The organism is Sphingobium sp. 3R8, from assembly GCF_020166615.1.
Lineage (GTDB): Bacteria > Pseudomonadota > Alphaproteobacteria > Sphingomonadales > Sphingomonadaceae > Sphingobium > Sphingobium bisphenolicum.
Genome location: NZ_JAIQXR010000018.1, coordinates 1 through 97,564, shown reverse-complemented (window position 1 = coordinate 97,564; position 97,564 = coordinate 1). Strand labels below are relative to the sequence as shown.

Sequence of the window (97,564 nt, the reverse complement as noted above, 5' to 3'; positions counted from 1 at the left end):
TGGCCCTGATGAATCTGAAGTTCGCTCAGACCTTGCCAGATAATGTGACGAACTTCAGATTCGGGCCACTAGCCCGCCGGCATCGTCCCCGGCCGGATATGGCCGAACATATGCGCGACATAGTCCCCCTTGCCCAGCGCCACGCCCTGCGCCCGCAGGATCGCGTAAGCGGTCATCAGGTGGAAATAAAATTGGGACAACGCCCAATCCCGCGCATATTGCTCCGCGGTCAGGTCCAATATCATGCCGTTGGGCAGCGCATGGGCGATCGCCGTCCCCTCGGCCCCGTCCAGCGCATCGGCCGACAGGCTTTGCAACAGGGCGAGCGCCTCGCCGATCCGCGCCTTCGCGTCCGCGATCGAACCGGGCCGCTCGCCCGCCTCGCGCCCTTCGTTCAGCAATCCGTCCAGCGCGGCGGGGAACGCCTTGCCCTGCAACCGATAGACCGCCTCATGCGCCTGCACGCAGGCGAAGCGGATTTGCGTCGCCAGCGGATACATGTCGGGCGCCAGCCGCGCCGACAGCAAGGCCTCGGCATCGGCGGCGGGCAATTGCGTCTGCGCCTTGTCCAGCCAGCCCGACAAAGTGCCCAGCATCTGGCTAAAGGTCGGGACGATCAGCGAAGTCAGCGTCATCAGCCGTTCCTTATTTCCGCACCAGCGTACCGGCGCCCTGATCGGTGAAGATTTCCAGCAGCATCGCGTGCGGCACCCGTCCGTCCAGGATGACCGCGGCGTCCACCCCGCCCTCGACCGCACGGACGCAGGTTTCCAGCTTCGGGATCATGCCCCCGCTGATCGTGCCGTCCTGCTGCAACACGGCGATCGCCGCCGGGTCGAGGTCGCTCAGCAACTGCCCCTGCTTGTCCAGCACGCCCGCGACATCGGTCAGCAGGAAGAAGCGCGACGCCTTGAGTTCCGCGGCGATCGCCCCGGCCATCGTGTCGGCGTTCACATTATAGGTATGGCCATCGGTGCCGATACCCACCGGCGCGACGACAGGGATGATGCCCGCCTGCGCCAGCGTGTCCAGGATGCGCCGGTCCACCGACACCGGATCGCCGACGAAGCCCAGATCGACATTGCGCTCGATCCCCGAATTGGGGTCCGCCTCGCGCCGGCCGCCGACCTTCTCGCACAGGACCAGCCCGCCATCCTTGCCCGAAATGCCCACCGCACGGCCGCCCGCCCCGGCGATCCAGCCGACGATTTCCTTGTTGATCGATCCGGCCAGCACCATCTCGGCGATCTTGGCCGTCTCCGCGTCGGTCACGCGCAACCCGCCGATAAACTGCGATTCGACGCCCAGTTTCTTCAGCATCGCGCCGATCTGCGGCCCGCCGCCATGGACGACGACGACATTGATGCCCACCGCCTTCATCAGCACGACATCCTCGGCGAAATCGCGCGCGGCTTCGGGATCGCCCATGGCATGGCCGCCATATTTCACGACGAAGGTCTTGCCCGCATAGCGCTGCATATAGGGCAGCGCCTCGACCAGGGTTTCGGCCTTCGCCAGGAGCGCGGGATCGGGAGCGTGCTTGCTGTTCATGCGCGGGCGCATAAGGCCATATGCCGCCCGCCGCAAGGTTTGCGCACACCCCGCCGTGCACCTGCAAAGGCGTGAGTCCGGTCCAGGCGCTGAAGAGGGATGACTCTACATTGGCCCGTTCGCTTCGAGCGAAGTCGAGAAGCCGGTGGCGCCATGCCCACGTTTCTCGACTTCGCGCGAAACGAACGGAACAAGTTGGATCGACCTATCGCCAGCAGGCTCCACCCGTCGCCGAATCATACGCGCCATGGCCGAACGATTAGTTCGCCAACTAACGAGAATCGCGAATGCGCCACAGCTGTTGCACTCGCCGCCTCAGCGACGATCCAGCCGCCGCCCCAGCGCGACCAGCAGATAGATGACGGGCGGCACCAATATCGCCGACAGCAGCACCTTGGCCAGCATCTGGCCCAGCAGCAATTCGCCGATCGGAAATACGCCGTAAAAGGCGATCGTCACGAACAGCAGCGTATCGACGATCTGCGACAGGATGCTGGCGACCGCCGCCCGCAGCCACAGCAGCCGCGCACCCTCGCGCCCCTTGAGCAGCGCGAACAGGGTAACGTTCAACGTCTGCGAAATGCCATAGGCGATGATCCCGCCCAGCCAGATGCGCGGCGTGCCGCCCATCATCATGGCGAAGGCTTCGGCCCTTTTGGGGTCCATGTCGCCCGCCGCCGGCGCGGCCAGCACGACGATCGACAGCAGGATCGACGCGATCAGCGGCAGGAAGCCGATCTGCACCAGCCGGTTGGCGACGGCGCGGCCATGCAATTCCGCTACCGCGCTGGAAATCGTGACCAGCAGAAGGAAGGCGAAGATCCCCGCCTCGACCGCCAGCGGCCCCAGCCCCACCATAGGCCCGATCCCCGCCAACGGCCCCAGCGCCACCTGCTTGTTGCCCAGCACCCCGGCAATGCAGACCATGCCGCCATAGAAGATCGAGAATCCGAAGAGCGAACGGCTGATGGGCGCGGGAGATGCAGTCATCGGCCGCCCTTACCGGCAATTACGCAGTGGGGGAAGAGTCACAAGCGGCGCTCCTTCACCTTCTCCCCGTGGGGAGAAGGATACGCAGCCTTGCCGCGTAGCGGCTTGGCGAAGTTGGAAGAGGGGTGGGCACCCTACCCCGCGAACAAGCGATATTTGACCCCCATCGCCTGCGCCAGGTTGCGCAGGCGGCGCCCGACCGTCTCGCCATAGAGGTCGGCGTCCTCGCCGCGCAGTTGCAAATCGATCTGCCCCTCGGTCCGGCTGAGTTGCGACACGGCCAGCGGCCCTTCGACCCCGCCCGACAGGCGCTGGGCCAGACGGATGGCCAGCCCCCACAGGGCCGCGCGACGCAATTCTTCGGGCTTCGCCAGCCGCTCCACGCCCGGCGGACAGCCCATGCCGCCGCCGAAATGGCTGTGCAGCGCCTGCGCCAGCATCGCCCGCTCCGGCGCGGTGATCCCCACCCAATTGCTGTGCAGCGCGATCTCCACGCCCCGTTCCGCCCGGAAATCGGGATTGGCGCGCCAGCCGACATCGGCCAGCAGACAGGCCGCGCGGCGAATGCGGCGGGCGGCGGCATCGTCGTCGGCGAACAGCGGTGCGATCCACTTGTCGATCCGGTCGCCATGGCCGCGAAAACGCGACTGCGCCTCCCCTTCCGCCTCGGCCGCGACCAGCAGCGGGTCGTGCGCCCGGATATCCTCCGGCAGATCTTCGTAGAGCAGCCCTTCGCGCAGGCCGTAGGCCGACACCACCAGCCGGCTCGACTTCAACTGCCGCACCACGACCGACAGCAGCGCCGCGGCATCGGGCAGCGTCGGCACGCGCGATCCCGTCATCGCCGGAATCTGCTTCAACCGCGTCCGATCGACATGGCTGACGATCCGGGTCAGTTGCTCGGCCCGCGCGGCGGTCATCTCATATTGATGGACGACGGGCAGCGGAAAGCTGGTCAGTTGCATGTCGAACCGCGCCAGCGCGCGCCACGACCCGCCGACCAGATAGAAGGGCAGGTCCGGTTCCGGCGTCCATCCCGCCTTCTCCAGCATCTTGACCACCTGCCGCTCCAGAATCCGCGGCCCCTTGGCCCGAATCTGCGGCAGACGCAGCACCCCGAGCGGCAGCGAGATCGTCTGCTCCACCGTACCGCCCCGGATGCGCGCCAGCTCCAGGCTGCCCCCACCCAGGTCGCCGACGATGCCGTCGGCATGGGGAATGCCCGACAACACGCCCATCGCCGCGCCGATCGCCTCCTGCGCGCCGGTCAACAATTCGACGGTCACGCCCATATCCTTCGCGCGGGCGATGAACGCGGCCCCGTTGGTCGCATCCCGCACCGCCGCGGTGGCGACGCAGCGTGTCTCGGTCACCTTCATCGCGCGGCATAGATGGGCGAAACGGCCCACGGCGCGCAGGCCGCGGTCCATCGCCTCCGGCTCGATCGCCCCCGTCTTCGCCAGCGACGCGCCCAGCCCCGCCATCACCTTTTCATTGAACAGGATGAAGGGGATGCGCCGCGGCCCGTCATACACCACCAGGCGCACGCTGTTCGACCCGATGTCGATGATCGCGGTCCGGGCATGGGCCGGCTCGGGCGACGTCGCCATGCTTTCGGCGACGGCGCGAACGCGGCTGAGCATCGAATTCATCAGGCGCGCCCGCTCAGGCGCAATGTCGGCACCGCCTCATTGTCCAGCGCCGCGCCGCGCCCGGACAGCGACGGATTGGTCATAAAATACCGATGCAGGTTGAATGGCCTGTCGCCCGGTTCCAGCCGCGTATAATGGCCCTCGCTGTCCAGCGACCAGCTCTGTTCGGTGTCGATCAGGTTGGCGACCATCACCTGGTCCAATATCTGGTCATGCACGGTCGGATTCTCGATCGGCGCCATGAACTCGACCCGCCGGTCGAAATTGCGCTGCATCCAGTCGGCCGAACTGATGAAGACCTTCGCGCCATTATTGGGCAGCGCCTTGCCGTTGCCGAACACGGCGATGCGGCTATGCTCCAGGAAACGGCCGACGATCGACTTCACCCGGATATTGTCCGACATGCCCGGCACCCCAGGCCGCAGGCAGCATATGCCCCGCACGATCAGGTCGATCTGGACCCCCGCATTGCTCGCCGCATAGAGTTTCTCGATCATCGCCGGATCGACCAGACTGTTCATCTTGGCCCAGATGGTGCCGGGCCGCCCGGCGCGGGCATGATCGATTTCCGCGTCGATCAGGCGGCACAGCGTGTCGCGCAGGTCGCGCGGCGACATGACCAGCTTTTCCAGCCGCTCCGGCTCGACATAGCCGGTGATATAGTTGAACAGCGCCGCTGCGTCCCGGCTATAGGCCGGATCGGCGGTGAAGAAGCTGAGGTCCGTATAGATGCGTGCCGTGATCGGGTGATAATTGCCCGTGCCGAAATGGCAGTAGCTGCGGAACTGCTCGCCCTCGCGCCGGATCACCATGGAGATTTTGGCGTGGGTCTTCCAGTCGATGAAGCCATAGACCACCTGCACGCCCGCGCGCTCCAGCGCGTCGGCCCACATCAGATTCTGTTCCTCGTCGAACCGCGCCTTCAACTCGACCACGGCGGTTACCGACTTGCCCGCCTCCGCCGCGTCGATCAGCGCGCGGATGATCGCCGACTGCTTGCCCGCGCGATACAGCGTCTGCTTGATCGCCACCACATCCGGGTCGACCGCCGCCTGTTTCAGGAAGGATACGACGACGTCGAACGCCTCATAGGGATGGTGGACGACGATGTCCTTGGCCCGGATCGCGGCAAAACAGTCGCCGCCATATTCGCGGATACGCTCGGGAAAGCGCGGCGCATAAGGCTCGAACTTCAAATCGGGCCGGTCGGCGTCGACGATGCCGGACAGGTCGCCGATGCCGACGAACCCCTCCACCTCAACCACCACCGCTTCATGGCCCTGGAGCATGTCCTGCAACATCTCCTCGACCGGTTCGGGGATGCGCTCCTCAATCTCCATGCGGATCACCCGACCGCGCCGACGCCGCTTGATCGCGCTGCGGAAATGGCGGACCAGATCCTCGGCCTCTTCCTCGATCTCGATGTCGCTGTCGCGGATGATGCGGAACACGCCGCTGTTGCGGACGCGATAGCCGGGGAACAGGTCCGCCGAAAACCGCCGGATCACCGCCTCCAGCGCCATATAGCGCGCCAGATCGCCGGGGATGCGCACAAACCGCGCCAGTGTCGGCGGGATCATCACCAGTTCGCGAATCGGCTGCTTGTCCGACAGCCGTTCCAGGTCGAAGATGATCGACAGCCCCTGATTGGGGATGAAAGGGAAGGGATGCGCCGGGTCCAGCGCCTGCGGCGTCAGGATCGGGAAGATCTGCGTCAGGAAATGCTCGCGCAGCCATTGACCGCAGGCCTCATCCATCTCGCTCGCCGGACCGATGACCTCGATGCCCACCTGCGCCAGTTCGTCATGCACCGCGCCCCACACCTTCTGCTGCGCCAGCATCAGCCGCGTGCTTTCCTCGGTCAGGGCGGCCAGTTGCTGCGCCGGGGTCAGCCCGTCGGCGGAGCGCAGGTCGACATCCTGCAACTGTTGCCCCTTCAGCCCCGCGACCCGGACGGAGAAGAACTCGTCCATGTTCGCGCCGGAAATGGACAGGAAGCGCAGCCGCTCCAGCAGCGGATGGGCGCGGTTCATCGCCTCTTCCAGCACCCGCTGGTTGAACGCCAGCCAGGACAGTTCGCGGTTGAAATAACGGTCGCTGGGCAGCGCCAGGCTGGCGGAGGGATCGGCTTCGGCCACGGATTACTCGCGTTGCAGAGGGGGGGGATCGGGCGGGACTATAGGCAGAAAGCCGGCGGCTTGCAGAGCCTCTTTCGCCATTGCGACAGAAATCTTGCGTCCAGATGACAGTGCGGCGCGATCAAGCAACTGCGTCACCGCCGCGAGCGCGCCATAGCTGCGTTCCACTCGGCGCACCAGCCATTCGGGCAGGTCGGCGGCATAGCCCGCCCCGGCCGTGTCGAACGCCCGCTCGATCAGCGCGCGGGCCAACGCCTCGTCCGGCTCCTGTATTGCGACATGGGGCGCGGCGGCCAGCCGCGATCGCAGGTCGGGCAGCGCCACGGTCCAGCTTGCCGGCGGCGCCAGCCCCACCATCAGCAACGGCCGCCGCTCGGTCTGCGCCGCGTTCCAGGCGTGGAACAGCCGATGCTCGTCCTGCCCCTGCGCGTCGTCGATGATCTCGCCGCCGCTCATCTGCGCGAAATGGCGCGCCAACGTGGACCGGCCGGACCGCCGCGGGCCGGTCAGCACGCTCACCGACAGCGGCCATTCGCGCCACCGTTCCAGATGCGCGACGGCCTGGGCGTTGGCGTCGCTGACCAGAAAGTCGCCATCACCCGCGCCACCATGCCATTCGAAGGGCAGGCTGATCTGGCTCATTGCGGGGGCGGGGACGCCTGTCGCCGCGTAATCCGCAGCGTCGTGCCGGACACCGCGACGCTATAGCCGCGCGCCTGCAACCCTGCGCGCAGCATGTCGACCGTTCCGTCGAAGCTGACCTGCATCACCGACGTCCCGCCCAGCGCCAGGCTGCTTGTATTGGCGGTGCGCACGCCGGGGATCGACCGCACCGTCGATTCGCCGGCGCCGATCGACCCGACGTCAGGCGTGTCGAACTGGATCGAGAAGCTCGTGCCGCTGGACGCCACGCTCGGCAGTTCCACCGCCTCGACCGGCGCCTCGACCGCATTCTCGATTTCCAGCGCGGCCGGATCGACCGGCTCCTCGATGATGAGCGACGGGTCAGGCCGCAGGCGGCCGTCGTTGAGCGCCCGGATATAAAGTTCGTCGATCCGCCGTGCGCCCTCGTCCATCATCTTGGGCAATCCGCTGTCGTTGGACGCGCGCAGCGTCACGCTGCCGATCAGGCTGTTGTCGGGGCCGTAGCGCGCGGTGAAAGTGCCGGTCACCGGCCCGCCGGGATAGGCGCGGTCGAGCCGCGCGATCGGGATCACCACATCGGCGGCGCCATATTGGTCGAGCAGCACGCGCCACCACAAGCGCCCGCGCCGCCCGGTCTGGCCGGCGTTCAGCAGTATGGGATCGGCGATCGATCCGGCCACCCGGACATAGTCGATCGCGCTGTCGCCGGTGCGGTATCGCGCCCAGGCCTTCTGCCATTCGTTGGTGCGCTCATAGGATACGGCCGATCCGCCGTCCCACAGCACCGGGATCACCAGCAGCGGCGGCGATCGCATCACATTGCCCGACACGCCCAGCACCGCGCCCGTCCGGGCGCGGTCGAACAAGATGCCCAGCGTCGCGACATAGCGGGTCGGCCCGGCCTGCTCATAATCGATCTCGATGCCGGAGATCATCGCCTCAAGCTGCGAATCGGACAAGGCCGGCGCGCCGCCACCGCCATGGGTGCGGGTCCACAGCATCCGCCACGCCTGTCGCTGCGCCATGCGCCAGCCGGCATAGCGGGCGCTGTCGGCATCCTTGGCGAACACGTCCACCTTGACCCCGCGCACCTCGAAATCGCCGCCGCTGGCGATCGGCGGCACGCCGCGCTCGCCTTCCATCTGCGCGAACAGGGCCGCTGCGGCCAGGCCCAATGCGATGGCGATCGCAATCTGGACGGGCCGCGAGAGCAGGCGCAACAGGGCTGCGGGGCGGGAAATGGTCTGGCTCAGGCTCACGCGCGCCCTTTTGGCGACAATTGCCCGCCATGCCAAGCGGCAACGCGAGACTTATCCCCACCTCCATGCCAGAAGATATGCCCTTTACATCGAAGGTTCCGTTTTCCGCGCCTTTGCTCTAGGGGCCGGAACTATGAGCGAGAACGAATCCTACAGCTACGCCAAGGCCGGCGTCGACATCGCCGCGGGCAACGCCCTTGTCCGCGCCATCGCCCCCCTGGCCAAGGCCACCCGCCGCCCCGGCGCCGACGCCGAACTGGGCGGCTTCGGCGGCTTTTTCGATCTCAAGGCCGCGGGCTATGACGATCCCCTGCTGGTCGCCGCCAATGACGGCGTGGGCACCAAGCTGAAGCTCGCCATCGACCATGACCGCCATGACGGCGTCGGCATCGACCTGGTCGCCATGTGCGCCAACGACCTGATCGTGCAGGGCGCCGAGCCCCTGTTCTTCCTCGACTATTACGCCACCGGCAAGCTGGAGAGCGGCGTCGCCGAACGCGTCATCGCCGGCATCGCGCAGGGCTGCCGCATGGCCGGCTGCGCGCTGATCGGCGGCGAAACCGCTGAAATGCCGGGCATGTACGGTCCGGGCGACTATGATCTCGCCGGCTTCTGCGTCGGCGCGGTCGAACGCGCCAAGGCGCTGACCGGCAACAAGGTGAAGGCCGGCGACGTCCTGATAGGCCTCGCCTCTTCCGGCGTCCACTCCAACGGCTTCTCGCTGGTCCGCCGCCTCGCCGCCGACAAGGGCTGGCGGCTGGATCGCCCGGCGATCTTCGATCAGGACGTGCTGCTGATCGACGCGCTGATGGCGCCGACGAAAATCTATGTGAAGAGCCTGCTGCCGCTGGTCCGCGCCGGCATGATCCACGCCCTCGCCCACATCACCGGCGGCGGCCTGCTCGAAAATATCCCTCGCGTCCTGCCCGACGGCTGCCACGCCACGGTCGACGCCGACGCCTGGGAACAGCCGCGCCTGATGGCCTTCCTCCAGGCGCAGGGCCATATCGAGCCGGAAGAGATGGCACGCACCTTCAACTGCGGCGTCGGCATGGTGCTGGCCGTGGACGAAGCCCATGTCTCCGCCGTCACCAAGGCGCTGGAGGATGCGGGCGAAACCGTCTTCCGCATCGGCGCGGTCAGCGAAGGCGACAAGGGCTGCACCGTCAGGGGCAGCACCGAAAGCTGGAGCGCCAAGGCCGACTGGTCCGCCACGCATCTGGGGTAATATAACGCCCGTTCGTTTCGAGCGAAGTCGAGAAACGGTCAGAACAGGGTTCTCGACTTCACTCGAAACGAACGGATGTTGTTATGCAAAAGGCGAAAGTCGGCGTCCTGATTTCCGGCCGTGGCTCGAACATGGCAGCTTTGCTCTACGCGGCCAAGGCGCAGGACTGCCCCTATGAGATCGTCCTGGTCGCCGCCAACGATCCGCAAGCCCCCGGCCTCGCCCTCGCCGCTGCCGAGGGCATCGCGACTTTCGGCCAGAGCCACAAGGGGCTGAAGCGCGCCGAGTTCGACCAGATCATCGACGCGCAACTCCGCGCGGCAGGCGCGCATTATGTCGCGCTCGCCGGCTATATGCGTCTCCTGTCCCCCGAGTTCGTCGCCGGCTGGGACAACCGGATGCTCAACATCCATCCCAGCCTGCTGCCCAAATATAAGGGGCTGGACACGCACCAACGCGCGATCGACGCAGGCGACAGCCATGCCGGCTGCTCGGTCCATATCGTCACGGCCGAACTGGACGACGGCCCAGTGCTGGGCCAGACACCGGTGGCGATCCTGCCCGGCGACACGCAAGACAGCCTCGCCGCCCGCATCCTCATCGCGGAGCATCAGCTCTACTCCCGCACCCTTGCCGACTTCGTCACCCGCGAACGCCAGCCCGACTGGCTGCTGGGCAAGGTGCGCGAAGCCGCGCTCGCCCTGCCGCAGGCGGACGAGATCGTCTCGCACGGCATGCCCTGTTTCGGCGTCGTGAAGGGCAAGAAGTTCGCCTATTTCACCCGCGACCATCATGGCGACGGAATCATCGCCGTGCTGGTGAAGACCACCGCACCGGAAGAACAGGCGACGCTGATGGAAGCCGACCCGGAACGCTATTACCGCCCCGCCTATTTCGGCACCGAATGGGTCGGCATCCGCCTCGACCTGGGCGACACCGACTGGGATCATATCGCCGAACGCCTCCGCGCAAGCTGGCGCCAGATCGCGCCGAAGAAGCTGCTGGGCCTGATGGATATCGCGGACGAGTTTTGATCCTCTTCCTTTTGCCGGCTTCGATCCCCATAGAGTTGAGCCATGACCGACAGCCCTGCCCCCGCCGCCATCCAGATCCGCAACCTCACCAAAGTCTATAAGGGCGGCAAGCGCGCACTTGACGGGATCGACCTGTCCATCCCGCGCGGACAGATTTACGGCCTGCTCGGCCCCAATGGCGCGGGCAAGTCGACCACGATCAATATTCTGGCCGGCATGGTCAACAAGACGGCGGGCGACGTCAGCATCTGGGGCTTCGACATCGACGCGCACCCGCGCAATGCGAAGAACAGCATCGGCATCGTGCCGCAGGAGATCGTCTTCGACCCCTTCTTCACCCCGTTCGAGACGCTGGAAAATCAGGCCGGCTTCTACGGCGTGCCCAAGGACCGCCGCCGCACGATGGAATTGCTGCGCGCGGTGCATCTGGACGACAAGGCCCATGCCTATGCCCGCACGCTGTCGGGCGGCATGAAGCGCCGCCTGCTGGTGGCCAAGGCGATGGTGCATAGCCCGCCGATCCTGGTGCTGGACGAGCCGACCGCGGGCGTGGACGTGCAATTGCGCCAGCAACTGTGGGCCTATGTCCGCGAATTGAACGCGCTGGGCGTGACGATCGTGCTGACCACCCATTATCTGGAAGAAGCCGAGCAATTGTGCGACCGCATCGGCATCATCAACCATGGCAAGGTCATCACCGACAAGCCGACCCGCGAGCTGATCGCCATGGCGCAGGAAAAGGTGGTGCAGGTGACGGTCGACCGCGATCTGACCGCCGCGCCGCAGGCCCCCTGTTTCGAGAAGGTCGAACTGTCGGGCGACCGCACCCTGACCATCACCTATATGAAGGACCGCGCCAATGCCGGCCAGGTGCTGAGCGCGGTGCAGGCCAGCGGCCTCGCCATCGTCGACGTGGTCACGCGCGACCCGGACCTGGAGGATGTCTTCCTCAACCTGACGGCGGCGGCTTAGAAATTTTCTCCGTTCGGGCCGAGCTTGTCGAAGCCCTCGCCTGAGCGTAGCGAAGGCAAAACCTCACTCCGTTCGGTCGAACCCTTCGGCTTCGCTCAGGGCGAACGGTAAAAGAGCATGTAGGACGACGATGACCACCACCACCCACGACGTCATCATCATCGGTTCCGGCGCGGCCGGGCTGACGGCCGCCATCAACCTCGCGCAGGACCGCAAGGTGCTGGTGCTGGCCAAGGGCGCGCTCGATGGTGGCTCCACCAACTGGGCGCAGGGCGGTATCGCCGCCGTACTCGACGCGGGTGACAGTTTCGAGGCGCATGTCGAGGATACGATGGTCGCGGGCGCAGGCCTGAACGATCGCGCCACCGTCGAATTCGTCGTCTCCCAGGCCCCCGCCGCGATCGAGCGGCTCGCCGACCTCGGCGTCCCCTTCAACGGTGGCGAAGCCTTCGGCAAGCGCTGGGATCTGACGCGCGAGGGCGGCCACAGTCATCGCCGCATCGTCCATGTCGACGACGCCACCGGCCATGCCGTACAGATCGCGCTCTTGAAGGCCGCCCGCGCCAATCCCAACATCACCCTGGTTGAGGATCTGATCGCGATCGACCTCATCACCAGCCGCCATGGCGAACGCTATTCGGGCGACGGCCATGTCTGGGGCGTCTACGCGTTCAACAAGAAGACCAAGCGGGTGGATGCGCTGCTCGGCAAGGCGACGATCCTGTGCACCGGCGGCGCGGGCCGCACCTATCTCTTTTCCACCGCGCCACGGGGCGCGACCGGCGACGGCATCGCCATGGCCTGGCGCGCGGGCTGCCGCGTGTCGAACATGGAAATGAATCAGTTCCACCCGACCTGCCTCTATAATCTGGAGATCAAGAATTTCCTGATTACAGAAGCCGTGCGCGGCGAAGGCGGCCACCTCAAGCTTCCCCCCGGCGTGCCGGGCGGCGGCGAGCGCTTCATGCCCCGCTTCGACCCGCGTGAGGAACTGGCCCCGCGCGACATCGTCGCCCGCGCCATCGACCATGAGATCAAGCGCCTCGGCCTCGACTATGTCCATCTCGACATCAGCCATAAAGACCCGGCGTTCGTCCGGCATCATTTCCCGACCATCTACGCCCGCCTGCTGGACCTCGACATCGACATCACCAAGGAGCCGATCCCGGTCGTGCCCGCGCAGCATTATACCTGCGGCGGGGTGGTGATCGACCTCGACGGCCGCACCGACCTGCCCGGCCTCTATGCGGCGGGCGAAGTCACCGAAAGCGGCCTGCACGGCGCCAACCGCCTCGCCTCCAACTCGCTGCTCGAATGTTTCGTCTTCGGCGAGGCGGCGGCGAAACATATCCGCGCCCATTGGGACGAGCTGCCCGCCCCGCCGCCGATCCGGCCCTGGGACGAAAGCCGAGTCACCAACAGCGACGAAGAGGTCATCGTCCAGCACAACTGGAAGGAAATCCGTCGCTTCATGTGGGACTATGTCGGCATCGTCCGCACCACCAAGCGGCTGGAGCGCGCCCAGCACCGCGTCGCCCTGCTCGCGCAGGAAGTGGACGATTATTATGGCAATTTCCGCGTCACACCCGACCTCATCGAATTGCGCAACCTGCTGGAGGTCGCCCGGCTGATCGTCCGCTCCGCCCTCCACCGCAAGGAAAGCCGCGGCCTCCATTATACGCTCGACTATCCCGAAACGCTGCCGGATGCGATCGATACGGTATTGGCGCCCTGACCGGACGCGGTGGTTAATTTTCGGTTAAGTGCTTGGCAACCACCTGCGTGCAATGATGCGGCTTCCTTCATGCAGGAGGCGTCATGAGCATCTATATCGACATGCTGGCCGACATCGCGCAGATCGGCATGGCCTCCGCGGCGATCGTGGCGGCTGGCATTGCTTGGCATCGCCGCACGTTCGTTCGGCGGGACGGGAAGAGTGAGGAAAAGAACGAATAATGGTCGGTCACCCTTGCAGAAAATCCTTCAATACAGCGTTGAAGCGCGCCGGCTGGTCGCCCATCACCATATGGCCGCTGGGCCCGATCGCTTTCAGCAAAGTGGCCTTGCGCGGCGCATAGGCGGCGCGGAAGCGGCTGGTGATGGCGGCGGCCTGCCCGGCGTCGCTACCCACGGCATAGACCACCTCCAGCGGCGCGGCGAGCCGCGGCAATTGGGGCGCAAGGTCGATATTGGCCAGGTCGCGCAGCGCATTGGCGATGACATCGGGGTCGCTACCCCTGGCGCCGGGCGTCTGCGCGACCATCTGCGCCAGATAGCGTCGTCCCGCCAGCGTGCCGGTCAGATAGCCGCTGAGCTGGTCGGCCAGAAAGCCCATGCCGCTGGCCGTGCCGCCCACCATCGCCGCGCCGGCGGGCAGCATATCGACCACCATCACCCGGTTCGCCAACCCCTTCAGGCCCAGCAGCATCGCCAGCGTGCCGCCCATGCTATGGCCGACGATCGCCGGCCGCTTCAGCCCGGCCGCGGCGATATAACGGGCGATCTCGTCCGCGATCGGCTGGAGCAGCCCGCCGCTGGCATTGGCCTCCGCGGCCAAGCCGGCAAAACCGCGTACATGGACCAGATGATAGCGATAGCCCGGCACCCCGCCCAGCACCCCGTTCCAGATGCCGGGACCGCTGGCCAGGCCGGGGATCAGGACGACATCGCCCCCTTCCCCGCGGATATTCATGGCGATCCGGCGTGATGCGAAGGGCGCGGCCTGCGCCACCCCGCTCCACAAAGCACCGCCTGTCGCCAGCGCGCCCAACATCAGCGCGCGCCTGTCCATCCTTGTATCGATCATGCCGCCTTCTTGCCCGTCCGGCCCTGAACCGCAACTGAGCGATAGCGTGTCCCGGCAAGCGGTTGCATCGTTCATCCTCCTTACATCGCATTTGTGGAATCATTCGTCGCATGGGTCTTGCCGGGCGACCGGCGTCCCGCCCCTATGACGCCAAGAGAGTGCGGGGACGCTAATGACATTGCATAAAAACCGGGGCGGTTCTGCGCGCCTGGTCCTGTTGATCGCGGCGCTGTCGGCCTGTGTGAGCGCGCCGGAGCCGCCACGCGCGCAGGCCGCTGCCGCCGTGCCGCAAAAACCGCAACCCACCACCAACACATGGCCGATCCGGCCGGTCGCCAACCCGCCGCTGCCCTATCGCGACATCGACCAGAATGAAGCGCCGCCCCCGGCGCTGGTCAGCGTCGTGCGCAACCTCGGCCAAAGCTTCCATGGCAAGGTGGGCATCGCCGTGCGCCGCATCGGCGCGGACTGGACCGTGGCGTGGAACGGCACGTCGCTGTTCCCGCAACAGAGCGTATCGAAGCTCTGGGTATCGATGACCTTCCTCGACGCGGTGGATCGCGGCAAGCTGCGCATCACCGACACGACCACCATCACCCGCAACGACCTGACCCTGTTCCACCAGCCGAGCGCGGCGCTGGTGGCGCAGAATGACGGCTGGACCACCAGCTATTCCGACCTGATGCGCCGCGCGATGACGCAGAGCGACAATACCGCCAACGACACGCTGCTGCGCGCGGTCGGCGGGCCGGAGGCGGTGCGCAGCTATCTGGCGCGTCGGATGATCAAGGATATTCGCTTCGGCCCCGGCGAACGGCTGCTGCAATCGGCGACCGCGGGTCTGGACTGGCGGCAGGATTATTCGATCGGCCGCAATTTCTACGCCGCCCGCAACAAGCTGCCCATGTCGGTGCGGGTGAAAGCGCTCGACAATTATCTCGCCAGCCCGCCCGACGGCGCGGCTCCCTCCTCGATCGTGCAGGCGCTTGCGAAGCTGAAGGAGAACCATATGCTCTCCCCGGCCTCCTCGCGCCTGCTGCTGTCGATCATGTCGGAGGCCAAGACCGGGCCGCAACGGATCAAGGGCGGCGTGCCGCCGGGCTGGTCCTATCTGCACAAGACCGGCACCGGCCAGGATCTTCCGCCCCGGTCGACCGGCTTCAACGATATCGGCATCATGACCGCACCCGACGGCGCCAGCTATGCCGTGGCGGTGATGATCGGATCGACCACCGTGTCGATCCCCGAACGCTGGGCGCTGATGCAGGCAGTGGCTAAGGCGGTCGCGGCGAACCACGAACCGCAGTAGATTCCGCCTTCAGAAGCGCCGCACCACGCCCAGATAGACTTCGCCGTCGGGGCTGTCCGCGTTCAGCCCGATATTGGCGCCGATATCGAACTGCATGTCGTCCGACGGCTGCCAGGCGAAGGACAGGCCGCCCAGCGCCTCGGTGGCATGGCCGGCCGGATCGTCGTCGCGCGTCACTTGCGCCTCGATCGCCCCCGACACGCTGTCGCTCAGCGAAAAGCCCAGCCCCGCGACGCTGCCATAGGCGAAGTGACGGCCCGACCGGTCCTCATTCACCGCCGCATCGATTTCCGGGGTCAGCCCCAGCGAAAAGCCGCCGCCAAGGTCGAAGCTGACCGGCACGATCAGCCCCGCGCCCCAGTCGCCGTCGCCGATCGCCGATCCGCCGGCCGGCAACGACACATAGGGCATGATCGCGATTGAAAAGCCTGACCCGTCGGGATTGGACAGGTTCCGGCGCAGCGCCACCTGCACGTCGCCCACCCCACTATCCTTCTCCACCGCACCGCTCGGCCGGTCACGCGTGCGGACATGGCCATAGGCGGTCCAGCCGATCTGCGCTTCCAGATGATCGCCCAGCCCCAGCCGCACCAGCGCGTCGCCCGCCTGGATCGTGTCGGTGCGGGTCGATGCATCTTTTTCACGGGTCCAGTCTCCCAGCCCCAGTTCCACCACCACGCGCCCCTTGTCCACGGTGCAGGCCGGCGTGCCCAGACCCGGCCGGTCGGCGCACAGATCGCGCGCATCCTGCGCAAGAGCCACGCCCGACCAGGCGGCGCCTGCCCCCATGATAGCCGTCACCGCCGTCCGCATCGTCCGCCGCAGTCGCATCGTCATTTCCCCCTCATGCCCCCGCCCTTATGCGCCATGTTACCGGAAATGATGCAGAAATGTTCGAGCGGTCAGTCAGCAGGGGAATAAGGCGATCCTGGCAGGCGTATAGGGGCCATGACTGCCCTTTTTCCTCCCCCGACCCCGTCCAGCGTCGTCCCGATCCGCCCGCCATTGCCGGTCGATCGTCGCCCGGCCATCCGCGTCGCGCTGTTCTCCGGCAATTATGACTGCGTACGCGACGGCGCCAACCGGGCGCTCAACCGGCTGGTCGGCCATCTCCTGCATCGGGTCGGCGCGCAGGTGCGCATCTATTCGCCCACCGCCCCGCAACCCGCCTTCGCCTCCATCGGCGACATTCGCTCGGTGCCTTCCCTCAGCCTGCCGGGGCGGCCCGAATATCGCCTCGCCATCGGGCTGACGCGCGGGGTGCGCCGCGACCTCGACGCCTTCGCGCCGGACATCGTCCATCTGTCCGCCCCCGATCTGCTGGGCCGGCAGGCACAGAAACATGCGCGCGCGCGTGGCATCCCCGTCATCGCCAGCCTGCACACGCGGTTCGAAACCTATCTCGACTATTATCGGCTCGGCTTCCTGCGCGGCGCGATGGAACGCTATCTCGACCGTTTCTATGGCGACGCCGATCACATATTGGCGCCCACCCCGCCTATCAACGCCGAGATGGCGGCGCGCCACGGCGCGGCGCGCGTGTCGGTGTGGGGACGCGGGATCGACCCGCATCAGTTCGCGCCGACGCTGCGCGATCCCGCATTGCGCGCCGCACTGGGTTATGACGAACAGGATGTCGTGCCGCTTTTCTTCGGCCGGCTGGTGCTGGAAAAGGGACTCGGCATCTTCGCCGACGCCATCGCCGCGATCCGGGCGCGCGGCCATCAGGTCCGCCCCCTGGTCGTCGGCGACGGGCCGGCGCGATCCTGGCTGGCCCAACGCCTGCCCAATGCGACCTTCATCGGCCATCTGAGCGGCATCGATCTCGGCCGTGCTGTGGCGAGCGCGGACCTGCTCATCAACCCCAGCGTCACCGAAGCCTTCGGCAACGTCAATCTGGAGGCGATGGCGTCCGGCCTGGCGGTGCTGTCGGCCGATGTGCCCAGCGCCGCCAGCCTGATCGATCAGGGCCGTACCGGCCTGCTGCTGCCCCCCGCTGATGTGGACGCTTATGCCGACGCCGCATCGGCGCTGATCGCGTCGTCCGCCCGGCTCGCACGGCTGCGGCAGGCCGCCGCTTTGGCCGCCAGCCATCATCGCTGGGACGATGTGCTGGACGCCGTGGTGTGCGCCTATGCGGCGCTGCTGCCCGATCGTGCCCCGCCGCTCGCGATCGCGCCTTGCCCGGCACGCGCCGGAACGGGATAAGCGAGCGATGGACGATGCGCGCGACATGGAAGCGGACCTGCTGGCGATGCGCCGCTACGCCCGCGCGCTCGCCCGCGATGAGTCCGACGCCGACGATGTCGTGCAGGACGCCCTCCTCCGCGCGATCGAGCGTCGGGCGACCTATCAGCCGGAACGCAGCCGAACCCGCTGGCTGCTGGCGATCGTCCACAATGTCTTCGTGTCGGCCAAGCGCCGCCAGGCCGCCGAAACGCGCCGCAACGATCGCTTCGCCCAGACCTTGCTATCCAGCATCGATCCGCAGCAGGAGGAGCATGTGCGGCTGGCCGAGATCGCGCAGGGTTTCGCCGCCCTGCCCGACGCCCAGCGCGCGGCGCTGCACCTGACCGCGATCTAGGGGCTGAGCTATCAACAGGCCGCCGACATATTGGGCGTGCCGATCGGCACGGTGATGTCGCGCCTGTCACGGGCGCGCGCCGCGCTGCGGGACGGACAATCAGGAACAGGCCGTCCGCATCTGCGGCTGGTGGGAGGACATGATGACCAATGACGTGAACGCGCTGGAGATCGACGCCTATGTCGACGACCAGCTCGACCTTTCCCGCCGCTTCGTGGTGGAAACCCACCTGTCCCGCCATCCCGATCAGGCGGCGCAGGTGATGGCCGACCTCTCGACCCGCAGCGCGCTTCGGCTGATGGCGCCCCGGCCCGCCGCCCCGCCGCCGGCCATGGCCGATGCCGCCGCCCTGTTGCCGGCCGCGCCCCTGCGATCGCGCTGGCGCCGCGCCCTGCCGCTGGTCGCCCCGCTTGCGGCCGCCGCCGGTCTGACGCTGGTCTTCCTGCGTCCGTCCGGCCCGCCCGACTATGTCGATTATGCCGTCAACAGCCATCGCATCGCGATGATGCGCGCATCCATGGTCTCGCAGGTCGAAACCCCCAAATATGACGCGCGCGAAATCGCGACCAACACCCGCATCGCCATGCCCCACTTCCCCGCGGACTGGCGCGTCACCGACGTCCAGCTCTTCCCGACCGAGCGCGGCCCCGCTTTGGTGGTGGCGGTGAAGACCGAAGGGGGCAAGAATTTCTCGCTCTTCGCGCTGCGCGACCGGAGCCGCGCGCCCGAACGCCCCGATGCCGTCCAGGAAGGCGCGGAATCGGTCGCCTATTGGCGGCGCGGCGACATGTCCTATGCGCTGACCGGCAGCGGCGAACCCCGCCTGATGGACGCCACGGCGGAGGCATTGACGCGCGACTGGTCCTGACCACTGGAGGGGCGGCGCGTAACCCGCTATCTCCCTCGCATGACCCAGAATCACCTCTATCTCGTCGATGGCAGCGGCTATATCTTCCGCGCCTATCACCAGCTTCCCCCGCTCACCAACCAGCATGGCCAGCCGGTCGGCGCTGTCTATGGCTATACCACCATGCTCTGGAAGCTGGCCGAGGAACTGGGCAAGGCGGAAGGGCCGACCCATATGGCGGTGGTGCTGGACAAGGGGTCGCACACCTTCCGCAACGACATGTACGACCAGTATAAGGCGAACCGACCGCCTGCGCCGGAAGATCTGGTCCCGCAATTTCCGATGATCCGCGACGCGACCCGCGCCTTCTCCCTCCCCTGTATCGAGGAAACCGGGTTCGAGGCGGACGACATCATCGCTACCTATACCAGAGCGGCGGTCGCGGCCGGCTGGCACGTCACCATCGTCAGCTCTGACAAGGATCTGATGCAGTTGATCCAGCCCGGCGTCGACATGTACGACACGATGAAGAATGAGCGGCGCGGCGCCGACTATGTCATGGGCAAGTTCGGCGTGCAGCCCGAACAACTGGGCGACGTGCTGGCGCTGATGGGTGACAGCGTCGACAATGTCCCCGGCGTGCCGGGCATCGGCCCCAAGACCGCGTCGAAGCTCATCACCGAATATGGCGACCTGGAAAGCGTGCTGACCGCCGCGCCCGCCATGAAGAAGTCGAAGATGCAGGAAAACCTCATCGCCCATGCCGACATGGCGCGGCTGTCGCGACGGCTGGTGGCGCTGCATGACAGCATGGACCTGCCCGAACCGCTCGAAGACCTGACGCTCAAGGGCATCCCCAAGGAACCGCTCCAGCAATTTCTGTCCCACCACGGCTTCAAGACGCTGCTCAATCGCCTCGGCGCGCCCGCCGCCGCCGTCGCAGTAGCCAGCGTCGCCGCCACGACCGCAGCCCCCGCCGCCCCAGCCACCGTCGAACATCCCCCGATCGACTGCGCCCTCTACGAAACCGTCACCACGGTCGCGCAACTGGAAGCCTGGATCGCCGAAGCGCAGGCGCTGGGCGTCGTTGCGGTCGACACCGAAACCGACAGCCTCGACAGCATGGAATCGGGCCTGGTCGGCATCAGCCTGTCCACCGGGCCGGGCCGCGCCTGCTACATCCCGCTCGCCCACCGCTCCGCCGACGACATGTTCGGCGAGGTGCCGCCGCAAATCCCGCTCGACGCCGCGATCCGCCTGCTCCGCCCGCTGCTCACCGACGACGCCGTGCTCAAGGTCGGCCACAATATCAAATATGACCTCAACGTCCTCGCCCGCGTCGGGCTGGAGGTGACGCCGATCGACGATTCGATGGTGATGAGCTTCGACCTCGACGCCGGCAAGTCGCTGGGCGGCCACGGCATGGACGAAGCGGCCAGCGTGCATCTCCAGCACACATGCATCAGCTTCAAGGAAGTGACCGGCACCGGCAAGAAGGCGATCAGTTTCGCCCATGTCCCGCTGGACAAGGCGACCGCCTACGCCGCCGAGGACGCCGAAGTCACCTGGCGGCTGTGGCACACATTGTCGCAGCGCCTGGCGGCCGAGCGCGTCACCCGCGTCTATCAACTGGTCGACCGGCCGCTGATCCCCGTCGTCGCTGGCATGGAGCGGCACGGCATCAAGGTCGATCGCGAGCAGCTCTCCCGCCTGTCCGGCACCTTCTCGCAATCGATGGCGGGGCTGGAGGCGGAGATTTTCGACCTTGCCGGCCACCCCTTCACCATCGGATCGCCCCAGCAGCTTGGCGTCGTCCTGTTCGACGAAATGGGGCTGAAGGGCGGCAAGAAGGGCAAAAGCGGCACCTATTCCACCGACGTCACCGTGCTGGAAAAATTGAAGGCCGAAGGCTCGGCGATCTGCGGGCTGGTGCTGGAATGGCGCCAGCTCTCCAAGCTCAAATCCACCTATACCGACGCCCTGCAACAGCAGATCAATGCCGATACGGGCCGCGTCCATACCAGTTACTCGCTGACCGGCGCGCAGACCGGCCGCCTCTCCTCGACCGACCCCAACCTCCAGAATATCCCGATCCGCACCGAAATCGGCCGCCAGATCCGCCACGCCTTCGTCGCCGAACCCGGCAATGTCATCCTCGCCGCCGACTATAGCCAGATCGAGCTGCGCCTCGCCGCGCACATGGCCGACGTGCCCGCGCTCAAGGAGGCGTTCGAACAGGGCGAGGACATCCACAACCGCACCGCCCAGGAATTGTTCGGAGAGGTCAATCGCGACACCCGCGGCCGCGCCAAGACGATCAACTTCGCCATTCTCTACGGCATCTCGCGCTGGGGGCTGGCGGGCCGGCTGGAAATCAGCGCGGACGAAGCGCAGGACATGATCTCCAAATATTATGAGCGCTTCCCCGGCATCAGCGTCTATATCAACGAAACGCTGGAAAAGGCGCGCGCCAACGGCTTCACCGAAACGCTGTTCGGCCGCAAGACCTGGTTCCCGCGCATCACCGCGCCGATCCAGCACGAGCGCCAGGGCGCCGAACGCGCCGCGATCAACGCCCCGATCCAGGGCACCAGCGCCGACATCATCAAGCGGGCGATGGCGCGTATGGGACCGGCGCTGGAAGCCGCTGGGCTTAGCCGCGTGCGGATGCTGCTCCAGGTGCATGACGAACTGGTGTTCGAACTGCCTGAGGGCGACGTGGAAGCCGCCAGCGCCGTGATCCGGGGCGTGATGGAAAACGCGGCGGAGCCGATCGTGACGCTGAGCGTACCGCTGGGCGTGGAGATCGGCACCGGGCCAAGCTGGGGCGCGGCGCATTGACAAGCAAAAGGCCGGTCCTCATCGGACCGGCCTTTCCTTCAATCGAACAGCTCTTCCAGAAAGCTCTTCTTCCGCTTCTTCGGATAGCCCCGCCCGTCGTCGCGATAGTCGCGATCCGGGCGGTAGCTTGCCTGCGCGACCGGCGCGGGCTGGGGCGATGGCGCGTTCGCCTGCCCAGACCGTTCGATGATCTTGTCCAGTTCGCCCCGGTCCAGCCAGACGCCCCGGCATTGCGGGCAATAGTCGATCTCCACTCCCTGCCGGTCCGTCATCGCCAATCCGACATGACAGACCGGGCAGAGCATGGCCGATACGGTGGCCTGATCCCGCATCCGCTTATTCCCGCTCGCCGGTCAGGCTGAGCAGCATCTGGAACAGGTTGACGAAGTTCAGGTACAGCGACAGCGCGCCCATGACCTGCATCTTCTGCGCCACTTCATGGCCGGCAAAGGCGAAATAGTCCGACTTGATGCGCTGCACGTCCCAGGCCGTCAGGCCGGTGAAGACCACCACGCCGATGATCGAGATGACCATCTGCATCGCAGACGACCCCAGGAAGATATTGATCAGGCTGGCGACGATGATGCCGATCAGGCCCATCATCAGGAAGCTGCCCATCTTCGTCAGGTCGCGCTGGGTTGTATAGCCCCACAGGGACATGGCGAGGAACATGACCGCGGCCGAAAAGAAGGCTTGAGCGATGCTGCCGCCGGTGAAGACCAGGAACACGCTGCCCAGCGACACGCCCATCACCGCGGCGAACGCCCAGAAGGTCATGCGCGCGGTCGCGGTCGTCATCCTGTCGATGCGAAAACTGAAGAAAAACACGAAGGCCAGCGGCGCGAAGATCGCCACCCACTTCAAGGGCGTGCCGTAAATGGCGGCGGCCAGCGCCGGCGTATTGCCGACCAGCGCCGCGATCAGGCCGGTGATGATCAGGCCAAGGCCCATATTGCGAAAGACGCCCAGCATATGCGCGCGCAGGCCGGCATCGGTCTGCGCCGTCTGGCTGGCACCATAGCCCGGCATGCGAACGGGATTATTCATAGGACACACTCACTCCATAAGTTGGTTCGAGTGGTCCGGTGCGGTCTCCTGCGACGACGAGAGGGGGCAAATCGCCGCAAAACCTGCACCGGGCACACCCGATGCGGTCCGACATCGCGACAGGGATCAGGGGGAAATCCATGTCGCCAGAGGGGCCCGGCCCGCATCGACAATATCGGATGCCCAATGCCCGGCCGCAAGGGATCGGCCCGCCCGCAACATTTTATTACAATCGCGCTGCTTCGCGACGGTCGCGGATTGGCCAAGCCTTCACAAATGAGACAACGAGTTGAACAATTGAATCGACTGCCCAATTTAGTTGCTTAGCTAACTAAACAACTCTCTGTATCACGATGATCGGGAAGGATTGACCCCTGCGCCGCTTCGCTACATGGCTCGTCCCCATGTCCGACGACCAGCACATCCCCGCGCCGCTGCGCCTGTTCAACAGCCTGACCCGCACGATCGAACCCTTCGCGCCGATCGAGGATCATCATGCGCGGGTCTATAGCTGCGGCCCGACCGTCTACAACTACGCCCATATCGGCAACCTGCGCGCCTATGTCTTCACCGACACGCTGCGCCGGACGCTGCTCTGGAAGGGGCTGGCCGTCACCCACATCATCAACATTACCGATGTTGGCCATCTGACCAGCGACGCCGACGCCGGCGACGACAAGATGGAGGCGGCCGCGCGCGCCTCGGCCAAGAGCATCTGGGATATCGCGGCCCATTATACGACCGCGTTCAAGCAGAATATCGCCGACCTCAACATCCTGTCGCCCAGCGAATGGACGGTTGCGACCGACTATGTGCCGCAGATGATCGCCTTCGCCGAAAAGATCGCGCCGGATCATTGCTACGAACTGGACAGCGGCCTCTATTTCGACAGCAGCAGCGTGCCCGATTATGGCGCGCTGGCCGGTGGGCGCGACGATGCGGCGCACGCCCGGATCGATCCGGTCGCAGGCAAGCGCAACGCCTCCGACTTCGCGATCTGGCGCAAGTCGCCGCCCGGCGAGCAGCGCCAGATGGAATGGGACAGCCCCTGGGGCAAGGGCGCGCCGGGCTGGCATCTGGAATGTTCGGTCATGAGCCAGGCGCGCCTCGGCCAGCCGTTCGACATCCACACCGGCGGCATCGACCATCGCGAAATTCACCATCCCAACGAAATCGCCCAGAACCAGGCTTTCCATAGCTGCTGCGGCGATCCCGGCGCGGCGGCGGCTGGCTTCACTGGCGCGCGCTGGTGGATGCACAATAATTTCCTGGTGGATCGGCAGGGGAAGATGTCGAAGTCGAAGGGCGGCTTCACCACGCTGTTCTCCCTGATCGACGCGGGCGTGCATCCGATCGCCTATCGCCTGCTGTGCCTGGGCGCGCATTACCGGTCCGAACTGGAATTCAGCGCCGACAATCTCGCCGCGGCGCTGACCCGGCTCAAGCGGCTGGTGATGGGGGTCGAGGGCCTTAAGGCCCGGGCCGAGGGCGTGACCTGGCAATCCCCGCGCCTCGACTATCTGCGCGCCAACCTGCACCCCAAGCTGGCGCCGCTGCTGGAGCAGTTCGACGCGGCGATCGCCGACGACCTCATGACGCCCCGCGCCCTGCCGCTGCTGGAAGAGGTGACGGCCATGAAGAAGGTGCCGGTGGACGAGAAGCTCTGCCTGATCGCCGCCTTCGACCAGGCGCTGGGTCTGAACCTGCTGACGCTCAGCCGCGCAGACCTGCGCCTGCGGCCCAAGGATGCGCAGATCGCGTCCGAGGAGATCGAGGCCGAACTGGAACGCCGAACTGCCGCCCGCGCGGAGAAAGACTTCGCCCTGTCGGACGAGATTCGCGACGCCCTGATCGCCCGCGGGGTCGAGGTGATGGACGGCGATCCGCTGCGCTGGGACTGGCGTCTGACGCTGGGCTGACCGGCATCGGCCTTGACGCCCGCGCTCCGCCGACACAAGAGACGCACGGGTCGATTGAAGAGCGGGGGTGGTGTCATGCAGCTTTCCACGCGGTGTGCGGCCATGCTTCTGGCGCTGGCCTTGCCGACCCACGCGGCGTCCGCGGCCGCTCCGGCAGCCGCCTTTTCGCCCACCGACCCGCGCCATGCCCGGCTCTATTTGCTTGAACGGCAGGCTTTCGCGCTGTTCGACAGCGACGATTATGCCCTGTCCATGTCGCAAAAGACCCGCGACGCCTGGGCCCGGCTGCACGTCGCTGCGCTCAGGGCGAAGGTCGCGGGCAAGCCGCATCCGCTGGCCGGGGTCGCCCTGATCAACCTGTCCTCCATGGACCAGATCGACGGGAAGAATCCCGATGCGCTGGCCCATGCCAATGACGGCCTGGCGCTGCTCGCGCCCTTCGCCGACGCCTATCCCGTCGCGTGGATGCAGGGCCTGTCGATCAAGGGCTATGTTCAGGCTGCACTGGGCGACGTGACCGGCGCGGCGGAGGTTTTGGCGCAGGCCAGCCACTATATGGACGGCTATATCGCCCGCACGCCGCCTGACAAGCTCGACCCGTCGACGCATATGCTGCGGTCGAACATCGCCTTCTCCCACGCGCAGGCGCTGACCCGCCTCGGCCGCAACGTCGAAGCGGTGGATGCGCAACGGGCCAGCATGGAGGCGCGGATCGCAGCCTCCGGCCCCAACAGTCCCGATACGATCGGCGCTTATTACACCTATGCCCAGATGCTCCAGCGCGCCGATCGCGATGTCGAAGCGGAAAAATATGCGCGCATGGCGGTCGACATCGCCACCGACCATATCGACCGCAAACATCCCAGCTACGCCCGCGCGCTCGAAGCGCTGGGCCTGCTGCTGTCGCGCACCGGTCGGCGTAACGAGAGCCTCGACTATTTGCAGCGCGCCATCGCCATCAAGCGCGATACGGTCGGCACCGGCAGCCTCTATTTCCAGTTCGGCCTCCAGAATCTGGGTACGGTGCTGTTGCCGCTGGAACGCTATGCCGACGCCGAACCGCTGTTCATGGAAGCCGAACGCGGCTTTCGCGGGATCGAGGGCGAAAACAGCCCGCAATCGGCCCGCGCCCTCGCCTTCGCCGCATCGGCCGCGCTGGCGGAGGGGCATCGCGACCAGGGTGTCGAGCGGTTCAACGCCGCATTGGCGCGGGTGCGCGCCGGATCGGACAAGGACCGGGATATCGGCCAGCGCGTCTATCCCTATCTGATCCCGGCTTTGATCGCCGCCGGACATGGCGAAGAGGCCCGCGCCGCCGCCGCCGCCTTCGCAGCCGAAACCCGCCAGCTCGACAATGCGCCTGCGATTCCCTTGGCGCAGGCGGCGATGCTGTCCGCCTGGACCGGATCGGACCAGGCGGCGCTCGGCGAGACGGCGCGCCGACTTGTCGGCCTGTTGCGCGACGATGCCAGCGTCCATGACGACGCCGAACTGACCGAGGAGCAACGCGCCGCGCTCGACACCATCCTGGCGGTGGCGACGCAGGCGCAGGACGCCGCGCTGGCGCTGGACGCCATGGCGATCCTGGCCGGATCGCGCATCGCCCAGGCCAACCGGCTGGTCGCCCAGCGGCTGGTCGCCGATCCGACGCTGGCCGCGCGCGTGCGCCGCCTGCAGGACCGGACCAAGATACTTCAGGCGGTCGACAGCCGCCTGCTCAAGGCCTTGGCGACCGACAACGGCGTCGCGGCGGCGCGTACCGAACGCGCGGCCGTGGCGGCGACGGTCGATGTCGAGCGCGCCGCCATCGCCCGGGACTATCCACGCTGGGTCGAGGCAAATGGCGGCGAGCGACCCGATCTCGGCGCGCTGCGCGACGGGCTGGGTGAGGGCGAAGCGCTGCTGGCGGTGATGCCGGCTTTCGACGGAGTCTATCTGCTCGCGGTCAGCGCCGGGGGCACGCGGATCGAGCGGGCGCAGATGGATCGCGCCGCGCTGGTGGCGTTGGTGGGGCGGCTGCGCGGTTCGCTGACGCCCGCGGGCTTCGACCAGAGCAGTGCCCATACCCTGTATAGCCAGATCTTCACCCCCGGCATCCTCGCCACGCTGGGCCGGGCGCGCGCGCTGCGCATCGTGCCGACCGGGGCCTTCGCGTCCCTGCCCTTCGGCATGTTACCGCAGCGCCCCGTCGCGGCGGCGACGCGTGATACGCCCTGGCTGATCCGCCGCTTCGCCATCGAGATTCAGCCCGGCTTCGCCGATGCCAAGGACCGACGGCAGCAGATGGCGGCACGCGACCAGCGCTTTTTGGGCATTGGCGCGCCGCTGACCTTTGGCGCCGTCCAGACGGCCGATGCGCCGCGAGGGGCCGGGGCGCTGTCGCAATTGCCGCCGCTGCCCGGATCGCAGGCCGAATTACGGGCGGTGGCGCATCGCTTCGGTATGGAGCGCACCACGCTGCTGGTCGGACGGGATGCCAGCGAGGCCGGGCTGCGGGGCCGCGATCTGTCCGGCTATGCCGTGATCCTGTTCGCGACCCATGGGCTGGTGGGCGGGGAGATGGAGGGGGTGACCGAGCCTGCGCTGGTGCTGTCCCCACCGGCCGCCGATGCGGTAGGGGACGACGGGCTGCTGACGGCGTCGGAAGTGGCGGCGATGCGGATCGGCGCGGACTGGGTGATCCTGTCCGCCTGCAACACCGCTGCGGGCGATAATGCCCAAGCGCCGGCCTATTCGGGACTGGCGCAGGCGTTCCGCTATGCCGGGGCGGGATCGCTGCTGGTGTCGCACTGGCCGGTGCGGGACGACGCCAGCGCTTTCGTCACGCTGGAGACGGTGAAGGGTGCGGCGCGCGGCTTGCCCCGCGCCGTGGCGTTGCGGCGGGCGATGCTCAAGCTGATCGGATCGAAGCGCCCCGGCGCCGCCCAGCCCTATATCTGGGCGCCGTTCATCCTGATGGGGCGTTAACCCGCTTCCAGCGCGGCGCCGGCCTCCATCCAGATTTCCTCGGCGCTTTCCAGCTTCTTTTCCACCTCGGCGCGTTTGACCATGAGCTGGCTGCTGGTCATCTTCGCTTCCGCGCCGGTCGCGGCCTTGGGGTCGGACAGCACGGCGTCGATGCGCTTGCGCTCGGCGATCAGGGTCGTCATTTCGCGCTCCGCCTTGTTGACGGCGTTCTTCAAGACCTTCTGCTTCTCGCGCCATTCGGCGGCGGCTTTCTTGTCGGCCTTGCGATCGGCCTTCGGCGCGTCGCCGCTGCTGTTGCCGTCGGCCTTGCGCAGGATGATGTCGGTATAGTCGTCCAGGCTGCCGTCGAACGGCTGGGCGGTGCCGTTGTCGACCAGGACGAGCCGGTCGGCGACCAGTTCAATCATGTGGCGGTCGTGGCTGACGATGACCACCGCGCCGCTATAGTCGTTGAGCGCCTGGACCAGCGCCTCGCGGCTGTCGACGTCCAGATGGTTGGTCGGTTCGTCGAGGATCAGCATGTGCGGCGCGTCGCGGGTGATCAGCGCCAGCGCCAGACGGGCGCGCTCGCCACCGGACATGGAGCCGACCTTCTGCACCGCACGCTCGCCGGAGAAACCGAAGCGGCCCAATTGGGCGCGGACCGCGCCGGGGGTTGCGCCCTTCATGACGCGGGTCATATGTTCCAGCGGCGTGTCGGTGACGTCCAGTTCCTCCACCTGATATTGGGTGAAATAGCCGACATTCATCTTGGGGCTGGAGGCCATCGTCCCTTCCATCGGGGCGAGTTGCGCGGCGATCAGGCGGGCCAGCGTCGTCTTGCCGTTGCCGTTGCGGCCAAGCAGCGCCAGCCGGTCGTCGGGGTCGATGCGCAGGTTGATGCGCTTGAGGATCGGCGTTTCGGTGTAGCCGACCGACGCCATGTCCATGGTGATGAGCGGCGGGCGCAGTTCGGCGGGGCTGGGAAAGCCGAAATGCAGCGTCGGATCTTCGATCGCGGCGGCGATGGGCTGCATCCGGGCCAGCGCCTTGGCGCGGGACTGGGCCTGTTTCGCGGTCGAGGCGCGGGCGGAGTTGCGGGCGACATAATCCTGCAACTTCTCGCGCTCCGCCGCCTGCTTGGCGCGGGCGGATTCGAGCTGGGCGAGCCGTTCGGCGCGTTGCCGCTCGAACGCGTCGTAACCGCCGGGATAGAGGGTGACCTTCCCCCCTTCCAGATGGAGGATATAGTCGACCACATTGTTGAGCAGGTCGCGTTCGTGGCTGATGACGACCACGGTGCCGCGATAGGCTTTCAGGAAATTTTCCAGCCAGAGCGTGGCTTCAAGGTCGAGATGGTTCGACGGTTCGTCGAGCAGCAACAGGTCGGGATTGGAGAAGAGCAGCGAAGCGAGCGCCACGCGCATCTTCCAGCCGCCCGAATAGCTGTCGAGCGGGCGGCCCTGCATTTCCTCGTCAAAGCCCAGGCCGACCAGGATGCGGGCGGCGCGGGCGGGCGCAGTATAAGCGTCGATCGCCGTCAGCCGCTCGTAAATATGGCCCAGGCGATCGGGGTCTTGCGTATGCTCCGCCTCCGCCATCAGTTCGGCGCGTTCCTTGTCGGCTTCGAGCACGGTGTCGAAGGGGGTCGCGGTGCCGGACGGGGCTTCCTGCGCGATATAGCCCAGCCGCGTGTCGCGGGGCATATCGCACGACCCTTCGTCGGGATCGAGCTGGCCGATCATCACCTTCATCAGCGTGGACTTGCCCGCGCCGTTGCGGCCGATGAGGCCGACGCGGCTGCGCGGCGGCAAGGCGGCGGCGGCGCGATCGAGAATGACGCGGCCGCCAAGGCGCACGGTGATGGCGTTGAGATTCAGCATGGGCGCGCCCTTAGCATGGGTGCGCGGGGTCGGAAAGCCGTGGTCGCGGCGTTTTACAAGGCGGCGTGGCGTTGCGAAGTTCACACCGTCGTGGCTGACGCAAAAGCGTGGGGACGGACGGGTGGCGTCGATTTCGCAATAGGAGAATTTTTGCGAAATGGGGGTGTGCCGCGCGGGGGTGTGGCGCGGTGGGCGGGAGGCTGACGGTGGGAAAGAGCCGGGGGAATTATGGCATGGGTGGTGGGGTGTAGGACAGGGGGGAGTGGCCGATGGCTGACGGTCCGGTTTCTCGCAGGTAATGCGGATAGCTGCCGTTCCGCTGTCCCGCGCGCCATCTCTGCTGCAGCGCGAAGGGTCCGAAGGCCCCTATGATGCCGTCAGGTGATATGCGCGGCGATGGGCCGAGACGCGGCGCAAGGATCGAATGGATCGGTATTCGGTAGTAACACGCCTCGCCCCATTCTGCGGATCGCTTTAGCCTTGGTCTGAGATCGTCAGAAGCGAGGACATGGCCACAACGACCTGGGCGGCGACGAAGGGCTTTGCGATCATAATGCTATTTGGAACGCCCTTCGCGCTCCATTCATGCTCGCTTGCCGCACTGACATATACAATCGGCAATCCAGCCTTCAACTCACGCGCTGTGCGCGCAACGTCCCACCCATCTGGGCCATCGCCAAGATTTACATCCGTGATCAGCCCATGCAACTGGGCGGCCTTGGCTGTGAGAATGTCCTTGGCCTGAACGCCACCATCGGCAACGAGAAGGTGGAAGCCCGCATCCTCCAACACGGAAATGAGCATGTGCTGAACAAGGATCTCGTCCTCCACATACAGCAGAAGCGGAGCCGATCGATCGGAAGACATTGGTTTCCTGCTTTCGTAAAGGATGTGGGAGTGTGAACGCACCGGGTGCGCTACCGTGTCCCGTCCGCGCGATGGATGATCGAGACGAGGGTCCCTGGACGGGTATCGCGAATTTCCACAGTGGCTCGAAGCTGCTTCGACAGCGCCTCGACGATGCCCGTGCCAAGGCCAGGCACAGCCCCCGCCGCTTCGCCCGGCATGCCAACACCATTGTCCCCGACAGCCAGAGTCCAGGCCTGGCCATCCGACGCATAGCTGACCGATATATCGCCTCTGATCACCTTGTCCGGAAAGGCGTGTTTGAGGGAGTTGATCACCAACTCGGTCACGATGAGGCCAAGGCTTACCGACACGTCCGCCGTAGTGGAGGTGTCGTCAACCGTCGGCGTAATCTTGAGACGCCCGGGATCAGCGATCATCGAAGCGCCAATACTGTTGCAAAGGTCCGTGAAATAGGGCCGCAGGACGACCTCGCCAACGGACGTAGAGGCCAACTGCTTCTGCAAGGTCGCAATAGACATGACGCGATGATGGGCATTGTTGAGGTGGGTCCGCGCCTCTTCAGACTGAACCTTACGCGCACTTTGCATCAGCACGCTCGCGATGATTTGGAGGCTATTGGCGACGCGATGCTGAAGTTCCTGCAACAGCACCATCTTTTCGTGCACCAGATCGTCTTTTTGCCGTTCAGCGAGGCGTATGGCCGTAACATCGGATACGGAAAGGAGCAGGCGTGCCGCGCCTTCACCATAATCCAGCAGGCATGCATTGAGGACCAGTTGCATATTGCCAGTGGGACGACTGAGTGTCATTTCATACGCATCGACAGACGCATTGCCGGATAGGGTTGCAATCAGGAGCGACCGAAGCCGCAATATATCCCATTCCCCATTGCCCAGCGTGAATATTGCTCGTCTGGTCACTGCATCAGGGGTTAAGCCGAACATGCGACAAAATGTCCCACTTGCTGCTTGCACGACAAACTGGTCGTCTAGGAGCAGGAGCGGTGTGCTGGAGGCGATGACAATGGCTATTCCAAGGTCGCTGGCGGTTTCAGGCGGTAAGGACGTAAAAAATTCCATGGCCGAAGCCTTCGGAAACCAGAGACTCGCGGGTCGAAAGCCATACCTGGATATATGTCGCTGGCGTGAGTACGTAATTCGAGTGTGTTAGGAAGCTTAGCACAGAACATCTCGCGCAACGCATCAATTCGGAACACACCATTGGCGGCACCTTGATAGTCTGCTTTCTGGTGCGGCCAAACGGCAGTTGAACGGCGAGTAGTGGCGCAACCCTGACAACCCCTCCCCTGAGGGGGAGGGGCTTTAAGTTCTACTCCTTCGCCGGTCCCTGTGCATACAACGTAAACTCGCCCTTCAATCCGCCCACGCTCGATTGCCCGACCCACAGGTCGAACGCGCCGGGTTCGGCGATGCGCTGGCTTCGGGCGCCGACGAATTCCAGATCGACGCGCGACAACGAGAAACGCACCGTCTTGCTTTCGCCCGGACCCAGCGTCACGCGGGCCATGCGCTTTAGCTCGCGGATCGGGCGGGTGCGGCTGGCGACGCGGTCGCGGGTGTAGAGCTGGACCACTTCGCTGCCCTTGCGGTCGCCCTTGTTGGTGATGCGGGCGGTCACTTCGATCGCGGCGTCCCAGCGGAGCGCGCTGTCGGACAGCTTCAATTGGTCCAGCACGAAGTCGGTATAGGTCAGGCCGTGGCCGAAGGGAAACCTCGCACTATTGTCGGTGGTGGCGTAGCGGGCCTTATATTCGCTACTGCCATTGCCCAGCACCGGGCGGCCGGTCGATTTGCGGTCATAATAGAAAGGCTCCTGCCCGCTTTCCCAGGGGAAGCTGACGGGGAGTTTGCCCGATGGATCAACCTTCCCCAGCAGGATGTCGGCGATGGCGTGGCCCGCCTCGCTGCCCAGGAACCAGGTGGCGAGGATCGCCTGCGCATTGGCGACGCCGTCATGCAGGGCGAGCGCGCGGCCGTGGCGCAGCAGGATGACGACCGGCTTGCCGGTGGCCGCGACGGCGTCGGCCAGCGCCTGCTGCGCGGGCGGGATTTCGATGACGGTGCGGGACTGGGCTTCGCCGGACATGGCCTGCGATTCGCCGATGGCGAGCAGGACGATGTCCGCCGCTTTGGCCGCCGCCACTGCCTGGGCGATGCCGCCCTCGATCGGCCCGCTGATGTCGCTGCCGCGCGTGACGGTGAATTTGGTCTGGTCGGGGAGCGCGACGCGCAGGCCCGTGGCGATGTCCACGCCCTTGTCCGGGTCGCCATAGAAGGCCCAGGGGCCGTAGAGATTGGCGGTGTCCTGCGCGAAGGGGCCGACGAGGGCGATGGCCTGCCCCCTGGCCGGGTCGATCGGCAGGACGCCTTCATTCTTGAGCAGGACGACGGAGCGGGTGGCGGCTTCGCGGGACAGGGCGCGATGGGCGGGGGTGAAGATGCGGGTCTTTTCCGCTTCCTCGTTCAGCGATCGATAGGGGTTGTCGAACAGGCCGATGGCGGCCTTCACATAGAGGATGCGGCGCACGGCGACGTCGATCGTGCCCATCGGCACCGCGCCGCTCTTCACCAGATCGGGCAGGTAGCGGATATAGAGGCCACTCTGCATCGACATATCGACCCCTGCGAGGACGGCGAGGCGGGCGGCGTCGCGGTCATCCTCCGCAAAGCCGTGGGCGACCAGTTCTTCGTCGGCGGTGTAATCGGAAAAGACGAAGCCGCGAAACTGCATCTCGCCGCGCAAAATGTCGGTGAGGAGTTCGCTGTCGGCGGTGGCGGGGACGCCGTTGATCTCGTTGAAGGCGGCCATGGTGGTGAGCGCGCCCGCCGCGAACGCCTTGCCGAAGGGGGGCAGATGGGTTTCGCGCAGCGTTTCCTCGCTGATGTCGACATTGCCATATTCCAAGCCCGCGGCGACGGCTCCATAGGCGGCGAAATGTTTGGGGCAGGCGAGCAGCGCGTCGTCGCGGCGCAGGTCGCGGCCCTGAAAGCCGCGGACGCGGGCGGCGGAGAGGATGCCGGTGAGGGTCACATCCTCCCCTGCCCCCTCCACCACGCGGCCCCAGCGCTGGTCGCGGGCGACATCGACCATGGGGGCGAAGGTGAGGTGGAGGCCTGCGGCGGTGGCTTCGACCGCCTGGGCGCGGGCGGTGCGCTCGCACAAAGCGGGATCGAAGCTGGAGGCTTCGGCGAGGGGGACCGGGAAGATGGTCTTGAGGCCGTGGATGACATCGCCCGCGAAGAGCAAGGGGATGCCGAGGCGGCTGTCCTTGACCGCGATCTCCTGCGCGCGGCGGCCGCCTGCAACGCCGATGCCGTTGAAGAGGCAGCCGACGCGGCCCCGGCGGATTTCCTGCGCCAGGCGCTTTTCATCCTGGATGCCGACCTGCGGGTTGGGCGGGTTGAAGGGGCGGAAGCTGTCGGCGAGGCAGGTCATCTGGCCCGCCTTTTCCTCCAGCGTCATCTTCGCGATCAGGGCGTCGACACGCTCGACATCGCCCTGCGCCAGGGCGCTGCGGGGCAAGCCTATGGCGAGGACGCCGCCAAGGGTGCGGATGAGCAGGTCGCGGCGATCAAGAGTCATGTGGGGAGGGCGTAACCGGGCAAGGATGAATGAAACTTGTCCAGCGAACGCGACGGCGCGATTTTTGTTGCGCTGCGGCAATGGTCCTTGCGATGTGCCGTGCGCGCGGTCAGGCCGAGGCGAAGAGCTTCGTCCCCACAACGCCCACCACGATCATCGCCATGAAGGCGATCTGCGCCGGATTGACCCTGTCGCCGAAGAAGAGGACGCCGCCGATGATGACGCCCACCGCGCCAAGGCCCGTCCAGACCGCATAGGCGGTGCCTGCGGGAATGCCCTTCATCGCCAGCGCGAGCAGGCCCATGTTGAGGAAGCTGAGCGCGATCGGCACGACGGACGCTTGCCAGCTTCCAAGGGTCGCGGCCCATTTCAGGCTCAAGGCCCAGCAGATTTCGGTGAATATGGCAATGCCGAGGATGAGCCACGCCATGGGCGCTGTCCCTTCGTCTTTCAACGGGCTCGAACGGGAGGCACGCAAGCCGGAAACCCGAAAAGAGGCGGCGCGCCTGGAGGCCTGTCGGGACAGGCTATGGTGGACGCACTTGGGCTCGAACCAAGGACCCGCTGATTAAGAGTCAGCTGCTCTACCAACTGAGCTATGCGTCCACACCGGCCTGTTTCCGGTCCGTAAAAGACCGCCTGCATCGGCCCGATGCAGTGGTGGACAGGGCTGGATTCGAACCAGCGTACGGGAAACCCGGGCAGATTTACAGTCTGCTGCCTTTAACCACTCGGCCACCTGTCCAGTGCCCTGCGCGACAAGAAATTTGCGTTCCCGCCGCGCTGGAGGCGGCTCAATGGCGAAAGGAGACTTGCCTGTCAATGGGGTGATGTGAAAAGAGCGCAATCATGAAAAAGCCGCATCGCTCCACCAAGCCCAAGGGCACCTTCCCCCGCTTCTACGGTCGCCACGCCGTCATAGCGGCGCTCGCCAACCCCAACCGCATCGTGCGCAAGATATGGGGCACGCGCGAAGCGCTGGGCGCCCTCGACCTGCCGCCGGTGCTGCCGATCGTCTATTCCGACGTCGCCGACATGGGCCGCATGGTCCCGTCCGACGCGCCGCATCAGGGCATCGTCGCCGAAGTCGAGCCGCTGGACGATGTCTGGCTGGGCGAAGTGCTGGAGGAAGGACAGGACGACAGGCGGCCGATCCTGGTGCTGGACCAGGTGACGGACCCCCATAATGTGGGCGCGATCCTGCGCTCCGCCGCCGCTTTCGATGCGCTGTGCATCGTCACGCAGGACCGGCACGCCCCGCCCGAATCGGGCGTACTGGCGCGCGCGGCGTCGGGCGCGCTGGAAAATATACCCTGGGTGCGGGTGGTGAACCTGGCCCGCGCGCTCGAAGAGATTGCCGAAGCGGGCTATTGGCGCATCGGGCTGGACGGCGACGCCGACACCACATTGGGCGAGGCGATCGGCGAATCGCGTGTCGCTTTGGTGCTGGGAGCCGAGGGCGAAGGGCTGCGCCACAATACGATCGCCCATTGCGACATCATCGCCAAGCTGCCGATCAGCCCGCGGATGGAGAGCCTGAACGTGTCCAACGCCGCGGCCATCGCGCTATACGCTGCGACGGTGCGCTGACCCGCCTGTCAGGAAGGAGAATGCCATGAACCGCTTGTATCGCACCCTGGGGGCGCTGGCGGGGCTGCTGGCGCTCTCCGCCTGCCTGGTGACGCCGGGCACGTTCGAATCGCCCCTGGACATCCGCGCCGATCGCAGCTTCGCCTTCGCCTATAAGGGGGAGATATTGGCGTCGGACATGGGCAAGAGCGGCATGACAGGCGGCGTACCGTCCACCAGCGATGACACGGACGGCGAGGCCGAGGCCGCGCCGACCCTGTTGCAGATCGCGGCGCGCGACGAGGATTTCAGCGACGCCGTCGCGGATAGTGCGGACAAGGGCGACGAAGCGCAGATGCAGGCGATCGCCGCCGCCCTGACCAGGGAAAAGGGGTTTCGGTCGGCCCGCTACATGGGCAACCGCAAGTTCGAGATCGACTATGCGATTACGGGCAAGCTGACCCACGCCTTCCTCTTCCCCTTCAACATCGACGCCCAGATCGTGCTGCCCTTCGTCGCGGTGGAACTGCGCGGCGACGACCGGGTGCGCGTCAAGGCGCCTGGCTTCGCCAACGGGTTCGACAAGAGCCAGGGACCGGCCGGCTTGGGCAGCGGTGGCGCGGGAGACGAGGCGGCCAAGGCGCTGAATGGCAGATTCACCCTGACCACCGACGCGGAGATCGTCAGCCAGAATCAGGAGGAGGGCGCGGAAACCACGCCCCAGGGCAAGCGGATCATCTGGACGATATCGCCGCTGACCAGCGACGCGCCGGCGGCCACGCTGCGGGTGAAGAATTAGGGCATCTACCGTCGTTCGCTTCGAGCGAAGTCGAGACGCGGCTAGCAAAGCGCTTCCTGTTTAGCTTCGCTGAACTCGGCTCTGCCTCGTTTCTCGACTTCGCTCGAAACGAACGGCGGTAGGTATATCGGCGCCTATGCGCCTATTCAGTCTTCCGGCGCGATGGTGACGCGCAGGCCGTCGAGCGAATCGCTCAGCATGACCTGGCAGGACAGGCGGCTGGTCTCGTTGCGGTGATCGGAGCTGTCGAGCAGGTCGTTTTCATCCTCGCTCATGGCCGGCAGCGCGTCGGCGAAGGCCGGATCGACATAGACATGGCAGGTCGCGCAGGAGCAGCAACCGCCGCACAGCGCCAGCAATTCGTCAAAACCGTTGTCGCGGATGATTTCCATCACCGACAGGCCATTGTCGCCATCGACAGCCTGTTCTTCACCTGCACGGTTGACCACGATCAATTTCGGCATCTATCCAATCCCCTCGAATTTTCTTCGCCGCTCTGACCCACAGACGCCGGGAAATCAAGGGCTGGACAGCAGAGTTATGGTTACGAGTGCAGAACAGTTACGCACCAGCCTGGACGCCATCGCCGCGCTGGAGCCCGGCTTTGGCGCAGCGATCGGCCGGGTGGGCTATCCCGCGCCGCGGGTGCGGGCGCCGGGCTATGAAACGCTGTTGCGGACGATCGTGGGCCAGCAGGTCAGCGTGGCGGCCGCAGCGGCGGTGTGGCGCAAGCTGGAAGCGGAGCTGGGCGAAGGCTGCGCGCCCGACGCCCTGCTGGCGCGGGACTATGACGCCTTGCGTGCCTGCGGCCTGTCCCGCCAGAAGCAGGGCTATGCCCGCAGCCTGGCCGAACTGATCCTGTCGGGCGCTCTGGACCTGGGCGCCCTGCCGGCCGACGACGAGGAGGCGATCGCGCAGCTCGTCCGGATCAAGGGCATCGGCCGCTGGTCGGCGGAAATCTATCTGCTGTTCGCGGAGGGGCGTCCCGACATCTGGCCCGCTGGCGACCTGGCGGTGCAGATCGAGATCGGCCGCATCCTGGGCCTGCCCGAACGGCCGAGCGAAAAACTGACCCGCGACGTCGCCGAAGCCTGGCGTCCGCATCGCGGCGCCGCCGCGATCATGGCCTGGCACCATTATAACACCGAGGTACTCTGACATGGCCCTGCCCCACGCCCGCTACATCGTCCTTCAGCATGAGGGCGTCTGGAAGATCAATCTGGACAATAAATATTATGGTCCCTTCACTACCCAGGCGCTGGCGGTGGACAGCGCCACCGGCACCGCGCGCCAGGCGAGCGAGGCGGGCTATCCCGCGTCGGTGCTGCTGATGCAGGGGACGCAGTTCGAAACGCTGTGGACCAGCGTTGCGGACTGACCTGTCCTTTGGGGCAATCTGGTCGGTTTTTTGCACCGCAGCGGAACCAAGAGACGGGCAAGGACTTTATTTGCATCAAGTTTAACGAGTTAGGCAATGCGCAAGAAGGTTCTGATAGTCGAGGACGAGATTTTCGTCGCTTTGGAGATTGAGCAGATCGTCGAAGATGCCGGATTCCAGGTCGGCGCGATCGCCGCCGATCGCGAAGGCGCGCTTGCTTGCGCGCAAGATTGCGACATCGCCCTTGTCGACCTGAACCTGCGCGATGGCCCGACCGGGCCGGATATCGGCATCGAGCTGGCCACCCGTCACGGCATTCGCGTCATCTATGTCACCGCCAACCCGACCCAAATCGGCGCAGCGTCGGTCGCGGCGCTGGGCGTCATCACCAAGCCGTTCCGCGCGCACAGCATCTCCGCTACGCTGCGGCTGGCTGCGGCGGAGCAGCCCGACCTGACAGCAGCAGAAATTGCCGGTTTTACGCCGTTCCCGCCGTCCGGCTCATGGAACGCGATGGAATCCAGAGGCTGATGCGCAGGCCGTCCGGCCGCCAGTCTCTTTCTATTCGCCCACCCAGTTGCCGTTCGACGCTCAGCGTCATCAGCCGGTTGCCGAAGCCGTCGGCGCCGCCAGGCACGACCACAGGACCATGTTCTTCCTGCCAGTCGATGTGGATGTCTTCGCCCTCGACCCTTATATGCAGATCGATCCGGCCCTCGGCCACCGACAGCGCGCCATATTTGGCTGCGTTGGTCGCCAATTCGTGGAACAGCAGCGCGAGCGGCGTCGCGGACCGATCGTCGATCGCCGGATCGTCGCCCGACAACAGGATGCGCGATCCCGCTTCGTTGCCATAGGGCGCGAAAATCTGGTCGAGCAAGCCCCACAGACTGGCTTGCCCGCCGCCAACCTGCGGCGCGGATTCGGCGCTGTGCGGCCGCACGAAATCATGGGCGCGGCCCAGCGCCAATATCCGATCGCGCAGGTCGTCGGCCACGTCCGCAATCGCCGGATGCTGCCGCGCCGACAGGCCGATCAGGCCAGCGATCACCGAAAAGATATTCTTGATCCGGTGCGACAGCTCGTGCGCGATCATCTCGCGCTCTTCCATCATCAGCTTCTGTTCGTGAATTTCGGTGCATGTGCCGATCCAGCGCACGATCGCGCCGTCGCCATCTCGGATCGGCAGCGCCCGGCCGAGCGTCCAGCGATAGTCGCCGCCATGGTGGCGCAGCCGATATTCGATCTCATAGGGTTCGCCGGTCGTCAGGCTATGACGCCAGCGCGTCCAGGCCCGATCCTGATCGTCGGGATGGAACATGCCGTTCCACGCCTCGCCGTCGGTCGATCCGGTCGGCACGCCGGTATATTCGTACCAGCGGGCGTTATAATAGTCATGATAGCCGTCCGCCAGCGTCGACCAGACCATCTGCGGCATGGTGTCGGCCAGCGAGCGAAACAGGCGATCGCTTTCGGCGACGGCGGCGGCGTCCATGCGCTGGCGCAGGATCGTGTCACGGTCGCGGCGGCGCCCTTCCAGTTCCACCATCACCTGCCGGGCGAGCAGGGTCAGACCCTGCCGCTGCAACGGGGTCAGGTCGGGGCGCGGGACCGTGTCGATGACGCACAGTGCGCCCAGCGGCGCGCCATCCGCGCTCACCAGCGGCGCGCCGGCGTAGAAGCGAATATGCGGCGCGCCCGTGACCAGCGCATTGTCGGCAAAGCGGGGATCGCGGGTCGCGTCCGGGACGAGGAAAATCTCCTCCCGCAGCATCGCCAGGGCGCAGAAGGAGACGTCGCGCGGCGTTTCTTCGGCATCCAGGCCGACGCGGGACAGGAAGCGCTGCCGCACATCCTCGACGATGCTGACCAGGGCGATCGGCACATCGCACAATTGCGCGGCGAAACCGGTAATTTCGTCCAGATTACGGAATCCGCCGGCATCCAGGTCGTAGAGCGACAGCAAGGTCGCCCGATCGGTCGCCAGCCCGCACCCCTCAGCCATCGCTGACCCGCTCGATATCGGCGCCGACGGCCGAGAGTTTTTCTTCCAGCCGCTCATAGCCGCGATCGAGATGATAGACGCGCTGGACCTGGGTTTCGCCTTCGGCGGCGAGGCCCGCGAGGATCAGGCTCATCGAGGCGCGCAGGTCGGTCGCCATCACCGGCGCGCCTACCAGCCTGTCGACGCCGCGCACTACGGCGGTACGGCCGTTGACGGCGATGTCCGCCCCCATGCGCGCCAGTTCGGGCACATGCATGTAGCGATTTTCGAAGATGGTTTCGGTCAGCACCGACGCGCCGTCCGCCTTGGTCAGCATCGCCATGAACTGCGCCTGCATGTCGGTCGGAAAGGCCGGGAAGGGCGCGGTCGACAGGGTCAGGGGCTTGAGCTTGCCATCCGAGGCAATGCGGATGCCGTCCTTGTGCGGATCGACCTGCACGCCCGCGTCGCGCAGCGCGGCGAGGATGGCGTGCATGTCGTCGGCATTGGCGCCGACCAGGTCGACCGACCCGCCGGTTATGGCGGCGGCGCAGGCATAGCTGCCCGCCTCGATCCGGTCGGGCATGACGCTGTAGGTCGCGCCGTGCAGCCGCTCGCGCCCGTGGATGACCAGCTTGTCGGTGCCGATGCCTTCAATATCCGCGCCCATGGCGACGAGGAGGTTGCACAGGTCGACGATCTCCGGCTCGCGCGCGGCGTTTTCGAGGATGCAGGTGCCCTTGGCCAGCGACGCCGCCATCACCGCATTTTCGGTGGCGCCGACCGACACCACCGGGAAAGTGTAGATGCCGCCCGGCAGGCCGCCGTCCGGCACGCTGGCGCGGACATAGCCGGCCGTCGTTTCGAGCGTCGCGCCGAACGCTTCCAGCGCCTTCAAATGCAGATCGATCGGGCGGTTGCCGATGGCGCAGCCGCCGGGCAGCGATACCCGCGCCTCGCCCACGCGGGCCAGCAGCGGGCCGAGCACCAGGATCGAGGCGCGCATCTTGCGCACGATATCATAGGGCGCCTCGGTCGAGGTGACGCGGCCGGCGCGCATCGTCAGGACGCGGCCGAAATCCTCCGGCCGGGCGCCCTCGATCATGGTCGATACGCCCAGTTGGTTCAGCAGATGGCCGAAACTGTCGACGTCAGCGAGGCGCGGCAGGTTGCGCAGCGTCACAGGTTCGTCGGTCAGCAACGCGCAGGGCAGCAACGTCAGGGCGGCGTTCTTCGCGCCGGAGATGGGAAGGCGGCCATTGAGCGCGTTGCCGCCGCGGATGTGAATGCGGTCCATTGGACAGGGTTCATAGCGTCTATTGCGCCCCGTGCAAGGCGGCTCGACCGCCATTCGTCATGGTTAACCCGGTGGCACGGCGAACATATGCAACATAATTGCAAAGCGGGCGGCAACCTTGATCGAGTTTAGTGCGCGTCCTGAAAATGCAGCCAAAAGGCGCATGGGGCGTTTTGCCATCGTAACGACAATTGGAAAAAGGTGTATTGGGTGGCAACGAGCTGTTTCGCGGAAAGGCTGGCAAAACAGGTGCCCCTGTCCGACGCGGAAAAGAAGGCATTGGCTCGGCTCGAGGAAAATCCGCGCAAGATCAAGCGCGGCGGGATGATCCAGCGGGTCAATGACACGGTAACGGAACTGTTCGTGCTGAGAGAAGGCCGGGTGATGAGCTTCGTCATCCTGCCCGATGGCAGCCGCCAGATTTTGCGCGTCTATTTCCCCGGCGATTTCATCGGATCGGCCAGCACCATCTACAGCAAGGCGCCCGAATCGCTGGTCGCCCTATCGGACGTGATCGTCTGCCCGTTCGACAAACATGCGCTGCGCCGGCTGCTGGAGGAATATCCACGCGTCGCGGCGCTGCTGTTCCTGTTGTCCAATGCAGAGCGGGTGGCGATGACCGACCGGCTGGCCGCGCTGGGCCGGACATCGGCCAAGGCGCGCGTCGCGTCCTTCCTGCTCGACATGTTCGACCGGCTGCGCGTCACCGACGACAGCATCATCGACAGTTTCGACCTGAAGCTGACGCAGGAGGAAATCGGCGATTCGATCGGGCTGACATCGGTCCATGTCAACCGGATGATCCGACAGATGGAGCAGGAAGGCCTTATCAGCCGCTCCAACGGACGCATCATCCTCAACGACATGGCGCGGCTGGAGGAGATCGGCCATTATACCAACCGGCTCAAGGATATAGACCTGGACTGGTTGCCGGTATCCTGACCTAATGCACGGCCTTCGGTTCCGGCGCAAAACATGTCCGGCAGCGACGCCAGCAGGTGACGCCGGGCATGACCAGCGCCGGAGCGAGGCCGCGTTCGGGATAGAGGCCGCGCATGATGGCTGGCGCTATCCCCTCCGGCGCGGCGCGGCTGTGGCACATCAGGCAGTTGCGGACATATTTGGCGCGGGTGAGGCTGGAGTGATCCTCCTGCGCGAAGGCCATGCCCGGCAGCAGCAGAAGCGCCAGCAACGCCGCGCGTCGCGGCCTCACGCCATCAACTCGACATCCCAGTAGAGCCAGTCGTGCCAGCTTTCGTGCAGATAGCCGGGCGGGAAGGCGCGACCATGTTCCTGCAAATGCCAGCTGGTCGGGCGGATCGGCTCGACGTGCAGGCGCATCCCCGCTTCCTTGGGCGTGCGCCCGCCCTTTTTGAGATTGCACGGCGAACAGGCGGTCGCGACATTCTCCCAGGTGGTACGCCCGCCGGCCCGGCGCGGGACGACATGGTCGAAGGTCAGGTCGCTCGTCGTGCCGCAATATTGGCAGGAGAATTTGTCGCGCAGGAACAGGTTGAACCGGGTGAAGGCGGGATGTTCGGACGGACGCACATATTGTTTGAGCGCGATCACCGACGGGATCTTCATATCCAGGCTGGGGCTGTGCACCTGCCGCTCATAGCTGGCGATGATGTCCACCCGGTCCAGAAACACCGCCTTGATCGCGGTCTGCCAGGGCCAGAGGCTCAAGGGATAATAGCTGAGCGGCGTGTAATCTGCGTTGAGAACAAGCGCCGGGCAGTTTTCCGGATGCCGTATAAGGTCGGGATGGTACATAGAAACGCTTCTACCCCCTTGCCGACGCCGCTGATCCACCAACAACGTGACACGAGCATGACAGCATTAACGAATATCACTCGTCAAGAGCCTGTATGACACTATCCGTCGCACCACTGCATATGGTGACCCGCTTCGCCCCCAGCCCCACTGGGCTGCTGCATGTCGGCCATGGCTGGTCCGCCTTGATGGGACATGACATGGCCCGCGCGGCCGGTGGCGCCTTCCGCCTGCGGATCGAGGATATCGACGGCACCCGGAGTCGGCCCGACCATGTCGCGGGCATCATCGCCGACCTGACATGGCTGGGCGTCGCGTGGGACGGCGAGGTCGTCTTCCAGTCGCAGCGGCTGGACGCCTATGAAGCGGTGCTGGAGCGGCTGCGGGGGCAAGGGCTGCTTTATCCCTGTTTCTGCACGCGGGCCGACATCCAGGCCAGCATGGCCGCGCCCCACGGACCGGAGGGGCCGGCCTATCCGGGAACGTGCCGGGGCCTGGGCGATGCGGAACGCGCACGGCGGATCGCCGCGGGCGAAGCCCATGCCTGGCGGATCGACATGGGCAAGGCGGTGGCGCGGGTCGGCACGCTGGAGTGGGAAGACCATCCCAGTCCGGTTCGGACCGACCCTGCCGCAGGGCGAGCGGGGTTGGTCAAGGCCGCGCCCCTCGCCCATGGCGACATCGTGCTGGCGCGCAAGGATGCGCCGGCCAGCTATCATCTGTCCTGCACGCTGGACGATGCCGCGATGGGCGTGACCCATGTGCTGCGCGGCGACGACCTGCGCGGCGCGACCGACGTTCACCGGCTGCTCCAGGCGCTGCTCGACCTGCCCAGCCCCGCCTATGTCCACCATCCGCTGCTGGCAGGCCCGGACGGCAGGCGCCTCGCCAAGCGCAGCGGGTCGATCGCGCTGGCGCAATTGCGGGCGCAGGGCGTGGACCCCGCTGCGCTGGCCGCCGACCTGCGCGCGGGACGCTTTCCGGTTGGAATCGGGCTGGCGAGCGCCTAGACTGCCGCCCATGAACACCATCCTCGTCATCGCCCTGATCCTTGCCATGATCGCCACGCTGGTCGCGCTGATCCGGGGCATCATCGCCTTCCTCCAGACCACGAAGGAGGAACTGAACCTGCCCGAAGGCGCGGTCCGGCCGTCCAGCCTGAAGCAGAACAAGATGATGATGAACCGCATCCTGTTCCAGGCCGCGGCGATCATCATCGTCGCGATCCTGCTGATCGCCAAGGGGCATGGCTGAGGCCCGCAACTTGCCCTGTCGTCACTCCGTTCGTGCTGAGTAGCCATTTCGACAAGCGCAATGGCTACTCAGGACGAACGGGTGCTTCAAATTCATTCGGTTGCCAAAGGGCGTGCCTACAGAGATGGTCAAGCTGAACAAGATCTACACCCGGACCGGGGACAATGGGACGACAGGTCTGGTCGATGGATCGCGCCTGCCCAAATATGCGCCGCGGATGCAGGCCGTGGGCGATGTCGATGAAGCGAACAGCGCGATCGGGCTGGCCGTCGTCGCCTTGGGCGAGCGGCCCGAAGCCGCCTGGCTGACCGTCATCCAGAACGACCTGTTCGACCTGGGCGCCGACCTGGCGACGCCGGTTCCCGAAGGCGCCGACGAACCCTGGGCGTTGCGCATCATTCCCAGTCAGGTGACCCGGCTGGAGCAGCAGATCGATACGATGAACGCCGATCTCGCCCCGCTCGACAGCTTCATCCTGCCGGGCGGTTCTCCCGCTGCGGCGGCCGTCCACCTCGCCCGCGCGATCACCCGCCGGGCCGAGCGCAGCGCGACCGCCGCGGCCGTGGAGGTGGCGCTTAACAGCCAGGCGCTGGCCTATCTCAACCGGCTGTCGGACCTGCTGTTCGTGCTGGCGCGCCGCCTGAACGACAATGGCGCGGCCGACGTCAAATGGGTGCCGGGCGCGTCGCGTTGAAACGCGCCGCCCCGGTGCAGCAACCGACTGGAAACGCAGCCTGACTCGCCTGCGGCACGGCCTGCCCGGTAGCGCAGGATTAACCTTGTTTCTTCAGACGGCATTTAGACGCCACCCGGACGGTGCGCTCCATTCGCATCAGTCGGGGATCGCCATGCATTTCTACCTCGCCACCTCCTTCATCTTTCCGCGCTCGCTGCGCCTGCGACTCTTCACCCTCTGCTTCATCGCGACCCATATGCCGTTGCTGGCCTATCTGGGCTGGGGCTTCGCCAGCGGCCGCATCGCGCTCGCCGAGTTCGTCCTGCTGACGATGGCCACGGTCATCGGCACCGGCATAGCCCTTCTGGGCATCGGCGCACTGCTCAATCCGATCCATGCGCTGGCCGAAACGCTGCATCGCGGCGAGGACGTCGCCCCTGCGCTGCCGGACGTCGGCGACGTCATCCATACCCTTTATGCCGGGGTGCAACGCGTCGCCAGCGCCACGCGCGAGCGGCTGGATGACCTGCATCAGGCCGCGCATGAAGACCCGCTGACCGGCATCGCCAACCGGCGCGGATTCCTGGCCCATATCGACGCGCTGCCGGATCACCGGCGCAAGGGCTGTATCGCGATCATCGACATCGACTATTTCAAGCGGGTCAACGACCTGCTGGGCCATGAGGAGGGCGACCGGGTGCTGGCCAGCTTCGCGACCCGCCTGTCCGCGCTGGTCCGCCGTGTCGACATGGTCGCCCGCTGGGGCGGGGAGGAATTCGCCATCTTCTTCCAGGATTGTATCGAGGACGAGGCAAGCTGGTCGCTGGCGCGGATCGCCAGCCGGATGCGCAACGAACCGATCGGCCGCGTGCAGGACCGGCCGATCAGCTTTTCCGCCGGCGTGTGCCGCTGGACCGGCGGCGAACTCGATGCGGCGCTGCGCCGCGCCGACGACGCGCTGTACGAAGCCAAGCAGTCGGGCCGCGACCGCGTCTGCCGTGCCGCGCCGATCCTGCAGGAGCTTTGATCCTGCCCTAAAGGACACGGGCCGGAACCGCCCGCCGCGTTATGCGCTTGTCCCTTCAAGAGAGCGGTGCAACCGTATCGGAGGGCAGGCATGGCGAAAAGCTGGACGGACGCGCATCAGGACGACCTGGAAGAGCGCTATCGCGCCGTCCGCGCCCTCACCGAAGCCCTGGCCGCCCCGCTTTCGGACGCCGACGCCACGGTCCAGTCCATGCCTGACGCGTCGCCCGCCAAATGGCATCTGGCGCATGTGACCTGGTTCTTCGAAACCTTCGTCCTGCGCGACCATGTGGCGGGATACCGCCCCTTCGATCCGCGCTACGCCTTCCTCTTCAACAGCTATTATGAGGCTGAGGGCGCGCGCCATGCCCGGCCGATGCGGGGGATGCTGACCCGCCCCTCGCTGACCGAGGTTCGGGCCTATCGCGCCCATGTCGATGCGGCGCTGACGGGCGCGCTGGGCATGTTGCCGCAACCCGCGCGGGCGCTCGTGACGCTGGGATTGCAGCATGAACAACAGCATCAGGAACTGTTGCTGACCGACCTGCTCCATCTCTTCTCGCTCAATCCGCTGGAGCCGACGCTGTTCGGCGCGCCCAGCGCTGCCCCCGTCGCCCTGCCAGGCCCGCTCCACTGGATCGAGGGGCGCGAGGGGCTGGTCGAGATCGGAGAGGACGGGCGCGGCGGTTTCGCCTTCGATTGCGAGGGCCCCCGGCACAAGGCATTGCTGCATCCGCACACGCTGGCGCACCGGCCGATCAGCAATGGCGAATGGATCGCCTTTATCGAAGATGGCGGCTATCGCACCGCGGCGCACTGGCTGTCGGACGGCTGGGCCTGGGTGCAGAATGAAGGCGTGGACGCACCGCTCTACTGGAAGCCAAGCGAGCAGGGCTGGACCCGTTTCGGCCTTGACGGCCGCCAGCCGGTGAACCCCGCCGCGCCGGTCACCCATATCAGCCTGTACGAAGCCGACGCCTATGCCAGTTGGGCGGGCGCGCGATTGCCCACCGAAGCGGAATGGGAAAGCGCGGCGCAGAATGTCGCGGCGGTCAGCGGCAACCAGCTCGACGGCCCCGACAGTCCCCGGCCGCGCCCGGCCGAGGACGGGTCCGCGCTGACGCAGATGTTCGGCGATGTGTGGGAATGGACCGGCAGCGCCTATCGCCCCCATCCCGGCTTTCGCGCGGCGCCGGGCGCCGTCGGCGAATATAATGGCAAGTTCATGTCCGGCCAGTTCGTGCTGAAGGGTGGCAGTTGCGCCACCCCGCGCGGCCATGCGCGGAGCAGCTACCGCAATTTCTTCTACCCCCATCAACGCTGGCAGTTCACCGGACTGCGGCTGGCCAAGGATCTGTGAGCGCCATGTTGCTGACCGAGGACGCCCCCAACATCGCCCGGTCGATCGACCCGGCCTTCCGTCATGATATCGTTACGGGCCTGTCGCGCAGCCCCAAGGCGACGCCGCCGACATGGTTCTACGACCGGCGCGGGTCGGAACTGTTCGAAGCGATCACCGACCTGCCCGAATATTATCCCACCCGCACCGAAACCGCCCTGCTCGCCCGTCATGGCGTAGACTTCGCCGCGGCGGTCGGCAAAGGGCGCGCGGTGGTGGAGTTTGGCGCGGGCAGCGCGCGCAAGACGCCGCATCTGCTGCGCGCCATCGCGCCCGCCGCCTATGTGCCGATCGACATTAGCGGCGACTTTCTGCACGCGAGCAGCGCGGCGCTGGCGGCGGCCTTTCCCGGCCTGCCGGTGCTGCCGGTGGTGGGTGATTTCAACCGGCCGCTGGCCCTGCCCGGTGCGATCGAGGATTTGCCGCGGCTGGGCTTCTTCCCCGGATCGACGATCGGCAATATGGAGCCGGATGCCGCGGTCGATCTGTTGCGGGCGATGCGCCGGCTGTTGGGCGATGGGGCCAAGCTGCTGATCGGGATGGATCGGATCAAGGATCGCGATCGGCTGGTCGCCGCCTATGACGATGCGCAGGGCGTGACAGCGGCCTTCAACCTCAATCTGGTCGAGCGCATCAATCGCGAGTTGGAGGGCGACCTGCCGATCGAGAGCTTCGTCCATCGCGCGATCTGGAACGACGACAAGGCGCGGATCGAAATGCATCTGGAGGCGCTGCGGTCGCTGCATTTCCACGTCGCGGGTCAATGTTTCCACATGGACGCGGGCGAGACGATCCACACCGAGAGCAGCCACAAATATGGCGCGCGCGACGAACGGCTGCTGCTGCGGGCCGGCGGATGGGAACCGGCCGCGGAATGGATCGACGATGAAGGGCTGTTCGCGCTGGTGCTGGCGGACGCGGGTTAGGGCGTTGCGGTAAGGCCGGGAATGGGCTGGACGCGTGACATGGTTACGCGAGGCTGATTGTATGCAAAAGAGCATTTTCGGCCATTACGCAGGCAAGCATAATGCCTGCGTAATGGCCGCACGGGGCGGCATCGTTACCCAATTAGAGCATCGTAAGGAAAAGTGGGAACCGGTTTTCCGCCAAAGACGATGCGAAAGCAGAAAACGAAAGCGTGCGACTTGTGTCCGGTTAAACGCAGCCCGCTCCAGCCACGCCAGATCACACCGACCGCGCGATCCGCGCCGCGATTCCCAAAAGCAAAAGGGGCCGCCCTTGCGAGCGACCCCTTCCCTATCCTCTCCCCGGTAACAGGGATGGTTCGCCTTGGCCTTATTCGGCCTTCGACTGGAGATTCACCGCCGCATATTTGCCGCGACGATCGACTTCCAGTTCGAAGTCGAGACGGTCGCCCTCGTTCAGGGCGGCCATGCCGGCGCGTTCGACGGCGCTGATATGGACGAAGGCGTCGGGCTGGCCATCATCGCGCTGAATGAAGCCGAAGCCCTTCATCGCGTTGAAGAACTTCACCGTACCGCTGGAGCGCTCGCCGGTCAGCTGACGCTGCGGGCCGCCACGATCAGGCGCGCCACCGAAACCACCAGCGCGCGGTTCGCGCGCTTCACGCGGCGGACCGCGATCGGTGACGGGGAGCGGTTCGCCGTCGATCACCAGATCGGTCGCCGACACCTTGCCGCCACGATCGACCAGGGTGAAGCCGAGCGGCTGTCCTTCGGCCAGACCGGTCAGGCCGGCCTGCTCGACGGCGCTGATGTGCACGAATACGTCTTCGCCGCCATCGTCACGAACGATGAAGCCGAAGCCCTTCTGTCCGTTGAAGAATTTTACGACGCCCTTGCCTTCGCCGACGACCTGGGCAGGCATGCCGCGACCACCGCCGCCGCCGCCGCCGAAACCACCGCCGCCGCCGCCGAAGCCGCCGCCACTGCGACCACCGCCAAAGCCGCCGCCGCGATCACCGCCGCCAAAACCTCCACGATCACCGCCGAAGCCGCCGCCACCGCCGCCAAAGCGATCGCCGCCACCGAAGCCGCCGCCGAAGCCACCGCCGCCGCGGCCGCCCTGATCGTAGAAATTGTCGTCGCCGAAACCGTCGCGCTTGTCCTTGCCGCGCCCGCCGCGGCGACCTCTATCAAAACTCATGCCCTGTTAGTCACTTTCGCTTCGCCCCAAGACCAATCGGACAAACACATGTCGGGCGAATGACATGCAGAATCCACCGCAGACGCGGATTTGGGAATCACTATATCAACTTTTCTCGGCCGCGCGAATGATTTTCACTGTCGCGGTCCCGTTCCGTTCCAATTGGCCGAAATCGCCTTTCCTGTCCGTCATTCGCCGCGCAAAAGCCGTGTTTCGTCGCGAAGATTTCTCCCGACAAAGCCTTGATTGCGGTTGGCCCTGTTTCGCCATAAGGGGAGGACATGACCGTTCATTTCCATGAAGAAGATCTGCCCGCCGGCGTGCTCGCCCCCGGCCCGATCGCCATCGATACCGAAACCATGGGGCTGATCACCCCGCGCGACCGCCTGTGCGTGGTCCAGATCAGCGATGGCAAGGGCGACGAGCATCTCGTCCGCTTCAAGCCCGGTAGCGATTATGCCGCGCCCAATCTGAAGGCGGTGCTGGCCGATCCCGAGCGGCTGAAACTTTATCATTTCGGCCGGTTCGACCTGGCCGCGATCAAACATTATCTGGGCGTGGTCGCCGCGCCCGTCTATTGCACCAAAATCGCCTCGCGCCTGATCCGCACCTATACCGACCGGCACGGCCTGAAGGAACTGGTCCGTGAGCTGCTGGGCCAGGACATCAGCAAGCAACAGCAGTCGAGCGACTGGGGCGGCCCCGTCCTGTCCGACGCGCAGAAGGATTATGCCGCGTCCGACGTGCGCTATCTCCATGCGCTCAAGGCCGAGCTGGACAAGCGGCTGATCCGTGAAGGGCGGATGGAACTGGCCCAGGCCTGTTTCGATTTCCTGCCCCATCGCGCCGAGCTCGACCTAGCGGGATGGCCGGAGATCGACATCTTTGCGCATATGTAACGCAGCCTGAAAGGTCCAACCATGTCCGTCCAGGCCGATCAACAACGCGACGTCCGCCGCCATTGGGCGCAGCCGGGCGGCAGCCATGATCGGCTGGTCGCGCTGCTCAAAAACTGGCTGCCGGTCGCGGTCGGCGTGCTGGCCGCGCTGCTGGCGACCGCGCCCTTCACCGGCGGCGACAAGGTCAGCTTCGTCCTCGACAAGAACAAGGTCGAGGTGGCGAAGGACCGGATGCGCCTGACCGAGGCGCTGTATCGCGGCGAGGACAGCAAGGGCCAGCCCTTCTCCCTGCGCGCCGGGTCGGCGGTGCAGAAAAGCTCGCGCGAGCCGATCGTGGACCTCAACAGCATGTCGGCCCGCATCCTGTTGTCGGACGGCCCCGCCGTGCTGACCGCGCAGAAGGGGCGATACGACATGGACACCGAACGGGTCGGTATCGAAGGGCCGGTGCAGTTCGAGGCGGCGGGCGGATACCGCCTGACCACGCGCGACGTCGGCATCGACCTCAAGACCCGGCGGATGAAGAGCGCGGGCCGGGTAGACGGCCGCATTCCGATCGGCACCTTCAGCGGCGACCATCTGGAAGCGGACATGGCCGCGCGCACGGTGACATTGAATGGCCGGGCAAGCTTGCGTATCGAGCAAAATGGCCTCAAAGGGCGAAACTGATGAAACGCACCCTGATCCTGCTCTCGACCGGCTTTGTGGGCGCCGCCGCGATGATGTTCGCCGGCGCCAGCGCCCCGTCCTTCGCGCAGGTGTTCAAGAATCACGACAGCAACGCGCCGGTCAATTTCAACGCCGACCGGATCGAGGTGCAGGACCGCGCCGATCGCGTCGTCGTGTCGGGCAATGTCGTGGTGACGCAGGCGGGCATGACGCTGAACGCCGCCCGCATGACCGTCGCCTACAGCAAGCAGCCGAGCGGCGGGACGAATGGCGTGGACATCGACCGGATCGACGCATCGGGCAATGTCGTCGTGACCAAGGCGGACCAGACCGCACGCGGCAATGTCGCCATCTACGACCTCAACAGCAAGCTCATCACCATGTTGGGCAATGTCACGCTGACGCAGGGGGCGAACAAGCTGACCGGCGGGCGGCTGGTGATGGACCTCAACAGCGGCCGCTCCACTGTCGATGGCCGTTCGTCGGGCGGCGTGCCGGGCGCCGCGACCAGCCCCAGCGGGCGCGTGTCGGGCACCTTCACGGTGCCGCAGCGGAAGAACTGACCAGCAGGACGACTCGCTGACGATGGGGTCGGGAAGCAGGTTTCCCGGCCACTCACGACCGTCATCCCAGCGAAGGCCGGGATCACGCTTCTTCTAGCGAAGCGCTAGGAAGAAAAGAAAGATGCCTCCGCTGGCATGACGTTGCGGACAGCGAACAGCCCCCTATTCCGTCGCCAGCAACAGGTCGCGCAGGTCGGTGAGGCTCGGCAATATCTGCGCGCAGGCAAGCGTCAGTTCCTCGGTGGACGGCAGCAGGTCGGGCACCATCACCGTCGCGATGCCCGCTGCCGTAGCAGAGCGGACGCCGGCATGACTGTCCTCCACCGCGACGCAATGTACCGGATCGACGCCCAGCAGGCGCGCCGCCAGCAGATAAGGTTCGGGATGCGGCTTGGGCTGATCGACATCGCTGCGCGTCACGACGACGTCGAAATAATGCAGCAGGCCGCTCTTCTCCAGCCGTTGCTGCGCATAGGGCGCGGCGGTCGAGGTGGCGAGCGCCATCGGAATGCCCGCCTGCGCCAGATGGTCGAGCAGCAGCCGCGCGCCGGGGCGCAACGGGATGCCGGCCTCAACCGCTGCCTCGAACAGCGCGTCGCTGTCTGCATAGAAGCGGGCGAGCGGGAAGTGCGGTCCCAGATGGGCGGCCAGCATCCGCTCATTTTCGTCGCGATGGATGCCCACCATCGACAACAGCAGGTCGTCCGCCATCGGCCAGCCGATCGCGTCGCCCGTTTGCGCAAAGGCGCGGCGATGCGCCGCTTCGGTATCGAGCAGGGTGCCATCCATGTCGAAGATGACGGCCCGGACCGGGTTCGGCAGGGTGGATGCAACGAGCGATGGGGCGGATTGGCGCAGCGACTGGGTCATGGCGTCAATATGGCCGCGTCCTGTTCCAATGCCATTGCAAAGCGCGGTGCGGCGGTTGCGGAATATATCATCCTGCCGACAGGATTATTCCGCCACCTGCGCCGACCATGTCCTGATCCAATGCCATGCGCCGCGGCATTCGCCCATGCTGGTGGCCTCGATCAGGCGGAAGCGGGTGCCGTCCCAGACATAGGCTTCGCTGCCGCCGCAATCGCCGATTCCGCGCCCCTTGGCGAAGCTGTCGAGCCGCAGCTTGTCGGCGGTCCAGCCGACATTGACCAGCATCGGCCGGGCTTCTTCCTCGCTCCAGCCCGGCTTCAGATCGAAACTGGCCAGGCGGAAAGCGCGGCGGCCGGCATCGCCGGTGGCGATGACGGGGACCGAGGTGAAATTATAGGCGCCGCTGCCGCAGGGGACCAGGATCAGCGTTTCGGTGCGCGACAGGCGATAGAGTTGCGGCGGCTCCGCGCCCTTCATCTCGTCGGCGCAGCGGGTGAATTTACCCAGGGCGGTCAGTTCCTCCCGCCACAGCGCGGCGGGCGCGGGCGCAGCGGGCAAGGGCGCCCGTTTGATGACCGGCGCAGCGGGCGCAGCGCGCACCGCGAGCGGTCCGAGCGGGCCGGTGGCGACCAGCGCGGTGCTGGTCCCGGCCCGCCCCTGCCGCGCGTCCATATAGCGCAGGGCCGCCCCGGACCCGGCCAGCGACGGCTTGCCCAGCAAGCGATTGCCCATGCGCAATTCCAGCATGCTGCCGCGCGCCATGGCGATGGCGAGCGCGGCGGCCTGCGGCCCTCTTATGGTGGCGTCGCCGTCACGGCTCATGGCGCTGGCGACACGGCGTCCGTCGACATGGATGCTGATCTCGCCCCCGCTATTGGTGTCGCGGCTGACCCAGACTTCGGCGGCGGCATCGGGTCCGGCTTCGCGCACGACGCCGACCATGACCGGACTATCCGGCCACGCGCCGCCGTCGGGCAATAGCGACACGGTTTCGCAGCGGTTGCGATTGTCGCAGCCGATGGTCCAGTCCTTATAGGTTTCCAGCGCGGCCGGCTTAGGCGGCAGCGCCCTTGCCTGCGTCGCAGGCGCCTGCGCGGACACGGCACCCGACCAGCCTAGGGCCGCCAGAGCGACCATGAAAAAATCTTTTGCCCCCATGGGTTAACCATAACCGATTTGCAGGGACGATGGTAGCGTTTCCGTTACGGAGCCGACCTGATCAAAATTACAGGCTGAGCATCAGCCCCGCCAGCGCCGCGCTCATCAGGTTGGCGAGGCTGCCGGCGACCAGCGCCTTCAACCCCAGTTTCGCGATCATCGGCCGCTGGTTGGGGGCGAGATTGCCGGTGACGGCCATCTGGATCGCGATCGAGCTGAAATTGGCGAAGCCGCACAGCGCGAAGGTGATGATGGCGATGGTCGCGGGCGACAGCGCGCCCTGCACCTGGCCGAGGTTGATATAGGCGACAAATTCGTTGAGCACGACCTTCGTGCCGAACAGGCCGCCCGCTACCTGCGCTTCGGCCCAGGGGATGTTGAGCAGATACATGACCGGCTGGAAGACATAGCCCAGCAGCATCTGGAAACTGAGCGTCGGGTAACCGAACCACGCGCCGATGCCGCCCAATATGCCGTTGGCCAGCGCCACCAGCGCGACGAAGGCCAGCACCATGGCCCCGACCGCGACGGCGAGTTTGACACCTGTCTGCGCACCCTGCGCCGCCGCCATGATGAGGTTGGCGGGCCGTTCCTCGTCATGGGTGGCGACCGGCATGGGTTCGCCCGGCGTGCCTTCGGGCAACAAGGCGGCAGGGCCGACGCCGCTGATCCGCGTATCGGGCAATTGCAGGTCGGGATGGTCGCCCAGCGGCAATTCGCCCTGCACCGGCACGCGCGGGTCCGGCATCATGATCTTGGCCATCAGCAACCCACCCGGCGCGGCCATGAAGCTGGCCGCGAGCAGATAGTCGATCTTGATCCCCATCGACGCATAGGCGGCCAATATGGTGCCCGCCACGCCCGCCATGCCGCTGGTCATCACCGTGAACAGTTGCGGCGGGGTGAGGCCGGCGAGATAGGGGCGGATGACGAGCGGGCTTTCGCTCTGTCCCACGAAGATGTTGGCGGCCGCGCACAGGCTTTCCACCTTCGACACGCCCGTCACCCATTCGATCGCGCCGCCGACCCAGCGGACGATGAACTGCATGATCCCCAGATAATAGAGGATCGACACCAGGCTGGCGAAGAAGATGATGACCGGCAGCGCGGCGATGGCGAAGCTGGCCCCGCCGATTTCGGGCTTCGCGAGCGGACCGAAGATGAAATCCGTCCCCGCCTGCGCATAGCTGAGCAGGTTGGCCACGCCCCTGGACATGCCGCCGATGATCGCGCGACCCGCCGGCACATAAAGGACCAGAATGGCGATCCCCGCCTGCAACAGGAAAGCAGCGCCTACGACGCGCGGACGGATGGCGCGACGATCGGAGGACAAGGCGAAAGCGATGGCGAGGATCAGGAGAATGCCGGCGAGGCCGATGAGAAGATGCATGAAGCGCTTTCGCGTGGAGGACAAACCCGGCGACTATATGGGCCATGACGCAGGGAGGCCAGAGCGTTTGACGGCTACAAAGCCGCTACATTGGGCAATCGGCCGGAGATATGCCGCGATTAGGGACGATCCCGAGGGTCTTTTTGCAACGAGACAAAGAGGGACAAGGGTAGATGCCTGGACATGATGAGGCGCACGACCATGGGTTGCTGCACGACCTGCAACAGATGCGCGCACTGGCGCGGGAGAATATCGGGCGGCGGCGCACCTTGCGACTGCTGTTTTCGGCGAGCGGCGCGGCGCTGATCGGCGCATGCGGCGGCGGATCGGGATCGTCGGGCGATTCCACCGCTACGCCGACGCCCACCCCCACGCCAACGCCGACCCCTACCCCCACGCCGACACCGGCACCGACCGGCACCTGCATCGCCGACCCGGAGGAAACCAACGGCCCCTATCCGGCCGACGGGTCGAACAGCAGCAACGGCAGCGTGGTCAATGTGCTGGACGACAGCGGCATCGTGCGCACCGACATCCGGTCGAGCTTCGGATCGTCGAGCGGCACCGCAGCCGGCATCACGATGGAACTGACCATCACCGTCGTCAACGTCAACGGCGGTTGCGCCGCGCTGGAAGGCTATGCCGTCTATATCTGGCATTGCACCCGCGACGGGCTCTATTCGCTCTATACCGTGCCGGGCGAAAATTATCTGCGCGGCGTGGGCGTGACCGACGCCAACGGGCAGGTGACCTTCACCAGCATCTTCCCCGGCTGCTATTCGGGGCGCTACCCGCATATCCATTTCGAGGTCTATCCGAGCCTGGCGCGCGCCACCAGCTACGCCAATCGCGTGCTGACGTCGCAATTCGCCATGCCGGCCGACGCCTGCGCCACGGTCTACGCCACCAGCGGCTATACCAGCAGCAAGAGCAATTTCGCCAGCACATCGACCAGCAGCGACAATGTGTTCGGCGACAATATGTCTGCGCAGGTGACGGCGATGACGCCGACGATGACCGGCGACGTCACCAACGGCTATACCGGCACGGTGACGGTCGGGCTGGCGATTTGACCGGAGCAGCGTGCAGATGACTTTGCAGGAGGCGCATTCCGCCGATATGCTGGCGCCCATGGACGGTTCACGCATCTTGGTGGTCGACGACGATGCGGACATCCGCACGCTGCTGTCGGATTTTCTGGAGCAGCATGGCTTTGCCGTGACCGCGGTGGCCGACGGCGCGGCCATGGATCATGTTCTGGCCGCGCAGGATTTCGATATCGCGGTGCTCGACGTGATGATGCCGGGCGAGGACGGGCTGTCGATTTTGCGCCGACTGTCGGCGCGCGGAGGCCTGCCGGTCATCATGCTGTCGGCGATCGGCAGCGACATCGACCGGATCGTCGGGCTGGAAATGGGGGCGGAGGATTATCTGCCCAAGCCCTGCAACCCGCGCGAATTGCTCGCCCGCGTCCGCACCGTGCTGCGCCGTCATCGGCGGCAGGTGGCGGAGACGACGCAAGCGAGCGGCCGGAAGCTGCGCTTCGCCGGATGGCATGTCGATATGACGGGGCGGCTGCTGACCGATCCCGACAATGTCGTCGTCACCCTGACCGATGGCGAGTTCCGGCTGCTGCGCGCGTTCATCGACCATCCCCGCCGGGTGCTGAGCCGCGACCAGTTGCTCGATTATTCGGCGGGTAATGACAGCGAAAGCTACGACCGGGCAATCGATGTGCAGGTCAGCCGGCTGCGGCGCAAGCTGGAGCGTGGCGCGCGGACCGAGGGTGCAGACGAACTGGTCCGCACCATCCGCAACGAAGGCTATATGTTCACCGCCGAGGTCCGCCCGGCGTGAACCCGCGGCTCGATCGCCTGAACCCGTCGATCCTGACCCGGATCGTCGCGCTGGTCGCGGCGACCCTGCTGCTGGCGCTGGGGGCGATGATGCTGGTGGCGTTCCGCGGGCCACCGCCGCACAGCCGGCCCATGATGCCGGGCGAAGCCGCCGCGCTGCTACAGGGCGCGGCCGCCCCGGCCGGTAGCTGGACGGTGACGCGCTATCAGTCCGATCCCGTCCCACTGGTCGAACCGGGACAGATGGAGGACCGGCGCGCCGCCGCGCAGGTCGCCGCGCTGCTGGGCGCGCGCGCGGACGATGTTCGCCTCATGCGCGAATCGCCGCCGATGCGGATGGCCGATCCCGACCGGAAAGCCTGGCCCAGGCCCAATTTCGGTCCTGACGGGACGATGTTGCACGGCAGCTTCCTTCTGACGCGCCGCACCACGGACGGCTGGCAGGTGGTACAGGCGCGGCAGGGCGCGAACGGGCGCTGGTACGCCATCACCCTGTCGCTGATGGCGGGCATCTTCATCCTGCTGCTGCTGCCGGCCTATTGGGTGGCGCGGCGCATCACCCAACCGATCCGGCAACTGGCGGACGGCGCGGCGACCGAACGGCCCGAACGCGCCGACCCGCTGCCGCTGACCGGCCCGCCTGAAGTCCGCGCGGTAGGCGCCGCCTATAATCACATGCGCGCGCGGATCGCCGACTATCTGGGCGAACGCACGGCGATGCTGGTTGCGATCGCCCACGATCTGCGCACACCCATGACCCGCCTGTCCTTCCGGCTGGAGGCGCTGCCCGACGGGCCGCGCGCCAAGGCGCAGGCCGACGTGCAGGAAATGCGGGCCATGGTCACCGACCTGCTCGATTTCATGCGCGGCCAGGGCGACGGCGCGGCGCAGGTGCGGATCGACCTGTCCGCCATCGTCGAGACGCTGGCCGACGATCTGGCCGATATGGGGCAGGATGTGGCGGTGACGCACAGCAGCCGCGCGGTGGTGCGAGGCGACGCGGTGGCGCTGCGGCGCTGCATCGCCAATCTGGTCGAAAATGCGGTGCGCTATGGCGGGTCGGCGCGGATCGCGCTGGCGACGGCGAACGGACGTGCCACGGTGACGGTCGAGGATGACGGACCGGGCGTGCCGGAGGAAGCGATAGAAAGGCTGTGCGAGCCCTTCTATCGCGGCGAGGCGTCGCGCAACCGGGAGACGGGCGGCGTCGGCCTGGGACTGTCGATCGCGCGTTCCATTGCGGACAGCCATGGCGGACGGCTGGACTTCGCCAATCGCCGCGCCGACGCAGGCCAGGGCGGGTTGCGCGCCAGCCTGACCCTGCCGCTGGAACGCTAGCCTATTCCTCGCCCGAAAAGGCGAGCGAGAACCAGGAGGCCATCGCGTCCACTGCCAGCGGGGCCAGGCGCAATGCGCAGCGGCGCCGGCTGTTGGGCGAACTGCGATGCTCCATCACCAGCCCACGGCGTTCCAGCACGCCCGCCTGGCCGACGACGGTGTTGAGCGACAGCCGCAGCGTTTCGCTGAGCTGCTCCAGCGTCAGCGCCTTTCCCTCCAGCTCCGCCTGATAGAGGTGCAGCAATATGTCCCAGGCCGGATCGGAAAAAAGGTCATGGCCGAACAGCATCGACCGCATCCGCCGCGCGTCGAGATAGCGGGCGAGCACAGGCAGATGGTCGCTCCCCTCGCCATCCAGGATCGCAGGCTCTTCCTTGCGGGCATGGAAATTGCACAGGCATCGTTGCAGCGCGACCACCAGGTCGACCGCTTCCTGGCTGGGCAGGTGGCGATCAGGCGGGATATGGACGGTCATGCAGCGCCTTCCGGTCGAGTTCGATGCCGATGATGGTGAAGAGCAGCAGGGGAATGACCCACACCGTGCTCAGCCCTTCGTAGATCCGTTCCGAAAAACCGTGCAGCAGCAAGGTCACGACATGGGTCAGCACCGTCATAAGCTGGCTGGCGGCCGCCCAGATCGGCCAGTAGCTGCTGCTGCGCAGCATCAGCCATATAAGACCGGCGAACAGCATCGTATCGACGATCGTCAGCCAGAATTGGGTGCCATGCCACGATCCGACCAGTTGGGCCGGCATCGTCAGCAGCACGCTGGCCAGGAAAACAAGGGCGAACCATCGCCCGTCCTTGCCGCCGAACAGGGCGGCGAAGGCACAGGCGCACAGGGTCAGAAGCCAGAAAAAAGCCGCCAGCATCCGCATTTCCGATTGAGAGGGAGGGCAATGTCCATGCGGATGCCGACGGCTACCCGGTCAGGCGACCAGGGTCAGGTGGCGCGGCGCGTCGTCCTGCGCCGGGGCGTCCATGCCCAGCGGACAACCAACGGCCGTCACCTCCATCTGACTATGTTCCAGGCACCGCGTCAGCAGGGCGGTCGCGCGGATCATGTCGCTGCGGCCCTCGATGATCTTGCTGGCGCTTTCGTGGATGCGTTGAATGATGCGCTGGCTTTCGCTGGCGGTCAGACCCGACCCCTGCGCCGCCGACAGGAAGGCGGTGGTGAGGTGCGCGGCATCGACCAGCGCCGTATCCAGCGCGGCAAAGGCCTGGCGGGTCTGGTCGGCGACGGCCTGGGTCTTGGCGGTATCGAGGTTGAGCACAAGTCTTCTCCTTCGCACGACGCCTGGCGGCGGTGCGTTGTCAGCATGGTCGTATCTGGATGGATCAGCCCAGCGCCTTGAAGGCTCCGGCAATGAGCAGCAGTAGCGTGATGACGCCGACACCAGTGAGAACCGCAGCGCGGATCATCGCCAATATGCGGCCATCTTTACTCAGTTCATTGGTCGATCCCCCGAGCGGCGGGCCGAAAGTGAGGATGCGGCGCAGAAGCGTGTCGCGCTCCCTTTGCCCATCCGGCCTGTCCGGCTGAGGCATGGATGACGCAGGATCGGGATCGGAGGCAAGGCGCTCCGGTTGATATATCAAGGGCTGATATGTGCCACTTTGGGGCTGCCGTTGCTCATCCGTAACAAATAGGCGGGCCGCCTCCTTGCGCGAGGGCACGCCGAACTTGCGCAGGCTGGTGCGCACGCGCTGATCGACCGTATGTTCCGACACATGCAGCTGGCGCGCGATTTCCTTGGAATTGAAGCCCTGCGCCACCAGGCGCAGGCACTGCTTTTCCCCCTCGCTCAAGGCTGGAAGGGTTTCGGCCACTCCATCAATCCTCCTGCGTAAATCACCCGTCCGGCCAAACGCACGACCAGCGCGGGAGACTCAGCCACCCACATTTTATCCGCTACTCAGGGTTGCGATTCGCTTTGCACCGCCCGTTAAAGTGACACGACAAGGTGTTGGGACGCAATGCGAATGGGCGGCGGACCATTCCGCCGCCCATCAAACGGTGCCGATCATGCCATTCGCGGCCTGTCGGGCCGGGTGCGATAGGCCGCTCAGCTGAAGATATCGCCCACATCCGCAGCCGTCTGCTTCGGGTCGGGGCCGAAGCGATTCTCGCCCCGCGTACCGTCCAGGCACATGAAGACCAGCACGATGATGCCGCCGACATAGGGAATGAAGTTCAGCAGCACGAACCAGCCGCTCTTGTCCTGATCGTGGAAGCGGCGGACCTGCACCGCGAGCGAGGGGATGATGAGCAGCAGGACCAGCAGGCCGAGCAGGATCATCAGCACAGATGCGCCGCCCGACGGTTCGCCATTGGGAAACCCGCCCAACAGAACGCCCACGATGCCAACCGCGAACGCCGCCAGCATATAACCGAGGAAGAACATCCAATATTCCTTGCGCCGCGAGCGGCCCGAGAAATCGGCGTACCGCCTGAGCGGCAAGAACATATATTCCATCTGCATATCCCCCCATTGTGAGAAGCGCCAGGATAGGCAGGCTTTTTGCGCCTGTCTCGCAAAAACCGGCTATGCAGAAAATATCGCTATGGATTCAGTCGCTTGGCTTGCCGGCCTGCCTGGCCTTATGGGCCGCGAGCAGCGCATCGATCTCGACGATGCGCAGGCGCTGGACCGTGTCCTTGGCCAGGCCCTTGAGCCGGCATTCCGCCCACAGCGCGCGACGCTCGGATGTCAGCGCCTTGAGATAGAGATCGGCCATATCGGCTCCTTTCAACAAGCAAAGGGCGGGAGCGCCTGAGACGCCCCCTGCCCTTTCACCAGCGTCGGCTGGGCTCCCTCCCTCAGCCAGCCTGGGGAGGCATTACATCAGGCCGCCCTTGTCCGAGCGACCTGAAACATCAGGCCGCCCTTGTTCGAGCGACCTGAAACATCAGGCCGCCTTGGAACGGCTCATGCGCTTGCGCTCGTTCGGGTCGAGGTAGCGCTTGCGCAGACGGATGGTCTTGGGCGTCACTTCGACCAGTTCATCATCGTCGATATAGGCGATCGCCTGCTCCAGCGTCAGCTTCCAGGGCGGGGTCAGGCGGACGGCGTCGTCCTTGCCCGATGCGCGGAAGTTGGTGAGCGCCTTGCTCTTCATCGGGTTGACTTCCAGATCATCGGGCTTGGCGTTCTGGCCGATGATCATGCCTTCGTAGAGCGCTTCGCCCACGCCGACCATCAGGATGCCGCGTTCTTCGAGCGGACCCAGCGCATAGGCATTGGCTTCGCCCGCGCCGTTGGAGATGAGGACGCCATTCTTGCGGCCTTCGATATTGCCCTTGTGCGGGCCGTACTTCTCGAACAGGCGGTTCATGATGCCGGTGCCGCGCGTGTCGGACAGGAATTCGCCATGATAGCCGATCAGGCCGCGCGACGGCGCGGAGAAGGTAATGCGGGTCTTGCCGCCGCCCGAAGGACGCATGTCGGTCATCTCGGCCTTGCGGATGTTCATCTTCTCGACGACCGTGCCGGAAAATTCATCGTCCACGTCGATCATGACGGTTTCATAGGGCTCGGTCTTGCCGCCATTCTCGTCCTCGCCGAACAGCACGCGCGGGCGGCTGATGGAGAGTTCGAAGCCTTCGCGGCGCATGGTTTCGATCAGCACGCCCAACTGGAGTTCGCCACGGCCGGCGACTTCGAAACTGTCCTTGTCGGCGCTTTCCGTAACCTTCACGGCGACGTTGGATTCGGCCTCGCGCGCCAGACGATCGCGGATCATGCGGCTCGTCACCTTGGTGCCTTCGCGGCCGGCCATGGGCGAATCGTTCACGGCAAAGCGCATCGACAGCGTCGGCGGATCGATCGGCTGCGCCTGGATCGGCTCGGTCACGGAGGTGTCGGCGATGGTGTTGGCCACGGTCGCGACGGCGAGGCCGGCGAGCGAAATGATGTCACCGGCCTTGGCTTCTTCGACCGGCACGCGATCCAGACCATGGAAGGCCATGATCTTGGACGCGCGGCCGGTTTCGATGATCTTGCCGTCCATGTCGAGCGCGTGGATCGCCTGGTTCACCTTGACCGAACCGCTGGTCACGCGACCGGTCAGGATGCGGCCGAGGAAGTTGTCGCGGTCGAGCAACGTCACCAGGAAGGTGAAGGGCACGCCATCGACTTCCACGGCGGGCGCGGGAACGTGATCGACGATTTTCTGGAACAGCGGCTTCAGCGTGCCCGCGCGCAGCGTGGGATCTTCATTGGCATAGCCGTTGCGGCCCGACGCGTAGAGGACGGGGAAGTCGAGTTGCTCGTCGGTCGCGTCGAGCGACACGAACAGGTCGAACACTTCGTCCAGCACTTCCTGGATACGCTCGTCGGGACGGTCGACCTTGTTGACGACGACGATCGGGCGAAGGCCCAGCGCCAGCGCCTTGCCGGTCACGAACTTGGTCTGCGGCATGGCGCCTTCCGACGAATCGACCAGCAGGACGACGCCGTCGACCATCGAGAGGATGCGTTCGACTTCACCGCCGAAGTCGGCGTGGCCCGGCGTATCGACGATGTTGATGCGGGTGCCTTCCCACTCGACCGAGGTGGGCTTGGCCAGGATGGTGATGCCGCGCTCTTTTTCGAGGTCGTTGCTGTCCATCGCGCGCTCTTCGACGCGCTGGTTGTCGCGGAAGGTGCCGGACTGGCGGAAAAGCTGATCGACGAGGGTGGTTTTGCCGTGATCGACGTGCGCGATGATCGCGATGTTACGCAGGGACATGTCTTGCCTTCGGGATATGGGTTCACCCAAGCCGACACAAGGCCGCGCAGAGGCTTCGGGCGCGCCCCTACAGGAAATGCCGCGATGCGGCAAGGGCGGGCGCGACATGGCGGGCTGGACCGCCCGATCCGCCGAACATGGCGTCTGCACAGGAAAGGCTCATGCCGGACATCGGCCGCCGCACCCGATCCAGACGGCGGCCATGGTCGCGCCGCTGGCACGCATCCGCGGTCGCCGGCCACGGCCATGGCGGCGGTGATTGAAGGGCGGTGCATCTGACGCTGCTTTACGTCGGTGCAATATCTCCTTGCCCCGTGCGGCGACATTCCTATGGTGCCGCGCGTCGCCAACAATATACCATATCCTTGCCACGGAGCCTTTCCCTCATGCGGTCTGCCGCCACCTTCGCCTTCGCTTCGCTCATCGCTCTCGCCTCCCCCGCTCTGGCGCAGAAGGATGCGCCCGACGCCGCCAAACAACATGCCGACAAGGTCGCGGAGCAGGTCGCGGCCAACTGGGCCAGCGCCCCGGTCGAGGAAGTGACCCAGAGCAGCAAGGGCACGGCCCGCGTCGATGGGAAGGCCATCCCCTATACCCAGACCGCCGGCACGCTGACCATCCGCGACGAAAAGGGCAAGCCGGTCGCCAGCATGTTCTATACCGCCTATACGGCGACGGGTAAGAACCGCCCCGTCACCTTCCTCTATAATGGCGGCCCCGGTTCGTCGTCACTGTGGCTGCGCATGGGCAGCTTCGCACCCGAACATGTGCGCACCGGCAATCCCGAAGCGGTCAGGCCCGCCCCCTTCGACGTCGGCCCGAACAATGACAGCCTGATCGGCAGCACCGACATGGTGTTCCTCGATACGATCGGGTCGGGCTATTCGCGCATCCTGGGCGATGCCAAGCCGTCCGACTTCTACAGCGTCGATGGCGATGTGGACGCCTTTGCCAAGGCGATCATCCGCTACACAACCAAGAATGGCCGCTGGGCGTCGCCCAAATATATTTTCGGCGAAAGCTATGGCACGACCCGATCGGGTGCGCTCGCCTATCAACTAGAGGATCGCGGGCTGACGCTGAACGGCGTGGTGCTGCTGTCGTCGATCATGAATTACGGCATCCGCCAATCGGGCTTCGATGCGATCCATGTCGGCTATCTGCCCAGCTACGCCGCGACGGCCTGGTATCATAATCGCGTCCCCGGCGGCCGTCCCGAAAGCCTGGAAGCCTTTGTCGAGGAAGCCCGCGTATTCGCCAATGGCGCCTATGCCACCGCCTTGCTCAAAGGGTCCGACATCAGCGCGCAGGAAACCGATCAGATCGCCCAGCAGCTCAGCCGCTTCACCGGCCTGTCGGTCGATTATCTGAAGCGCGCCAATCTGCGCGTCAGCCTGAGCCGTTTCCGCAAGGAATTGCTGCGCGACGGGCATGAGACGATCGGCCGCTTCGACAGCCGCTACAAGGGGATCGACGCCGACGCGGCGGGCGAGGAACCGGAATTTGATCCGTCCAGCACCGGCATCACCGGCCTCTATGTCGGCAGCTTCCTGGATCAGGTGACGAACAAGATCGGCTACAAGACCGACCTCAGCTATCGGCTGAGCGCGCGGGAAGGCGGCGACTTCAAATGGGACTGGAGCCATCAGGCCCCGGAAGGCGGCAAGCAGAATGTCGCGGACGTGACCGCCGACCTCAGCGCCGCGATGCGCACCAACCCGCATCTGCGCGTACTGTCGCTCAATGGCTGGTACGACATGGCCACGCCCTTCTTCTCGACCGAGCGCGATTTGAAGCACATGATGCTGGAGCCGGTGCTGCGCCAGAATCTCCAGTTCAAATATTATCCGGCGGGCCACATGGTCTATCTGAACCCGGAGGCGCTGCACCAGATGCGGCTCGATATGGAGCGCTATTACGCCGAGGGCGCGCGCTGAACGATGAGAGGGGCGGTGACGACATCGCCCCTTTTCAATAGCGCAGTTTCGGATACCAGTCGGCCGGCCGGCCATCGGGCGTCAGGTCGAGGATCGACCAGAGCGCGGCGATATCGGGCGCGTCGCGGGGGTCTTGCCCCGGATCGCCCATCTCGCCGGTCATCTCGCTCATCCAGAAGAGACGGATGCCCTCGCCATCCTTCCGAAACACGACCAGCGCAGGATATTCGCCGTCCGGCGTCAGCAGGCCCAGATCATTGGCATAATCATCGCCGACCGTCTGGACGAAGTCGGTATCGCGCCAGCCCCGCTCCTGCGCGAAGGCGAATTGCCGCTCGACCGGGCTGCGCCCGAAAATCTTGTAGGCGACGCGCTGCTTGATGTCGGCGGCATTGCCGTCGACCGACCCGATCCAGTTGGTGCACATCGGGCAGGGCCGCTCGCGTTCCGGGCCGTACATCCAGAAATAGGCGACCAATGCGTCCTTGTCGCCGAACAGGTCGGACAGGCCGACCTCGAAACCCTGCTCGTCCCTGAAGCGATAGTCTTTTTCGATCAGCGGGCCGGGCGGCAGCGAGCGCCGCTGTTCCACCAGCCGGGTCATGTGGCGGCGAAATTCTATCTCCTCCGCCAGCAAGGCCGTGCGGGCATCGCGATAGGCGGCGCTCTCGCCGGGGAAGCGTGGCTTGCGATGGGTAACGAGGTCGACAACGGGTTTCAGGCTGGCCATGACGGGTTCCTCTCCAGTCAAGATTGCCAAGCAATGCCGCAACATCCTATATCGTTCCCCTCAAGGCTTGCCCTGCGGTGTATTATCACCATATGACACGGGAAAGCCGCTTATGGCGACTGGAGACGATATGGCCACCACTGCGCCCACGACGACCGCGACTGCCGACGCCCTCAACCTGACGCCGCCCGATCCGGTGCCGGTGGTCGCGCCCGAAAAGGCGTCCGGCCTCGTACCCATCGAGGATGAGAAAAAGTCCAAGCTGGACGAGAAGGTCGACGCCTTCGTTGCGGACCTCGTCGCGCAGGACGCCAATTCGCCCGAATTCGGCGCGCGGGTCGACCAGTTGACCAATATGGGGCGCAAGGAGATTGCCGAGGCCGCGGGCCACTCCAACCGCTTCCTCGATCGCCCCGTGCGCGCCATGGACAGCGATACGAAAGTCGGCGCGGACCTGGCCGAACTGCGCCGCACGGTGGAGGATCTCGATCCCGGCAAGCGCGGCAATCTGCTCGCGCCCAAGAAGCTGTTCGGCATCATCCCGTTCGGCAACAAGATGCGCGACTATTTCGATGGCTATAAGAGCGCGCAGGGTCATATCAATTCGATCCTGGGGTCGCTGGCCAGCGGCAAGGATGTCCTCATCAAGGACAATGCCGCGATCGATGTCGAACGCCAGAATATGTGGCAGACCATGGGCCGGTTGGAACAGATGATCCATATCAGCAAGACCATGGACGCCCGCCTCGAATCCAAGGCGCTCGAACTGGATTCGACCGACCCGGCCAAGGCCAAGGCGATCCGCGAAAGCGCGCTGTTCTACATCCGCCAGCGTACGCAGGATCTGCTGACGCAGATGGCGGTGACGGTGCAGGGCTATCTGGCGCTGGATCTGGTCAAGAAGAACAATGTCGAACTGGTCAAGGGCGTCGATCGCGCCAGCACGACCACGGTCGCGGCACTGCGCACGGCGGTCACGGTCGCGCAGGCGCTGGCCGGGCAGCGGCTGGTGCTGGAGCAGATCAGCGCGCTCAACACCACCACCGCCAACATGATCGATCGCACCGGCGAATTGCTCAAAAGCCAGACGGCGCAGATTCACGAGCAGGCCGCCAGCAGCACGATTCCGATCGAGACGCTCCAGCGCGCCTTCCAGAATATCTACGACACGATGGACAATATCGACGCGTTCAAGCTGAAGGCGCTGGAGAATATGAAGACGACGGTGAACACGCTGTCTGGCGAGGTGGAAAAGTCCAAGGGCTATATCGCGCGGGCCGAGGGGCAGGCGCAGGCCGCCAAGGACGTGCGCGCCGACAATCCGCTGAGCGCGATCGAGGGGTGAACGCAATGCTTCCCCTATGTCCGTTCGGGCTGAGCTTGTCGAAGCCCTCTGCCGAGCGGAGCGAGGCGCCTTCGCTGCGATCAGGCGAGCCCTTCGACTTCGCTCAGGGCGAACGGATTTCGGAGGAAGCCCAGTGAGCCGATCCGACCGCGTGCTGGCCGATGCCGAAGCGGTGCTACGCCGCCATAGCGAGCGCGGGCAGAGCCTGTCCGCGCGCGCGCGGCAGCGGCGCAATGCCGGGCTGATCCGCAAGGTCAAATATGCCGTCTGGGCGATGCTGGCGATCCTGCTGGCCAGCGCGGTGGCGGGCTTCGTCCTGCCGCTGGGCACCACCGGCGTCATGATCGCGCTGGGCGTGATGATCGCCGCGCTGCTGCTGATCGCGCTGGCGCCGACGGAAAGTCGGGTGAAGACGGAGGCGCTTGCCGCAACCCAACTTACCGCCCTGCCGCTCAAGACCGAAATCTGGCTGGAAAACCAGCGCAAGGCGCTGCCCGCCCCGGCAATCACCCTGGTCGACAGCATCGGCGTCAAGCTGGAAATCCTCGCCCCGCAACTGGAGCGGCTGGGCGAACAGGAACCGGCGGCGCAGGAAATCCGCAAACTACTGGCCGATCATCTGCCCGAACTGGTCACGGGCTATCAGTCGATCCCGCAGCCGCTGCGCCGCGAGGAGCGCAATGGCCGCGTGCCCGAGAAGCAACTGATCGACGGCCTGTCCGTGATCGACGCGGAAATCGGCCGGATGAGCGAGACGCTGGCCAGCGGCGACCTCGACAAGCTGGCGACCCAGAACCGTTTTCTCGAACTGAAATATCAGGAAGCCAAGGAACTCGGCCAGTAGCGCCGTCTTGTTCCTGACATGATCCATCTCACCCTTATCATCGTCGATTTCCTGACGGGCCTGCTCGCGGCCGGCGCCTGGGCGCTGGCGTCGGCCGGCGGCGCGATCGCGGCGGTGGTGGGCGGCGGTGTGCTGGGCGTGTCGCTGTTCCGGCGCTGGCGGCGGAAATAGCAGCCTATTCCTACGCTATTTCAACGCCGCGCGGCTTTTCTCGCTCTCGAAACCCTCTACGCCGACCGATAGATAGAGCGCCTCCCCGATGATGGAGGCGCAGGAATCATGGTCGATTGGCATCCCCGCCCCGCCGCGCAGATCGGCCTGCGGTTGCTGGGCCTCGCGCTGATCGCCAGCCTTGCGTTGCAGGGCGCGGCACTGCGCGCGCTTATCAGGCAATCCGATCTTGTCACGCCGGTGCAATTGCTGCTGGCCGCCACCTGCTTCGCCAGCGCCAGTCTGGGCGCGGCATTGCTGCTGCTGGGGCCGGACCTGTGGAAGCCGGTCGCGATCTCGCCGCGATGGCATGGTCACGCGGCCGATGCGCGAAAATAGAAGCGATGGGGAAAAATCGCCCCGGACGGCCGAAGATGCGTGCAGTTCATCAGAGGGCCGTCCGGGATCGCAACATCGTCCGACTTTGGAGAGGTCATGACAACGTTGTCCCGACGCTCTAGTGGATTCGCGCAACCGACGCAACCAGCTTTGATCGGTAAAAATGGAAAGGGCGCGGCCATGCTGCGACGACCACGCCGCGGCAGGCGTCATTGCTCGGAGATCAGCCCGCGTACAGGTTGGTCGGCAGGCCGCGCACGCAGCTCTCCACCTCGAAGAAACCGCCATCATATTCGGTCGGATCATCGAGGCCCACCGTCGCCGAACTGACGAACATGCGATCGAGATTCGGCCCTGCGAAGGTGATGTTGGTCACCTGCCGCGCCGGCATTTCAATGATGCGGTCCAGCCTGCCTTCGGGCGTGAATCGGCTGATCCGGCTGCCACCCCAATGGGCGACCCAGATATGGCCGTCCGCATCCACGGTCATGCCGTCGGGATAGCCATCCTCCTCGCCGAAGCTGATGAACGGCTCCCGCCCGGTCGCGCCATCCTCGGTCCGGCGGAAGCGGTACATCTGCTTTTTCGCGGTATCGCTATGATAGAGCCACTGGCCGCAAGGCGAGAAACAGGGACCGTTGGGCACGCGATAGTCGCTGTCCACCACGGTCCAGCTACGATCGGGCGCGAGGCGATAGAGCGCGCCGCGGTCATGCTCTTCGGCCATGTCCATCGTGCCGCACCAGATGGCGCCCTGTCCATCCGCCTTGCCATCGTTCATCCGGTTGCCGGGGAAATGCGGCTCCGGATCGCCGAAGGGCGTGATGGTCAGGGGATCGAGGCTGATGTCGGCAAAACCGCTCTGAAAGCCGCCGATGAAGCCGCCCGCCCCGCGCTCCGCCACCCAGCCCAGCGGCTCGGGCATGGCGAAGCGTTCGACCGCCCCGCTCTCCAGTGACAGCCGGTTGAGCGCGGGGGCAAGGATATCGACCCAGTAGACCGCGTTGCCGCGCGCCGACCAGAGCGTCCCCTCCCCCAGCGTGTCGGCAACATCGCGCGCGATCAGCCGCCATTCCGGCATCAGCGGGCCACCGACAGGCGATAGACCATTTCATGATGGTAGGGCTTGCCGGGATCGACGCGGGCCGAAATGAAGTTCGGCTTGTTGGGCGCGTCAGGGAATTTCTGCGGCTCCAGCGCGATGCCGTCGCCCATGCGATAGACATGGCTGCCCTTGCCGATGAAGGTGCCGTCGAGGAAATTGCCGGTATAGAATTGCACGCCCGGTTCGGTCGTCAGCACTTCCAGCACGCGGCCCGACACCGGATCTTCCAGCCGCGCGGCCAGTTCCGGCGTTCTGGTCGCGCCCTTGTCCAGCGCCCAATTATGGTCATAGCCACGGCCGGCGATGATCTGCGCATCGCGGCCATCGCGCAGCCCGTCCGCCACGCGGCGGGCGCTGCGGAAATCGAACACGCCGCCCTCGACCGGCTTCAGCTCGCCGGTGGGGATGAGGTTCGCGTCGACCGGCGTATAGGCCTTGGCCGGGATCGTCAGCATATGGCCCATCGCGCCGTCAGGCGAGCCTTCGCCCTGCAAATTGAAAATGGCGTGGTTGGTCATGTTGACGATGGTCGGCTTGTCGGTCTTCGCGTCGAAAACGATGCCGAGGTTGCCGCTTTCGTCCAGCGTATAATTGACGGTCACGTCCAGCTTGCCGGGATAGCCCGAATCGCCGTCCGGGCTGGTCAGCCCGAGCACCAGGCTCGCCTTGGGGCCGCTCTTCAGGGACACGACCTTCCACACCTGCTTGTCGAAGCCCTTGCCGCCGCCGTGCAGCGTGTTGACCTTGTCATTGAGCGGCAACTGATAGGGTTTGCCGTCGAGGCTGAATTGGCCGCCGGCGATGCGGTTGGCATAGCGGCCCACCGTCACCCCGAAATAATTGGGGAAGTCGACATAGGATTTGAGGTCATCGTAGCCGAGCAGCACGTCGGCGACTTTGCCGTCCTTGCCGGGGCCGGACAGCGACTGGAGCGTCGCGCCATAGGTCAGGACAGTGGCAGAGACGCCCGCGCCATTCTTCAGCGTGATCGCTTCGACCGCCGCGCCGTTGGCGGTGCCGGCCGGCGCGCGGCTGGCGTCGGCGGCGAGCGCCGTGCCGCTTGCGAGCGTGAGCGCCAGCGCATACAGACCGACAGCGGGTGACAACGCTGTTTTCAAATCGACGACCTTTCGCATGGACTTCCTCCCAGTAGCTGCGCCCATTGACGGGCGGTTGAGGGAGATATACTCCGACAAAATAAGCGGGCGCAACCCTTGATCGGGCGGCCCGCTGCTGGAACTGCAGTGGAGAAGGATGAATGGCAGGACCGATCTCATCAGGCGCGGGCGTAACCGCGACGCACAATCCCGGCACGCGCTACGGCCCGGCGCTGGCGTTGCTGGCCAGCCTCTTCTTCATGTGGGGCTTCATTACCGTCATCAACAACACGCTGCTGCCGCATCTGCGCAGCGTGTTCGAGCTGAGCTACACCCAGACGACCCTGATCGAATCGGTCTGGTTCATCGCCTATTTCGTGGCGTCGATCCCATCGGCCAAGCTGATCGAACGGGTCGGTTACCAGAAGTCGCTGGTCATCGGCCTGCTCATCATGGCAGCCGGCGCGCTGGGCATGACCGTCGCGGCGTCGATCCCCTCCTATGGCGTGACTTTGGTCATGCTGTTCGTGATCGCCAGCGGCATCACCCTGCTGCAGGTCGCGGCCAACCCCTATGTCGCGATCGTCGGCAAGCCCGAAACCGCCTCGTCGCGGCTCAATCTGGTGCAGGCGATGAACTCGGCCGGCACGATGCTGGCGCCGCTGTTCGGCGCCTATCTGATCCTGGGCCGGTCCAAGGGCGGCACGGCGCAGGGCGATGTCGTCCTGACCCAGGCCGAACGGCTGGCCGACGCCCAGTCCGTGATCCTGCCCTATGTGATCGTCGCGGCCGTGCTGGCGGTGCTGGCCATCGTCATCGCCCGCTTTCCCTTGCCCGCCATGGGCAATGCGACACAGCGCCACAACAAGGAAGAGCGCAAGAAGCATTCACTCTGGAACCACCGCAACCTGGTGTTCGGCATCCCGGCGATCTTCATCTATCTGATCGCCGAAATCGGCGTCGCCAACCTGTTCGTCAACTTCGTCAGCCAGCCCGACATCGCCAACCTGACCCATGAGCAGGCGGGCCGTTATCTCACCTTCCTGTGGGGCGGCATGATGGTGGGCCGGTTCGCGGGTTCCGCGATCATGCAGAAGTTCGACGCGGGCCATGTCCTCGCCGCCTTCTCGGTCGGCGCCTTCGTCGTGATGCTGGTCACCGTCTTCACCACCGGCCCGGTCGCCATGTGGTCGCTGATCCTGGTCGGCCTGTTCCATTCGATCATGTTCCCGACCATCTTCACACTCGGCATCAAGGGGCTCGGCCCGCTGACCGAAGAAGGTTCGGGCCTGCTCATCATGGCGATCGCCGGCGGGGCGCTGGTGGTGGTGCAGGGTTGGCTGGCGGATCATTACGGCCTGCAGACCAGCTTTCTGCTCACCGCGATCTGCGAGCTCTACATCCTCTTCTATGCGCTGTGGGGATCGAAGACGACCAATGCGCTGCCGGACCAACAGGTCGCGGCGGAATAAGGCCAAGGGCAAGCCCTTCGGACGGCAAAAAAGGCCGGAGCGGCATATCCGCTCCGGCCTTTTTATTTAGGCAAACCTCTTTTTTTCAGCGCTCCATCGCGCTCGCCGTATCCTCCAGCGCCAGATCGACCAGCACCCCCATCGCCTCCGCCGCGGCCGCGGGATCGCCCGCGGCGATCGCGTCATAGACGCGGACATGGTCGGGGATCGGGTTGCGTGGCAAAGCGCGGGCGCGCTGTTTATATTGCGTCGTCCAGTTCACCGCCGCGCCGATGCTGGCGGTCAGCACCAGCAGCGCGTCGTTGCGCGTTGCGTGCAGGATCGCATTGTGGAAATCGCGGTCAGCCGCCCGCCCCGCCTCGGTCGCCAGCGTGTGGCGGCGCATCGCGGCAAGCGCGTCCTTCATGATCCGCAGATCCTCCTTGTCACGGCGCTGCGCCGCCAGCCGCGCGGCGGCAGGCTCCACGATGGCGCGCAGTTCGAACAGGTCGCGCACGAACTGGATGTCCGGCTCGCCGGCAAAGGCCCAGGCCAGCACTTCGGGGTCGAGCAGGTTCCAGCGGTTGCGCGGCAGGACACGGGTGCCCGCCTTGGGCCGGCTTTCGACCAGCCCCTTGGCGGTCAGCACCTGGATCGCTTCGCGATAGGCGCTGCGCGACACTTCCAGTTCCTCGGCGAAGGCAACTTCGCCCGACAGCACGTCGCCCGGCTGATATTGGCCGGACAAGATCGCCATGCCCAGTTTGTGCGCGATCGCGCCGTGCAGCCGCCGTCCCGGACCCCGAACCGCCTTGGCTCCGCCGCCATTTTCCGTCTCATCACTGTGCAAAGACGGATTTTCCTTCACCATTTCCGCTCCTCTCGCCTTTCCCCAATCAGGCACATCCGTCCCTATAATACAAGCATTGCCATTACCATCATCCTGTAATATGTCGGAGTAATTATTAGATTCACCGCCGCCGCCTCGTTCGACAGGACGATGTTCAGGCGCGCGGCAAGAGGCTTGTGATTTGGATTGAGCGCCGTTTCCAGGCGCGCGGGAGGAGAGTTTTCATGACATTGCGCCTGTTGCAGCATCGTTCGGACAGTGGCGAGCGGACGGTCATCGCCGCGCAGGGCGACGCTGCTTATGTCGTGCCGGGCTTTGCCACGATCCGCGCGCTGGCGCTCCATGCGATCGCGCAGAAGATCAGCCTCGCCGCCGCGGTCGAGGCTGCCGGCCGGGGTGCCGCCGTCGATATCGCCGCCGAATTCGAAGCGAACCGCCTGCTCGCCCCCATCGATCATGACGATGGTGCGCATGTGCAACTGACCGGCACCGGCCTCACCCATCTCGGTTCCGCCGAAGGCCGCGACAAGATGCACCGCGAAGCCGCCGCCGCCGAAAAGCAGACCGATTCGATGCGCATGTTCCTGGAAGGCCTGGAAGGCGGCAAGCCCGCCCCCGGCGTCGCGGGCCAGCAGCCCGAATGGTTCTACAAGGGCGACGGGTCGCAGCTCGTTGGTCCTACCGATCCGCTGGTCATGCCCGCCTTCGCCCAGGATGGCGGCGAGGAGCCGGAAATCGCCGGCGTCTACATCATCGGCGAAGACGGCACCCCCTATCGCCTCGGCCTCGCGCTCGCCAACGAGTTCAGCGACCATGTGACCGAGCGTCATAACTATCTGTGGCTCGCCCACTCCAAGCTGCGCCAGGCCGCGCTCGGCCCGGAACTGCTGGTCGGCACCCCGCCGGACCATATCGAAGGGTCGAGCCGCATCCTGCGCGATGGCGAAGTGATCTGGGAAAAGCCGTTCCTGTCGGGCGAAGGCAATATGTCGCACAGTTTCGCCAATCTGGAACATCATCATTTCAAATATGACCTGTTCCGCCGCGCGGGCGACGTGCATGTCCATTTCTTCGGCACGGCGACCCTGTCGTTCAGCGACGGCATCGTACCGCAGGAAGGCGATGTGTTCGAAATCCTCGCTGCCCCCTTCACCCTGCCGGTGCGCAACCCGCTGAAGCGCGCCGCGCCCGTTCAGGTCGCCGTCCAGCAGCTCTGAACCCATCGACATGGACCCGATCCGTATCGCGATCGTGGGCATAGGCAAGATCGCGCGCGATCAGCATGTGCCCGCGATCCGGGGCAACAGCGCCTTCAGCCTGGCCGCCACCGTCAGCCCGCACGACGCGGGCCTCGATGGCGTGCCGCATCATGCCAGCCTGGACGATCTGCTGGCGCAGGGGCCGGCGGTGGACGCGATCGCGCTCTGTACGCCGCCCCAGGTCCGCTACGATCTGGCGACGCAGGCGCTGACGAAGGGCGTCCACCTCTTCCTGGAAAAGCCGCCCGGCGCGACTCTGGCAGAGGTGGAGGCGCTCAAGGTCCAGGCCGACAAGGTCGGCGTCAGCCTGTTCGCCGCCTGGCACAGCCGCTTCGCCGCCGGGGTCGCCCCGGCACGCGCCTGGCTGGCCGAGCGCAAGATCGAGAAGGTATCGATCGTCTGGCGCGAGGATGTCCGCGTCTGGCATCCGGGCCAGGCCTGGATCTGGCAGCCCGGCGGCCTCGGCGTCTTCGATCCCGGCATCAACGCGCTGTCGATCGTCACCCATATCTTGCCGCGTCCCTTCTTCCTGAAGGACGCGACGCTGGTGCTGCCGGAAAATCGCGCCGCGCCGATCGCCGCGGACCTCAGCTTTCGCGATACCGCGGGCGCGGCGATCCATATGGATCTCGACTGGCGTCAGACCGGCCCGCAAAGCTGGGACATCGTCGTAGACACCGACGCGGGTACGCTCAAACTCGCCCATGGTGGTGCGGTACTGACCCTGCCCAGCGGCACCGAACATGGCGAGGATGTCGAATATGCCGGCCTCTACGCCCGTTTCGCCACGCTGATCCGGGGCGGCCGGTCGGATGTCGACACCAGCCCGCTGCGGCTGGTCGCCGACGCCTTCCTGCGCGGCACCCGCCAGACCACGCAAGCATTTCACGACTGATATCAACAGGAGAGGACGGACATGACAAAAACCCTGCGCCGCACCGCCAGCGCGCTGCTGTTCTGCGCCAGCGCCTTGGTTTGGCAGCCCGCCAGCGCCGACACCGGCGGCAAGCCCACGACCGCCACGATCGACGCCGCCAAGCCCGGCCCGGTCTATGACAGGCGCATCTTCACCCAGTTCGCCGAACATCTGGGCAACGGCATCTATGGTGGCCTGTGGGTCGGCAACGACAAGTCGATCCCCAACACCAACGGTTTCCGCAACGACGTGATTGCGGCGCTTAAGAATCTATCGGTTCCCGTCGTGCGCTGGCCCGGCGGCTGCTTCGCCGACGAATATCATTGGCGTGAAGGCATTGGCGGCAAAGCCAAGCGCCCGGTCAAGATCAACACCCATTGGGGCGGCGTGACCGAACCCAACACCGTGGGCACCCATGAATTTTTCGAACTGATCCGTCAGATCGGCGCGGAAGCCTATGTCGCGGGCAATGTCGGCAACGGCACGCCGCAGGAAATGGCCGAATGGGTCGAATATATGACCTCGCCCGCCGGCACGCTGGCCGACGAACGCGCCAGGAACGGCCATAAGGAACCCTGGGCCGTGCCCTATTTCGGCGTAGGCAATGAACTGTGGGGCTGCGGCGGCAACATGCGCGCCGAATATGCCGCCGACGTCACGCGTCGCTACGCCACCTTCATCAAGGCGCCGAGCGGCACCAAGATATTGAAGATCGCGGCGGGCGCCAATGTCGACGATTACAACTGGACCGAAGTGATGATGCGGGAAGCCGGCGCGCAGCTCGATGGCGTTTCGCTCCATTATTACACCCTGCCCCAGGGCGGCTGGCCGCCCAAGGCCGATCCGGTCAATTTCGACGAGACCCTCTGGGCCGACACCCTGTCCAAGGCCGTGCACATGGATGAACTGATCACCAAGCACACCGCCATCATGGACAAGTACGACCCCGCCAAGCGCATCTTCCTGGCGGTGGACGAATGGGGCACCTGGTATGCGCAGGACCCCGGCACCCATCCCGGCTTCCTGCGCCAGCAGAACACGATGCGTGATGCGCTCGTCGCGTCGATCCATCTCGACATCTTCGCGCGTCATGCCGACCGGGTGAAGATGAGCGCGATCGCGCAGATGGTGAACGTCCTCCAGGCGATGATCCTGACCGACGGCAGGAAGATGGTGCTGACCCCCACCTATCATGTCTTCGAAATGTACAAGCCGTGGCAGGACGCGACGGTGCTGCCGATCAGCATCGACACGCCCTGGTATAATAAAGACCAGTTCGTGATGCCGGCCGTCAGCGGCTCTGCGGTGCGTGGCAAGGATGGCAAGGTCCATGTCGGCCTGTCCAACCTCGATCCCAATCAGGCCAACACGGTCACGGTCAAGCTCGGCGGCCTGAATGCCGCCAGCGTCACCGGCCGTATCCTGACCGCCGGCGCAATGAACGCCCACAACACGTTCGATGCGCCCGAAACCGTCAAGCCCGTCGCCTTCACCGGCGCGCAGGTCAGCGGCGGCACGCTGACCGTGACGCTGCCGGCCAAATCGGTGGTGGTGCTGGAACTGCAATAACCTGTTTGGAGCGGGCGGCGGGTGGAATCATCGCCCGCTCCAATCCCCTGAATGCGATGATGAATGGAGAGGCCCGCATGAAGCGGCAGACGCTTGTGACATTGCTGGGGCTCGCCCTCCTGACCGGCCCCATCTGCGCGCAAGCGGCGGCGCAGCCCGCCGCGCCCACGCTGGGCAGCCGCCTGACCGGTGACCTCGTGCCCACCCATGATCCGGTCATCGCCCGCGAAGGCGATATCTATCATGTGTTCAGCACCGGCCATGGCAAGCGGCTGATCGAGACGCGCACCTCACCGGACCTGATCCACTGGACCGCGGGCGATCCGATCTTCACCGCGCTGCCTTCCTGGGCGAAGGAAGCGATCCCCGGCAGCGACGGCATGTGGGCGCCCGACATTTCCTACGTCAACGGCCGCTATCGGCTCTATTATTCCGTCTCGACCTTCGGATCGAACCGCTCCGCCATCGGCCTCGCCACCAGCCCGACGCTGGACCCGAAGGCGAAAAATTACGGTTGGCGCGACGAGGGGCTGGTCGTCCTGTCCACCAAGGACGACGACTATAACGCCATCGATCCCAATTTCATCATCGACCGGGAGGGCCGCCACTGGCTGTCGCTCGGCAGCTTCTGGACCGGTATCAAGCTGTTCGCACTGGACCAGAAGACCGGCAAGCCCAGGGATGCGAAGGCCAAGCCGTTCAGCATCGCCCGCCGCCCTGCGCCGGCCGGCGGCCCTGCTCCGGTCGAAGCCCCCTTCATCGTCGACCATGGCGGCTATTACTGGCTGATGGTCAGCTACGACTATTGCTGCAAGGGCGCCAACAGCACCTATTATACCGTCATGGGCCGATCCAAGGATATCACCGGCCCCTATCTGGGCAAGGATGGCAGTCCTCTGATGGAAGGCGGCGGCACCATCTTCCTGCGTGCCGATCTGCAGGAACAGCAGCGATTCCGCGGTCCCGGCCATGCGGGCTGGCTCCACGACAAGGACGGCCAAGACTATGTCGTCTACCACGCCTATGACAAACAGGCGAACGGCGCCCCCACCCTGCGCATCGCCCCCGTCACCTGGGGCGCCGATGGCTGGCCGCAAGCCCACTATTAATCCATTAGTCCGACTAACACCTTCGGAGAGACACTGATGTCCCTAGCCCTATCCCGCCGCGGTTTCATCGGCACCGCCGCCGCCCTCTCCGCCGCGTCCGGCGTCGCCCGCGCCGCATCGACCCCGGCGACCGCGCCCGGCCCGATCAACCCGCTCGTCAAGCAGCGCGCCGACGCCCAGGTCTTCCGCCATGATGACGGCTATTATTATCTGACCGGTTCCGTGCCCGAATATGACCGGCTGGTGCTGCGCCGTTCCAGGACGATCGCGGGCCTGACCAGCGCGACCGAAGCCGTGCTGTGGCGCCATGAAGCCAGCGGCCCGCGCTCAGGCTTCATCTGGGCGCCCGAACTGCACCAGATCGACGGCCGGTGGATCATGTATTTCGCCGCCGGCCCCAGCGGTGGTGGCGACGATGTGTTCCGCATCCGCACCTATGCCGTTATCTGCGACGGCGCCGATCCGATGACCGGCAAGTGGAGCCTGCTGGGCGAACTGGAAACGCCCTGGGACAGCTTCAACCTCGATTCGACCAGCTTCGTCCACAAGGGCGTGCGCTATTTCGCCTGGGCGCAGCGCGAGCCGGGGATCGAAACGAACAGCAACCTTTATATCGCCAAGCTGGAATCCCCGCTGAAGCTGGGCGGTCAGGTCACCCGCCTGACCGTGCCGACGCTCGACTGGGAAATTCGCGGCTACAAGGTGGCCGAGGCCCCGGCCATCCTGCACCGCAACGGCCGCCTGTTCATGACCTATTCGGCCAGCGCCACCGACGCCCGCTATTGCCTGGGCCTGCTGACGGCGGACGAGAATGCCGACCTGCTCGACGCCAAGAGCTGGACCAAATCGCCCCAGCCGGTCTTCGTCACCAACAGCGCCACCAGCGTCTATGGCCCCGGCCACAACAGCTTCACCGTTGACGAAAAGGGCCGCGACATCCTCGTCTATCATGGCCGCGACTATGCGGCGATCCAGGGCGACCCGCTGTTCAACCCGGACCGCCACACCCGCGTCCAGCGCCTCTATTACGCGGCCGACGGCACCCCCGATTTCGGCGTGCCGGTGGGCAATGGCCCGCTGCCCGAACGCTTCATTTCGTCCACCGACCCCACGCGCCTGATGGCGCATGACGGCGCGAAGCTTGTTGCGGGCAACCCCTCGCTGGCGCAGACCCAGTTCCGCCAGCTACCCGGCCGCGCTGGCGCCCGCAGCATCATGCTGTCCCCCATATTGATGCCGGACCATTATCTGTTCGCTGGCGAGGATGGATCGCTGACCCTGCAGCAGGACAGCAAGAGCGCCGATTTCGCCCTGCGCAGCCAGTTCGTCCGCTTCGACGAGAAGTCGCTGCACGCCGCACGGTTCGTGTCGATCGCCGCACCGGGCAAGGCCATCGGCCTGTCCGCAGACCAGTTGGCGCTGGTGGCCAGTCGCGACCCCAGCGCCTGGTGGCACATCGACTGACCACATAAGTCTGACAATTCAATATCTCAAGGGCGTCCCGCGACACGCAGGGCGCCCTTTTTCCATGCGTGACCTTACGGAAATGCGCCGGAAAACCCAGCCATGCAGGCGTGCGGCAATAATATCACATCGCTGAAATTTCGCTGTAATGAACCGCAAAATTCCGCTTGCGATTCATTTGTCGGAGCAATAATTAGTCCGAGTAATTCACGCATGGCCCAAGCGCCAGCTCCAGGGGAGGATTGTCCAATGGCTTTCAAGCCGATCGCACTCGGTTCCGCGTCCATGTTCGCGCTGATGCTGGCGGGGGCCGCCCACGCCCAGACCGCCGTCGATGCCGCACCGCAGGACGAAGCCGCCGACATCGTCGTTACCGGCGTCCGCGCCTCGATCGTCGGCGCGCTCAACGTCCGCAAGCAATCGACCCAGATCGTCGATTCGATCGTGTCGGAAGACGTGGGCAAGCTGCCCGACAATAATGTCATCGAAGCGCTCCAGCGCGTCACCGGCATTCAGGTCACCAACCGCACCGGCGGCGAAGCCTCCGGCATCTCGATCCGCGGCCTGCCCGACGCACTCACCACGCTCAACGGCCGCAACATCTTTACTGCGGCTGGCCAGGGCTTTGCGCTGCAGGATATTTCCGCGAACCTCGTCAATCGCGTCGACGTCTACAAGACGCGCTCGGCCGACCAGATCGAAACCGGGCTTGCCGGGCAGGTCGACGTCCAGACCCGCCGCCCGTTCGACTTCGACGGCTTCGCCATTTCCGGCCTCGCCCGCGGCATCTACAATGAACAGGCCGATACCTATAACCCCAACGTCGCGCTGCTGGTCAGCGACCGCTGGGAAACCGGCATCGGCGATATCGGCATCCTGGTGAACGGCAGCTACACCCGCACCAAATATCGCGACCAGACCGTCACGGCCGGCGCGCTCGTGCCCTTCGCCACCGAAACGCCCGCCGCCGGTTCCGGCCTGTCGCCGCTGGAGCGCATCTTCCCCGGCCCGGATAATGTGAACTGGCAGCCGGGCCTGGATCGCGGCCTGCCCACGGCGGCCGGTTCGACGCTGAACATCAACGGCGTCGATACGCCCTATTATCTGTCGCGCGACGCGGTGTTCAGCTCCGACCTCTATGGCAAGCGTGAGCGCCCGTCCTTCAACGTCGCGCTGCAATGGGCGCCCAACAGCAGCTCGGTCTACACGGCCGAAGTCTTCTACGCCGGCTTCCGCGGCGAAACCTTCAACAGCCTGCAGTTCAGCTTCGTCGACTGGTGGGGCAACCCCGGCACCGTCGAAACCTATGACGGCACCAACATCATCAAGTCGCGCACTGGCGTGGCGGACGTCTTCGGTTTCAACAGCGGCGACTTCAGCAAATCGAAGACCGACAGCTATGTGTATGCCCTGAACGGCAAATGGGATCTGGGCGATCGCGGCAAGATCGTCGGCGACATCGCCTATCAGACCAGCACGGCGAAAAGCTCCTTCATCGCCATGCGCACCACGCGCGTCGCCGATTCGATCGACGTTGATTTCAACGCGGGTGGCGGCATCCCGTCCTACCATTTCAGCGACGACAGCCTGCTGAACGACACCAGCAAATGGAATGTCGCCGAACTGTACGACAACGCCAATCGCGACAAGGGCAGCGCCATCACCGGCACGCTCGACGGCTACTACACCTGGAACGAAGGCTTCATCCGTCAGGTCAAGGCCGGCATCCGCATCGACCAGCGCAAGGCGTCGAACGCCGTGCGCACACAGGACAAGGGCGGGCCGCTGATCGCAACCACGCTGGCCGGCCTGGGCGAAGACGCCAGTTTCACCAACAAGGACTTCTATCAGGGCCGCGCCGACGTGCCGTCAAGCTGGACGCTGGCCAATGGCTATTGGCTGCACGACAATGCCGACATGGTGCGGGGCCTCTACGGCCTGGCGACGTCGGACCAGCTATCGCTGCAGAAGACGTTCGACATCGACGAAAGCACGATCGCCATGTACCTGCAGGTCGATGGCGAGATTTCGATCTTCGGCCGCCCGCTCAAGCTGCAGGCCGGCGCCCGCTACGTCACGGTGGATACCGACTATAATTTCTTCGACCGCTACAACGGCGGCGCCCGGACCAGCGTGTCGTCGGGGTCGGATCGCTGGCTGCCCAGCTTCACCGCCCGCTACGAGATTTTCGACAATTTGCGCCTGCGCTTCAACTATGGCGAAACGCTGCGTCGTCCTAATTTCGGCGACATCAATCCGAACTACAACCTGACCGGCGACCTCACCAATGTCGGCTATGGCAGCGGCAGCGCCGGCACAGCCAACCTGGCGCCCACCCATTCGAAGAATTTCGACGTGGCGCTGGAATGGTATTTCGACCGCAACAGCGCGATCACCGCGACCGCCTTCCGCCGCGAGATCAACGGCCTGGTCGTCCCGCTGACGGTGCAGGAATATATCCCGAACAATGGTATCGAAGCCGGCGCGACCGATTATTTCGCGATCACCCGTCCGGTCAACGCCTCGAACGGCGTGCTCAAGGGTCTGGAACTGGGCCTGACCTATTTCCCCGGCTACCTGCCCGGCCCGCTCAACGGCCTCGGCTTTGTCGGCAGCGTGACCATCCTCGATTCCAAGCAGAATATCCCGCTGTCCAACTCGGCCGGCGAGATTGTGGGGCAGGCGACCTCGTCCTTCTTCGGCGTGTCTGACCTCAGCTACAACGCCACGCTGGCCTATGATAACGGCCCGATCGGCGCGCGCCTGTCCTATATCTGGCGCAAGGAGTTCCTAGCGAACAACGAAGCCCGCCTGTTCGCCAACCCGATCGGCGTGTGGCGCAACCCGGAAAAGAGCCTGGATCTCCAGCTCACCTGGAACCTCAACGATCGTCTGGGCGTGACCTTCGACGCGGTGAACCTCACCAAGTCGAAGCAGCAAACCTATTATAAGTTCGAAGATGTCGGCGGCCCGGACCAGTTCAACCTGGGCACCACCCTGATCGCGCGCACCTTCGCGCTGGGCGTCCGTTACACCTTCAAGTGAGTGCCCATGGGGCGCGGCGTCTCCTTGCCGCGCCCCATAGATGGCGGCCGTATCGGGATACTCTCCATTCCCGCTACGGCCGCCATATTCGTTTGTGACAGGAGGGATGACCCATGCGCGTGACGACCATGCTTCTGCTGGCGGGAGCCGCCCTGGCGAGCATGAGCGCCGCGCCTCCCCCGCCGCCCGCCGCGATGGACATAGCCGCCATCGCCGCCCAACGCTTCGGCAACGACGCGCCCTGGTATCGGGACCGCATCCCCTTCTTCGAATCCGCCGATCCGGCCATCGACGCCGTCTATTATTATCGCTGGGCGCTCTATCGCGCGCATCAGCGCGACCTGGGCGCAGAAGGCTATATCACCACCGAATTTGCCGACGATGTCGACTGGCAACGCCATCCCTATGCCAGCCTGAACGACGCCAGCGGCTTCCATATCGGCGAAGGGCGCTGGCTCAACGACCGGCGCTTCGCCGACGACTATATCAATTTCATGTATCGTAGCGGCGGCAACGATCGACACTTCACCGATCATATGGCGGACAGCGTCTGGGGCCGCTTCCTCGTCGACGGCGACCGCGCGGATGCGATCGAACATCTGCCCGTCATGAACCACATCTATCGCCTCTGGGACGACAAATACGACTTCGACAAGGGCCTCTATTTCGTCGAACCCCTGCTCGACGCCACCGAATATACCGTCTCCTCGATCGACGCATCGGGCGGCAAGGACGGCTTTAGGGGCGGAGACGCCTTCCGCCCTTCGGTCAACAGCTATATGTTCGCCAACGCCCGCGCCTTGTCGAACATGGCGGCGATGGCGGGCGACGCAGCCATGGCCGCCGACTATGCCGCCCGCGCCGACGCCCTGCGAAAGCGCGTCCTGGCCGACCTGTGGAGCGAAAAACTCGCCCATTTCATCGACCGCCACCAGTCGCGCAAGAACGATTTCGTCAGCTATTGGGAGCCGATCCGCAACCGCGAACTGGTCGGCTATCTCCCCTGGATGTTCGACCTTGTCCCCGACGACGCGAAATATGCCGCGGCCTGGGCGCATCTGCTCGACCCCGCTTCCCTCGCCGGCCGGGCCGGGATGCGCACGGTCGAGGCGAACTACGAATATTATATGCGGCAATATCGCTATCTGGGCGATGCGCCGGAATGCCAGTGGAACGGCCCGGTCTGGCCCTATCAGACCACGCAGGTGCTGCACGGCATGGCCAACCTGCTGGACCATGCCAGGGCGGCCGGCCCCGTCACCCGCAGCGCCTATATGCGCCTGTTGCGCCAATATGCCGCGCTTCACTATCAGGGCAGCAAACTGGACATCGAGGAGGATTATCACCCCGAAACCGGCAAGCCGATCGTCGGCCTCGACCGCAGCCACCATTATTTCCATTCGGGCTTCAACGACCTGATCCTGACCGGGCTGGTCGGCATCCGTCCCCGCGCCGACGACGTGCTGGAGGTGAACCCGCTGCTGCCCGATGCGGCCGACGCCCAGGCCCTTGCGTGGTTCCGGGTGCAGGACGTTCCCTATCATGGCCACAGGATCGCCGTGACATGGGACGCGGACGGCAGCCATTACAGGCGCGGCAAGGGCCTGTCGATCGAAGTGGACGGCAGGGAAGTCGCTCGCCGCGACACGCTGGGTCGGGTCGAAGTCCCGGTCGCGCGCGCCCCGACGCCTGCGATCGCCCGCCCTGTCAACCGCGCGGTGCAACTGGTGCGCGGGCAATTCCCGATCGGCTCGGCCTCCAGCGCCATCGACCCTGAGAATATCCATGACGCGATCGACGGCCGGACATGGTTCTTCCCCGAACTGCCGAACGGCTGGTCGTCCGCTCCCTCTCCCGCTTCGTCCCCGGCCGATCAATGGTACGCCATCGACCTGGGCAAGCCGGTCGCTCTCGCCCGCGCCGAACTGGCCTTCTTCGCCGATGGCAAGGGCTATGCCGTCCCGCAGGCCTACCGGCTTCAGGCCTGGGTCGATGGCGACTGGCGCGACATCGCGACGCCCCGGGGCAGCCCGATCGCCAACGGCGTCACCGACATACGCTGGCCGCGAGTGCGGACCAGCAAGGTCCGCCTGCGCTTCACGCAACCAAAGGGCAAAGCGACCCGTCTGGCCGAATTCAAACTGTTTGAAGAGTGAAAGACGAAGGACAGGCCGGAACCCTCCATTGCCGGCCCATCTTTTCTGGCCACCGCAGGAAAGGGATGATACAGCCCGAAATAAGTTAAATGACGCAGTTACGCCCCCCCTCCCGTCCCGGCATCTATGCTCGCGGCACCGAAACGGTCGACGCCATTCTCAAGGCGGCGATGGACGTGCTGATCGACGAGGGGGCGGATGCCTTCACCATCCGCCGCATCGCCGCGCGCTGCGACATGAAGGTGGGCAATGTCAGCTATCATTTTCCGCGCAAGGAAATGCTGATTCAGGTGCTCCTGGACGAACTGGTCGACAGCTATGGCAAGCTGCTCGACGAAGTCGTGCGCAAGCCCGGCCTGACCGCGGAAGAGCGGCTGAAACTGGTCATCATCCTGTGCCTCGACGATATCGGGTCGAAACGGACCACCCACCTCTTCACCGAATTATGGGCGCTGGCCAATCACAACCCCTTCGTCGCCGACCGGGTCAAGGCCTTCTACGATCGGGTCCATGGCGTGATCGGCGACCATGTCGCGGCGATCAATCCTGCACTGTCGCCCGATGACGTCCGCACCGTCGCCCTGTTCATCAGCGCCACGATGGAAGGCGCCACGCCGTTCCTGGGCCATGGCAAGCCCTGGGCCGACAAGATGCCCGCCTTCACCGCGCTCGCCGTCCAGTCGCTGCTGACATTGGCCCGGACCGCGACCTCGGCGGATATCGCCGCCCTGGCTCCTGCCAGAGAGCCGGAACTGGCCTGACTTTTTCGCACCGCAACATTTATTTGTTGCTACGGCGTTTCGCCCCCTTGACCAAATCTGGACAGCTGTCAAACCTTGTTCCCGACGCAGCAGGGATCAGGGGGATCAGCCAGCATGTCGAAGACCAGTTTCAGGATATTCGCCGCCGCCCTCTGCGGATCGCTGCTCGCCAGCGCGGCCATGGCGCAGGCGGCGCCGGCCGACACCATGGCGTCGGTGGAGCCGGAAGAATCCGACACCATGACCATCGATCCGCCCAAGCCGACATGGTTTTTCGTGGACGGCGGGTGGGATATGCCGGGCACCAGCATCTTCGACGGCGAAAGCGGCAAGATGAAGGGCATGGTCGAAACCCGGCGACTGGCCGACATGGCGATCGATCCGGCCGGCAAATATTATTATGTCTCCGAAACCATCTGGTCGAAAAACGACCGTGGCACGCGGCAGGACATGGTCACCGTCTATGACAGCAAGACGCTCAACCTTGTCACCGAAATCCCGATGCCCGGCCGACTGCTGATCGGGTCGCGCAAGAATAATTTCATCATCAGCGACGATGGCAAGACCGGCTATGTCTATGATTTCAGTCCCACATCGGGCGTGAACATCGTCGATCTGGTCAAGCGCAAGCTGATCACCGCGATCGAACTGCCCGGCTGCGCCAGCCTGATGCCCAATCCGGGCGTCGGCTTCTCCGCGCTCTGCTCCGACGGATCGCTCGCCACCGTCGCGATCAAGGGGACGAAGGCCGACATCACCCATACGGCGCCCTTCTTCTCGGCCAGCGACGATCCGATCTTCGACAATTTCGCCTATGACCGGATCAAGAAGCAGACGACCTTCCTGACCTATACCGGCCAGATCTACACTGCGAAGATCAGTGCGACGCCGACCGTATCCGCGCCCTTCTCGATCCAGGCGGCGGCCGGCATCCGCGTCGGCGACGCCAAGCCGCTCGACGTCAACTGGTATCCCGGCGGCCGCCAGCCGATGGCGCTCCACCGCGCGACCGGCATGATGTTCGTGCTGATGCACAAGGGCGAATATTGGTCGCACAAGGCATCGGGCGACGAAGTATGGCAGGTCGATATCGCCGCGCAGAAGGTGGTGAAGCGCTTCGTACTCAAGGAGCCGATGAACAATATCGAAGTGTCCCAGACCGATAAGCCCCTGCTCTACATGAACGGTGAAAAGGGCGAGGTGCAGGTGCTGGATGTCGCCACCGGCGAGGAAAAGCATAAGATCGAAAAGGCCGGCGGCGGTATCATCACCGTATTGGAGCCATCCTGACCATGGCGGCGCTGGGGGGACAGACGCTGGCCCTAGAAACACTGGCCCTGTTCGGCCTCGCCGCCTCGATCGCCATCGGCCTGCTGTTCCTGGCCGGCGGCGTGGATCAGTGCCGGCACCGTGCGCTGCTGCCCGGCGTGATCGCCAATTATCGCCTGCTGCCCCGGCGACTGATCATGCCCGTCGCACGCCTCTTGCCGGTGGTGGAGGTCGCGACCGGCGCGGCGCTGCTGATCGGCCTGCGCCCGTGGCCGGCATTGCTCGGCATCGCCCTGCTGCTGCTGTTCGCTGGCGCGATGGCGATCAACATCGCGCGCGGGCGCGGCCATATCGATTGCGGCTGCGGCCATGGCGCGCTGCGCCACCCGATCGGCTGGCCGCTGGTGGTCCGCAACGGCGCGCTCGCTGCGCTGCTGGCGTTGCGCCTGCCTGTACCGCCCGTCTTCGGCGCGATCGACATCGCTACCGCGCTGGCATCCGGTGTCGCCATCACGCTTCTCTGCCTGCTCTTCCAGTCGCTGGCCGCGCTCGCCGCGTCGCCCGCCCATCGGAGATAACCATGCTGACTTCGCTGATCGTCTCCCAGATCCTGTCCTGGATCATCATCGTCGGCCTCGTCGTCGCGCTGCTGGCGCTGGCGCGGCAGGTGGGCGTGCTGCACATCCGCGTCGCGCCGGCCGGTGCGCTCGCCACCAGCGGCGGCCCGGCAGTGGGCGGCGCGATCGGCGCGATCCCCGCCACCACGCTCGACGGCCAGCCGGTCAGCGTCGGCGGCCACGCCCATGGCGTGAAGCTGCGCCTCCTGCTCTTCGTGTCGGCGCAATGTCCGCTGTGCAAGGCGGTGATCCCGATGGCGACCAGCTTCGCCCGCGCCGAACGCGTGGCGCTGACCTTCGTGGGCGACGACGATGTCGCAACCCAGCGCGCGATGATCGCGCAGCATGGGCTGGAGGGCCATGCCTTCCTCAATGGACCGGAAGTGGGCCAGGCCTTGTCGGTCGCCAAGCTGCCCTTCGCGGTGCTGCTGGACGAGGAAGGCGCGATCCTGTCCAAGGGGCTGGTGAACAGCCGCGAACATCTCGAAAGCCTGGTGGTCGCGCATGAAATGGGCATCGCCACGGTGCAGGATTATATCAGCGGGCTGAAGGCGCAGGCGGCCTGACGGCAGAAATGGGGGCACATTCCATGAAAAAATTCGACGCCGACAGCATGGGCGAAAAGCTGCTGCGCACATTCGCCGGGGCCAGTTCGCGCCGCTCGATGCTCTCGCGCCTGGGCGCCGCGCTGGTCGCCGCCCCGGCCTTCCCGCTGCTGCCGGTGAGCCGGGCCGAGGCGGCCAAGCCCGACCGGTCGCCCGACGGCAAGACCTTCTTCGCCCGCAGCGCGCAGACGAAGGACGACAGCAAATGCGACTATTGGCGCTATTGCGCGATCGACGGCGCGCTCTGCACCTGCTGCGGCGGCGGCATCCACAGCTGCCCGCCGGGCGCAGAGCCGTCGCCCGTCTCCTGGGTCGGCACCTGCATCAACCCGGACGACGGCAAGGCCTATCTCATCGCCTATCGCGACTGTTGCGGCAAGCCCGCCTGCGGCCAGTGCGGCTGCGACAATACCGATCGCGAAACCCAGCTCTACATGCCCCAGCTCAACAATGACGTGATCTGGTGCTTCGGCACCAGCAGCATGGACTATCATTGCTCCACCGCGGTGCTGGTGGGGGCCGCGAGCTAAAACATAATGCCCTTGTCAGACCGTCCCATGTTCCCGCGCAGGCGGGCGCCCAGTCCAGACGGTGGCACGGGGCGCTTGCCTGCGCGGGCGCACGGAACGGCGCGGCCGATGATCCTGTGCGTCCTGCTCCTGCTCGGCGCTACCGCGGGCCTGCGTGCGGCACTGCCGCCCATGGGCCTGCTGCCCGCGGCGATCACGGACCCGGCGACGGCCCGCGCCGACTATGTCGAACAATGCGCGGGCTGCCACGGCGTCGCAGGCAGCGCCGCGCCCGCACGCCTGCCCGAACTGCGTGGGCGGGTCGGCTGGTTCCTCTGCACGCCGGCGGCCCGCGCCTATCTGATCCGCCTGCCCAATGTCGCACATAGCCGGATCAAGGATAATCAGCAGCTCGCCGACATGATGAATTTCGTCGTCTTCGGGCTGGGCGGGGCCAGCGCGCCGCGCGGCACCGCGCCCTTCACCGCCGAGGAGGTCGCGCGCGAACGGCTGCACCCCCTGTCCACCACCGCGCTCAGGGCCGAACGCGCCCGCCATGTCGACGCAGCGATCCGCCAGTGCAGCGCGCCCGCCTCGCTGCGCCTGCTCTATCCGGGGCAGCAGGGTTAGGCTCTACTGGCCGGCCAGGCTCGCATCGGCGCTGCTTGCCGCGGCATTGAGGAAAGGCTGCACCCGCAACCGGGGAAACACCTCTTCCAGCGGCTTGCTGTCGGGCAGGATATAGACATAACCGCCCTTCTTGCGAAACCGCGGGCTGACATTCTGGTTGTAGAAGATCTTGGGCACGTTGATGCAGCCGAAGGTGATGCGATTATCGTCGATCCCCGGCGACAGCATCCGTTCCTTGCGCTTGTCCTTCGGATTGCCGGGCGGGATCGTGTGCAGCGCCACCGACGTCGCATAATCGACCCACAACACCCGCTGCTTGCCCGCAGCGACGCCGAATTTCGCCAGAAAACGCCCCGCCGGCGTGGTCTTTTCCGCCGGTCCGATCTCGGACAGGTTTTTGCTGCCGATGCCCGGCGTCGCATCGTCCCCCGGCGCGATGCCGATCAGCACCGGCGCATGGGCCAGCATCTTGCCCCTGGCGTCGAACAGATAGGCGGCGGCGGCCGGCTTATCGATGATGATATAGGGCAGCGCATGATTGTCCTTCGCCGTGGCGACCCAATCGGCGACGCGCGTGGCGCCATCCGACAACAGGACCGCTTCCTCTATCGCAGGCGCCGCTGCGGCCGCCTTGCCCGTCTCCGCCGCCCGCGCCGGTCCGGTGGCGGTCAGACCCAAGCCGGCGCCCAAGAAGGCGATCGCCGGCAGCATAGGAAACTTCATCTAATATTCTCGCAAAGAGGGGTCGGCAAAAAGGGCCGACGCCAAGGGAAGCGCCGGCCCGATAGCGATCAGGACGACACCGCCGTCCTGTATCATTGGCGCGGATCAGTTGCGCGCGCGCTTGCGCTGGGCTTCCTGCATCCGCTGCTCGACGCCATCGACGCGTCCGTTCAGCTGGTCGAGCCGCTGGCTGTTCTGCTGCGACTGACCCGATGCGGCGCGGGCTTCCGCCAAGGCCTGCTGCGCCGTGCCGTCGGTCGTCTGCAATTTCGCGTCGAGCGCGTCGACGCGCTGGTTCACGGTGGCGACCTGTTCGCGTACAAACCCTTTGGTGGCGCAGCCCGTCAGGCCCATCGAGCCCACCAAAACCGCGGTCAGGGCCCCTATTTTCGTCAAAGAGGGCGACATATTATTCTCCTGATAGTCAAAATGACTGCGTCGTTGGACGCTGGAGAAGGGCGTTCGGGCAATGCGATTCTGTCCGGTCGTGCATCCGCCCGGTTGAGTTGAAGGACTGGCGGAAAGCACGCTATTCCGCCAAAAAGGCGGATGAATTACGGATTAACCCGGCCCGGATTGCCGGTTTCCACTGGCCCGATGTCATAAACGCTCCGTCGATGACGTCCCGTGGCCGCCACGCGCGAATCGCCGCCGAATCTGCTGATTCGACGGCGGTCCCCATTTCCTGGAAATATCGCCGCGATCAGAATTTCTGGCCGAAGCGGATGCCGAAAAATTGCGGCTTGATCGTGAAGGTGCGCGACGATCCCGAACAGAAGTCGATCGAGCAGAAGGTGTTCCGGGTCAGTTGCCCCCGCTTGTCGAAGGCGTTCTGCAGGAACAGGGTCACGCTCCAATTATCCTTCTTGATCCCGCCGGAAAAATCGAAGCTGACGAAACCCTTGGTGTTGCCCAGCAGCGCATTGCTGTCGACGTTCAGGTCCTGCGTCGCGCCGGTCTGGTAGAGCGCCGCGCCCTGAATATAGGCGCTGTAATCGCCCATATAGGTGTCGTAGCGGATCGATGTATTGCCCTTGAACTTGGGCTGGCGCGGCAGGCGTGTGCCGTCGGCGGCGGCGACGGACGGGATCGGCGGATTTGCGCCAACATCGACACCCGGTGCGCAACTGCTAAGTTGCCCGATCGCATCCCCGGCGGCATTCAACGCAAAGTTGCAGAAGTCCCCCTTCAACTTGCCGTCATTATACGCGCCGGAGGTGGAGAAGGTGAACTTGCCCAGTTTCAGGTCGGCATCATATTCGATGCCCTTGACCACCGCCTTGCCCGCATTGCCGGTCATCCCCGCACCCTGCGCGCCCGCGACCACGACGCTATACTGGATATTGTTCCATTTCTCGTAATAGACAGCGGCGTTGAAGCGGAACATATTGTTCCAGGTGGTCTTCACGCCCAGCTCGAAATTGGTCAGCTTTTCCGATTCGAACGGGGCGACGTCCACGATCTTGCCCAGGCTGCGGATGCGCAGCGGCCGGTTGTACCCACCGGGTCGAAAACCGGTCGAATAATTGAAATAGACCATCTTGTCGGGCTGAAACTGCCAGTCGAGCGCGATCTTGTGGGTCTCGCCATCCTCCTTGTAGCGGCCGGTGCCGTCGGCTGCATTGGTATTGGTGTTGATACAGGTCAGGCGCTCGTCGTCGGGCAGGGGCGTCGTACAGCCCACGCCGGCCGCCGATCCGGCGACGCCGGCAAAGCCCTTCACCTTATAGTCGGTCCAGAAATAACGGATGCCGCCGGTCAGTTTCAGCGTGGGCGTGATGTTATAATGGCCTTCGGCGAAGATCGCCTTGTCATGATAGAGCTGGTTCTGCTCGACGAAGTAGAAGGCGTCGCCCTTCACCGCCTGCGTCCCGAGCAACATCGTGCCGAGCGGATTGCCGTTCGGATTGATGACGTCGGTCGTGTCGAAATAGGGATTGCCGTCCTCGTCATAGGCGATGCCGTACATCGCGGGCACGCCGATCAATCCGCCCGCGACATCGCCGCCGCCGGTCGCGGTATAGCCGGTGATCGTATCCAGCCCGCGAATGGCGTAACTGGTGTTCAGCTCATTCTTCTGCCGCTGGTAGAAACCGCCGATCGTGACGTCGAACGGCCAGTCCTTGGGCGTGGAAATGCGCAGTTCCTGCGTGAACTTGTTGCGATGCGTATCGGCATGATAATATTGGGTCGGGTTGATCATCGCGCATTGCTGCGCCGCGCCCGTTCCGGTGCAATTGTCGAAAAACTGCAGATAGCTTTCATAGCCCGCGCCGAAGCCGTCATAGGTGACGGTATAATAGGTATAGTCATTCAGCGTGCGGGTACGGCGCTTGAAATAACCGGTCGCGGACACGACGTCCCAGTCCCCGATATGGCCATGGATCGACAGCGCCGCCTGATACCAGCGGTCGTCATTCCTGGTCTGGTCATAATCATGGACTTCCAGGTCGCCGACGCGCGGGTCATAGCCGAAATAGCCGTTCGACACCTGTTTCTGCGCGGTGATTTCCGGCGTGATGTCCCATCCATCGACCGGCTGCCACAGCAACTGGAAGCGGCCGCCAAATTCCTTGATCGTGTTATAATCATCCTTGGCGATCGCGGCGTTGCTCAGCGCGTAGGTGGTGTTGGGATTATTGTCGCCCAGATTATAGACGGCCGGGCGGCCATCGTTGAACGTGCCGTTGTTGAACGTATTGTCGATATAGCCGCCGTCGCGGCGATAATAGCCCATGGCCCGGACCGCCATCGTATCGCTCAGCGGCACGTTGACATAGGATTCCAGCTGGCCGCCGAAATCGCCCTTGCCATATTTATTGGCTTCGACGTCGTAACCGAATTCGAACTTGTCCAGATTGGGCTTGTTCGTGATCAGGCGGATGGTGCCCGACAGCGATCCCGCGCCGTAGAGCGTACCCTGCGGCCCGGACAGCGCTTCGACGCGCTCCAGATCGTAGGCATGGATATCGGGGACTTCGGTACCGGTGATCGGAATGTCGTTGAGATAATAGCCGACCGAGGCGTAAGCGCCGCCCGCCGGCACGATGCCGCGGAAGAAGGCGGTGTTGCGGCCCGGCCCGATCCCTTCGAACGACACCGACGGCAGCAGCGTGGCGAAGTCGCTCAAGCCCTTGACCTGCCGCTCCGCCAGCGTCTCGGCGCCCAGCGCCTGCATGGAGATGGGCACCTTCTGGATCGACTGCGCGCTGCGCGTCGCGGTGACGACGATTTCGGTAAGGCCGCCACCGGCATCGTCGGCAGCGGCAATGGCGGCCGGATCGGGTGCGACCTGCTCAGCCGCTTCGGCGGCAAAGGCGACGGCTGGCCCGGCCAGGCCGGCCAATATGGTGGTCACTCCCAAAATCTTCATCAACTGCGACCGACGACGCGACGGGACTTTCATCTTGTTCTGACTCCCCCTTGGATAAACCGCGCCCTTCGCCTCACTCTCCCTGTCCCGCGGCTTGCCCGCATGTTTATGACGCACTGCACCCTGCCCTTGCGGGCATATTCTTCCGCCGGCCCTCGCAAAGGCACAGGCCTCCGCGGCCAGAAACCGGATGGTTTCCAGACCCGTCGCGCGACCGCGCAACATCCATGATTCTATGACTACCCCTTGGACTTTCCCCATTCCATGACGATCGTCCAGCTTTGATAATGCGGCAACGAAAGCAGGAGTCAACAGCTTAGTTGCGCCGCCTCCCATAGATTGTTGCGCCGCCGCAAAATCGCGTTCATGCTGCAGCACCGAAAGGAAATAGGACAGACGATGCACCCTGTTTCGACCGCTGCCGGCACGATCGATCGCCCGCCCCCTTCGTCCTGGGCGTCGGCGCAGGCCGCGGCTGCGGCGGGCGATCACGCCGGCGCCATCGCCCTGCTGGAAAGCCTGCTGCGGCAACAGCCCGCTCTCGCCCCCGGCTGGTTCCTGCTCTCGACGCAGTTGCGCCAGATCGGGCGGGAACAGGACGCCTGGCGCGCCGACCTGTCGGGCGTCCACGCCTCGTCCCGCGACCGCATCCTGCTCGAAGCGGCCATGGCGATGAACGCAGGCGATCTCGACACCGCCGCCGCGCGCATCGCCGGACGCGACGATCCGCCCGCGGTGCGCATGGCCGGCGAAATCCAGTGGCGGCGCGGCGACATGAGCGCGGCGCTGGCGCTGGTCGAACGCGCCGTCGCGCTTGCCCCCGGCTTCGACCTGGCGCGCGACTTCCTCATCCGCCTGCTGCTCCAGAACAACCGGCTGGCCGAGGCGCTGGACCATGCCGACATCCTCGCCGCCTCGCCGATGAAGCATCCCGGCTACGACCTGATCCGCGCCTCCGTGCTGGTGCGGCTGGGCGATCAGGACGGCGCCCGCGCGATCTACGAACGGCTGCTCGCCCTCAAGCCCGACCAGCCACAGGTCTGGCAGAATCTGGGCCATGCGCTCAAGACGCTGGGGCGGCAGGAGGACGCCGTCCACGCCTATCGCCAGGCGGTGGCGCACCAGCCGACCATGGGCGAAGCCTGGTGGAGCCTCGCCAACCTCAAGACGGTGCAACTGGACGCGCCCGACATCGCGACGATGGAACGCGCGCTCGCCACCCTCGCCCCCGATCGGGCGACCCGGCAGGAGGACATCTTCCACCTCCATTTCTCGCTGGGCAAGGCGCTGGAGGATGCGGGCGAGGACGAAGCCGCCTTTGGCCATTACGACCGGGGCAACCGCCTCCGCCGCACGATGATCCGCCACGACGCCGCCGAATTTTCCGCCGAAGTCGCCGCGGCGCGCGATGCCTTCACCAGCGCCTTTTTCGCCGCCCAAGGCACTGGCGGCTGCACGGCGTCGGACCCGATCTTCATCGTCGGCCTGCCGCGCGCGGGATCGACGCTGGTCGAACAGATCCTCTCCAGCCACAGCATGGTCGAAGGCACGATGGAGCTGCCGGAGATGATGATGATCGCCAGCCGCCTCCAATCGCGCGTGGACGACGGCGAATTTCCCGATTTCGCCGCGATGATCGCCTCCCTCACTCCCGCCGACCGGCTCCGGCTGGGCGAGGAATATATCGACCGCACCCGCATCCACCGCCACACCGACCGGCCGCACTTCATCGACAAGATGCCCAACAACTGGCAGCATGTCGGCCTGATCCGGCTGATCCTGCCCAACGCCCGCATCATCGATGCCCGCCGCCATCCGATGGCCTGCGGCTACTCGGCCTGGAAACAGCATTTCGCCCGCGGCCAGGCATTCAGCTACGACCTGACCGACATCGGCCTTTATTATCGCGACTATGTCGCCCTTATGACCGCCTTCGACGCCGCCGCGCCTGGCCGGGTCCATCCTGTCCTCTACGAACAGATGGTCGCCGACACGCCGGGCGAGGTCGCGCGCCTGCTCGCCCATCTCGACCTGCCGTTCGAACAGGCCTGTCTCGCCTTCTGGACCAACAAGCGCGCGGTGCGGACCGCCAGCAGCGAACAGGTGCGCCAGCCCATCTTCACCGGCGGGGTCGACCATTGGCATCGCTTCGCCCGCTGGCTGGAACCGCTGGAACGGGCATTGGGGCCGGCCTTGCGCAACTGGGATCGCTGACGCCACCCGCCGCCCTATCGCCTCGCATCGGCACATTTTCCCCTTGCCCCGACGGCAATCCCATGCACAAAGCTTGCCAACCGCCCTATGCGTTCCGAAATTCAAGGGATGCTTGGTCAAAGGGCTGCAAGGACAAGACGCATGGACGACGTGATGACCCCGGAACGGACGGCGCAACGCCCGCAAATCCCGCAGGAAGTGAGCGACGGCCTGTCGGTCATCTCGATCGCCAAAAGCTATGACAAGCGCGTCGTCCTCTCCGACGTGTCGCTGACCGTGGGCAAGGGCGAAGTCGTCGGCCTGCTCGGCCCCAACGGCGCGGGCAAAACGACCTGCTTCTATTCGGTCATGGGCCTCGTCCGTCCCGATCATGGCCGCATCGTGCTGGACGGGCAGGACATCACCAACTTGCCCATGTATCGCCGCGCGATATTGGGCCTGGGCTATCTGCCGCAGGAAACCTCCATCTTCCGCGGCATGACGGTCGCGCAGAATATCAGCGCCGTGCTGGAGCTGGCCGAGCCGGACAAGTCCGCCCGCGACGCCCGGCTGGAACAGTTGCTCGACGAATTCGGCCTCGCCCGGCTGCGCGATTCGGCGGCGATGGCGCTGTCGGGCGGCGAACGCCGTCGCTGCGAAATCGCCCGCGCCCTGGCCGCCAACCCGTCGATCGTGCTGCTGGACGAGCCTTTCGCGGGCATCGATCCGCTCTCGATCGCCGACATTCGCGATCTGGTGAAGGATTTGAAGACGCGCGGCATCGGCGTCCTCATCACCGACCATAATGTGCGCGAGACGCTGGAAATCGTCGACCGCGCCTGCATCATCTATGACGGCCAGGTGCTGTTCGCGGGCAACCCCACCGAACTGGTCGCCAATGCCGACGTCCGCCGCCTCTATCTGGGCGAGAATTTCCAGCTTTGATATGATGATCGCGCGCACTCTCCTTTGCGATCGGGGAGCGCGATAATGGCGCTCGGGCCACGCCTGGACATTCGCCAGAGCCAGTCGCTCGTCATGACGCCCCAGCTCCAGCAGGCGATCAAGCTGCTGGCGCTGTCCAATCTGGAAATCGAAGCGTTCGTCGCAGGCGAGCTGGAAAAAAACCCGCTGCTCGAATCGGGCGGCGGCGAAGACGCGGCCACCGCCCCCGACGGCATCGACCGTAGCGTGGACGCCCCCACGCTTTCCGCCGAAACGGGCGCCACCGACGATCTGATCGCACAGGGGCTGGGCGGCGCCGACAGCCCGCTCGACGTCGATCATGGCGCGGACAGCTTCATCGACGACGGACCGGGAGACCGCATGGCCGACGCGCATGGCGCCAGCGGCGGCGGCATGGACGCGCTGTCGGGCGGCTATAGCGAAGATGCACCCGACTTCGACAGTTTCGCCGCGCCCGACACCGGCCTTCAGGAACATCTGATGGGGCAGGCCCGCGCCGCCTTGTCAGGCATGGACCTGTTCATCGCCACCCAGTTGATCGGCCAGATCAGCGAGGCCGGCTATCTGGAGGCCAATTTGCTCCAGACCGCCCACGGCCTGGGCGTCCCCCTGTTCGACGTCGAACGGGTGCTGGGCGTCATCCATACATTCGATCCCACCGGCGTCGGCGCGCGCAGTCTCTCCGAATGCCTGGCCCTGCAAGCCAAGGAAGCCGACCGCCACGATCCCTGTATGGCCCGCCTGCTCGCCAATCTCGACTTGCTCGCCAAGGGCGCGCTGCCCCAGTTGCGCCGCATCTGCGGCGTGGACGAAGAGGATATGGCCGACATGATCGCGGAGTTGCGCGGTTACGATCCCAAGCCCGGCCTGCGCTTCGCCGATGATCGCGTCGCCCCGGTCACGCCCGACCTGTTCGTGCGCCCGGCCAAGGACGGCTGGGCCATCGAGATCAACAGCGCCACCCTGCCCCGCCTGCTCGTCAACCGCAGCTATTATGTCGAACTGGCCACCGGCCCGCAGGACAAGAGCGCCAAGGCCTGGCTGGCCGACTGCCTCGCCAGCGCCAACTGGCTGGTCAAGGCGCTGGACCAGCGGCAGAAGACGATCATCAAGGTGGCGAGCGAGATCGTGCGCAGCCAGGAGGCATTTTTCCAGCAGGGCGTCGCGCACCTCAAGCCCCTGACGCTGCGCGCGGTGGCCGACACGATCGGCATGCACGAAAGCACCGTCAGCCGCGTGACCTCCAACAAATATCTGTCCTGCCCGCGCGGCCTCTACGAACTGAAATATTTCTTCACCAGCGGCGTGTCGTCATCGGGCGGCGATGGCGGTTCCGTCTCCGCCGAAGCGGTCAAGAGCCACATCAAGGCGTTGATCGGCGCCGAAGACCCGCAGGCGATCCTGTCCGACGACACGCTGGTCGACCTGCTCCGCGCCAAGGGCATGGACATAGCCCGCCGCACCGTGGCCAAATATCGCGAGGCGCTGGGGATCGGCTCGTCGGTGCAGAGGCGGCGACAGAAGGCGCTGAAGGGGAAGGCGGCATAGGGCGCGTTTGCGCGGAGCCGTTGGCTGCGAGTTAATCGACGACGGTTGGCGGCCGATT

92 protein-coding genes and 2 tRNA genes are annotated in these 97,564 nt (G+C 65.4%); 53 read left to right on the top strand and 41 right to left on the bottom strand.

Features of this window, described 5'->3' with window-relative positions; genetic code table 11:
* Positions 1 to 68 precede the first annotated feature (68 nt).
* From K9B33_RS16925 to K9B33_RS16895, 7 genes are all read right to left on the bottom strand, one after another.
* Positions 69 to 635, bottom strand: a complete 567-nt coding sequence (locus tag K9B33_RS16925) for a DUF1993 family protein (RefSeq protein ID WP_224550244.1) — start codon at positions 633 to 635, stop codon at positions 69 to 71.
* A gap of 10 nt (positions 636 to 645) precedes the next feature.
* Complete coding sequence (argB, locus tag K9B33_RS16920; RefSeq protein ID WP_066605722.1) at positions 646 to 1,563, bottom strand: acetylglutamate kinase; 918 nt, start codon at positions 1,561 to 1,563, stop codon at positions 646 to 648.
* Between the two features lie 303 nt (positions 1,564 to 1,866).
* Positions 1,867 to 2,541, bottom strand: coding sequence for a queuosine precursor transporter (locus K9B33_RS16915; protein ID WP_224550243.1), 675 nt, complete (start codon positions 2,539 to 2,541; stop codon positions 1,867 to 1,869).
* A 134-nt stretch (positions 2,542 to 2,675) separates the two neighbouring features.
* The gene (locus K9B33_RS16910) at positions 2,676 to 4,193 is read right to left on the bottom strand and encodes a Ppx/GppA family phosphatase (RefSeq protein WP_224550242.1); all 1,518 of its coding nucleotides are present in this window, start codon (positions 4,191 to 4,193) and stop codon (positions 2,676 to 2,678) included.
* A complete protein-coding gene (locus K9B33_RS16905) occupies positions 4,193 to 6,331 on the bottom strand; it encodes an RNA degradosome polyphosphate kinase (protein WP_224550241.1) in 2,139 nt (712 codons plus the stop codon). The genes K9B33_RS16910 and K9B33_RS16905 overlap by 1 nt, the downstream gene beginning before the upstream one ends.
* A gap of 3 nt (positions 6,332 to 6,334) precedes the next feature.
* Complete coding sequence (locus K9B33_RS16900) at positions 6,335 to 6,973, bottom strand: chromosomal replication initiator DnaA (RefSeq protein WP_224550240.1); 639 nt, start codon at positions 6,971 to 6,973, stop codon at positions 6,335 to 6,337.
* Positions 6,970 to 8,235: a heavy-metal-associated domain-containing protein gene (locus K9B33_RS16895; RefSeq protein ID WP_224550239.1), complete on the bottom strand. Its 1,266-nt coding sequence runs from the start codon at positions 8,233 to 8,235 to the stop codon at positions 6,970 to 6,972. Before K9B33_RS16895 ends, K9B33_RS16900 begins: the two co-directional genes overlap by 4 nt.
* A 133-nt stretch (positions 8,236 to 8,368) precedes the next feature.
* Here K9B33_RS16895 and purM point away from each other — a divergent pair, with 133 nt between their 5' ends.
* The 5 genes from purM (at position 8,369) to K9B33_RS16870 (ending at position 13,425) form a co-directional block, all read left to right on the top strand.
* Entirely contained in the window at positions 8,369 to 9,463 is a 1,095-nt protein-coding gene (gene purM / locus K9B33_RS16890) for a phosphoribosylformylglycinamidine cyclo-ligase (protein ID WP_224550238.1), read from the top strand.
* Positions 9,464 to 9,546: 83 nt separating this feature from the next.
* Entirely contained in the window at positions 9,547 to 10,497 is a 951-nt protein-coding gene (gene purN, locus K9B33_RS16885) for a phosphoribosylglycinamide formyltransferase (protein ID WP_224550237.1), read from the top strand.
* Positions 10,498 to 10,539: 42 nt separating this feature from the next.
* Positions 10,540 to 11,469, top strand: coding sequence for an ABC transporter ATP-binding protein (locus K9B33_RS16880; RefSeq protein WP_224550236.1), 930 nt, complete (start codon positions 10,540 to 10,542; stop codon positions 11,467 to 11,469).
* Positions 11,470 to 11,599: 130 nt separating this feature from the next.
* Entirely contained in the window at positions 11,600 to 13,204 is a 1,605-nt protein-coding gene (nadB, locus tag K9B33_RS16875) for an L-aspartate oxidase (protein ID WP_224550235.1), read from the top strand.
* Positions 13,205 to 13,287: 83 nt separating this feature from the next.
* Entirely contained in the window at positions 13,288 to 13,425 is a 138-nt protein-coding gene (locus tag K9B33_RS16870; protein WP_224550234.1) for a hypothetical protein, read from the top strand.
* A 7-nt stretch (positions 13,426 to 13,432) separates the two neighbouring features.
* Here K9B33_RS16870 and K9B33_RS16865 read toward each other — a convergent pair whose 3' ends face one another.
* A complete protein-coding gene (locus tag K9B33_RS16865) occupies positions 13,433 to 14,275 on the bottom strand; it encodes an alpha/beta fold hydrolase (protein WP_224550233.1) in 843 nt (280 codons plus the stop codon).
* A gap of 172 nt (positions 14,276 to 14,447) precedes the next feature.
* On the opposite strand from K9B33_RS16865, the gene K9B33_RS16860 reads away from it, so the two are divergent.
* On the top strand, positions 14,448 to 15,584 hold the full coding sequence (locus K9B33_RS16860) for a serine hydrolase (RefSeq protein ID WP_224550232.1): 1,137 nt from the start codon (positions 14,448 to 14,450) through the stop codon (positions 15,582 to 15,584).
* 9 nt (positions 15,585 to 15,593) lie between these two features.
* Here the strand turns inward: K9B33_RS16860 and K9B33_RS16855 are convergent, their stop codons facing one another.
* The gene (locus tag K9B33_RS16855; RefSeq protein ID WP_224550249.1) at positions 15,594 to 16,397 is read right to left on the bottom strand and encodes a transporter; all 804 of its coding nucleotides are present in this window, start codon (positions 16,395 to 16,397) and stop codon (positions 15,594 to 15,596) included.
* A gap of 135 nt (positions 16,398 to 16,532) precedes the next feature.
* On the opposite strand from K9B33_RS16855, the gene K9B33_RS16850 reads away from it, so the two are divergent.
* Genes K9B33_RS16850 through polA form a run of 5 tightly spaced genes read left to right on the top strand, consistent with a single transcriptional unit; the run spans position 16,533 to position 21,856 of the window.
* On the top strand, positions 16,533 to 17,792 hold the full coding sequence (locus tag K9B33_RS16850) for a glycosyltransferase family 4 protein (RefSeq protein ID WP_224550231.1): 1,260 nt from the start codon (positions 16,533 to 16,535) through the stop codon (positions 17,790 to 17,792).
* Positions 17,793 to 17,799: 7 nt separating this feature from the next.
* On the top strand, positions 17,800 to 18,168 hold the full coding sequence (locus tag K9B33_RS16845; RefSeq protein ID WP_224550230.1) for a sigma factor: 369 nt from the start codon (positions 17,800 to 17,802) through the stop codon (positions 18,166 to 18,168).
* A gap of 3 nt (positions 18,169 to 18,171) precedes the next feature.
* Positions 18,172 to 18,321, top strand: a complete 150-nt coding sequence (locus tag K9B33_RS23275) for a sigma factor-like helix-turn-helix DNA-binding protein (protein WP_224550248.1) — start codon at positions 18,172 to 18,174, stop codon at positions 18,319 to 18,321.
* Entirely contained in the window at positions 18,308 to 19,036 is a 729-nt protein-coding gene (locus K9B33_RS16835) for an anti-sigma factor family protein (RefSeq protein WP_224550229.1), read from the top strand. The genes K9B33_RS23275 and K9B33_RS16835 overlap by 14 nt, the downstream gene beginning before the upstream one ends.
* Positions 19,037 to 19,075: 39 nt before the next feature.
* The gene (gene polA / locus K9B33_RS16830) at positions 19,076 to 21,856 is read left to right on the top strand and encodes a DNA polymerase I (protein ID WP_224550228.1); all 2,781 of its coding nucleotides are present in this window, start codon (positions 19,076 to 19,078) and stop codon (positions 21,854 to 21,856) included.
* A 38-nt stretch (positions 21,857 to 21,894) separates the two neighbouring features.
* Here the strand turns inward: polA and K9B33_RS16825 are convergent, their stop codons facing one another.
* Together K9B33_RS16825 and K9B33_RS16820 are read right to left on the bottom strand one after the other, a co-directional pair.
* Positions 21,895 to 22,188 carry a zf-TFIIB domain-containing protein gene (locus tag K9B33_RS16825; protein ID WP_224550227.1) on the bottom strand — a complete coding sequence of 98 codons (294 nt, stop codon included), beginning with the start codon at positions 22,186 to 22,188 and terminating at the stop codon, positions 21,895 to 21,897.
* 4 nt (positions 22,189 to 22,192) lie between these two features.
* A complete protein-coding gene (locus K9B33_RS16820) occupies positions 22,193 to 22,903 on the bottom strand; it encodes a Bax inhibitor-1/YccA family protein (RefSeq protein WP_224550226.1) in 711 nt (236 codons plus the stop codon).
* Between the two features lie 404 nt (positions 22,904 to 23,307).
* Between K9B33_RS16820 and cysS the strand changes: the two genes are divergently transcribed.
* Together cysS and K9B33_RS16810 are read left to right on the top strand one after the other, a co-directional pair.
* Positions 23,308 to 24,822 carry a cysteine--tRNA ligase gene (gene cysS, locus K9B33_RS16815; protein WP_224550225.1) on the top strand — a complete coding sequence of 505 codons (1,515 nt, stop codon included), beginning with the start codon at positions 23,308 to 23,310 and terminating at the stop codon, positions 24,820 to 24,822.
* Between the two features lie 75 nt (positions 24,823 to 24,897).
* Positions 24,898 to 27,789 (top strand): CHAT domain-containing tetratricopeptide repeat protein, encoded by a 2,892-nt coding sequence (locus K9B33_RS16810; protein WP_224550224.1) that lies wholly within the window; start codon positions 24,898 to 24,900, stop codon positions 27,787 to 27,789.
* On the opposite strand, the gene K9B33_RS16805 is transcribed toward K9B33_RS16810, so the two are convergent.
* The 7 genes from K9B33_RS16805 to K9B33_RS16775 form a co-directional block, all read right to left on the bottom strand.
* Complete coding sequence (locus K9B33_RS16805; protein ID WP_224550223.1) at positions 27,786 to 29,651, bottom strand: ABC-F family ATP-binding cassette domain-containing protein; 1,866 nt, start codon at positions 29,649 to 29,651, stop codon at positions 27,786 to 27,788. The genes K9B33_RS16810 and K9B33_RS16805 overlap by 4 nt on opposite strands.
* Before the next feature lie 474 nt (positions 29,652 to 30,125).
* On the bottom strand, positions 30,126 to 30,518 hold the full coding sequence (locus tag K9B33_RS16800; RefSeq protein ID WP_224550222.1) for a response regulator: 393 nt from the start codon (positions 30,516 to 30,518) through the stop codon (positions 30,126 to 30,128).
* 50 nt (positions 30,519 to 30,568) lie between these two features.
* A complete protein-coding gene (locus tag K9B33_RS16795) occupies positions 30,569 to 31,600 on the bottom strand; it encodes a sensor histidine kinase (protein WP_224550221.1) in 1,032 nt (343 codons plus the stop codon).
* Positions 31,601 to 31,850: 250 nt separating this feature from the next.
* Positions 31,851 to 34,124: a glycoside hydrolase family 3 N-terminal domain-containing protein gene (locus tag K9B33_RS16790; protein ID WP_224550220.1), complete on the bottom strand. Its 2,274-nt coding sequence runs from the start codon at positions 34,122 to 34,124 to the stop codon at positions 31,851 to 31,853.
* A 109-nt stretch (positions 34,125 to 34,233) separates the two neighbouring features.
* The gene (locus K9B33_RS16785; protein WP_224550219.1) at positions 34,234 to 34,554 is read right to left on the bottom strand and encodes a DMT family transporter; all 321 of its coding nucleotides are present in this window, start codon (positions 34,552 to 34,554) and stop codon (positions 34,234 to 34,236) included.
* A gap of 100 nt (positions 34,555 to 34,654) precedes the next feature.
* Positions 34,655 to 34,730: transfer RNA gene (locus tag K9B33_RS16780), tRNA-Lys, on the bottom strand.
* Positions 34,731 to 34,782: 52 nt separating this feature from the next.
* Positions 34,783 to 34,869: transfer RNA gene (locus K9B33_RS16775), tRNA-Tyr, on the bottom strand.
* 104 nt (positions 34,870 to 34,973) lie between these two features.
* Here K9B33_RS16775 and rlmB point away from each other — a divergent pair.
* Together rlmB and K9B33_RS16765 are read left to right on the top strand one after the other, a co-directional pair.
* Positions 34,974 to 35,714, top strand: coding sequence for a 23S rRNA (guanosine(2251)-2'-O)-methyltransferase RlmB (rlmB, locus tag K9B33_RS16770; RefSeq protein WP_224550218.1), 741 nt, complete (start codon positions 34,974 to 34,976; stop codon positions 35,712 to 35,714).
* Between the two features lie 25 nt (positions 35,715 to 35,739).
* On the top strand, positions 35,740 to 36,492 hold the full coding sequence (locus tag K9B33_RS16765) for a hypothetical protein (protein WP_224550217.1): 753 nt from the start codon (positions 35,740 to 35,742) through the stop codon (positions 36,490 to 36,492).
* A gap of 146 nt (positions 36,493 to 36,638) precedes the next feature.
* Here the strand turns inward: K9B33_RS16765 and K9B33_RS16760 are convergent, their stop codons facing one another.
* Positions 36,639 to 36,956 (bottom strand): 2Fe-2S iron-sulfur cluster-binding protein, encoded by a 318-nt coding sequence (locus K9B33_RS16760; protein WP_066605787.1) that lies wholly within the window; start codon positions 36,954 to 36,956, stop codon positions 36,639 to 36,641.
* A 76-nt stretch (positions 36,957 to 37,032) separates the two neighbouring features.
* Here K9B33_RS16760 and K9B33_RS16755 point away from each other — a divergent pair, with 76 nt between their 5' ends.
* The 3 genes from K9B33_RS16755 to K9B33_RS16745 all read left to right on the top strand — a co-directional run bounded on the left by K9B33_RS16755 (position 37,033) and on the right by K9B33_RS16745 (position 38,401).
* On the top strand, positions 37,033 to 37,650 hold the full coding sequence (locus K9B33_RS16755; RefSeq protein WP_224550216.1) for a DNA-3-methyladenine glycosylase family protein: 618 nt from the start codon (positions 37,033 to 37,035) through the stop codon (positions 37,648 to 37,650).
* Between the two features lies 1 nt (position 37,651).
* Entirely contained in the window at positions 37,652 to 37,870 is a 219-nt protein-coding gene (locus K9B33_RS16750; RefSeq protein ID WP_224550215.1) for a DUF2188 domain-containing protein, read from the top strand.
* Positions 37,871 to 37,966: 96 nt separating this feature from the next.
* Positions 37,967 to 38,401, top strand: a complete 435-nt coding sequence (locus K9B33_RS16745) for a response regulator (RefSeq protein WP_224550214.1) — start codon at positions 37,967 to 37,969, stop codon at positions 38,399 to 38,401.
* On the opposite strand, the gene K9B33_RS16740 is transcribed toward K9B33_RS16745, so the two are convergent.
* Both K9B33_RS16740 and murA read right to left on the bottom strand, forming a co-directional pair.
* The gene (locus K9B33_RS16740) at positions 38,349 to 39,875 is read right to left on the bottom strand and encodes a PAS domain-containing protein (protein ID WP_224550213.1); all 1,527 of its coding nucleotides are present in this window, start codon (positions 39,873 to 39,875) and stop codon (positions 38,349 to 38,351) included. The genes K9B33_RS16745 and K9B33_RS16740 overlap by 53 nt on opposite strands.
* On the bottom strand, positions 39,868 to 41,151 hold the full coding sequence (murA, locus tag K9B33_RS16735) for a UDP-N-acetylglucosamine 1-carboxyvinyltransferase (protein ID WP_224550212.1): 1,284 nt from the start codon (positions 41,149 to 41,151) through the stop codon (positions 39,868 to 39,870). The genes K9B33_RS16740 and murA overlap by 8 nt, the downstream gene beginning before the upstream one ends.
* 210 nt (positions 41,152 to 41,361) lie before the next feature.
* On the opposite strand from murA, the gene K9B33_RS16730 reads away from it, so the two are divergent.
* Entirely contained in the window at positions 41,362 to 42,093 is a 732-nt protein-coding gene (locus K9B33_RS16730; protein ID WP_224550211.1) for a Crp/Fnr family transcriptional regulator, read from the top strand.
* A 1-nt stretch (position 42,094) separates the two neighbouring features.
* Here the strand turns inward: K9B33_RS16730 and K9B33_RS16725 are convergent, their stop codons facing one another.
* Both K9B33_RS16725 and K9B33_RS16720 read right to left on the bottom strand, forming a co-directional pair.
* Entirely contained in the window at positions 42,095 to 42,364 is a 270-nt protein-coding gene (locus tag K9B33_RS16725) for a hypothetical protein (RefSeq protein WP_224550210.1), read from the bottom strand.
* Positions 42,361 to 42,927 (bottom strand): HNH endonuclease, encoded by a 567-nt coding sequence (locus tag K9B33_RS16720; RefSeq protein WP_224550209.1) that lies wholly within the window; start codon positions 42,925 to 42,927, stop codon positions 42,361 to 42,363. Before K9B33_RS16720 ends, K9B33_RS16725 begins: the two co-directional genes overlap by 4 nt.
* 95 nt (positions 42,928 to 43,022) lie before the next feature.
* On the opposite strand from K9B33_RS16720, the gene gluQRS reads away from it, so the two are divergent.
* From gluQRS to egtD, 6 genes are all read left to right on the top strand, one after another.
* The gene (gene gluQRS, locus K9B33_RS16715; protein ID WP_224550208.1) at positions 43,023 to 43,937 is read left to right on the top strand and encodes a tRNA glutamyl-Q(34) synthetase GluQRS; all 915 of its coding nucleotides are present in this window, start codon (positions 43,023 to 43,025) and stop codon (positions 43,935 to 43,937) included.
* 10 nt (positions 43,938 to 43,947) lie between these two features.
* Positions 43,948 to 44,181 (top strand): twin transmembrane helix small protein, encoded by a 234-nt coding sequence (locus tag K9B33_RS16710; RefSeq protein WP_224550207.1) that lies wholly within the window; start codon positions 43,948 to 43,950, stop codon positions 44,179 to 44,181.
* Positions 44,182 to 44,305: 124 nt separating this feature from the next.
* A complete protein-coding gene (locus K9B33_RS16705) occupies positions 44,306 to 44,875 on the top strand; it encodes a cob(I)yrinic acid a,c-diamide adenosyltransferase (protein ID WP_224550206.1) in 570 nt (189 codons plus the stop codon).
* Positions 44,876 to 45,029: 154 nt separating this feature from the next.
* Positions 45,030 to 45,884 carry a GGDEF domain-containing protein gene (locus K9B33_RS16700; RefSeq protein WP_224550205.1) on the top strand — a complete coding sequence of 285 codons (855 nt, stop codon included), beginning with the start codon at positions 45,030 to 45,032 and terminating at the stop codon, positions 45,882 to 45,884.
* A 90-nt stretch (positions 45,885 to 45,974) separates the two neighbouring features.
* Complete coding sequence (egtB, locus tag K9B33_RS16695) at positions 45,975 to 47,243, top strand: ergothioneine biosynthesis protein EgtB (protein WP_224550204.1); 1,269 nt, start codon at positions 45,975 to 45,977, stop codon at positions 47,241 to 47,243.
* Positions 47,244 to 47,248: 5 nt separating this feature from the next.
* Entirely contained in the window at positions 47,249 to 48,208 is a 960-nt protein-coding gene (gene egtD / locus K9B33_RS16690; RefSeq protein WP_224550247.1) for an L-histidine N(alpha)-methyltransferase, read from the top strand.
* Positions 48,209 to 48,578: 370 nt separating this feature from the next.
* On the opposite strand, the gene K9B33_RS23175 is transcribed toward egtD, so the two are convergent.
* Positions 48,579 to 49,409 (bottom strand): cold-shock protein, encoded by an 831-nt coding sequence (locus K9B33_RS23175; RefSeq protein WP_318011147.1) that lies wholly within the window; start codon positions 49,407 to 49,409, stop codon positions 48,579 to 48,581.
* Between the two features lie 281 nt (positions 49,410 to 49,690).
* On the opposite strand from K9B33_RS23175, the gene K9B33_RS16675 reads away from it, so the two are divergent.
* From K9B33_RS16675 to K9B33_RS16665, 3 genes are read left to right on the top strand one after another with little or no spacing between them, the layout of a single operon-like run.
* The gene (locus tag K9B33_RS16675; protein WP_224550203.1) at positions 49,691 to 50,308 is read left to right on the top strand and encodes a ribonuclease D; all 618 of its coding nucleotides are present in this window, start codon (positions 49,691 to 49,693) and stop codon (positions 50,306 to 50,308) included.
* A 21-nt stretch (positions 50,309 to 50,329) separates the two neighbouring features.
* Positions 50,330 to 50,977, top strand: coding sequence for an LPS export ABC transporter periplasmic protein LptC (locus K9B33_RS16670; RefSeq protein ID WP_224550202.1), 648 nt, complete (start codon positions 50,330 to 50,332; stop codon positions 50,975 to 50,977).
* Entirely contained in the window at positions 50,977 to 51,540 is a 564-nt protein-coding gene (locus K9B33_RS16665; protein ID WP_224550201.1) for an LptA/OstA family protein, read from the top strand. The genes K9B33_RS16670 and K9B33_RS16665 overlap by 1 nt, the downstream gene beginning before the upstream one ends.
* Positions 51,541 to 51,702: 162 nt before the next feature.
* On the opposite strand, the gene K9B33_RS16660 is transcribed toward K9B33_RS16665, so the two are convergent.
* The 3 genes from K9B33_RS16660 to K9B33_RS16650 all read right to left on the bottom strand — a co-directional run bounded on the left by K9B33_RS16660 (position 51,703) and on the right by K9B33_RS16650 (position 54,958).
* Positions 51,703 to 52,410 carry an HAD family hydrolase gene (locus tag K9B33_RS16660; protein WP_224550200.1) on the bottom strand — a complete coding sequence of 236 codons (708 nt, stop codon included), beginning with the start codon at positions 52,408 to 52,410 and terminating at the stop codon, positions 51,703 to 51,705.
* Between the two features lie 84 nt (positions 52,411 to 52,494).
* Positions 52,495 to 53,568: a DUF1176 domain-containing protein gene (locus K9B33_RS16655; RefSeq protein WP_224550199.1), complete on the bottom strand. Its 1,074-nt coding sequence runs from the start codon at positions 53,566 to 53,568 to the stop codon at positions 52,495 to 52,497.
* 67 nt (positions 53,569 to 53,635) lie between these two features.
* The gene (locus tag K9B33_RS16650) at positions 53,636 to 54,958 is read right to left on the bottom strand and encodes a NupC/NupG family nucleoside CNT transporter (protein WP_224550198.1); all 1,323 of its coding nucleotides are present in this window, start codon (positions 54,956 to 54,958) and stop codon (positions 53,636 to 53,638) included.
* Positions 54,959 to 55,131: 173 nt separating this feature from the next.
* On the opposite strand from K9B33_RS16650, the gene K9B33_RS16645 reads away from it, so the two are divergent.
* Genes K9B33_RS16645 through K9B33_RS16635 form a run of 3 tightly spaced genes read left to right on the top strand, consistent with a single transcriptional unit; the run spans position 55,132 to position 58,152 of the window.
* A complete protein-coding gene (locus K9B33_RS16645) occupies positions 55,132 to 56,031 on the top strand; it encodes an intradiol ring-cleavage dioxygenase (RefSeq protein WP_224550197.1) in 900 nt (299 codons plus the stop codon).
* 16 nt (positions 56,032 to 56,047) lie between these two features.
* Positions 56,048 to 56,815: a response regulator gene (locus K9B33_RS16640; RefSeq protein ID WP_224550196.1), complete on the top strand. Its 768-nt coding sequence runs from the start codon at positions 56,048 to 56,050 to the stop codon at positions 56,813 to 56,815.
* Positions 56,812 to 58,152 (top strand): ATP-binding protein, encoded by a 1,341-nt coding sequence (locus tag K9B33_RS16635; protein ID WP_224550195.1) that lies wholly within the window; start codon positions 56,812 to 56,814, stop codon positions 58,150 to 58,152. The genes K9B33_RS16640 and K9B33_RS16635 overlap by 4 nt, the downstream gene beginning before the upstream one ends.
* A gap of 1 nt (position 58,153) precedes the next feature.
* Here K9B33_RS16635 and K9B33_RS16630 read toward each other — a convergent pair whose 3' ends face one another.
* The 7 genes from K9B33_RS16630 to typA form a co-directional block, all read right to left on the bottom strand.
* Positions 58,154 to 58,627 (bottom strand): MarR family transcriptional regulator, encoded by a 474-nt coding sequence (locus K9B33_RS16630; protein WP_224550194.1) that lies wholly within the window; start codon positions 58,625 to 58,627, stop codon positions 58,154 to 58,156.
* Positions 58,605 to 59,024, bottom strand: coding sequence for a hypothetical protein (locus K9B33_RS16625; protein WP_224550193.1), 420 nt, complete (start codon positions 59,022 to 59,024; stop codon positions 58,605 to 58,607). The genes K9B33_RS16630 and K9B33_RS16625 overlap by 23 nt, the downstream gene beginning before the upstream one ends.
* Positions 59,025 to 59,081: 57 nt before the next feature.
* On the bottom strand, positions 59,082 to 59,429 hold the full coding sequence (locus K9B33_RS16620) for a hypothetical protein (RefSeq protein WP_224550192.1): 348 nt from the start codon (positions 59,427 to 59,429) through the stop codon (positions 59,082 to 59,084).
* 64 nt (positions 59,430 to 59,493) lie between these two features.
* Positions 59,494 to 59,985, bottom strand: coding sequence for a response regulator transcription factor (locus K9B33_RS16615; protein ID WP_224550191.1), 492 nt, complete (start codon positions 59,983 to 59,985; stop codon positions 59,494 to 59,496).
* 236 nt (positions 59,986 to 60,221) lie between these two features.
* Positions 60,222 to 60,632, bottom strand: coding sequence for a DUF805 domain-containing protein (locus K9B33_RS16610; RefSeq protein ID WP_224550190.1), 411 nt, complete (start codon positions 60,630 to 60,632; stop codon positions 60,222 to 60,224).
* 94 nt (positions 60,633 to 60,726) lie between these two features.
* A complete protein-coding gene (locus K9B33_RS16605) occupies positions 60,727 to 60,894 on the bottom strand; it encodes a hypothetical protein (protein ID WP_224550189.1) in 168 nt (55 codons plus the stop codon).
* Positions 60,895 to 61,065: 171 nt separating this feature from the next.
* On the bottom strand, positions 61,066 to 62,886 hold the full coding sequence (typA, locus tag K9B33_RS16600) for a translational GTPase TypA (protein ID WP_224550188.1): 1,821 nt from the start codon (positions 62,884 to 62,886) through the stop codon (positions 61,066 to 61,068).
* A 386-nt stretch (positions 62,887 to 63,272) separates the two neighbouring features.
* Here typA and K9B33_RS16595 point away from each other — a divergent pair, with 386 nt between their 5' ends.
* Complete coding sequence (locus tag K9B33_RS16595) at positions 63,273 to 64,823, top strand: S10 family peptidase (protein WP_224550187.1); 1,551 nt, start codon at positions 63,273 to 63,275, stop codon at positions 64,821 to 64,823.
* A 34-nt stretch (positions 64,824 to 64,857) separates the two neighbouring features.
* Here the strand turns inward: K9B33_RS16595 and K9B33_RS16590 are convergent, their stop codons facing one another.
* The gene (locus tag K9B33_RS16590; RefSeq protein WP_224550186.1) at positions 64,858 to 65,553 is read right to left on the bottom strand and encodes a DUF899 family protein; all 696 of its coding nucleotides are present in this window, start codon (positions 65,551 to 65,553) and stop codon (positions 64,858 to 64,860) included.
* Between the two features lie 130 nt (positions 65,554 to 65,683).
* On the opposite strand from K9B33_RS16590, the gene K9B33_RS16585 reads away from it, so the two are divergent.
* From K9B33_RS16585 to K9B33_RS16570, 4 genes are all read left to right on the top strand, one after another.
* Positions 65,684 to 66,898, top strand: coding sequence for a toxic anion resistance protein (locus K9B33_RS16585; protein WP_224550185.1), 1,215 nt, complete (start codon positions 65,684 to 65,686; stop codon positions 66,896 to 66,898).
* A gap of 133 nt (positions 66,899 to 67,031) precedes the next feature.
* Positions 67,032 to 67,742, top strand: a complete 711-nt coding sequence (locus tag K9B33_RS16580; RefSeq protein ID WP_224550184.1) for a hypothetical protein — start codon at positions 67,032 to 67,034, stop codon at positions 67,740 to 67,742.
* Between the two features lie 18 nt (positions 67,743 to 67,760).
* Positions 67,761 to 67,913, top strand: coding sequence for a hypothetical protein (locus K9B33_RS16575; RefSeq protein ID WP_165363574.1), 153 nt, complete (start codon positions 67,761 to 67,763; stop codon positions 67,911 to 67,913).
* A gap of 108 nt (positions 67,914 to 68,021) precedes the next feature.
* The gene (locus K9B33_RS16570) at positions 68,022 to 68,291 is read left to right on the top strand and encodes a hypothetical protein (protein WP_224550183.1); all 270 of its coding nucleotides are present in this window, start codon (positions 68,022 to 68,024) and stop codon (positions 68,289 to 68,291) included.
* Between the two features lie 223 nt (positions 68,292 to 68,514).
* Here K9B33_RS16570 and K9B33_RS16565 read toward each other — a convergent pair whose 3' ends face one another.
* Together K9B33_RS16565 and K9B33_RS16560 are read right to left on the bottom strand one after the other, a co-directional pair.
* Complete coding sequence (locus K9B33_RS16565; protein ID WP_224550182.1) at positions 68,515 to 69,372, bottom strand: SMP-30/gluconolactonase/LRE family protein; 858 nt, start codon at positions 69,370 to 69,372, stop codon at positions 68,515 to 68,517.
* On the bottom strand, positions 69,372 to 70,532 hold the full coding sequence (locus tag K9B33_RS16560; RefSeq protein WP_224550181.1) for an aldose epimerase family protein: 1,161 nt from the start codon (positions 70,530 to 70,532) through the stop codon (positions 69,372 to 69,374). Before K9B33_RS16560 ends, K9B33_RS16565 begins: the two co-directional genes overlap by 1 nt.
* A 122-nt stretch (positions 70,533 to 70,654) precedes the next feature.
* Between K9B33_RS16560 and K9B33_RS16555 the strand changes: the two genes are divergently transcribed.
* Entirely contained in the window at positions 70,655 to 71,965 is a 1,311-nt protein-coding gene (locus K9B33_RS16555; protein ID WP_224550180.1) for a sugar MFS transporter, read from the top strand.
* A gap of 85 nt (positions 71,966 to 72,050) precedes the next feature.
* On the opposite strand, the gene K9B33_RS16550 is transcribed toward K9B33_RS16555, so the two are convergent.
* Positions 72,051 to 72,815, bottom strand: coding sequence for a FadR/GntR family transcriptional regulator (locus K9B33_RS16550; RefSeq protein ID WP_066605882.1), 765 nt, complete (start codon positions 72,813 to 72,815; stop codon positions 72,051 to 72,053).
* Positions 72,816 to 73,018: 203 nt separating this feature from the next.
* On the opposite strand from K9B33_RS16550, the gene araD1 reads away from it, so the two are divergent.
* The 13 genes from araD1 to K9B33_RS16485 all read left to right on the top strand — a co-directional run bounded on the left by araD1 (position 73,019) and on the right by K9B33_RS16485 (position 88,703).
* A complete protein-coding gene (gene araD1 / locus K9B33_RS16545; protein WP_066605885.1) occupies positions 73,019 to 74,011 on the top strand; it encodes an AraD1 family protein in 993 nt (330 codons plus the stop codon).
* Between the two features lie 10 nt (positions 74,012 to 74,021).
* Positions 74,022 to 74,948 carry a Gfo/Idh/MocA family protein gene (locus K9B33_RS16540; RefSeq protein ID WP_224550179.1) on the top strand — a complete coding sequence of 309 codons (927 nt, stop codon included), beginning with the start codon at positions 74,022 to 74,024 and terminating at the stop codon, positions 74,946 to 74,948.
* A gap of 21 nt (positions 74,949 to 74,969) precedes the next feature.
* Positions 74,970 to 76,538: an alpha-N-arabinofuranosidase gene (locus K9B33_RS16535; protein ID WP_224550178.1), complete on the top strand. Its 1,569-nt coding sequence runs from the start codon at positions 74,970 to 74,972 to the stop codon at positions 76,536 to 76,538.
* 77 nt (positions 76,539 to 76,615) lie between these two features.
* Positions 76,616 to 77,647: an arabinan endo-1,5-alpha-L-arabinosidase gene (locus K9B33_RS16530; RefSeq protein ID WP_224550177.1), complete on the top strand. Its 1,032-nt coding sequence runs from the start codon at positions 76,616 to 76,618 to the stop codon at positions 77,645 to 77,647.
* Between the two features lie 36 nt (positions 77,648 to 77,683).
* On the top strand, positions 77,684 to 79,111 hold the full coding sequence (locus K9B33_RS16525) for a glycoside hydrolase family 43 protein (RefSeq protein WP_224550176.1): 1,428 nt from the start codon (positions 77,684 to 77,686) through the stop codon (positions 79,109 to 79,111).
* A 249-nt stretch (positions 79,112 to 79,360) separates the two neighbouring features.
* The gene (locus K9B33_RS16520; RefSeq protein ID WP_224550175.1) at positions 79,361 to 82,156 is read left to right on the top strand and encodes a TonB-dependent receptor; all 2,796 of its coding nucleotides are present in this window, start codon (positions 79,361 to 79,363) and stop codon (positions 82,154 to 82,156) included.
* A gap of 113 nt (positions 82,157 to 82,269) precedes the next feature.
* A complete protein-coding gene (locus tag K9B33_RS16515) occupies positions 82,270 to 84,312 on the top strand; it encodes an MGH1-like glycoside hydrolase domain-containing protein (protein ID WP_224550174.1) in 2,043 nt (680 codons plus the stop codon).
* An 89-nt stretch (positions 84,313 to 84,401) separates the two neighbouring features.
* Positions 84,402 to 85,073, top strand: a complete 672-nt coding sequence (locus K9B33_RS16510; protein ID WP_224550173.1) for a TetR/AcrR family transcriptional regulator — start codon at positions 84,402 to 84,404, stop codon at positions 85,071 to 85,073.
* Positions 85,074 to 85,187: 114 nt separating this feature from the next.
* Positions 85,188 to 86,363: an amine dehydrogenase large subunit gene (locus tag K9B33_RS16505; protein WP_224550172.1), complete on the top strand. Its 1,176-nt coding sequence runs from the start codon at positions 85,188 to 85,190 to the stop codon at positions 86,361 to 86,363.
* A gap of 2 nt (positions 86,364 to 86,365) precedes the next feature.
* Positions 86,366 to 86,920, top strand: coding sequence for a MauE/DoxX family redox-associated membrane protein (locus K9B33_RS16500; protein WP_224550171.1), 555 nt, complete (start codon positions 86,366 to 86,368; stop codon positions 86,918 to 86,920).
* A 2-nt stretch (positions 86,921 to 86,922) separates the two neighbouring features.
* Positions 86,923 to 87,525, top strand: a complete 603-nt coding sequence (locus K9B33_RS16495) for a methylamine utilization protein MauD (protein ID WP_224550170.1) — start codon at positions 86,923 to 86,925, stop codon at positions 87,523 to 87,525.
* Positions 87,526 to 87,548: 23 nt separating this feature from the next.
* Positions 87,549 to 88,094, top strand: coding sequence for a methylamine dehydrogenase light chain (locus K9B33_RS16490; protein ID WP_224550169.1), 546 nt, complete (start codon positions 87,549 to 87,551; stop codon positions 88,092 to 88,094).
* 108 nt (positions 88,095 to 88,202) lie between these two features.
* Complete coding sequence (locus K9B33_RS16485; RefSeq protein ID WP_224550168.1) at positions 88,203 to 88,703, top strand: cytochrome C; 501 nt, start codon at positions 88,203 to 88,205, stop codon at positions 88,701 to 88,703.
* A gap of 3 nt (positions 88,704 to 88,706) precedes the next feature.
* Here the strand turns inward: K9B33_RS16485 and K9B33_RS16480 are convergent, their stop codons facing one another.
* The 3 genes from K9B33_RS16480 to K9B33_RS16470 all read right to left on the bottom strand — a co-directional run bounded on the left by K9B33_RS16480 (position 88,707) and on the right by K9B33_RS16470 (position 92,799).
* Positions 88,707 to 89,426 carry a hypothetical protein gene (locus tag K9B33_RS16480; protein ID WP_224550167.1) on the bottom strand — a complete coding sequence of 240 codons (720 nt, stop codon included), beginning with the start codon at positions 89,424 to 89,426 and terminating at the stop codon, positions 88,707 to 88,709.
* A 105-nt stretch (positions 89,427 to 89,531) separates the two neighbouring features.
* Positions 89,532 to 89,834 carry a hypothetical protein gene (locus K9B33_RS16475; RefSeq protein ID WP_224550166.1) on the bottom strand — a complete coding sequence of 101 codons (303 nt, stop codon included), beginning with the start codon at positions 89,832 to 89,834 and terminating at the stop codon, positions 89,532 to 89,534.
* 295 nt (positions 89,835 to 90,129) lie between these two features.
* The gene (locus tag K9B33_RS16470) at positions 90,130 to 92,799 is read right to left on the bottom strand and encodes a TonB-dependent receptor (RefSeq protein WP_224550245.1); all 2,670 of its coding nucleotides are present in this window, start codon (positions 92,797 to 92,799) and stop codon (positions 90,130 to 90,132) included.
* Positions 92,800 to 93,198: 399 nt separating this feature from the next.
* Here K9B33_RS16470 and K9B33_RS16465 point away from each other — a divergent pair, with 399 nt between their 5' ends.
* From K9B33_RS16465 to rpoN, 3 genes are all read left to right on the top strand, one after another.
* Positions 93,199 to 95,013, top strand: coding sequence for a tetratricopeptide repeat-containing sulfotransferase family protein (locus tag K9B33_RS16465; protein ID WP_224550165.1), 1,815 nt, complete (start codon positions 93,199 to 93,201; stop codon positions 95,011 to 95,013).
* A 141-nt stretch (positions 95,014 to 95,154) separates the two neighbouring features.
* Positions 95,155 to 95,937: an LPS export ABC transporter ATP-binding protein gene (gene lptB / locus K9B33_RS16460; protein ID WP_224550164.1), complete on the top strand. Its 783-nt coding sequence runs from the start codon at positions 95,155 to 95,157 to the stop codon at positions 95,935 to 95,937.
* A gap of 45 nt (positions 95,938 to 95,982) precedes the next feature.
* Positions 95,983 to 97,506, top strand: a complete 1,524-nt coding sequence (gene rpoN, locus K9B33_RS16455) for an RNA polymerase factor sigma-54 (protein WP_224550163.1) — start codon at positions 95,983 to 95,985, stop codon at positions 97,504 to 97,506.
* Positions 97,507 to 97,564 lie beyond the last annotated feature (58 nt).

Coding starts and splice junctions, on each gene's coding strand:
- K9B33_RS16530 (WP_224550177.1), top strand. CDS start 76,616: ATGAAGCGGCAGACGCTTGTGACATTGCTGGGGCTCGCCCTCCTGACC.
- K9B33_RS16490 (WP_224550169.1), top strand. CDS start 87,549: ATGAAAAAATTCGACGCCGACAGCATGGGCGAAAAGCTGCTGCGCACA.
- K9B33_RS16835 (WP_224550229.1), top strand. CDS start 18,308: ATGATGACCAATGACGTGAACGCGCTGGAGATCGACGCCTATGTCGAC.
- K9B33_RS16570 (WP_224550183.1), top strand. CDS start 68,022: ATGGTCGATTGGCATCCCCGCCCCGCCGCGCAGATCGGCCTGCGGTTG.
- K9B33_RS16900 (WP_224550240.1), bottom strand. CDS start 6,973: ATGAGCCAGATCAGCCTGCCCTTCGAATGGCATGGTGGCGCGGGTGAT.
- K9B33_RS16740 (WP_224550213.1), bottom strand. CDS start 39,875: ATGGCTGAGGGGTGCGGGCTGGCGACCGATCGGGCGACCTTGCTGTCG.
- K9B33_RS16710 (WP_224550207.1), top strand. CDS start 43,948: ATGAACACCATCCTCGTCATCGCCCTGATCCTTGCCATGATCGCCACG.
- K9B33_RS16790 (WP_224550220.1), bottom strand. CDS start 34,124: ATGACTCTTGATCGCCGCGACCTGCTCATCCGCACCCTTGGCGGCGTC.
- K9B33_RS16495 (WP_224550170.1), top strand. CDS start 86,923: ATGCTGACTTCGCTGATCGTCTCCCAGATCCTGTCCTGGATCATCATC.
- K9B33_RS16670 (WP_224550202.1), top strand. CDS start 50,330: ATGTCCGTCCAGGCCGATCAACAACGCGACGTCCGCCGCCATTGGGCG.
- K9B33_RS16660 (WP_224550200.1), bottom strand. CDS start 52,410: ATGACCCAGTCGCTGCGCCAATCCGCCCCATCGCTCGTTGCATCCACC.
- K9B33_RS16470 (WP_224550245.1), bottom strand. CDS start 92,799: ATGAAGATTTTGGGAGTGACCACCATATTGGCCGGCCTGGCCGGGCCA.
- purM (WP_224550238.1), top strand. CDS start 8,369: ATGAGCGAGAACGAATCCTACAGCTACGCCAAGGCCGGCGTCGACATC.
- K9B33_RS16745 (WP_224550214.1), top strand. CDS start 37,967: ATGCGCAAGAAGGTTCTGATAGTCGAGGACGAGATTTTCGTCGCTTTG.
- K9B33_RS16805 (WP_224550223.1), bottom strand. CDS start 29,651: ATGCTGAATCTCAACGCCATCACCGTGCGCCTTGGCGGCCGCGTCATT.
- K9B33_RS16810 (WP_224550224.1), top strand. CDS start 24,898: ATGCAGCTTTCCACGCGGTGTGCGGCCATGCTTCTGGCGCTGGCCTTG.
- cysS (WP_224550225.1), top strand. CDS start 23,308: ATGTCCGACGACCAGCACATCCCCGCGCCGCTGCGCCTGTTCAACAGC.
- araD1 (WP_066605885.1), top strand. CDS start 73,019: ATGACATTGCGCCTGTTGCAGCATCGTTCGGACAGTGGCGAGCGGACG.
- K9B33_RS16505 (WP_224550172.1), top strand. CDS start 85,188: ATGTCGAAGACCAGTTTCAGGATATTCGCCGCCGCCCTCTGCGGATCG.
- murA (WP_224550212.1), bottom strand. CDS start 41,151: ATGGACCGCATTCACATCCGCGGCGGCAACGCGCTCAATGGCCGCCTT.
- K9B33_RS16910 (WP_224550242.1), bottom strand. CDS start 4,193: ATGAATTCGATGCTCAGCCGCGTTCGCGCCGTCGCCGAAAGCATGGCG.
- K9B33_RS16500 (WP_224550171.1), top strand. CDS start 86,366: ATGGCGGCGCTGGGGGGACAGACGCTGGCCCTAGAAACACTGGCCCTG.
- K9B33_RS16655 (WP_224550199.1), bottom strand. CDS start 53,568: ATGGGGGCAAAAGATTTTTTCATGGTCGCTCTGGCGGCCCTAGGCTGG.
- K9B33_RS16785 (WP_224550219.1), bottom strand. CDS start 34,554: ATGGCGTGGCTCATCCTCGGCATTGCCATATTCACCGAAATCTGCTGG.
- K9B33_RS16795 (WP_224550221.1), bottom strand. CDS start 31,600: ATGGAATTTTTTACGTCCTTACCGCCTGAAACCGCCAGCGACCTTGGA.
- K9B33_RS16585 (WP_224550185.1), top strand. CDS start 65,684: ATGGCCACCACTGCGCCCACGACGACCGCGACTGCCGACGCCCTCAAC.
- K9B33_RS16625 (WP_224550193.1), bottom strand. CDS start 59,024: ATGCTGGCGGCTTTTTTCTGGCTTCTGACCCTGTGCGCCTGTGCCTTC.
- K9B33_RS16880 (WP_224550236.1), top strand. CDS start 10,540: ATGACCGACAGCCCTGCCCCCGCCGCCATCCAGATCCGCAACCTCACC.
- K9B33_RS16765 (WP_224550217.1), top strand. CDS start 35,740: ATGAACCGCTTGTATCGCACCCTGGGGGCGCTGGCGGGGCTGCTGGCG.
- K9B33_RS16575 (WP_165363574.1), top strand. CDS start 67,761: ATGATCCATCTCACCCTTATCATCGTCGATTTCCTGACGGGCCTGCTC.
- K9B33_RS16520 (WP_224550175.1), top strand. CDS start 79,361: ATGGCTTTCAAGCCGATCGCACTCGGTTCCGCGTCCATGTTCGCGCTG.
- K9B33_RS16555 (WP_224550180.1), top strand. CDS start 70,655: ATGGCAGGACCGATCTCATCAGGCGCGGGCGTAACCGCGACGCACAAT.
- K9B33_RS16465 (WP_224550165.1), top strand. CDS start 93,199: ATGCACCCTGTTTCGACCGCTGCCGGCACGATCGATCGCCCGCCCCCT.
- K9B33_RS16700 (WP_224550205.1), top strand. CDS start 45,030: ATGCATTTCTACCTCGCCACCTCCTTCATCTTTCCGCGCTCGCTGCGC.
- K9B33_RS16760 (WP_066605787.1), bottom strand. CDS start 36,956: ATGCCGAAATTGATCGTGGTCAACCGTGCAGGTGAAGAACAGGCTGTC.
- rpoN (WP_224550163.1), top strand. CDS start 95,983: ATGGCGCTCGGGCCACGCCTGGACATTCGCCAGAGCCAGTCGCTCGTC.
- K9B33_RS16550 (WP_066605882.1), bottom strand. CDS start 72,815: ATGGTGAAGGAAAATCCGTCTTTGCACAGTGATGAGACGGAAAATGGC.
- egtD (WP_224550247.1), top strand. CDS start 47,249: ATGTTGCTGACCGAGGACGCCCCCAACATCGCCCGGTCGATCGACCCG.
- K9B33_RS16480 (WP_224550167.1), bottom strand. CDS start 89,426: ATGAAGTTTCCTATGCTGCCGGCGATCGCCTTCTTGGGCGCCGGCTTG.
- K9B33_RS16605 (WP_224550189.1), bottom strand. CDS start 60,894: ATGGCCGATCTCTATCTCAAGGCGCTGACATCCGAGCGTCGCGCGCTG.
- K9B33_RS16525 (WP_224550176.1), top strand. CDS start 77,684: ATGTCCCTAGCCCTATCCCGCCGCGGTTTCATCGGCACCGCCGCCGCC.
- K9B33_RS16665 (WP_224550201.1), top strand. CDS start 50,977: ATGAAACGCACCCTGATCCTGCTCTCGACCGGCTTTGTGGGCGCCGCC.
- K9B33_RS16485 (WP_224550168.1), top strand. CDS start 88,203: ATGATCCTGTGCGTCCTGCTCCTGCTCGGCGCTACCGCGGGCCTGCGT.
- rlmB (WP_224550218.1), top strand. CDS start 34,974: ATGAAAAAGCCGCATCGCTCCACCAAGCCCAAGGGCACCTTCCCCCGC.
- K9B33_RS16610 (WP_224550190.1), bottom strand. CDS start 60,632: ATGGAATATATGTTCTTGCCGCTCAGGCGGTACGCCGATTTCTCGGGC.
- egtB (WP_224550204.1), top strand. CDS start 45,975: ATGGCGAAAAGCTGGACGGACGCGCATCAGGACGACCTGGAAGAGCGC.
- K9B33_RS16720 (WP_224550209.1), bottom strand. CDS start 42,927: ATGTACCATCCCGACCTTATACGGCATCCGGAAAACTGCCCGGCGCTT.
- K9B33_RS16510 (WP_224550173.1), top strand. CDS start 84,402: ATGACGCAGTTACGCCCCCCCTCCCGTCCCGGCATCTATGCTCGCGGC.
- K9B33_RS16515 (WP_224550174.1), top strand. CDS start 82,270: ATGCGCGTGACGACCATGCTTCTGCTGGCGGGAGCCGCCCTGGCGAGC.
- K9B33_RS16650 (WP_224550198.1), bottom strand. CDS start 54,958: ATGCATCTTCTCATCGGCCTCGCCGGCATTCTCCTGATCCTCGCCATC.
- K9B33_RS16565 (WP_224550182.1), bottom strand. CDS start 69,372: ATGCCGGAATGGCGGCTGATCGCGCGCGATGTTGCCGACACGCTGGGG.
- K9B33_RS16820 (WP_224550226.1), bottom strand. CDS start 22,903: ATGAATAATCCCGTTCGCATGCCGGGCTATGGTGCCAGCCAGACGGCG.
- K9B33_RS16535 (WP_224550178.1), top strand. CDS start 74,970: ATGACAAAAACCCTGCGCCGCACCGCCAGCGCGCTGCTGTTCTGCGCC.
- K9B33_RS16595 (WP_224550187.1), top strand. CDS start 63,273: ATGCGGTCTGCCGCCACCTTCGCCTTCGCTTCGCTCATCGCTCTCGCC.
- K9B33_RS16630 (WP_224550194.1), bottom strand. CDS start 58,627: ATGACCGTCCATATCCCGCCTGATCGCCACCTGCCCAGCCAGGAAGCG.
- K9B33_RS16645 (WP_224550197.1), top strand. CDS start 55,132: ATGCCTGGACATGATGAGGCGCACGACCATGGGTTGCTGCACGACCTG.
- K9B33_RS16860 (WP_224550232.1), top strand. CDS start 14,448: ATGACATTGCATAAAAACCGGGGCGGTTCTGCGCGCCTGGTCCTGTTG.
- K9B33_RS16640 (WP_224550196.1), top strand. CDS start 56,048: ATGACTTTGCAGGAGGCGCATTCCGCCGATATGCTGGCGCCCATGGAC.
- K9B33_RS16915 (WP_224550243.1), bottom strand. CDS start 2,541: ATGACTGCATCTCCCGCGCCCATCAGCCGTTCGCTCTTCGGATTCTCG.
- K9B33_RS16755 (WP_224550216.1), top strand. CDS start 37,033: ATGGTTACGAGTGCAGAACAGTTACGCACCAGCCTGGACGCCATCGCC.
- argB (WP_066605722.1), bottom strand. CDS start 1,563: ATGCGCCCGCGCATGAACAGCAAGCACGCTCCCGATCCCGCGCTCCTG.
- K9B33_RS16675 (WP_224550203.1), top strand. CDS start 49,691: ATGACCGTTCATTTCCATGAAGAAGATCTGCCCGCCGGCGTGCTCGCC.
- K9B33_RS16865 (WP_224550233.1), bottom strand. CDS start 14,275: ATGATCGATACAAGGATGGACAGGCGCGCGCTGATGTTGGGCGCGCTG.
- K9B33_RS16560 (WP_224550181.1), bottom strand. CDS start 70,532: ATGCGAAAGGTCGTCGATTTGAAAACAGCGTTGTCACCCGCTGTCGGT.
- gluQRS (WP_224550208.1), top strand. CDS start 43,023: ATGACACTATCCGTCGCACCACTGCATATGGTGACCCGCTTCGCCCCC.
- K9B33_RS16540 (WP_224550179.1), top strand. CDS start 74,022: ATGGACCCGATCCGTATCGCGATCGTGGGCATAGGCAAGATCGCGCGC.
- K9B33_RS16800 (WP_224550222.1), bottom strand. CDS start 30,518: ATGTCTTCCGATCGATCGGCTCCGCTTCTGCTGTATGTGGAGGACGAG.
- typA (WP_224550188.1), bottom strand. CDS start 62,886: ATGTCCCTGCGTAACATCGCGATCATCGCGCACGTCGATCACGGCAAA.
- K9B33_RS16750 (WP_224550215.1), top strand. CDS start 37,652: ATGGCCCTGCCCCACGCCCGCTACATCGTCCTTCAGCATGAGGGCGTC.
- K9B33_RS16870 (WP_224550234.1), top strand. CDS start 13,288: ATGAGCATCTATATCGACATGCTGGCCGACATCGCGCAGATCGGCATG.
- K9B33_RS16845 (WP_224550230.1), top strand. CDS start 17,800: ATGGACGATGCGCGCGACATGGAAGCGGACCTGCTGGCGATGCGCCGC.
- K9B33_RS16590 (WP_224550186.1), bottom strand. CDS start 65,553: ATGGCCAGCCTGAAACCCGTTGTCGACCTCGTTACCCATCGCAAGCCA.
- nadB (WP_224550235.1), top strand. CDS start 11,600: ATGACCACCACCACCCACGACGTCATCATCATCGGTTCCGGCGCGGCC.
- K9B33_RS23175 (WP_318011147.1), bottom strand. CDS start 49,409: ATGAGTTTTGATAGAGGTCGCCGCGGCGGGCGCGGCAAGGACAAGCGC.
- purN (WP_224550237.1), top strand. CDS start 9,547: ATGCAAAAGGCGAAAGTCGGCGTCCTGATTTCCGGCCGTGGCTCGAAC.
- lptB (WP_224550164.1), top strand. CDS start 95,155: ATGGACGACGTGATGACCCCGGAACGGACGGCGCAACGCCCGCAAATC.
- K9B33_RS16925 (WP_224550244.1), bottom strand. CDS start 635: ATGACGCTGACTTCGCTGATCGTCCCGACCTTTAGCCAGATGCTGGGC.
- K9B33_RS16855 (WP_224550249.1), bottom strand. CDS start 16,397: ATGCGGACGGCGGTGACGGCTATCATGGGGGCAGGCGCCGCCTGGTCG.
- K9B33_RS16705 (WP_224550206.1), top strand. CDS start 44,306: ATGGTCAAGCTGAACAAGATCTACACCCGGACCGGGGACAATGGGACG.
- polA (WP_224550228.1), top strand. CDS start 19,076: ATGACCCAGAATCACCTCTATCTCGTCGATGGCAGCGGCTATATCTTC.
- K9B33_RS16850 (WP_224550231.1), top strand. CDS start 16,533: ATGACTGCCCTTTTTCCTCCCCCGACCCCGTCCAGCGTCGTCCCGATC.
- K9B33_RS16825 (WP_224550227.1), bottom strand. CDS start 22,188: ATGCGGGATCAGGCCACCGTATCGGCCATGCTCTGCCCGGTCTGTCAT.
- K9B33_RS16475 (WP_224550166.1), bottom strand. CDS start 89,834: ATGTCGCCCTCTTTGACGAAAATAGGGGCCCTGACCGCGGTTTTGGTG.